The organism is Streptomyces tremellae (assembly GCF_039540215.1).
GTDB classification, from domain to species: Bacteria; Actinomycetota; Actinomycetes; order Streptomycetales; family Streptomycetaceae; genus Streptomyces; species Streptomyces tremellae.
In genome coordinates this window covers 121,040-211,848 of record NZ_BAABEP010000005.1, presented here as the reverse complement: position 1 = coordinate 211,848, position 90,809 = coordinate 121,040, and the positions used below count along the sequence as shown (strand labels likewise).

The following is a 90,809-nucleotide window of genomic DNA, read 5'->3' as shown; positions in this document are numbered from 1 at the left end:
GCCCTGACCGCCGCGCGGACGCCCGTGCCGCGCACGCCCGGCAGCACCGCGGCAGGCCTTCCCCGGGCTCCGCACACCGCGTCCACGGCCGTCCCGCGCACGCACGCGCCGGCCGTGCGGCGCACCCCCACACCGAGCGAGGAGTCATGACCCCTACCCGTACCGACACCGCGGGCGCGCCGCCGCCCCTCGACCTCGCGCGGCTGCCCGCCGTCACCGCGGCGCTCGCCGAGCGGGCCGCCGAGCACGACCGCGACGCGACCTTCCCCTACGAGGGTTTCCAACGCGCGCACGAGGCAGGGCTGTTGACGGCCACCGTCGCGCCGCGCCACGGCGGGCCCGGCGCGGGGCTCGCGGACACCGTGCGCATCCTGCGCGCGCTGGGCGCGGGCGACCCGGCCGTCGCGCTCGTGACGGCGATGACGCTGTTCACCCATGCCGCGCAGGCGCGGACGCCCGCCTGGCCTGAGGCCGCCTACGCCGAACTGCTCGCCGCGTCGTCCGAGGGGCCCGCCCTGGTCAACGCGCTGCGGGTGGAGCCCGAGCTCGGCAGCCCGGTGCGCGGCGGCCTGCCCGCCACCACCGCACGCCGCGACGGCGCGGGGTGGCTGCTGACCGGCCGGAAGATCTACTCCACGGGCGCGGTCGGCCTCAGCCACATGCTGGTGTTCGCCCGCACCGACGAGAACCCGGTGCGTGTGGGCGCGTTCATCGTGCGGGCCGGCAGCCCCGGCCTGGCCGTCGAGCCGACCTGGGACCACGTGGGCCTGCGGGCCAGCCGCAGCGACGACGTGGTGCTCGACTCCGTGCGCGTCCCGCTCGACGACGTCGTCGGGCTCACGGTCGCGGGGGACACCCCGGGCGCCAGGCCCGACCCGGTGACCGGCGCGTGGAACGCCCTGGGGCTGCCCGCGCTGTACCTCGGGGTCGCCCGCGCGGCCCTCGACTGGCTCACCGGCTTCCTGCACGAACGCGTACCGACCGCGCTCGGCGCGCCGCTCGCCACCCTGCCCAGGTTCCGCACCGCAGTCGGCGAGATCGAGGCGGCGCTGCTGGGCGCCGACACCCTGGTGGACACGTTCGCCGCCCGGGTCGACGCGGGCGAGCCCGGCGCGGCGGAGCGCGCGGGCGCCGTCAAGGTGCTGGCGACACGCGCGGCGATCGGCGCCGTGGAGACGGCCGTGTCGCTCACCGGCAACCACGGCCTGACCAGGACCCAGCCGCTCCAGCGCCACTACCGCGACGTGCTGTGCTCCCGCGTCCACACCCCGCAGGACGACTCCGTGCTCCTCACGCTCGGCACCGCGGTGCTCGACGCCGCGGCGCCGCACGCGCCCACCGCCCCGACCCGTACCACCGCGACGCCCGAAACCCCCCGCCGCTGAAAGGGAAGTGCCCCATGACCACCGCACCCGCCACCCCCGCCGAGCAGACCGCGCGGCCGGCCGCGCCGAGCACCGTCGAGTTCATCGGCATGATCGGCACCCAGCACGCCTCCGAGATCCACCCCCCGAGCGGACCCGCCGTCGACCGGGCGTACACGGCGCGCTTCGCCCGCGCCCACGAGGACGCGGGCTTCGACCGCATCCTCATCGGCTACAGCTCGGGCAGGCCCGACGGTGTGCAGGTCGCCGGGTACGTCGCCGCGCACACCGAGCGCATCGGGCTGCTCGTCGCCCACCGGCCCGGCTTCATCGCACCGACGCTCGCGGCCCGCACGTTCACCACGCTCGACCAGTTCACCGGCGGCCGGGTCGCCGTGCACACCATCACGGGCGGCAACGACACCGAGCAGCGCAGGGACGGCGACTACCTGCCCAAGGACGAGCGCTACGAGCGCACGGACGAGTACCTGTCGATCCTGCGCCGCGCCTGGTCGTCGCGGGAGCCGTTCAGCCACGAGGGCCGCCACTACCGCTTCGAGGACTACGCGAACGGCGTGCCGCCGGTGCGCGAGAGCGGCATCCCGCTCTACTTCGGCGGCTCATCCGAGGCGGCGTACCGGGTCGGCGCCAAGCACGCGGACACCTTCGCCCTGTGGGGCGAGCCGCTGGCGGAGACCGCCGAGCAGATCGCGTCGGTGCGCGCCGCGGCCGCGGCGGCCGGCCGGGCAGAGCCGCCCGGCATCAGCGTGTCCTTCCGGCCGATCCTCGGACCCACCGAGGAGTTGGCGTGGGAGCGGGCCCACCGCATCCTCGCCACCATCAAGTCCGGTACGGGGCGCACCTTCTTCGACCAGGCGCGGCGCGGTCCGCAGCTGGGCGAGCCGCAGAACACCGGCTCGCGGCGGCTGCTCGCGGCAGCGGCCAAGGCCGATCTGCACGACCGGGCGCTGTGGACCCCGACGGCCTCGGCGACCGGCGCGGGCGGCAACACGACGGCGCTGGTGGGCACTCCGGAGACGGTGGCGCGCGCACTGCTCGACTACGTCGACATCGGCGCGACGACCCTGCTGATCCGCGGCTACGACCCGCTGGACGACGCCATCGACTACGGCCGCCACCTGTTGCCGCTGGTGCGCCAGGAACTGGCGCACCGCGCGGCGACCGCGGGGAGCGCCCGGTGACCGCGGTATCGTCGCCCGCCACGGCGACCTGGCACCCGCCGGCCGGCATCGCGCCGCGCGGCACCCTGCTCGTTCTGCCGGGTCGCGGCGAACACCCCCTGGTGTACGAGCGGTTCGGCAGGCGCCTGGCCTTCGACGGCTATGTGGTGCACGCGGTGGCGGTGCGCCCGGGGGACGGGCCCGCGCGGGTGCTCGCAGCCGCGCGCGCGGCGGCCGGTCCCGAACCGGTGGCCCCGGTCGTCCTGGTGGGTTCCGACACGGGCGCGCTCCAGGCGCTGCACGCCGCCGGGGCCGCGGGTCGTGAGCCGCGGGTCGACGGGGTGGTCGCGGCGGGCGCCGCGCCCACGGGCGTGGCCGCCCCGGGCGGCCACGGGTCCGACTGGGAGGCGGAGCTGGTGGCCCGTACCGCCTGCCCCACGCACCGCGCGCGGCTCTCGGACGACGAGACGTTCGTCCGGGGCGGCCTCGCCGACCCGGTGCCTGAGGCGCTGCGCGCCGAGGCCGCTCCCGGCGTGCCGGTCCTGCTGCTGCACGGCGACGCCGACCCGGTCACCCCGCTCGCGGAGGCCGAGCGGCGGGCAGCACGCCTGCCGCAGGCCGCGCTGGGGGTGGTGCACGGCGGCGTGCACGACACGCTCAACGACATCACGCACCGCACCACCGCCGCGACGGTCGTGGTGTGGCTCGAACGGCTGCGCGCGGACGGTGCGCGGCGGCCGCTGCTCACCCTTACCGGCACATGACCGCGGTGCCGCGCCCGCGCGGCACCCGCCCGCACGCTCCGTACTCCTCGAAGGGAAGAAGCGGCATGACCGTCTCCACCCAGCACTCCCCCGCCCCGCACCCGCAGGCGCCGCGCGAGTCCGCGGAGGGCCACGGCGGGGGGCTGTCGGCCGCGGTGCTCCGCAGCACGCTGCGGCGGCACGCCGCAGGCGTCACGGTGATCACGGTGCCGGGGCCCGCGGGCTTCACCGCGACGTCGTTCACCTCGGTCTCGCTCGACCCGGCGCTGGTGTCGTTCTGCCTCGGCCTCACGGCGTCGACGCTGGACGCGGTGCGCGCCGCCGACCGGTTCGCCGTGCACGTGCTCGGCGCGGCCGACACGGCGCTCGCGTCGCGCTTCGCCCGCAGCGGCGTCGACCGCTTCGAGGGCGCGTCCTGGACGGCGGACGAGGGCGGGCTGCCGCTGCTCGACGGTGTACCCGCCTGGCTGTCCGCGCGGGTGACGCTGCGTCAGGTCGTCGGCGACCACCTGCTGGTGGTGGGCGAGGTCGAGTCGGGCGGCGGGCACCACAGCGGTCCCGCGCTCGTGCACCACGACGGCGCGTTCGCCGGCCTCGCGCCGCTGGAACAGTAGCGCGGCGGCCGGGGTGCGGGGTGGGGGGCCGGGAGCAGGGGCCGGGGCCGTGCTCAGTGGGCGGTCCAGCCGCCGTCGAGCGCCAGTGAGGTGCCGGTGACGAACGACGCCTGCGGTGAGCAGAGGTACGCCAAGGCCTCGGCGACCTCCTCGGGGTCGAGCAGCCGCTTGAGCGCGCTGTCCGCGAGCATGATCTCGGAGACGACGCGCTCGGGCGGGATGCCGTGCGCCGCGGCCTGGTCGGCGATCTGCCGCCCGACCAGCGGGGTGCGCACATAGGCGGGGTTGACGCAGTTGGAGGTGACGCCGTGCGGGGCGCCTTCGAGCGCGGCGGTCTTCGACAGCCCTTCGAGGCCGTGCTTGGCCGCGACGTACGCCGCCTTGTACGGCGAGGCGCGCAGCCCGTGCACGGACGAGATGTTGACGATCCGGCCCCACCCCGAGGCGTACATGTGCGGCAGGGCGCCCTTGATGAGGCGGAACGGCGCCTCCAGCATCACCGTGAGCACGGTGTGGAAGACGTCGCCCGGGAACTCCTCGATGGGCCTGACCAGTTGCAGGCCCGCGTTGTTGACGAGGATGTCGGCGCCGGCCGCCGCGGCCTCGGCCGCGTCGAGGTCGGTGAGGTCGAGGACCTCGATCCGCAGCCCGCCCCCGCCGGGCACCCGCGGGTGCCCGGCGGCGAGGGCGCCGAGTCCCGCGGCGTCCCGGTCGAGCGCCCGCACGGTGGCGCCCGCCGCGGCGAGCCGCAGCGCGCAGGCGCGGCCGATGCCGCTCGCTGCCCCGGTGACGAGCGCGGTACGGCCGCGCAGATCCGGCCCCCCGGCCGACGGGGGGTACGGGGCGGTCCGTGCGGAGTCGTGCGGCGTCATCCGCCCAGCGTAGGCCCCCGGCCCGGCGGTGTGTCCGTCAGGCGGCGGCGGGGTCGAACCAGGTGGGCCCGTCGGTGAGCGCCTGCTTGAGCCGGAACAGCGCGAAGTCCCGCAGCGGCGGCAGCCCGTCTGCCGGGAACCAGCCGACCTCCAGGGACTCCTCGTCGTGGACGTGCGCCTCGCCGCCGGTCGCGCGGCACAGGAAGGTGATGTCCATGAACTGGCAGATGTCGCCGTTGGGGTAGGTGACGGGCTTGCGCATCGCGTGCACCGACACGACGCGTACCGCCTCGCTGTGCACGCCGGTCTCCTCGTACACTTCGCGCACCGCGGCCGCCGCGGGCTGCTCGCCGGGGTCGGGGATGCCCGCGATGAGCGCCCACTCGCCGTTGTCCGCGCGCCGTCCGAGCAGGACCCGGCCGTCGTCGTCGAGCACGATGGCGGTGACCCCGGGCAGCAGGAGCAGTTGGTGGCCCGCGTCGGCGCGGACGTCCTTGATGAAGTCAGGTGTTCCCATGCTGCCCGACCTTACGGGCGGGGCCCGGGTGCGGGGCGGGGGTCCCGCGGCGGGCGCGCACAGCGCGGACCGTCGACCAGGCGGCACCCGCCGCGCCCACGGCGACGAGCAGCCACTCCGGGGCGGTGCCGAGCCGGGTGGCCGGGGTGAGCGAGGTGCGCAGGGGGACCTCGTCCTCCAGGATCGCGGGGGCGAACATGCCGCTGCGCCGGACGATCGTGCCGTCAGGACGGATGATCGCGCTGACGCCGCTGGTGGTGGGGACGACGACGGAGCGGCTGTGCTCCACGGCACGCACCTGGTCCATGGCGAGTTGCTGGTAGGTCATCTCACTGCGGTCGAAGGTGGCGTTGTTGCTGGGGACGGCGAGCAGTTCGGCGCCCGCCTCGACCGGGTCGCGCACGTCGTTGTCGAACGCCGCCTCGTAGCAGGTGGCGAAGCCGACCCTGGTGCCGGCCATGGTGAAGACGCCGACCTTGTGCCCGGGGCTGAAGTCCTCGCCGACGAGGTTCACGTCCTTGCTGAACTTCTCGGCGAGGGAGCGCAGGGGGATGTACTCGCCGAACGGCTGGATGTGGCGCTTCTCGTAGGTCGCGCCCGGGCCGCTCGCGGGGCTCCAGTCGATGAGCGTGTTGTAGAGCTTGCCGCCGGGCCCGGGGTTCTGCACGAGGGTGCCGATCTCGGTGGGCGCGCCGATCGCCTTCACCGCCGCGTCGATGGTGAGCCGGGCGCTCTCGTCATGGAGCGGGTCGATGTCGGAGGAGTTCTCGGGCCAGAGCACGAAGTCGGGTTTCGGCCGCTTGCCCGCCTTGACCTCGGCGGCGAGTTTCAGCGTCTGCCGTGCGTGGTTGTCGAGGACGGCGGCGCGCTGCGCGTTGAAGTCGAGGCCCATGCGGGGCACGTTGCCCTGGATCGCGGCGACGGTCGCGGTGCCGGCCTCCGGGGCGTTCGAGACGAGGGGCAGCGCGGCGAACGCGCCGGCGACGGGCGCGAGCACGGTGACGGCCGCGGCGGTCGCCGCGCCGCGCGGGAGTGTGCGGGTCCTGCGGTACGCGGCGGCGCGGCGCGCGGCCTCGGCGAGCCCGAAGCCGCACAGGACGACGGCGAAGCCGAGCAGCGGTGTGCCGCCCGCGGCGGCGAGCGGCAGGAACACGCCGTCCGCCTGGCCGAAGGCGACCTTGCCCCAGGAGAAGCCGCCGAACGGGAAGCGGGAGCGGGCCGCCTCGCCCGCCATCCACAGCCCCGCCGCCCACAGCGGCCACACCGGGAGCCGGCTGACGGCGGCGATGCCGAGGCCGACGAGGCCGAGGAAAAGCGCCTCGGCCACGGAGAGCGCGAGCCACGGGAAGGAACCGACTTCGACGCTCGTCCACACCAGCAGCGGCAGCAGGAACGCGAGCCCGCCCAGCGTGCCGAGGCCGAATCCGGCCCTGAGCCCGCGGCCGCGCAGGCTCCACCCGAACAGGGCGAGGCCGGGCAGCGCGAGGTACCACAGGGGGCGCGGCGGGAAGCTCGCGTAGAGCAGCAGCCCCCCGGCGACCGCGGCGGCCGGTCCCGCGAGCCGGGCGGGCCAGGCCCGCTTCGCGGAGGCGGGGGCCGGGGGCGGCTCGGGCTGCGGGGTCTCGACCGAGGTCACGGGGGCGCTCACCCCCCGGAGTGTACGGCGCTCACTTGTGCGGCCGTGGGCCCGGCATGGCAGGGCACGCGGGGCTCCCGGGGTGCGTGTCGCGGCCTTGCGGCACGGTGTCCCCGTATTCCATCGCGGGAGCTGCCGCGGTGGACCGCGTGTGGCCTTGACCGTGGCCACCGTACGGGGCTGGGCCGGCGCGGGTGCCGCTGCCGGCGCCGTGCGCCGCGCCGGTCGCGGCGGCGGGTACGGCCCTGACCTGTCCGGCAGGGCCCGCGACCGCGAGCGGCGCGCTCGGCCACGCGCGGGTACGGCGGCAGCGGGCGCGCTCACGCGCCTGGCCACGGCGGCCCCGGCCCCTCCTGCGCCGTACGGCCGAGGTGGTACGGCCGAGGTGGTACGGCCGAGGTGATACGGCCGGACGGGTGGCGCCGGGCGCGGGAGTCGTACCGGGCGGCCCGTGCGGCGCGCCGCGCGCGGGGGTCGCTGTCCGTGGCGGGCTGTGCGGCGCGGCCGGTCGCGGGAGCCGCCGGGGGGGGCCGGCGTCGCACCGGGTCGGAGGCGTGGCAGGCGCACCGGGCAGCGACCCACGCGTGGGATTCCGGCTATGCGGCGCGGCCGGCGCGGCAGCGGGCGCGGAGGATGCGGACGGCCGCCTGGGCGTCGTCCACGGTGACGGTGAAGTCGGGGCCGTCGCTCATCCGCAGGACGAGTCCCTCACCACGGCGCACCACGACCGCGGTGCCCTTCTCCGGGCGCCAGCGGTAGCCCCAGCCGCCCCACTGGTGCGGGGTGACGCGGGGCGCGAAGTCCGCGTCGACGACCTGGGCGAGCGGGATACGGCGGCGCGGCACGCCCATGTGGCCGCAGCGCACCTCGAGCCACTCCTCGTCGATGCGCACGCCCACGTGCACGAAGGCGAGCGTGCCGAACAGCATCAGCAGGCCCGCGGCGAAGCAGCCGACCACCGACATGACGAGGGCCGCGGCCCCCGAGGTCCAGTTCGCGTCGACCACCAGCTCGACGCCGAGCGCGATGCAGGCGGCGCCCACCGCGGCGAGCAGCCACTGCGCCTTGTTGGTCGCCCGGCCCGACCACATCTCGGACAGGGTCGTCGCGGCGTGGGCACGGGTGCCTTCGTGCCGTGAGTACTCCGTCATGGCATGCAGCGTACCCACGTTCCGCGCGGGCGGGCCCCCGGTGAGGGATTGCCGACACACCGGCCGCACGGACGCGCACCGGGGGCGGCGGGTGTCAGCCGGGCTGGCCCACCACGGCGAGCAGCCGCCCCTCGGGGTAGCGCAGCGCCGCCTCGGGCAGCTCCGCCTCTCGGCCGCTCGCGAGGACGGTGGGCGGTCCCACGGGTGCCGCCTCGGGGGCGGGCCCGCCACCCGCGCGGCGCAGCGCCTGCGTGGCGACCGCGGTGGCGGAGCCGTACAGCACGGCTCCGGGTGCGACGGCGGCGGCGATACGGTCCCGCACCAGCTCGTAGTGGGTGCAGCCGAGCACAAGGGCGCGCACGTCGCGGGGGGTGCGGGCGGCGGCAGCCGCGACGGCCCTGTCGACGGCGTCGTCGTCGGCGTGCTCGACCGCGTCGGCCAGCCCGGGGCAGGGCACCTCGGTGATGTCGGCGCCCGCGCCGAACTCGTCGATCAGATCGCGCTGGTAGGGGCTGCCGGTGGTGGCGGGGGTGGCCCACACGGCGACCGGGCCGCCGCCCGCGGCTGCGGGCTTGACGGCGGGGACGGTGCCGACGACCGGCAGGCCGGGTTCGAGGGCGGCCCGCAGGGTGGGCAGCGCGTGCACGGTGGCGGTGTTGCAGGCGATGATCAGGGCGTCCGGCCGCAGGGCCGCGGCGGCGCGGGCCACGGCGAGCGCCCGCCCCGCGACGTCTTCCGGGGTGCGCGGGCCCCAGGGCATCCCCTCGGGGTCGGTGGAGAGGACCAGCTCGGCGTCCGGCCGCATCCTGCGCACCTCGGCGGCTGCGGCCAGCAGCCCGATACCGGAGTCCATGAGCGCGATCTTCACGGCGCAACCCTAGCCGACCGTGCCCGCGCGGCCGCGTTGGGGCAGACTTCGGCGGGTGAGCGTTGTCGAGTGGATCTCCATGGTGTCGCTGGCCGTGTGGTGCTGGCTGTTGGCGGGGCAGGGCTTCTTCTGGCGTACGGACCAGCGCCTGCCGCGACGCGCGCAGGGCGTGCCCGCGCAGGGGCGGTGGCCCTCGGTCGCCATCGTCGTGCCGGCGCGCGACGAGGCGGACGTGCTGCCGCTGACCCTGCCGTCGCTGCTGGCCCAGGCGTATCCGGGCACGGCCGAGGTGTTCCTCGTCGACGACGGCAGCAGCGACGGCACGGGCGGCCTGGCGCGTTCGCTCGCGCGCAGCGAGGGCGGGCTGCCGCTGACGGTGTCGTCGCCGGGCGAGCCGGAGCGCGGCTGGACGGGCAAGCTGTGGGCGGTGCGGCACGGCATCGCGCTGGCGCGGGCGAGGGATCCCGAGTACCTCCTGCTGACGGACGCGGACATCGCGCACGAGCCGGACAGCCTGCGCAGGCTGGTGGAGTCGGCGCGCGGCGGCGGCTTCGACATGGTGTCGCAGATGGCGCGGCTGCGGGTGGCGAGCCCGTGGGAGCGGCTCGTGGTGCCCGCGTTCGTGTATTTCTTCTCGCAGCTGTACCCGTTCCGCTGGGTCAACAGCGCGCGGCGGCGCACCGCGGCGGCGGCCGGCGGCTGCGTACTGCTGCGCGCGGAGGCCGCGGAGCGGGCGCGGGTGCCCGAGTCGATCCGGCAGGCGGTGATCGACGACGTGTCGCTCGCGCGTGCCGTGCAGCGCAGCGGCGGGCGGATCTGGCTCGGGCTCGCGGACCGGGTGGACAGCGTCCGGCCGTACCCGCGCCTCGCGGACCTGTGGAAGATGGTGTCGCGCAGCGCGTACGCGCAGCTGCGGCACAACCCGCTGGTGCTGCTCGGCACGGTGGCGGGGCTCGCGCTGATCTACCTGGTGCCGCCGGCCATGGCGTTCGCGGGGCTCGCGGGGGCGGGCGCGTGGGCGGGTTGGGCGGGGCTCGCGGCGTGGGCGCTGATGACCGGCTCGTACCTGCCGATGCTGCGCTACTACCGCGAGCCGTGGTGGACGGCGCCGCTGCTGCCGTTCACGGCGCTGCTGTACCTGCTGATGACGGTGGACTCGGCCGTGCAGCACTACCGGGGCCGCGGCGCGGCCTGGAAGGGCCGCACGTACGCGCGGCCGGAGGCGGAGGCGGCGCGGGAGTCCTGAGCCGCCGCCCGCTCCGCCCCGACGGGCGCGCCGTGGGTTACTTGCGGCCCGGTGTCCAGTCCATGTCCCAGCCGTAGGCCCGGTCGACCGTGCGCTGCGGGCTGACCCCGCGCTCGGGCACGAGGAACCGCGCCTCGCGCTGCACGACCAGGTCGGAGCCGGTGCGGGTGAGGAGCGCGAGGGCGCACACCCGGGAGGGCACGGTGCACTCGCCGAGGTCGAAGTCGATCGCGGCGCCGTGCTGGGGTTGGAGCGTCACGGTGGCCGCGAGGTCGGCGAAGCTGCTCGCGCCCTCGTAGATGGTGACGAAGATCAGGATGCGGCGGAAGTCGCGGGTGTGGTCGAGGTTGACGGTGAGGTTCTCGCCGCTCGCCACGGCTCCCGTGCGGTCGTCGCCGTCGAGGTGGATGTACGGGGGCCGGGCGAGGGATCCGAAGGCGCCGCCGAGCGCCTGTACGACGCCCTTGCGTCCGTCGGCGAGTTCGTAGAGGGCGCACAGGTCGAGGTCGAGCTGGGCGCCGGCGCCTGCCGCGCCCGCGAGGGCGCGGCCGAGGCGCGCCCCCCAGCCCTTGGCGGGCTGCTGCTTCTGCTGCGGCGGTGTGCGCACCTGCCAGTTGAGGTTGACGCGCAGGGCGCCCGAGCCGCCGCCCTGCTTCGCCAGCGAGACGGAGGGGGCGTCCTTGGTCAGTGTGACCTTCGAGAGGCGCACGGGCGCCGGTGGGGGCTGCGGGGCCGGGGTGCCTGCCGCGCCCTGCGGGGCGGGTGCGGCAGGCGGGGCGGGCGGGGGCGGTGGTGTGTCCGCCGCGGGAGGTGCCGGGGCCGCCTGCGGGGCCGGCGGGTTCTGCGGGCCGGACGGGTCGTGCCCGACCGCCGGGGCCTGCGGGTTCAACGGTGCTGACGGTGCGCCAGGTCCGGCCGCCGCCCGCGCGGGGTCCGCGCCCGGCGTACCGGGTTCGTCGACGGTGATGCCGAAGTCCGTTGCCAGGCCCGCGAGTCCGGTGCTGTAGCCCTGCCCGACCGCGCGGAACTTCCAGCCTCCGTCTCGACGGTACAGCTCGCCGAGTACGTACGCCGTCTCGACGGTGGCGTCCGAGCTGTCGTAGCGCGCGAGTTCCTCCCCGGTGGCCGCGTCGGCGACCCGTACGGAGAGACCCGGCACCCGGCCGAAGGTGCCGCCTTCGGCCGACGCGGCGAGCACGATGCGCCCGATCTCCGGCTCGACGGCCGCGAGGTCCACCGCGAGGGTGTCGGTGACGGTGCCGCCCGCCGCGCGTTTGCCCTCGTGGCGGACGGTGCCCGCGGAGTCGGACGGCTGGTTGTAGAAGACGAAGTCGGCGTCGGACCTGACCCGGCCCCCGTCGAGCAGCAGCGCCGACGCGTCGACGTCCGGTACACCGGGGCCCGAACTCCAGCCCAATTCAATGCGTACGGCGGGCGCGGAGACCCGCACATTGGCCCCTTTAAGCATGGACATGATCTCCCCCGTCGCGCCGCCTCCGTGCCGTTGTTTCCATCTTCCCAACGTAATCGCGCCACCGCATGGGGAGGCTCCGCGACCCGGCGGTAACCCGGGGCTCACGTGGCCTTTACAGGATTCGAACGAGCCCGGGCGACCGATTTTGACAAGTTCGCTCGCATTGGGGGTCCGGCGTCACGCGAAAGCGCCCAAAGAACCGTCCGACCGGGCTCCCCATGGGGCACATGGTGGGCTTAATCTCTGTGCCATGACCTCCCCCCGCTCCTACGGCGGCGGTTACTACACCGCGCCGTCGTTTCCGGACACCCCGATCTACGACTCGCTCGTCGCGGAACGGGGCACGCCTCAGATCGCTCCGATCCGAGTGCCCTCGGCGTACGACACGGGTTCGAGCTACCTCCCGGCCCTGCCGTCGTCGCTTCCCGCCCTGCCCCCGGCCCCCTCGGCCCCGGCGCAGCAGCAGTACGGCTACCCGCAGCAGGCCCAGCAGCCCGTACCGCTGCAGCAGGCGCCCGCGCCGTACATCCCGCAGCAGGCCCAGCAGCCGCGCGGCGGCTACCCCGGCCAGCAGCCCGGCTACCAGCAGCAGCCGCAGCGCCCGATGCCGCAGCGCCCCGCGCCCGCCGGCTACGACGCGATGCGCCCCGCGGCGCCGATGCGCCCCGCGCCCGCTCCGGCGGCCCAGGGGCCCTACGACGATCCGTACAACAGGCCGTACCAGGGCAGGGGGTACTGACCCGTAGCAGACGGGCACGCACCGGACCCATGGGAGGTCCCGTACGCCTCGGCAGGGTGGCTCCGCTTCGGAGCCGCCCTGTTTCTTTGTGAGCCGCCTGTGTGAGGCTCACCACCGCGGGAACCCGAGCCTCCGGCAGGCGCGTTGCTTCCGACGGAAGGGGGTGCGGGACGGTGAGAGTGGTACTGGGCATCTGGCGGTGGCGGCACAACCCCCTGCGCCGGACGACCGACCTGGTGGAGGCATGGCTCGCGGTCCTGGTCGCCGCGCTGCTGGTGTTCGGGGCGCCGGCGGCGGGCTGGCTGAGCGGCGCGGTGCTCGGATCCTCGCTCCAGCGCACCGTGGCGGAGCAGCGGCACGACCGCCAGGAGTCGCGCGCCGTGATGGTGACGGACTCCCGGCAGCGCGGGCAGGTCGGGTTCTTCGACCCGGAGTCGGCGGCCTCGCAGAACGCGGACACGCGGGTGATCGCCCGGTGGACCACGCCGGGGGATGTCAAGCACGTCGGCCCGGTGACGGCGCCGCGCGCGCACCTCAGGCCCGGCGACACCTTCAGCATCTGGACGGACACGCGCGGCAGGCAGGTCCCGCCGCCGATCAGCGGCGACGCCGCGCACTTCCACGCGGTGTTCTCCGGCATCACCGCGACGCTGCTCGCGGCGGCCCTGCTGCTGGGCGCGTGGCGGCTCGCCGTATGGCGCCTCGTCCACCAGCGGTACAAGCGGCTGGACCGCCAGTGGGCCCAGGTCGGACCGGACTGGGGGCGTACGGGCACCGGGAGTTGAGCGGCGGCGGAGGCCGCCGGATGGCCGAGGGCGCTTTCGGCCCGGCCTGCCTGCCAGGCGGTGCCGGATCCCCCGGCCGCCGCCGGGCGGCCCCCGGCCGGGCGGCGCGACGCCTGGCCGGGATCCGCCCGGGGGCGTGTCCCGCGCGCCGCGGGGCCGCGGGCGCTCCGTGCGCCCCGCCGGGTGCGGCGGGGCGCACGGCCAGGACGTCAACTCACCTGCCCCGCGCGCGCTACGGTGGTGCGCGACCCGGTCCTCTTCGTGGCCGGGAGCACCGCAGTCGCACGAGGTGGGGGCAGCACAGCGCCATGGCACAGGGCACGGTCCAGGTGACACACTCGGGTACTTCGCGGTGGCGGCGCCGCACGGGTGAGTACGCCTCTCTCGCCGCGGCCCTCGACGCGGCGGCCGACGGTGACGTCCTGACGGTCGCTCCGGGCACCTATCGCGAGAACCTCGTCGTCGGCCGGGCCGTCACGCTGCGCGGCCCCGAGGGCGCGGCGGGCTCCGTGCGGATCGCCCCGTACGACGGCGTGCCGCTGACGGTGCGGGCCTCGGCCACGGTGCAGGACATCCACGTCGAGGGCCAGGACTCCGCGGCGCCCGCGCTGCTGGTGGAGGACGGCACGCCGGAACTGCTCGGCCTGCGGGTCGTCACCCGGTCGGCCACCGGGATAGAGGTGCGCGGCGCGGCCAGGCCCACCGTGCGGCGCACCACCGTCGACAACCCGGCGGGCGTGGGGCTCGCGGTGCTCGACGGCGCGGGCGGGGTCTACGAGGAGTGCGAGGTCCTGGCGGCCGGCCAGGCGGGCATCGCGGTCAGCGGCGGCGCGCATCCGCGCCTGGAGCGCTGCCGGGTGCACCACGCGTCGGGCGCCGGGATCAGCGTCACCGGAGACACCACGGGCCTTGAGGCGGTGGGCTGCGAGGTGTACGAGGTCAAGGGCGCGGGCGTGCAGGTCTCCTCACGGGGCGCGGCCCACTTCACCGACTCCACCGTCCACCGTACGACGTCGGACGGCGTCACGCTCGACACGGACGCCGTGCTGACGCTCTCCGACTGCGACATCCACGACGTGCCGGAGAACGCGGTCGACCTCAGGTCGCGGTCCGTCCTCACGCTGACCCGCTCGACGGTGCGCCGCTTCGGCCGCAACGGCCTGTCCGTGTGGGACCCGGGCACCCGGGTCGACGCCAACCAGTGCGAGATACACGAGTCCACGGGCGACTACCCGGCGGTCTGGGTGAGCGACGGCGCGACGGCCGTGCTCGACTCGTGCCGGGTGCACGACGTGCCCGACGCGCTGTTCGTCCTCGACCGCGGTTCGCGGGTGGACGTCGTCGACAGCGACCTGTCGCAGGTGCGCAACACGGCGGTCTCGGTGAGCGACGGCGCGACCGTGCAGCTCGACGACTGCCGCATCAGCCACGCCTCGACGGGCGCCTGGTTCCGCGACCACGGCAGCGGCGGCACGCTCGCGTCCTGCACGGTGGACTCGGTGCAGACGGGCGTGATCGTCACGAAGGGCGCCGATCCGACGATCGAGCGCTGCGTCATCACCTCGCCGTCCGAGGCGGGGTTCTACGTGTCGGCGGAGGGCCGCGGCACGTTCCGGGGCTGCCGGGTGACCGGCAGCGGAGGGTACGGCTTCCACGTCATGGACGGGTGCCGTACGACGCTCGGCCGCTGCCGTACCGAGCGGTGCGCGCGCGGCGGGTACGAGTTCACGGACGAAGGGCCGGTCGTGGAGGACTGCACGAGCGACGAGAGCGGCGTGGTCCCCGCGGGCGCCGAGCCGCGCGGCGGCGCCACGGCCGGCCTGCTGGGGACGGTGCCCGCGCAGGTCCCCGCGGTGGCCGCCCCGCCCGCCACCGCGCCCGCCGCCCCGTCCGCGGCTCCCGGGCAGCCGGACGAGCCGGCGCGGCCCTCGCAGGACGTGCTGGCGGAGCTCGACGCCCTGGTGGGCCTCGACAGCGTGAAGCGCGAGGTGCGGGCGCTCATCGACATGATCGAGGTCGGCAGACGGCGCAGGGAGGCGGGGCTCAAGGCCGCCTCCGTCCGCCGCCACCTGGTCTTCACCGGCTCCCCCGGCACGGGCAAGACGACGGTGGCACGGCTCTACGGCGAGATCCTGGCGTCGCTCGGCGTGCTGGAGCGCGGCCACCTGGTGGAGGTCTCCCGCGTCGACCTGGTCGGCGAGCACATCGGCTCGACGGCGATCCGCACGCAGGAGGCGTTCGAGCGGGCCAGGGGCGGCGTGCTGTTCATCGACGAGGCGTACGCGCTCTCGCCGGAGGACTCGGGCCGCGACTTCGGCAAGGAGGCCATCGACACGCTGGTGAAGCTGATGGAGGACCACCGGGACGCGGTGGTGGTGATCGTCGCCGGGTACACCGCGGAGATGGAGCGCTTCCTCTCCGTCAACCCCGGTGTGGCATCGCGCTTCTCCCGCACCATCACCTTCGGCGACTACGCGCCCGAGCAGCTGCTGCGGATCGTGGAGCAGCAGGCGGACGAGCACGAGTACCGGCTCGGCGACGGCGCGTCCGAGGCGCTGCTGAAGTACTTCTCGGTACTGCCGAAGGGCCCGGCCTTCGGCAACGGCCGTACGGCGCGCCAGACGTTCGAGTCCATGGTGGAGCGGCACGCGGGCCGGGTCGCCCAGCTGGCCGAGGCCAGCACGGACGACCTCACGCTCCTCTACGCGGACGACCTGCCCGAGCTGCCCTGAGAGCGGCCCGCTCCCCCCTCGTGCGCCGGCTCACCGCTCTCCCGCGTGTCCGCGCGCCGCTGCTGGCCTGGCAGGCCCGGCAGCAGGGAGGTGAACAGCGCGGCGCGCTCCACGGCGAACGCGGGGTCGCTCTGGTAGCCGCCGTGTCCGCTGACGGCCTCGGGCAGCGGGTGCGCGGCGCTCCTGCCGTAGGCGAGCGGGTCCTTGAGCGGTCCCCTGTCGACCTCGGGCAGTGCACCGCCGTCCGTGGCGCCGACCGGTCCGCCGATCGGGTCGGTGTCCCGGAACAGATTGCGCCAGAGGCGCATCTCCCGGTGCAGCGCGGTGAGTTGGGGACCGCCGAAGTAGGCGGGGAACCACCGGCCGTAGAGCCGCTTCAGCGGGGAGCCGTAGGTGAGGAGCGCGGTCCTGCCGCGCGCCTCGGCGTCCAGCTGCCAGACGGCGGCGGCGGCGAGCACCGTGCCCTGGGAGTGCGCGGAGAGCACGAGCCTGCCACCGGTCTGCCGGGTCCAGGTGCGGATGCGCCAGGTCAGGTCGGGCACGGCGCGCTCGGCGTAGCAGGGCGGCGCGAAGGGGTGGGCGGCGCGCGGCCAGAAGGTGCCGACGTCCCACAGGATGCCGATGGTCTGGCGGATGCCGGGGCGGCTGTAGGCGAGCCTGCCGAGGGTGACGAAGGCGAGGAAGCCGAAGCCGACGAGCCAGGAGCCGACGCCCTGCGCGGTGTCCGCGACGGCCTCGGTGAACGGCCCCGCGCCGTCGGCCGCGCGCCCGGGCACCTCTCCTGAGATCCAGGAGAGCGCGACGGCGGCGGCGCCGAGCAGCAGGGCCGCGCCCGCGAGCACGCCGACCAGGCGGGGCGCCCGGTCGGTGAGGCGTACCACGGCGCGGCGGTCCGCGATCTGCCGGGTGCGCACGGCGTCGGCCGGCGGCCCGTCGGGCGCGCGGCCGACGCCGTAGTCGGCCTCGACGCGGGCGCGCTCCGCGCGGGCCGCGCGCACGGTGCGTACGGCGAGGAAGGCGACGGGCACGAGGAGCAGCACGAGCAGGGCGGGGATCACGGACGCCTGCCAGCTCAGCAGGGTCGGCGGGGCGGGCGCCGCCGCGCCGCCCATGCCGGGGGTGGCGCCGCCGTCGAGCCAGTCGGCGACGCGCTGGGCGACGCCGCCCGTCATCACGCCCGCAGTGCCGCAGGCGAGCACGGCGACCGCGGGTCCGCCGAGGCCACGCAGCGCGGTGCCCGTCCTGCGGGTGGTGCGGTACAGGACGAGCGCGGTGACAGCGAGCGCGACGGCCAGCACGGCCTGGGCGAGCGCGACGGCGCGGAAGGCCGGATCGCCCGTGAGGGTGCCCGAGGAGCGCCAGCCGGGCCGCGACCAGCCGGCGTAGAGGAGGCTCGCAGCGAGCAGCGCGAGGCTCGCCGCCGGCAGCGCCGTGGTGAGCGCGCCGTCCGCCCGCGGGTCGCGGACGGACTCGCTGCGTCCGCTGCGGCACACCACGAGGACCGCGGCGAGGGCGCAGGCGGCGAGGGCGGCCTGGAGGAGCCGGCCGAGGAGCGCGGGGGTGCCGCCCGCTGCGGTGTCGTGGCGTACCGCGGCGTCGGCGACGGCCGCGCCGACGGTGAGGAAGCCTGCCGCCGTGTGCGCGGCGCGCAGCCGCGCGACGACCCGGCGCCCGTACCAGAAGCCGGGCCGCGCGAGGGCGGGCAGGTCGGCGGCGTGCTCCGACGCCTCGTCAGGCCCGGTGCCCCGCGCGGTCCCGGCACGGTCCTCCTCCGCGCCGTCGGGGGTGCGCTGGTTCTCGTACATGGCCCAGGTGCGGCGGGAGAGGTACCACAGCAGGGTGACGAGCGCGGTGGGCACGGCGGCGGCGAGCGCGAGCCTTCGGCCCGGCTGGGACCACCAGCCGTGGTGTGCCGGTGAGAGGAACGCGAGCCACGACCTGTGGGCGGCGCAGGCGGCGGAGCCCGCGCACTGCCAGGCCGTCAGGTCGAGCGCCACCTCGCAGGCGGAGGCCGCGAACAGCACGGTGAGGCTGAGGGCGACGAGCCGGACCAGGGCGCCGTACAGGCGCCGTGCGCGCGGCAGTCCGCTGGTGTCGGGGCGCATCCAGTGGGCGAGGTTGGCCACCATGAACGGCAGCAGGAGCAGCCACAGCGCGCGGGTGGCGCCGCCCGAGGTGAGACCGGACCAGCAGTACGCCTCCTGGGCGGGCTCGCGCCGTCCGCCGGGCGGCGCGGCGCGCGACTCGGCGTCGGTGTCGGCGACGCGGCGGTAGAGCGCGGCGGTCTCGTCACCGCTGACCCGCACGGTGCGGGCGCTGTCCAGCATCTCCTGGGGGGTGTGCCCGCCCACGCCGTGGACGAGGAGTTCGAGCGCGGCCTCCGGGTCGCGCGCGGGGCGGGTCGCGGGCAGCGGGGGCGGGACGGAGGCGTCGGACGGCGGGGGCGGGGGTGGGGTCACGGTGGCTGCTCGCTCTCGACGGCGTGGAAGGGGCGGCCGGGTGGCCTGGCCGGCCGGGTGGCCTGGCCGGCCGCGCGGCGGTGCGGGTCGCCAGCCGGCGCGGCGCGCCCAGCATCGCGCAGCCGCGTCCCGGAGCGGCCCGAGTCCACGGAAAATCCCCCGCCCGCGCGCAATGCTTCCCGGCTCCCGCCGTTCCACACCGCCCGGCACGTGCGAGGATGTGGGGAACCGGTGCCGCCCGGGGCCACGGGGCCGGGCGGGGCAACGCAGCGGAAGCGGAAGGACGGGGTCGGGCGGTGGGCGACAGCCGGAACCTGCTCGCCGAACAGCGGCGCGCGCTGATTCTGGACGAGGTACGCAGGCGTGGCGGGGTCCGGGTCAACGAACTCACGCGCACCCTTCGCGTCTCGGACATGACGGTCCGGCGCGATCTCGACATCCTCGCGCGGCAGGGCGTGGTCGCGAAGGTGCACGGCGGTGCGGTGCCGGTCGCCGACGCGAGCTCCCACGAACCGGGGTTCGAGGCCAAGTCCGCGCTCGAACTGTCCGCGAAGGAGGACATCGCCCGCGCCGCCGCCGAGTTCGTGGTCGCGGGCAGCGCGATCGCCCTGTCGGGCGGCACCACGACGTACGCGCTCGCGCAGCATCTGGTGGACGTCCCCGACCTGACGGTGGTGACCAACTCGGTGCGGGTCGCCGACGTGTTCCATGCGGCCCGTGCCGCCGCGGCGCCGCTGGGCGGCACCCGGGCGGGCGCCGCGACGGTGGTGCTGACGGGCGGTGTGCGGACGCCGTCCGACTCGCTGGTGGGTCCCGTGGCCGACCAGGCGATCCGCTCGCTCCACTTCGACGTGCTGTTCCTCGGGGTGCACGGCATCTCGGTGGAGGCGGGCCTGTCGACGCCCAACCTCGCGGAGGCGGAGACCAACCGGCACTTCGTCCAGGCCGCCAGACGGGTGGTGGTGGTCGCGGACCACACCAAGTGGGGCACGGTGGGCCTGAGTTCGTTCGCGACGCTGGACCAGGTCGACACGCTGGTGACGGACGCGGGGCTCTCCGGGCCGGCGCGGGACGAGATCGGGGAGCGGCTCGGCCTGGTGGTGGCGGGGGCGGCGGGCGAGGGGCCCGAGGGGTGACGGCCTTCCGCGTGGTGCGCACGGTGCCGCTCGCCGTCGACGAGGCATGGCGGCGGATGACCGACTGGCCCGCGCACGCCCGCCGGGTGCCGCTGACGTCGATGGCGGTGCGCACCCCCGGCCCGACCGGGGTGGGCACGGTGGTCTCGGCCCGCACGGCCCTCGGGCCCGCCGGGTTCGACGACCCGATGGAAGTCGTGGTGTGGGAGCCGCCGGCGGACGGCCGCGCGGGCCGCTGCCGCCTGGAGAAGCGCGGCCGGGTCGTCCGCGGCTGGGCGGAGATCCGGGTCGGCGCGGTGGACGGCGGCGCGCGGGTGGCCTGGACCGAGGACCTGCGGGTCGCGGGGCTGCCCCGGCTGTTCGACGGGGTGACGGCGGACGCGGGCCGGCTGATGTTCGGCCGGGAGGTCGACCACCTCCTGCGGGTACGGCCGAACTGACGTCTCGTTCCCGCCCGGTGCGACCTTCGCACGAATCCTTCGTTGCACCTTCCGAGTGGCAGCGAAGGCGACAGCACGAGCGCGTGCGGAAGGCGGGCCCCATGCCGGCACGGCACAGCGAACCGGCTCTCCCGGGCGCCCCTCCCCGCCGTGAGGAGGCCGAGGCGGTCCTCGTGGAGCACTATCCGCGGCTGGTACGCCTCGCCTATCTGACCCTGCCGCCCGCGCTGGGCCGCCACCGCAGGGTGCTCGCCGCGCACCGGGTTGTGCAGCGGGCGCTGCCCCGCGGCCCCGGCGGGCGCGAGGCCGGCAGGGACGAGGCGTACGCCTGGGTGCGGGGGCGGGTGCTCGCCGCCGCGCTGGCGGCGGAGCGGGGCACACGGCTGCGTGCGCGGGCCTGCGGGCTGCCGTTCGTGGCGGGCCTGCGGCTGTTCCCGCGCGCCGGAGGAACGGACGAACTGGGGCTCGACCGCGCACTGTCGGCGGTCGACGCGGCGGCGCGCGCCGCACTCGCCCTGCGGGTGCTTGAGGGCCTGCCGCCCGCCGCGGTGCCCGAGCTGCTCGCCGCCGCGGGCACCCCCGCGCCCCACGATGCGGTGCGGACGGCCGAGCGGCTCGCGGCCGAGCAGCAGGGCAGGGCGGAAACCCTGCTCGGCAGCGGGGAGTTCGACCCGTGCACGGTGCAGACCCGGCCCACGGACCTGCTGCGGCGCGGCGGGGGCCGGCGGCTCGCGGGGGCCGCGGTGGCCTGCGCGGCCGCGGGGGTCGTGCTCGCCGCGGTGCTGCCCGCGCGCGGCACGCATCCGCCCGCGCCTGCGGCGGGGCCCGCGGGCAGTGCGGAGAGCGGCGCGGCGCTCGACCCGCGGCAGGTGGTCCGGGCTCCCCGCGACGCCTGGGCGCACGCGTCGCGGATGGACTTCACGGTGTGGCCGGCGCGCGGCGCCCGCGACCACGACACGGCGCTCGTCGGCCGTGCGCTCGCGGCCTGGGGCGGGGCGGGCGGCGGCCCGACCGGGCGGGTCGCGGTGACGGCGACTCCCGGCACCGCGGCCACGCCGCCGGACCGCTCCCCGCAGCTGCTGTACGCGGGGGACGCGGACCGGGCTGCGGTCGTACTGCTGTACGACGGCGCCCGGGTCGCGCGGTACGCGGAGCCGATGTCGGGCGGCGGCGGCGCGGCGCTCGACGTGTCACGGGCGGACGACGGCGACGTGACGACGGCGGCGGCGCTCGTGGTGAGCCGCGCGGCGGGCTCGGCGCGCTATCTGCTGGCGCCCTGGGTGGCCGAGGCCACCGGCAGGGACCTGCTGCGGCCCGACTCCCCCGCGCGGACCGTGCGGGTCGGCGGGGACGGGGTCACGGACCCGGTGCGGGGCCCGGCGCCCGGCGGCCCCTGTGGCCTCTGGCCGGTGCTGCAACTGCGGTCGTCGCAGCGGATCGCGGAGCGGCACGCGTTCCTCCTCTCCGACCTGGGCGACCTCTCGCCCGTCCACCTGACCTACACGCCGCCGCCCGCCGCGGGCGTATCCGCGCGCTCGCCGCGCGAGGCCACCTCGGGCCCCGCGCTCGTCAGCTGGGCGCGTACCGCGTGCGCCCTGACCGAGTTGCGGGGCGCGGGCGTGAAGGCGGTCAACAACTGGGCCTTCGCACAGCAGGACATGCCGGAGCACCGCGGCCGGGCCACCTGGGTGTGCTCGCGCGCCGACACGTGGAGCGGCCCCGGGCGGGTGATGGTGCAGGTGCAGCAGCCCTCCTCCTCGGACACGGCGCCTGGGACGTTCGCGGGGAAGGCGCGGAACACCGCCGCGTGCGGCAGGTTCGGCCAGAACGTGGTGGCGGGGCTGCGGTGGCGCTCGCCCGCGGGCCACTGGTATCTGCTGGCTGCGGGGAGCCGCGCGGTCTCCTCGATCAGCACGTCCGGCGGGGTGCGGGCGCGGGCCGGGTCACGGACCCTCGCGGTGCGCGCCCCCGCGACCGGCTCCGTGCGGCTCTCCGCCCGGCTTTCCACCGGTGGGACGCTTCAAGGGGTCGCTCCGGTGGAACCCGTCCCGTGAGGGCGCCGTGCGCCCGCCGGGCGCGCGGCGGGTCCGCCCCGACAGTGGGATGTGAGGTCGATGGTCCGGCGCATACGGCCCGTGGGACTGGAATTCGTGGAGTCGGCGCGCGTGCGCCTGGTGTTCGGCGCCGAGCTCGGGGTACCGCCGGAGGCGGTCTACCGGGAACTGGCGGACCGCACGGAGGACTGGCCGGAGTGGTTCGCGGGGGTGGCGGCGGTGGCCAGGACCCCGGACGGCAGGCAGGTGCGGCTGGCCGGTGGCGGCCAGACCTGGGAGTCGGTGCTCGCCGCCCGGCCCCCCGCCCGGTACGCGTACCGCACGGACCGCACCGACATCCCCGGCGCCTCGGCGCTGGTCGAGGAGTGGCGGCTGTGGGCGGCGGACGGTGGGACGCGGGTGCGCTGGACGGTGGCGACGGACGGCCCGGCGGTGTACCGGGCGCTGGTGCGGCTGGCGCGCCCGGCCCTGGCCCGTACGTTCCTCATCTCGATGCGGGCCCTGGAGCGGCGGCTGCGGCTGCCGCGGCCCTGACGCGGGATTCCCGGCCCCGGCCGCCGCGCGTCAGGCGTCCGGTTCCCGCGGCCAGCTGCCGTGCCGGAGGAAGTGGTCGAGCGTCGCCGTGTACGGGGCGATGTCGAGGCCCTGTTCCGCGAGCCAGCTGTCGGAGTAGTACTTGTCGAGGTAGCGGTCGCCCGCGTCGCAGATGAGGGTGACGACGCTGCCCTGCTCGCCGCGCGCGATCATCTCGGCGACGATCCGCAGCGCGCTCCACAGACCGGTGCCGGTGGAGCCGCCCGCCCTGCGGCCCACGACCCGTTCGAGCACGCGGACGGCCGCGACGGAGGCGGCGTCGGGCACCTTCATCATCCGGTCGACCGCGCCGGTGATGAAGCTCGGCTCCATCCGGGGCCTGCCGATGCCCTCGATGCGGGAGCCGCGCTCGCCTGCCGCGCCGGGGTCGCCGCGCGTCCAGCCGTCGAAGAAGCAGGAGTTCTCGGGGTCGGGCACGCACACCCGGGTGTCGTACTGCATGTAGTGGGCATAGCGGGCGATCGTCGCGGAGGTGCCGCCCGTGCCGGCGGTCGCGACGATCCACGCGGGCTCCGGATGGCGCTCAAGGCGGAGTTGCTCGTAGATCGACTCGGCGATGTTGTTGTTGCCGCGCCAGTCGGTGGCACGCTCCGCGTAGGTGAACTGGTCCATGTAGTGGCCGCCGCGGGCCGCGGCGAGCCGTGCGGCCTCCTCGTACATGGTGCGCGGGTCGTCGACGAAGTGGCAGCCGGCGCCGTGGAATTCGATGAGCCGGCACTTCTCCGCGCTGGTCGTACGGGGCATGACGGCGATGAAGGGCACCCCGATCAGCTTGGCGAAGTACGCCTCGGACACGGCGGTTGAGCCGCTCGACGCCTCGATCACGGGGCGCCCTGGGCGGATCCAGCCGTTGCACAGCCCGTAGAGGAAGAGGGAGCGTGCGAGGCGGTGCTTGAGGCTGCCGGTGGGGTGGGTCGACTCGTCCTTGAGGTACAGGTCGATGCCCCACTCGGAAGGCAGCGGGAAGCGCAGCAGATGGGTGTCGGCCGAGCGGTTGGCGTCGGCCTTCACCCGCCGCACCGCCTCCTTGAGCCAGGTGCGGTACGCGGCGTCGCTGCGGTCCACGTCGAGGGTGTCGGCGGCGCCCATGGTGGAGCTGCCGGGGGCGCCGGTGACCGGTGCGGCCTCGGCGGGGTGCGGGGGCGCGGGGTCGCCGGCGGGGGCGTCGCCCGGGTGCGGTGCGGGTGGGGTGCGGTGCTCGGCCATGGTGCCAAGTCAACCGCAGCACTCCGCCAAACGCTCACTTTGGGTAGCCATAAGGCGCCCGGGGGGCAGCTCACCGTGAGCGCGCGAGTTGCGGTCCGCGCACCGCTGGGCGAGGCTGGTCGCATCTCACTCAGGGTGAAACGGCGGTGACGCTGCGGACCAGCCCCGCCGGGCAGGAACGGCGGCCGGATCGCGAGCCGGCGGCCGTGCGACAACCACGCTTCTTCCGGACCTCAATTCGGGGAGTCGCAGCCGTGATCAGCCAGCCAAGCAGGCACTGCACGGTGGAGCTCCATGCCCTGCCGTCGCGGATCGGACAGGTCCGCAGAATCATCTCGGCGCAGTTGCGCTACTGGCGCCTCGACCCTCTGATCGACCACGCGGCACTCGGCCTGACCGAGCTGCTGACCAACGTCCACCGGCACGCGCAGCCGGACAAGCGGTGCACCGTCGACGTCGAGCTGCTGCTCGACCGGCTCACGGTCTCCGTCAGCGACCACGACCCGCGGATGCCGAACCTGACGGACGCGGCCACCTACGACACCTGCGGCCGCGGTCTCGCGCTGATCGCGGCGGTCAGCCAGAGCTGGGGGGTGAGCCGGAGCGCGGGCGGCAAGAGCGTCTGGTTCACCCTGCCCGCGCCGCCCGGCGCCGCGGCGCCGCCGTCGCACCTGCCGGTGTACGGGGCGGCGACGGACGGCCCGTTCGACACCGCCGACCTCGAAGGAGTGGTGCTCGAATACGGGCACGCCACCGCGCGCTCGGCCATCATGGGCTGACCGGACGGGCGGGCACGGGCGCGCGGCGGGTGCCGCGCGGCCGTGCCCGCCCGTCGTCACGGGGTGCCGGGCTTCCCCGTCCCGCCGCCGAACTGCTCGTCCGGCGCGGAGAGCCCGCGCCGGTAACGGAGAGCCCGCGCCGGTACTCGTCCTGGTCGATCTCGCCGCCCGCGGCCCCTGGCCGACGACCGCGGTCGGGACCGCACGTCGCAGCCGTCGCGCGCCCTGCGGCACTCCGGGCCCCGGGCCCCCACGGCGCGCCCCGCGTGCAGGGCCCGCCGTACGAGGCTGAGGACGGCCGCGAGCAGGCGGTCAGGACCGGGGGCGCGAAGACGGTCCAGGGGCCGGGCCGCCGCCGTGCCGTGCCGGTGTGTGCGGTGTGTTCCCCCCCTGCCCGTGTGTTCGCCGTGTCCATCGGGGCAGGGGGGTACGTCGGCCTGCCGTCACCCGGTGGAAGCAGCCGGAACCGGTCACGGCGGGTGACCGGGCGCGGGTGCCGGGGCCGGGCGCGGGTCAGTCGCGGATCAGGCGCCGAGCGCGGCGAGCGGGTCGTCGAGCACCGGCTGCCAGGCCACCTCTCCGGCGCCCACCAGGCTGTTGTGGTCCAGCGTGCAGGCGAGCACGGGCACGCTGCTGCGGCCCCACAGGCTGCGGTCGGCGACGGCGGCCCTGAGCCGGTCCGGGTCGGCCGCGAGGAGTTCGCGGTGCAGGCCGCCGAGGATGATGCGGTCGGGGTTGAGGATGTTGACCAGTCCTGCGAGCCCGGCGCCGAGGCAGTCGATCAGCCGCTCGGTGGCCGTGCGCACGCCGGGCTCCCCCGGTTCCGCGCGCAGCAGCTCGCTGGCCTGCTGGAGCAGGTTGGTCTCGGGGCCCGGCTCGCGGCCCGCCGCGGTGAGGAAGGCGAGCGGGTCGGCCTCCACGTCGAGGCAGCCCCGGCCGCCGCAGTAGCAGGGGCGGCCCTCGGGGTTGACCATGAGGTGGCCGACTTCCAGGGCGAGCCCTGAACTCCCGGTGTGCAGGCGCCCGTTGAGTACGAGCGCCCCGCCGACGCCGCGGTGCCCCGTGGCGACGCAGAGCAGGTTGCCGGCGCCGCGGCCCGCGCCGTGCCGGTGCTCGGCGAGTGCGGCGAGGTTGACGTCGTTCCCGGTGAAGACCGGGCCCTCGACGCCGATCGCCCGCACCCGCTCGGTGAAGACCCGCCGGACGGGGGCGCCGGGGGGCCAGGCGAGGTGCAGCGGGCTGAGCGCGGTGCCCTCGGGCTCCGCGACCGCCGACGGCACGGCGAGGCCCGCGCCCACGCATCTGCGCCCGCTCTCCCGCAGCAGCGCCTCGCCCGCGGCGACGGCCTCCCCAAGCACCTGCTCGGGGTCGGCCTCGACCACGCCGCGGCCCGCGGCGGTGGCGACGATCCGGCCGCCGAGCCCGACGAGCGCGACCCGGTGGCCGTCCGCGTGCACCTGGGCGGCGAGCGCCACCGGGCCCGTCTCGTCCACGGACAGCCGGTGCGAGGGGCGGCCCTGCGAGCCGGCCCCCGCGCCGGGCCGCGAGTCCACCGTGATCAGTCCGAGGGCTTCGAGTTCCGCGGCGACCGCGCCCGCGGTGGCGCGGGTGACACCGAGTTCGGAGGTGAGGACGGCACGGGTGGGCGCACGGCCGGTGTGCACGAGTTCCAGCGCGGGGCCGAGCGCGCTCCTGCCGCGTTCGAGCCGCGTCCGGGTCGGGGTCGCCTTGCCGTTCATGGGGCGAGTCTCCCATGATCCGCCGGGGCGTCAGTTCCCTTGTCACCTTCCCCGGAGGTCCCTATGCTGATTTTGTGCCGGAAATAAACAAACCGGCGGCGCACGCCGCTCCACCCGCCCCGGGTGCCTCCGGGCCGGCCGCCCGCGCGGACGGGGCCGCCCGGCGCCACCTCGCCGTGCTGCGGGTGGCCGTGACCCTCTTCTTCGGCCTCGACGGCTTCGTCTTCGCGGGCTGGGTGGTGCGCATCCCCGCGGTGAAGGCGCAGACGAACGCCTCGGCGAGCGCACTCGGCCTGGCCCTGCTCGGGGTGTCGGCGGGCGCGGTGGTGACGATGGTGGTCACGGGCCGGCTGTGCCGGATCTTCGGCGCGCGGCCGGTGACGGTCGGCTGCGCGACTCTCCTCTCCCTCTCCGTCGCACTGCCCGCGCACACCCACTCAGCGCTCTCCCTCGGCCTGGTCCTGGTGGTCTTCGGCATCGGCTACGGCGGGCAGAACGTCGCGATGAACGCGGTGGCCGTGGACCTGGTCGCGGCGCTGCGGCGGCCCGTCATCTCCAGCTTCCACGCGGTCTACAGCCTCGGCGGCATGCTCGGCGCCGCGCTGGGCGGGCTCGTCGCGAGCCGCCTCTCCCCCGCCGTGCACCTCGGCGCGCTCGCCGCGGTCGGCCTGGTGACGACGGCGGTCGTCGCGCCGTTCCTGCTGCGCGGCCCGGAGCCCACCCCACCGGAGCCCGCGCGGCAGCCGGGATCCGGGACGCCCGGCGCCGCGCGCACGGGGTCAGGCCGGGGGCCGGGCACGGCGGCGCGGGCCGGGGCGGGCGGCGCCGTGGCACTGTTCGGCGTGATCGCCTGCTGCACGGCGTACGGGGAGGGGTCGATGGCCGACTGGAGCGCGCTGCACCTGTCGCAGGACCTGGGCGCAGCGCCCGGCGTCGCGGCGCTCGGCTACTCGGCCTTCGCGCTCGCCATGACGCTCGGCAGACTGTCGGGGACCGCGGTGCAGGAGCGTTTCGGGCAGACGGGCGTGCTCGTCGTCGGCGGCCTCACCGCGGCCGCCGGGATGCTGGTGGGCGCGCTCGCGCCCACCACCTGGCTGGTGTTCGCGGGGTTCGTGGTGATGGGGCTCGGGCTCGCCAACATCTTCCCCGTCGCCATCGGGCGGGCGGGCGCGCTCGCGGGCCCGAACGGTGTCGCCCTCGCCTCGACCTTCGGGTACGGCGGCATGCTGATCGGCCCTCCCGCCATCGGCTTCCTGGCGGACTGGCTTTCGATGCCCGTCGCCCTGACCACGGTCAGCCTCCTCGCGGCGCTCGCCGCGCTCCTCGGCCACGTGGCGCGCGGCGCGGGCGCGCGGGAGCCGTCGGGCACCTGAGCGGCTGGCGCGGGGGTGTCGAGCAGCGCGGACCCCGTCCCGGCCTGCACCTTGATCACGGGGACCGAGTGGGCGAGCACGTCGTGCGGCTGCTGAGCGACGCGCCGCCGTTCCTCGTCCCGCCCAGGCGCCTCGGCCGCGGCCCGGTTCCCGCGTTCGCGCCCACGGCTCGCGGCGCGCGCGCAGCAGCTCGTCGGCGGCGGGCAGCACGAGGATCCACGCGGCCACCGCGGTCTCGCCGAGCCGCCCGCGGAGCGGTCGGCGTGCGGCGGCCCGGCGCCCGGCGCCCGGCGCCCGGCGCACTCCTCCGTGCTCCCCGGGGGCACGCCCCCCGCAGACCACCGCCCGCACCGCGACCCGGCCGCCCCGCGCCGGGCAGCAGCCGGGCGCCCCCTCCCCGGTACCCACGGCGAGGGAGCTCAGGTATGTGCAGGGCCCGGCGGTGTGCGCGGTCGCCCGCCGGGCTGCGCCGGTCCCCCCGGCACGCACGGGCCGTGGGCGTACCACGGCGCCTCCGGGCGGCGCGGACCGTGCCCAGGGCGCCGGGCGGCGCGGGCGCGGCCGGCGGGGCGCCGGCGCGCGGGGTCACTCAGGCGAGCCGGCCCTGCGGTGTTCCGCCTCGTGGACGCCGATCACCCCGGCGTCGCCGTCGCCGGGCTCGGGCGGTACGACGGCGTCCGTGGTGCTCCCCGACTCCTGCCGCCGGTCGAGGAGGTTGAGGGCGCGGCGCGCGAGCGGATGGGTCCTGACGAGACCGGCCAGCGTGGTCGAGCCGCGCACGACGTCCGCGAAAGCGTTCCAGGCAGGCCGCAGTGAGGTGACCGCGCCGTGGATCACGGCGGGACGGCGCGCGAAGACGGACAGCATCCGCCGCCCGACCGCCATCTCGACACCGAGCCCCGCCTTGATGGCGAAGGCGTAGTTGAGCGCCTGCCGGCGCGCGTCGACCGCGTCGTGGGCCTCCGCGATCCGCACGGCCCACTCCCCCGCGAGGCGGCCGGAGCGCAGCGCGAAGGAGATGCCCTCCCGGGTCCACGGCTCCAGCAGCCCGGCGGCGTCGCCGCAGACCAGGACCCGGCCGCGGGAGAGCGGTGAGTCGTCGGTACGGCACCGGGTCAGGTGGCCGGAGGAGACCGCGGGCTCGAACCCGGCGAGCCCGAGCCTGGCCACGAAGTCCTCCAGATACCGCTTGGTGGCGGCGCCCTCGCCGCGCGCCGAGATCACACCGACCGTCAGCGTGTCGCCCTTGGGGAAGACCCAGCCGTAACTGCCGGGCAGCGGCCCCCAGTCGAGGTGGATGCGGCCCTTCCAGTCCTCCGCGACCGTGGGCGGCACCGGGATCTCGGACTCCAGCCCCAGGTCGACCTGGTCGAGCTTCACACCGACGTGCGCGCCTATCCGGCTCGCGCTGCCGTCAGCGCCGACCACCGCGTGGGCGAGTACGGTCTCGCCGTCCGCGAGGACCACCGCGACCGTGCGCCGGTCGGGCACGGCGGGGCCGTGCTGCTCGACACGGGAGACCGTGGCCCCCGTGCGCAGGACGGCGCCCGCCTTCTGGGCGTACTCGACGAGGCTCGCGTCGAACTCGGGCCGGTTGATGAGGCCGAACAGCATCCGCTTGGAGCGGCGGGTCCTGGTCAGCCTGCCGTTCAGCGAGAACGTCACCGCGCTGACCCGGTCCTTGAACGACAGTTCGAAGCCGGGAGGCAGGGCGTCGCGCGAAGGTCCGATGATTCCGCCGCCACAGGTCTTGTAGCGGGGAAGCTCCGCCTTCTCCAGGAGCAGCACCCGGCGGCCGGCGACCGCGGCGGCGTACGCCGCGGAGGCTCCGGCGGGTCCTGCGCCGACCACGACGACATCCCACACCGGCTCGTCGCTTCCCAGGCCGGCGTCTGCGTTATCGCTGCTCACGGTGTGCTTCTGCTCCCGACTCGGCGTGTTGCTCTGTTGTCGAACGGCATCCTACGGCGCGGGGTCTCCTGCCCCGCTGTGGGAGGATCATCCTGCCATCGGCCCATGTGAACGGACCGCAGCCACCAGTACAACGTGCCATCTCCCAGGAGCGTGCCCATGACCACGGTTCGGATGCCGGACCACGACCCCCTCGCACACACGGTCGCCTCCCTCATGCCGAGGGCGAAGACGGAACTGGCGGAACTGGTCGCGTTCGCCTCGGTCGCCGACCCCGCCCAGTACCCCAGGAGCGAGTGCGAGGCCGCGGCCGGCTGGATCGCGGACGCGCTGCGCGCCGAGGGCTTCGAGGACGTGGCGCTGCTCGACACGCCGGACGGCACCCAGTCGGTGTACGGCAGGCTCGCCGGGCCCGAGGGCGCGCCGACCGTGCTGCTGTACGCGCACTATGACGTGCAGCCGCCGCTGGACGAGGCGGCGTGGGTGTCGCCGCCGTTCGAGCTGACGGAGCGGGACGGGCGCTGGTACGGGCGCGGCGCGGCCGACTGCAAGGGCGGCGTGCTGATGCACCTGCTCGCACTCCGCGCGCTCAAGGCGGACGGCGGCGTGCCGGTGACGGTGAAGTTCATCGCGGAGGGCTCGGAGGAGCAGGGCACGAGCGGGCTCGAGGAGTACGCGGAGGCACACCCCGGTCTCCTCGCCGCCGACGCCGTCGTGATCGGCGACACCGGCAACTTCCGCGCCGGAGTGCCCACGGTCACCTCCACTCTGCGGGGCATGGCCATGCTGGCCGTCCGCGTCGACACGCTGGCGGGCAACCTGCACTCGGGCCAGTTCGGCGGTGCGGCGCCGGACGCGCTCGCCGCGCTCGTGCGGGTGCTCGACTCGCTGCGCGCCGAGGACGGCTCGACCACCGTCGACGGGCTCGCGGCGGACGCGGTCTGGCAGGGCGTCACGTACGAGGAGGACGACTTCAGGTCCGACGCGGGGGTGCTCGACGGCGTGGGGCTGATCGGCTCCGGCTCGGTCGGCGACCGGATCTGGGCGCGGCCCGCGATCACGGTCCTCGGCATCGACTGCCCGCCGGTGGTCGGCGCCACGCCGTCCGTCCAGGCCACCGCGCGCGCCCTGCTGAGCCTGCGGGTGCCGCCCGGCCAGGACGCCGTCGAGGCGAAGAAGCTGCTGGCGGCGCACATCGAGCGGCATGTGCCGTGGGGCGCGCGGGTCGAGATCGAGGACATGGGACAGGGCCAGGCGTTCCGCGCGGACACGTCGAGCGCCGCGTACGGCGCGATGGCCGAGGCGATGGCGGTGGCCTACCCGGGCGAGGAGATGCAGACGGCGGGCCAGGGAGGTTCGATCCCCCTGACCAACACCCTCGCGGGCCTGTACCCCGAGGCGGAGATCCTGCTCATCGGCCTGAGCGAGCCGGAGGCGCGCATCCACGCCGTCAACGAGAGCGTCGACCCCGAGGAGCTCCGCCGCCTCTCCGTCGCCGAGGCCCACTTCCTCCGCAACTACGCGGCCGCTCGCCACGCCTGACCCCCGGCTCCCCGCCCCGGCCGACGGCCGGCGCGGCCCGCGCCCACGCCCCCGGCCGCCGCCCGCCCCACGGCACCCGGCGGCGGACGGCCGGGCGGCCGCAGCAAGGCGCTCCTTCGAGTCCCCGACCGGTGATGCTGTCGGGGAAGCCGGTCAGGACCGGGCCCCGTACGGATGTCCGCACCAGGTGCTCCGCCCGTCCGGGCACTGGCTCAGGAGCAGCCGCTCACACCGACCGGCCAGGCCCGCGCGGCACTCTCCGCGACCTGGTCGAAGCGCCGGTCGGAAAGGGCGTGCCCCAGGCCTCCCTCGACGGCGAGGGTGGCCACACCGTGTGCGAGCGACCGGAGTTCAGCGGCCCGGCCGGTCACCGACGACCGTCTGTCCGTGAACTACGGCCCGAGCGCCGCTTCGAGTCGCTCCTGGATGCGGTTGGCCTGCCGCGTCAGGTCATCGTGCGCGGACTTGTCGAAGCCGCCAGCGAACATCACCTCGAAGCGGGCCGGGTCCTCCTGCGCGAACCGCAGGTACGCCACCGCGATCTGCGCCGTCCAGTCACCGAAGGCCGGGGCGCAGGGAAGCTCGGCGAACCTGCTCTCCAGATCGCGGAAGCCCGCCGGCGCCGCCGCGGCAAGCATGGCGTCCCTGTCGGCGAAGTGCCGGTACGGGGCGGAGATGGGCACGCCGACGCGCCGCGCGGCCTCGGACGCGCTGAAACCGCGCGCCCCGCGCTCGCGCGCGAGCTCCACGGTCGCCCGGAGCAGCGCCCGGCGGAGATCGCCATGGTGGTAGCCGCGCTTGTCTGCCGTCACAGAGCCGCCTCGCCCATGTAGCACTCCCTCACATCGCCATCCCACGACGACGTGAGAGGTTCATACATTCCGGCTCCGCCCCTGCGCCGCCCCGCCCGCGCGGTGATGCCTTCGCGCGTCACCGCACGGTGAGGGAGATGCCCGTGCAGTACGCAGGAACGACCGGGCTCGTCACCGGAGCAAGCTCCGGTCTCGGCGCCGAGTCCGCCCGGCGTCTCGCACGACGCGGCGCGGACGTCGTCCTGGTCGCGCGGCGCCCTGAGGCCCTCGACTCCCTCGCGGCCGACATCCGTGCGGCGACCGGGCGCACCGTGCGCACCGTGCCCTTCGGCCTCGCCACGGAGCGGAGCGGCTACCGGCTCGCCGACCGCGTCGCCGGGGCCGGGGACCGACGCGCGGTCGTACGGACCACGTCCCGGCTCTCCGGGCGACGGCGCCCGCCCCGTGCGGCGACGCGGGCGGACCGGGGCGGACCGGGGCGGGCCCGGAGGCCGGGGCCGGAGGCCGGGACCGGAGGCCGGGACCGGAGGCCGGGACCGGAGGCCGGGACCGGAGGCTGGGAAGTTGGCACGCGCCCCGCGCTCAGCCGACCGGTACCCCCGCCTCCAGGTTGAGCACCGCGCCCCGCTCCCGGGCCCGCAGCGCCCAGCGGAGGCGGGCGAAGCGGACGGGGGGCAGCAGGTCCGCCGCCTCAGCCTCCGTGACGAAGCGCCAGTCCCGCAGCTCCGAGCCCGGCAGCAGGATGCGCGCCGCGGCGGGCAGCAGGCCGCCGTCGAACAGCAGGCGCAGGCCGCCGTAGCGCGGCGGGTCAGGCGGCTCCCAGTCCACCACCAGCAGCCGCGGCACCTCGGCGAGTTCGACGCCGGTCTCCTCCGCGACCTCGCGGATGCCGGCCCGCGCCGGCGCCTCCCCGCGCTCCACGACGCCGCCGGGGAACTCCCAGCCCGGCTTGTACGTCGGGTCGACGAGCAGCACCCGCCCCGCCTCGTCGAACAGCAGCACGCCGGCCGCGAGGGTCTCCCCGGTCGGCTCCGGCGTCATCACGATGTCGCGCACGGGCGCCGCGCCGCTGTGCACGGCGTCCGCCAGCAGCGCGGCCACCTGGCGCGGGGCGAGACCTGTGGTGTCGAGGACGTGCGCGTCCTGCCGCAGCCAGCCGTCCAGGGCCGCGCGGTACGCCGCGAGGTGCGCGGAGCACCAGCCGTCGGTGCGCTCCGCGACGCCCGGTTCGCCGAGGCCGTCCCCGCGCTCCGCGAGCCGCTCCCGCAGGATCGTTTCGTCAGTTGTCAGGAGCACATGCCGAACGGGTATGCGACGCGCCGCGAGCGCGCCGAACATCTCGTCGCGGTGGTCCTGCGCCAGCAGGGTCGCCGGAACCACGAGGACACCGCCGACCTCGGCGAGGAGCGCGGCCGCCGTGTCCACCACCAGCCGCCGCCACATCGGGAGGTCCCGGTAGTCGTCGACCTCGGCGAGCCGCTGCTTGGGGAGCAGCCGTCCGACTTCCTCGCCGACCAGCCCGGGGTCGTACAGGGTGCTGTTCGGGATCAGGTCGACCAGCTCGCGCGCCACAGCGGTCTTGCCCGCTCCGAACGCGCCGTTGATCCATACGATCACGGATCGATCCCCCTTTTTCCTCAGCCCGTTGCCCGCTGTTCGAGGCCCAGCGGATTCCCCTCAACTACCTGCCACGGAAACCCTTGGCCCGAACCTCACGCACCAACGCGCACCGTAACGCTTCGGCCTGAAGCGTCGTTGGATACCGATGTGACAAGTGTGACAAGGGCGCGCACGGCCCCGAGAACGGTGCTCCAGAGGTTTCCCGCAGGCGGTCCGCGCGGCAGCAGACCCGCCGAGGAGTTCGCCCGCGCGCGGCGCGCCGAGGGCACACCCGCCGAGGTCGTGATGAACCTCGACCAGGACGTCTTCCTCGTCGTGGTGGGGCGGCACGCCGGTCGCGCCCCCGGAGCGGACGCGTGAGAGCCGCCCCGGCGGCCGGCGGGCCCGCCGCGCTCGTGCTCCTGCTCACCGGGACCGCGCTGTCGGCCGCCACCGCGCCCGCGGCAGCCGACAGCAGCGCGTGCACTCACGACTTCTCGGGCCCGCAGGTCTGCATCCGGCTCGAGGGCCGGGGCGCGACCAACTCCGTCACCGGTATCTGGACCAACCCGCCCGCCTCACTCGCGGCCCGTACGGTCTCCCTCTTCCTGGACGGCAGGCTCGTGTCGACCGCGACCGCCACCCGCTCGGGCCGCGCCCTCACCCATACCTGGCCGAGCAGCGACCTGGGCAGCGGTACGCGGGTCTGCGTCACCTTCCAGGGCAGCGCCAGGTCCGCCTGCCAGACCACGGGCTGACGCCCCGCGGGCGCCGTGCCGGGCGGGCCGCGGTCAGCCGACCACCGCGGCGTCGTCGTCCCTGCTGCTGCCGAGGCCGGTGGCCGCCGCGGCACCCACCAGGCCCGCGTCGGTGCCCGTCGTCGCCGGCACGACCTCGATGCCCTGGACGAACGAGAGCGTCGCGTAGTCGCGGAGCCTGCGGCGCAGCGGGCCGAACAGCACCTCGCCCGCCCTGCCCACTCCGCCGCCGATCACCACGATGTCGATCTCGACCAGCGTGGCGGTGGCGGCGATGCCCGCGGCGAGCGCCTGGGCCGCGCGCTCGAACGCGGCGGTCGCGACCGGGTCGCCCCCGGCCGCGGCGGCGGCCCCCGCCGCCGCGGTGGCGTCGCCGTCGGCACCGGGCCGCCACCCCGCGCCGGCCGCCCAGCGGGCGATGTTCGGGCCGCTCGCGATCCGCTCCACGCAGCCCCTGCTGCCGCACGGGCACAGGTCGCCGTCGAGGTCCACGCTGATGTGCCCGATGTGGCCCGCGTTGCCGGTGGGCCCCGGGTGCAGCGAGCCGCCGAGCACGAGTCCGCCGCCGACGCCGGTGGACACCACCATGCACAGCGCGTTGTCGTGGCCGCGCGCGGCGCCCTGCCAGTGCTCCGCGGCGGCGATCGCGACCCCGTCGCCCACCAGGGTCACCGGCAGGCCGCCTGTCACCGCGCGTACCCGCTCCACCAGCGGGAAGCCGCGCCACCCCGGGACGTTGACGGGGCTGACGGTGCCCGCGGTCGCGTCCACGGGTCCCGCGCTTCCGATACCGACCGCCACGGCCCCGCCCCAGAGCGGGTCGGCCGTGAGCTCGCCGAAGACCTCCTCGACCGCGCCCATGATCAGCTCGCCGTCCTCCGTGGCCGGGGTCGGGCGCTGCGCCCGCGCGAGGATGCCGCCCTTTCCGTCCACCAACGCGCCGGCGATCTTGGTGCCGCCGATGTCGAGAGCGGCGACGTAGTCGGTATGCATCGGTGTGTGGTCTCCAGGGTCGGTACCGTCCCGCTCTGCGCGGGGCGCGGAGGCGGACCTGCTGCTCAGGGGAACAGTCTCCCGTCACCTGACAACGTTGTCCAGGGCCTATGCTCGTCGCCACAGCCGTTCAAGGCAAACCGACCCGACGACAGGACTGCGCACTGTGGCCGAATCCTCCCGCCGCCTCCGTCCGGAACCGCGCTACGGCACCAGGCCCACCATGAAGGACGTGGCCGCGCGCGCCGGTGTGGGGCTCAAGACGGTGTCCCGCGTCGTCAACGGGGAGCCCGGGGTCACGCCCGACACCGAGCGGCGGGTGCAGGAGGCCATCGAGGCGCTGGGCTTCCGGCGCAACGACTCGGCGCGGGTGCTGCGCAAGGGCCGAACCGCGTCCATCGGGCTGGTGATCGAGGACCTGGCCGACCCCTTCTACGGGCCGCTGAACCGCGCGGTCGAGGAGGTCGCGCGGGCGCATGGCGCGCTGCTGATCAACGGTTCGAGCGCCGAGGACCCCGAGCGCGAGCAGGAGCTGGTGCTCGCGCTGTGCGCCCGCCGGGTGGACGGTCTGATCGTGGTGCCCGCGGGGCACGACCACCGCTACCTGGAGCCGGAGATCAAGGCGGGCGTCGCCACGGTGTTCGTGGACCGGCCCGCGGGCCGGATCGACGCGGACGCGGTGCTGTCCGACAGCTTCGGCGGGGCGCGCGCCGGCACGGCCCACCTGGTGGCGCACGGGCACCGCCGCGTCGGCTTCATCGGCGACCAGTCCGTGATCCACACCGCGGCGGAGCGGCTGCGCGGCTACCGGGCCGCGATGGCGGACGCCGGGCTCGTCATCGAGCCCGGCTGGATCTCGCTGGGCACCACCGACCCCGACCGGGTCAGGGAGGCGGTCGCGGCGATGCTCGACGCGCCCGACCCGGTCACGGCGATCTTCGCGGGCAACAACCGCGTCTCGGTGACGGTGGTACGCGTCCTCGCGGGCCGCGCCCGCCCGGTGGCCCTCGTCGGCTTCGACGACATCGAGCTCGCGGACCTGCTCGACCCCGGCGTGACGGTGGTCGCGCAGGACGCGGCCACGCTCGGCCGCACCGCGGCGGAACGGCTGTTCCAGCGGCTGGACGGCGCGGCCGACGCACCGGAGAGGGTGGTGCTGCCCACCCGGCTGATCACCCGCGGCTCCGGCGAGCTGCCCCCCGCGCACTGAGCGCCCGCAGGACCGCGGGGCCCCTCACGCCGAGGTGGTCAGGTCCGCGCGCCGGGGCGCGGCGTACACGGTGAGGGCGGCCCTGTCGAGCCCGGTGAGGGCGGTGACCTCGGCGATGTCGAGGGCGCCGCAGTCGATGCCCCTGAGCAGGTAGCCGCTGAGCGCCTTCGCGGTGGCGGGCTCGTCGAGGACGCCGCCGGTGGCGCGGGCCGCGTAGGTGGCAAGACGCTCGGCCGCGGCGGGCAGGCCCTCGCGGTAGAAGGCGTAGACCGCCGCGTAGCGGGTGGGCAGGTGGCCGGGGTGCATGTCCCATCCCTGGTAGTAGGCGCGGGCCAGGGCGCGCCTGGTCAGCCCGTAGTGCAGCCGCCAGGCCTCGTGGACCTGGGCGCGGGTGCCGACCGGCAGCACGTTGGTGGAGCCGTCGCAGACCCGCACGCCGGTGCCCGCCGCGGCCACCTGCATCACGGCCTTGGCGTGGTCGGCCGCCGGGTGGTCGCTGGACTGGTGGGCGGCGCTGACGCCGAGGCAGGCGCTGTAGTCGAAGGTGCCGTAGTGCAGGCCCGTGGCGCGACCGCCCGCGGCGTGGATCATGCGGGCGACGGCGGCGGTGCCGTCCGCGGCCAGGATGGACTGGCTGGTCTCGATCTGGATCTCGAAGCCGAGCCGGCCGGCGGGCAGGCCGTGGACCTCCTCGAAGGCACCGAGGACGCGCGCCATCGCCGCGACCTGCTCGGGGTAGGTGACCTTGGGCAGGGTGAGCACCAGCCCGTCCGGCAGGCCGCCGGCCGCGACGAGCCCGCTGAGGAAGATGTCGAGGGTGCGCAGGGCGCGGTCCCGCACGGGCGCCTCAAGGCACTTCATCCGGATGCCCGTCCAGGGCGCGGCCGTGCCGTCCGCGTACGCGGCGTGCACCAGGCGGGCGGCGCGCGCGGCGGCCTCGTCCTCCTCGGCGTCCCCGCGGTCGCCGTAGCCGTCCTCGAAGTCGATGCGCAGGTCCTCGACTGGTCCGCGGGCGAGCTTGGCGCGCACCCGGTCGTGCACGGGCTGCGCGAGGTCGTCCCCGAGGCCGAGCACCCGGGCGAACGCGCCCGCGTCCGGGGCGTGTTCGTCGAGCGCGGCGAGCGCTGCGGCGCCCCACTCCGCGAGGGTGTCCGCGGTGAGGGCGTCGGCGGGTACGTAGACGGTATGGACGGGCTGCCGGGTGCCGGGGTCGCCCGGGTAGCGGCGGGCCAGTTCGGCGTCGACGGGCGCGAGGGCGGCGCCGACCTGCGCGCGTACGGTCTCCGGAAGGCTGGTGACGACGTGCTCCGCCTGCTGTGCCATGGACCCACTCCCTGTGTCGAGCCGCCGCGCCCTCTTCAACATTCTGTTGAACAGCGCTCCGACCGTAACGGGCGGCACCTGGACCGTCAACGGTCCCCGGCCGCCCCGGGCACGCGAAGGGCCCGGGTGCACGCGGTGTACATGCCGCGCGTCCCGGGCCCTGCCGCCCGCCGTGCCGAGGTCAGCCCTTGCGGGCCTTGACCTCATCGGTCAGCTGCGGCACGACGTCGAACAGGTCGCCGACGACGCCGTAGTCGACCAGGTCGAAGATCGGCGCCTCGGCGTCCTTGTTGATGGCGACGATCGTCTTCGAGGTCTGCATGCCGGCCCTGTGCTGGATCGCACCGGAGATGCCGGAGGCGATGTAGAGCTGCGGGGAGACGGACTTGCCGGTCTGGCCCACCTGGTTGGAGTGCGGGTACCAGCCGGCGTCGACCGCGGCGCGCGAGGCGCCCACCGCGGCGCCGAGCGAGTCGGCGAGCGCCTCGATGACCGCGAAGTTCTCCGCGCCGTTGACGCCGCGTCCGCCGGAGACGACGATCGCGGCCTCGGTGAGCTCGGGGCGGCCCGTCGACTCGCGCGGCTCGCGGGAGACGACCTTGGTGCCCGCGGCCGCGTCGGAGAAGGAGACGGAGAGCGGCTCGGGCGTCCCGGCCGCGGCGGCCGGCTCGACCTGCGCCGAGTTGGGCTTCACGGTGATGACCGGAGCACCCTTGGTGACACGGGACTTGGTGCTGTACGCGGCGGCGAAGACGGACTGCGTGGCGACCGGGCCCTCGTCGCCGGCCTCCACGTCGACGGCGTCGGTGATCAGGCCGGAGCCGATGCGCACGGCGAGGCGCGCGGCGATCTCCTTGGCCTCGCCCGAGGAGGGCAGCAGCACGGCGGCGGGCGACACGCTGTCGTACGCGGCCTGGAGCGCGTCGACCTTCGGTACGACGAGGTAGTCGGCGAACTCCGGTGCGTCGGCGTGCAGTACGCGGACCGCGCCGTGCTCGCCGAGCGTGGCGGCGGTCGACTCGGCGCCGGCGCCGAGCGCGACGGCGACCGGCTCGCCGAGGCGCCTGGCCAGCGTCAGAAGTTCGAGGGTGGGCTTGCGGACGGCACCGTCCACGTGGTCGACATAGACGAGAACTTCAGCCATGGGACTGCTCTCCTGCGGATGTGGCGTACGGGGGCTGGGGCGTTGCCGCGGGGCGGCGGCTCAGATGAACTTCTGCTCCGCCAGGTAGGCGGCGAGCTGCTTGCCGCCCTCGCCCTCGTCCTTGACGATCGTGCCCTGGGTGCGCGCGGGCCGCTCGGCCACCGCGTCCACGGCGGTCCAGGCGCCGCCGAGGCCGACCTCGTCGGCGTCCAGGCCGAGGTCGCCCAGGTCGAGCGACTCGACCGGCTTCTTCTTCGCGGCCATGATGCCCTTGAAGGAGGGGTAACGCGCCTCGCCCGACTGGTCCGTGACGGACACGACGGCGGGCAGCGGGGCCTCCAGGCGCTCGGTGGCGGCGTCGCCGTCCCTGCGGCCCTTGACGGTGCCGTCCTCGACGGACACCTCGGAGAGCAGGGTGACCTGGGGGACGCCGAGGCGCTCCGCGAGCATCGCGGGCAGTACGCCCATGGTGCCGTCCGTGGAGGCCATGCCGCACACGACGAGGTCGTAGCCGGTCTTCTCGATCGCCTTGGCGAGGACCAGCGAGGTGCCGACCGCGTCGGTGCCGTGCAGGTCGTCGTCCTCGACGTGGACCGCCTTGTCCGCTCCCATCGAAAGGGCCTTGCGCAGCGCGTCCTTGGCGTCCTCGGGGCCGACCGTCAGGACGGTGATCTCGGCCTCGTCCGCCTCGTCGGCGATCTGGAGCGCCTGCTCGACGGCGTACTCGTCGAGCTCCGACAGGAGGCCGTCGGCCTCCTCGCGGTCGACGGTCAGGTCGTCGGCGAAGTTCCGGTCGCCGGCGGCGTCGGGCACGTACTTCACACAGACAACGATCCTCAAGCTCACGCCAGCTCCCTTGCACGTCTGTCCGTCGTCCTCAACGGGCTGCTCTTGGTTTGCATGCAAGCATATGCGCCCGTTGACGCCGTGGTTCGGCGCCCGCGACGGGCCGCCACGGCTAGATATTACTCGCCAGTACGGCCATGCTCTTCCACCTGCTGCCCGCTGAGCAAGCGCTTGTAACTGTGACCTCAGTCGCGTGCGGGGCCGAGGGCGTGGAAGCCGCCCTGGTGGTACAGGAGCGGGCGTCCCGCCCCGGCCGGGTCGCCCGTGACCGCCCGGGCGAGCACGATCCGGTGGTCGCCCGCCGGCACCCGCGCCTCGACGCGGCACACCAGCCAGGCCAGCACGCCGTCGAGCAGGGGGACGCCCTGCGGCCCCCTGGCCCAGGAGGTCGGCGGGCCGAACCGGTCGGCGCCGCTGCGCGCGAACCGCGCGGCGAGTTCCCGCTGGTGTTCGCCCAGGACGTGCACACCGACGTACTCGGCGTCGGCGAGCACAGGCCAGGACGAGGAGGTGGCGGACACGCCGAACGACACCATCGGCGGCTCGGCCGCCACCGAGGTGAGGGACGTCGCGGTGAACCCGACGGGTCCCGTGCCGTACGCCGTGATGACGGCGACGCCGGCCGCGTGGCGGCGGAAGACGGAGCGCAGCAGCTCGGGCGAGGCGGGCGCCTGCCCCGGGCGCGCGGTGCCGGCCTCGGGCGCCGTCACTTGACGGCCTCGCCGAGGGCGGCGATCACGTCGGCCTTGCGGGGCAGTCCCGCCGCCCTGCGCACGATGCGCCCTTGCGCGTCCAGCACCAGCACCGTCGGGGTGGACTGGACCCGCAGCGCGCGCACCAGGCCGAGATGGGCCTCGGCGTCGATCTCCACATGCGCGACGCCGCCGACCATGGAGGCCACCTCGCCGAGCGTGCGCCGGGTGGCGGCGCAGGGGCGGCAGAAGGCGCTGGAGAAGTGCACCAGGGTGGCCCGCTCCCCGAGGCCGGTACCGAGATCTGCGGCGCCGAGCCTGAGTACGCCGTGCTGCCCCTCCACCATGGCCTCCCACTCCGAGCCGTCGTCCGGCCGTCGTCGCGCGGAACCGGTCGCCCCGCACGGGGCATACCTACCCGCCCGGCAGGAGCGCGTGCGCGGCCTGCGATTATTCCGGGTGCGGGGCGCCCACGGGGCCGACGTGACGAGTATCTCCCGGCGCACGGCCGGTGAGGCTGGTCATGTCCCCGCGCATCGGGCACGATCGGCTCGACATGCCGAAGAAGAAGGGGTCCCCCCAGATGCCAGAGCTCGTCTATCGGCCGGTCATCGGCTTCGTGCGGTCGGTGTTCGCCGCGCTGGACATCAAGGTGGACGTGGACGGGTCGGAGAACATTCCGCGCACGGGCGGCGCCGTCCTCGTCAGCAACCACATCAGCTACCTGGACTTCGTCTTCGCCGGCCTGAGCGCCCTGCCGCAGAAGCGCCTGGTGCGCTTCATGGCCAAGGAGTCCGTCTTCCGGCACAGGGTCTCAGGCCCGCTGATGCGCGGCATGAAGCACATCCCCGTCGACCGCGACCGGGGCGAGAAGTCGTACGCGGACGCGCTGGCGTCGCTGCGCTCGGGCGAGGTCGTCGGGATCTTCCCGGAGTCGACCATCTCGCCGTCGTTCACGCTCAAGACGTTCAAGACCGGTGCCGTGCGGCTCGCCCAGGAGGCGGGGGTGCCGCTGGTCCCGATGGCGCTGTGGGGCTCGCAGCGGCTGTGGACCAAGGGCAGGCCGCGCAACTTCCGCCGCAGCCACATCCCGGTGACCGTGCGGGTCGGGGAGCGCGTGGAGGCGCCCGAGGGGCAGTACGCGGGCCCGATCACCCGCAGGCTGCGCGAGCGCGTGCAGGAGCTGCTGGAGGCGGCGCAGCGCGCCTACCCGGCCAGGCCGAGGGACGCCGCGGACTCCTGGTGGCTGCCTGCCCACCTCGGCGGCACGGCCCCGGCCCCGGCCGAGGCGCGCGAGGCGGGCGCCTGAGCCGCCGGGGTGCGGGGGCTCGGCCCGTTCTCCGCACCCCGGCGGGCCGTCCCGCGGGTCAGGCACCCGTCTCGCGGGCCATCTCCTCGGCGAGCGCCCTGACGAAGGAGTCGACGTCGTCCTCCGTGGTGTCGAAGGAGCACATCCAGCGCACCTCGCTGCGCGCCTCGTCCCAGAAGTAGAAGCGGAACTGCTTCTGGAGGCGGACCGCCACCTCGTGCGGGAGCCGTGCGAAGACGCCGTTGGCCTGCACCGGGTAGAGGATCTCCACGCCGTCGACCGCGCCCACGCCCTCGGCGAGGCGGCGCGCCATCGCGTTGCCGTGCCGGGCGCCGCGCAGCCACAGGTCGCCCGCCAGCAGCGCTTCGAGCTGGACCGAGACGAACCGCATCTTCGACGGGAGCTGGAGCGAGAGCTTGCGCAGGCGCTTCACCGCGCGGGCGGCGCCGGGGTTGAGCACGACGACGGCCTCACCGAAGACCATGCCGTTCTTGGTACCGCCGAAGGAGACCACGTCGACGCCCGCGTCGGTGGTGAACTCCCGTACCGGCACGGCGAGGGAGGCGGCCGCGTTGGCGATGCGGGCCCCGTCGAGGTGCACCGCCATCCCGTGCCCGTGGGCGTGCTCGCAGAGAGCCCTGATCTCGTCGGGCGTGTACAGCGTCCCGTACTCGGTGGACTGGGTGACCGAGACGACCTGCGGCATGGCCCGGTGCTCGTCGTCGAAGCCGAACGCCTGCCGGTCCACGAGCTCCGGGGTGAGCTTGCCGTCGGGCGTGGGGACCGTGAGGAGCTTGAGGGCGCCGACCCGCTCTGGCGCGCCGCCCTCGTCGGTGTTGATGTGGGCGCTCTCGGCGCAGATCACACCGCCCCACCGGTCCGCCATCGACTGGAGTGCGACGACGTTGGAGCCGGTGCCGTTGAAGACGGGGAACGTCTCGGCGGCGGGCCCGAAGTGGCCGCGTACGACGTCCTGGAGGTGGGCGGTGTACGCGTCCTCGCCGTAGGCGGTCTGGTGGCCGCCGTTGGCGAGGGCGAGCGCGGCGAGCACCTCGGGGTGCGCGCCCGCGTAGTTGTCGCTGGCGAAGCCGCGCACCGCGGGGTCGTGGTGGCGGCGGGCGTCGGTCTCACCCGCCGCCGCGGCGTTCAGGGTCGGTTCGGTTCCGGCGTCAGCCACAGACGGTGTCCATTCACTTCCTGTGCGGGCCGGTCCCAGAGTCCGGCGACGGCCTCGGCCAGGTCCCTGACGTCCGTGAAGCCCGCGAACTTCGCATCGGGGCGCTCGGCGCGCATCGCGTCGTGCACCAGTGCCTTGATCACCAGGATCGCAGCAGCCGCGCGGGGCTCGGCGTCGCCCCCCGCCTTCGCGGCCCTGCGGAAGGAGTCGCCGAGCGCCAGGGTCCAGGCCTCGGCGGCGGCCTTGGCGGCGCCGTAGACGGCGTTGCCCGCCGTCGGCCTGGTCGCGCCGGCGGCGCTGACCAGGACGAATCGCGCGTCGCCGCTGCGCAGCAGGGCGTCGTGGAAGGCGAGGCTGGTGTGCTGGAGGGTGCGGACGAGGAGCTTGTCGAGCAGGTTCCAGTCGGCGAGGTCGGTCTCGCCGAAGGTCTTGGCGCCGCGCCAGCCGCCGACGAGGTGGACGAGGCCGTGGACGGCGCCGTGCTCCCTCTCGGCCCGGTCGGCCCAGTCGCGGGCCGCGGCGGCGTCGAGGAGGTCGACCTGCTCGCCGGTGACGCGGGCGCTGCCCGCGTAGGCGGCGGCCTCGACGACCTCGCCGAGGCGCTCGCGGTCGGCGTCCGCGGCGAGGACCGTGGCACCCGCGGCGGCGAGCCGCAGCACGGTGGCGCGGCCCGCGGGGCCCGCGGCCCCCGCGACCGCCACCACCCTGCCGTCGAGGGAGCGCGGGGCGGGCGCGTCGACGCGCTCGGCCGGGGTGGCGCCGCCCTGGGCGGCCGGTGTGGTGTCGCTGGTCATTCCGCTCCCCTGATCTCGTCCGTACCGCCGGTCACCGTACGCGGCTCAGGCGGCGCGCGCCCGGTCGGCCGCGGCCCGCTCGGGCGAGGCCGCGGTGATGCCCTTCGTGGAGGCCACGACGTTCTTCAGCTTCTTGGCGAGGGCCTCGTAGAACATGCTCAGCGGGAACTCGTCGGGCAGCACGTCGTCGACGAGCTTGCGGGGCGGCTGCGTCAGGTCGAGGGCGTCGGGGCCCTTGTGCCAGCGCGAGCCCGGGTGCGGGGCGAGGTAGGTGGAGACGAGCTCGTAAGCGGCGAACCAGTGGACCAGCTTCGGGCGGTCGATGCCCGCGCGGTAGAGGTCCTCGATCTCGGTGCAGAGCTTCTTGGTGACCTCGGGGGCCCTGTCCCAGTCGATGCGCAGGGTGTTGTCCGTCCAGCGGACGACATCGTGCCGGTGCAGGTAGGCGAAGAGGAGCTGGCCACCGAGTCCGTCGTAGTTCTTCACGCGGGAGCCGGTGACGGGGAAGCGGAACAGCCGGTCGAAGAGGATCGCGATCTGCACGTCGCGGCCCTGCGGCAGGCCCTCGGCCTCCAGGGCGACCGCCTCGCGGAAGGCGTTGAGGTCGCAGCGCAACTCCTCAAGGCCGTACATCCAGAACGGCTGGCGCTGCTTGATCATGAACGGGTCGAACGGCAGGTCGCCGTGGCTGTGCGTGCGGTCGTGGACCATGTCCCACAGGACGAACGCCTCCATGCAGCGCTCCTGGTCGTCCAGCATGGCGCGCACGTCGTCCGGCAGGTCGATGGAGAGCAGGTCGACGGCGGCGGCCGAGACGCGCCGGAAGCGCGCGGCCTCGCGGTCGCAGAAGATGCCGCCCCAGCTGAACCGTTCCGGCACCTCCCGCACGGCGATGGTCTCGGGGAAGAAGACCGCGGAGTTGGTGTCGTAGCCGGAGGTGAAGCCCTCGAAGGTGATGCCGCAGAAGAGGGGGTTGTCGTAGCGAGTGCGCTCCAGCTCGGCCAGCCAGTCGGGCCAGACCATGCGCAGGACGACCGCTTCGAGGTTGCGGTCGGGGTTGCCGTTCTGCGTGTACATGGGGAAGACGGCGAGGTGCTGGAGCCCGTCCACGCGGTGCGCGGCGGGCTGGAAGGCCAGCAGCGAATCCAGGAAGTCCGGCACGCCGAAACCACTCTCCGCCCATGCGCGCAGGTCGGCGACGAGGGCCCGGTGGTAGGCCGCATCGTGCGGCAGGAGCGGCGAGAGCCGCTCGACGGCGGCGGTGACGCGGTCGAGGGCCGCGCGTGCGGCCTGTCCGGTGGGGGCGGAATCGGCGTCGAAGTCGATGGAACCGTCAGGGGACTGCCAGGGCCTGATCTCCTCGACGGCACCCTTGAGCTCGGCCCACGCCGGGTGGTCGACCACCTTCGGGGCGTCGGATGTGGCCGTCTCGGCGGCACCCTGCACAAGAATTTCCGTCATGACACTTCCTCCACGGGAGAACCTCGCGTCAAGACACCGTATAAGCGAACGGTTCTCCACCACAAGGCGAGGCCGCCGGATTGTCCTGCCCAACCCCCTGATCGCCGTGGAATGTCCTGTCCCGAGCGGCGTACGGGCTTGCATCCGCAGCCGCGCGGGCCGCGTCGGCCCCGGCCTGTGTCTGCCCGTTAGGCTGCCGGTCACGCGGCCCGGGCGCCGGGCCCGGGCGCCGCCGGACGGAAGAAGAGAGCCTTGACGTTTCCCACCATTGGCCACCGCGGTGTGATGGGGGCCGAGCCCGAGAACACCCTGCGGTCGTTCCTGCGCGCCGAGCGCGTGGGCATGGACGCGATCGAGCTCGACCTCCACCTGAGCAAGGACGGCGCGCTCGTCGTCATGCACGACACGGAGGTGGACAGGACGACGGACGGCAGCGGCTCCATCGCCGAGCTCACCCTCGCCGAGCTGAAGGAACTGGACGCGGGCGGGGGCGAGCGGGTGCCGGTGTTCGAGGAGGTGCTCGACGCGGTCTCCTCCCCCCTCCAGGCCGAGATCAAGGACGCGGCCGCGGCACGGGCGCTCGCCGCCGTGATGCACGAGCGCTCGCTGGTGGAGCGGGTCGAGGTGTCGTCGTTCCACGACGAGGCGGTCGCCGAGATCGCGCGCCTCGTACCGGGGGTGCGCACCGTACTGATCGCCAGCCGGTGGGGCGGCGACGTGCTCGACCGGGCCAAGGCGGTCGGCGCGGCGACCGTCGCGCTCAACATCCGCAGGCTGACGCTGGAGACGGTGGAGCGCGCGCACGCCGAAGGGCTCAAGGTCCTCGGCTGGGTGGTCAACACCGAGGATCACCTGCGGCTCGCGCGGGCCCTGCGTATCGACGGGGTCACCACGGACCGGCCGGAGATCCGCGAGGCGACCCGGGCCGAGGGCTGACCCGTCCGCTTCCGGGGCGCGGCGCGGACCGCGCCCCGCAAGCGGGTCAGCGCGCGGCGCCCGCGTCCGCCGCCTCGGCGCCGCCGGCCGCGGCCCCGCAGGCGAGCGGCTTGACCAGCAGCTCGAACTCCAGGTCGTCCCTGGTGGGCAGGCCGAACCGCTCGTCGCCGTACGGGAAGGGCGTCTTGGCGCCCGTACGCCGGTAGCCGCACCGCTCGTACCAGGCGATCAGCTCCTTCCGCACGGTGATGACGGTCATCTGCATCTCGCGCGCGCCGAGTTCCTCGCGGGCGAGGCGCTCGACCTCGGCGATGACCCGGCGGCCGAGCCCGCCGCCCTGGAGGCCTGGGCGCACGGCGAACATCCCGAAGTAGGCGGCGCCGTCCCCCCGTTCCTCCAGCTGGCAGCAGGCGACGAGCGCGCCGTCCCGCTCCACCACGATCAGCCTGCTGGACGCGGCCTCGACGACCTCGAGCACGCCCTGCCTGTCGGTGCGCTGCCCGTCCAGGATGTCCGCCTCGCTGGTCCAGCCCGCCCGGCTCGACTCGCCCCGGTAGGCCGACTCCACCAGGGCGACGACCGCGTCCACGTCGTCAGGGGTGGCGTCGCGGTAGGTGAGCGGTCCTGGCTGGGGCTGCATGGCGCGGGAGTCCTTCCTGCGGCGGTACGGGGATCGTCCGAGCCTAACGCGGGCTCCGCGCGGCCCCGCGGGCGGCGGGGGTCACACCCCGCGCCGGGCGGCGGTGCACCTCTCCACCCGGTACCGGGTCCGCTCCAGTACCGGGTCCGCTCCAGATAGGCGGTGGTGGCCGCGGCACCGCTCCTGCCGCAGGCGCCCTCGTACGTCCGGTACGTGACGGGGCTGGTGGGCGGGGTGCCGGTGGCGGGCTCGAGCTGGCTGCCCTCGTGCCACTCGTTGAACGAGGTGATACTGACCCACGCCGGGGCCGCGCCGCCGTCGCCGCTCGTGATGGCGTGCTGCCACACCGTGCCGTACGTCGTGCCGTCCGCGCGCTCGACGGTCGGCGTGGTGTTGCCGGGGACGGCCGCGCGCGGCGGCTGCGGCGGGTCGAGGTCGAGCCGTCGGTGCTCAGCGCGCAGGCGGCCGCCGTGGGCGCGGCCTCGACGATCTTCCACGCGACGTTCGCCCCTCGCCTGCGGGGCCGCTAGGGAGTGCCGGTGACGTCGCGTCGTCCGCCCGGAGGGCGGGCCTCGCGGCGTCCGGTGTGTGCGCCCTCCGCCGCGCCGGGGGCGGAGGGCGCACGGCGGCGTCAGGCGACCGGCGGGGTGGGGCGGGTGGCGGTCAGGCCGATCTGCTTCTTCAGCATGCGGCCGCCGTCGCCGGTGAGCCGCAGGTAGTAGTCGGAGGAGCAGGCGGTGCCGTCCTCGTCCAGTGCGTAGATGCCGGAACCCGAGGGCACCGCCGCCGCGTTGGCCGCTGTCTTGGCGATCTGGTTGCCCTCGTTGAACTCGTCGTACATGGAGATGTAGATGCCCTGCACACCGAGGCGGCACATGTTGTAGAACTGCCGCCACATGAAGTCGCCGTGGGCGCGCTGGCGTTCCTGGAGGTCGCCGGGGAGCACACAGGGCTGGTAGTCGATGCCGTGGGACTGGCAGTCCGCGAGGTCCTGGGTCTGGACGTTGGCGTAGAAGTTGTCCACGTCGGCGATGGAGCCGATCCGCCCGACCATCCACGGCGAGATCATGTGGAGGGCGTGGTAGACGTCCAGGAACCCGGCACGCGAGTCGTCGGAGTTGGTGCGCCAGTGCGTGGGCACGCCGCCGATCACGTAACAGCCCTGCCCCTTGAACCAGTTGATGACGTCGAGGCAGGCGTCCGCGCTGAAGTCGTGGTTGCCGTCGTTGAACCCGAAGCCCCAGACGCAGACCACCGGCCTGCCGTTCTGCGTGGCGTACGCGGAGGACGCCGTGTGGGCCTTCATCTTGCCCGTCCAGTCCGCCTTGATCTCGGACTGCATGTTCGTCCAGCCGCTCACGTCGTACATGATGTAGAACTTCCGGCCGTGGCCCTCGGCCGCCTGGCGCACCTTCTGCGCCATGCCGTCGCGGGTGGGGCCCTCGGGGCTGTTGGGGTTGAAGCGCTGGAGGGCGGCCGTGTCGATGCCGTTCTGCTGCATCCACAGGAAGTGGGTGTCGACGGTCTGCTGGTCCCAGGAGGAGAACAGCTTCGCGGGGCCGCCGCCGTTCAGGTCCGCGTACGCCGTCTGATACGTACGGCTGAATTCACTCACGTCCGGCCAGGACTTGATGGTGGTATTGCTGGGCGACGGAGCCTGTCCGCCGTTCTGGCTGTAGTGCCACCAGCTGTTGATCGGAGCGCCGTCGCCGATACAGGCGAACCATCCCTGATAGCCGACGGATATCTTTCCGACCACGTCGCCTGGGCCTGAGGCGGCGGGGACCGCGCGGGCGCGGGGCGCCGCGCCCGCGGTGGCCTGCTGGGCGGCACCGAGGCCGAGGGCCGCGGTCGCGCCGAGCGCCGAGGTGATGACGTGCCGTCGTGAAATGGTCACCGAGGTGCTCCTCCGGTCGAATTCTGCCAGTCACTGCGAATAACCGGGGAAGTGGGGAGGTTCAGGCGGTGGCAGCCCGCCCGGCTTCCACGGGGACGCCCGTGCAACGTAGTCGGGCCGGGCCCTGGGCCACAAGACGCAGGAACGGGGCGGAATCGGCCGGGAATTCGCCGGACTGTCAGTCCAATTCTTTGACGCTTTCCGTTTGTTGCGGAATGCTCTGCCGGCGGGCGGCCGTCTCCCGGCACTGCCGCGGGCGACGGGTCCGCGCTCCCCGGTGCGGGCCGGTGCCCGGCCGCGCGGCGGCATGCCGCGCGCTCCTGCTGGGCATCTCCTCCCCGGAGCCCTCCGAACCTCCGGGGTGCCCGTGTTTCTTTCGTTCCTTTCGCTCCTCTCGGCCCTCCGGGGCTGTACGGTCCGACCGGCACATCGTGGAGGGTGGTGGCGGGTGCACGCGCCGTTGGTGGTGAGCTGGCTGCTCGTCGCGGTGTGCGCGGGGTCGGGCGCGTACTGCGTGGTCCGGGCCCGCAGCACGCCGCCCCCGGGTCGCGCCACGGCACGCGGCGAGGCGCTGATGGGCTTCGGCATGGCCGCCATGGCACTGCCCGTGGCCGCGCCCGCGCCGCCGGGCTGGGTGTGGACGGGGTACGCCGCGCTGTTCGGCGCGGGCGCTCTCGCCGCGGGCGCAGGCGCGGCGGTGCGCCGCGGCCTCACCGGCCACCACCTGCACCACCTCCTCGGCATGGCGGCCATGGCCTACATGGCGTGGGCGATGGCGGCCGCCCCGGAGGGCGGCGCCACGGTGGCCGGCATGGCCGGGATGGCGGGCATGAAGGCCACCGTGGCGCCGCCCGCGGTGACCGGCGCGCTGCTGCTCTACTTCGCCGGCTACGTGCTGTGGGCGGGCGCGCGACTGCTGCCCGGCGCGGTGGTGGCGGGCGCCGCGGGCGGCCGGGGGGCGGCGCAGGGCGGAACCGGGCCCCGGTGGGGCGAGCGGCCGGAACTGGCCCTCGCCTGCCGCCTTTCGATGGCGACCGCCATGGTGGCGATGCTGCTCACGCTCTGACGCGTCCGGCGCCCCGCGCGGGCGCGCGCCGGAGCGCACGCGGCCACCGCGAGCGTGTCCTGCGTCACTTGGCCGCCGCGGCCTTATCCGGGGTGCCGCCGCACTCATAGGCTGGCCCCATGGTGGTCTCGCTGGCGCTGTTGCTGCTCGGGACGCTCGCCGCCGTCGTGGCGCCGCGCGTGCTCTCACGGGCGGACTGGCGCGAGCGAGAGCCGGTGGTGGCGCTGTGGGTGTGGCAGTGCGTGGTCGCCGCCGTCCTGCTGAGTTTCGCCCTCTCGATGGTCTTCAGCGCCGCCGCCACCTGGGCCTCCGTGCGGGGCCATGTCTTCGCGACGGCGCCCGCGGGCGTCGTGCGGGCGTACGCGCTCGACGGGCACCGGCCCTGGTCGGCGGCGCTGGCGATCGTCCTGGCGAGTGGCGGCCTGTGGACGGCCGCCATGCTGACCCGGGAGATCCACCGGGCCCGTGCGCGGCGCAGGCGGCGGCGCGGGGAACTGCTCGTGCGCTCGCCCGTCCTGCCGGGCGAGGAGCCGGGCGGGGACCCGCTTGTGGTCCTGGAGGGCGACCGGCCGGACGCCTGGTGGCTGCCGGGCGCCGCGCCCCAGCTGGTGATCACGACGGCGGCGCTGCGCCGCCTCAAGGACCGGCAGCTCGACGCCGTGCTCGCGCACGAGCAGGGCCACGCGCGGGCGCGCCACGACTGGCTGCGGCACTGCTCGGCCGCACTGGCCGAGGGCTTCCCCCAGATTCCGGTGTTCGCGGCGTTCCGCGACGAGATCCACCGGCTGGTGGAGCTGGCGGCCGACGACTCGGCGTCCCGCCGCTACGGGCACCGCGCGATAGCCCTCGCGCTGGTCGAACTGAACGAGGAGCGAGGCGTGTTCGGGCCGGCGCCGGCCTCCGACACGGAGCTGCCGCACCGGGTCGACCGGCTGCTCTCACCGGTCCCCCGGCTGGCCCCGATCCGCAGGCTGCGGCTCACGGCGGCCGCCGCGCTCGTGCCGGCCGTGCCGCTGCTCGTGGCGCTGGTGCCGGGGCTGCGGGCCCTGGGCTGAGCCCGGCCGGGTGGCCGGGCGGGCCGACCGGGGAGGCGTGCGCGTGGAGCGGCCGTTCCGGGCAAGGATCACGGCCATGCGCCGCACCGAGACACCCGCCGCCGTGGCCGCCGCGGTGAGCGGTACCGCGTTCGCCGTGCTCCTCGCCCTGGTCGCGGCCGGGTGGGAGCCGCTGCTCGCCCTCGACCGCGCGGTGGCGGTGGACCTGCACGGGGACGCGCTGGCGCGGCCCGGCCTCACGCGCACCGCCCGGGTGCTCACCGACTGGGTGTGGGACCCGTGGGCCATGCGCCTGCTGACGCTGGCGGCCGCCGCCGTGCTGTGGCGGCGCGGCGAACGGCCGTACGCGGTCTGTGCGCTGGGGGCGGCCCTCGCGGGGCCTGTGCTCCAGCAGGTGCTCAAGTCCGCGGTCGGCAGGGACCGTCCGCGCTGGCGCCACCCGGTGGACTCGGCGCACTTCGCCGCGTTCCCCTCGGGGCACGCGGCGGCCGCGGTGGTCGCGTGCGGGCTGCTGCTGTGGATGCTGCGGCGCCACGGCGTGTCGGGCGCGCGGTGGGCGGCGGCGCTGGCCGCGGGCGCGGTCTCGGCGGCGGGCGCCGGGGCAACCCGGCTGTGGCTCGGGGTGCACTGGCTGTCGGACGTGGTCGGCGGGTGGCTGCTCGGGGTGTGCGTTGTCGCGTTGTCCGTCGTCTGTTACGGGCGTTTGGCCTTGTCCCGGGCACGGTGATCCCGCAAGGATTCGGTCCATGACGTTCAAGGCAGTCCTCTTCGACTTCTCAGGGACCCTGTTCCGTATCGAATCGGCCAAGTCGTGGCTGAGCTCGGCGCTCGCGCAGACCGGCGTCGACATGCCCGCCGACGAGGTGCGGCGCAGCGCGATGCGGCTGGCCGTCGCGGGCGCGCTGCCCGGCGGGCCGCTCCCGGAGCGCGTTCCTGACCACCTCGCGCGGGCGTGGGCGGCGCGGGATGAGAGCGCGGAGCTGCACCGTGCGGCGTACACGGGCGTCGCGCGCCAGGTGGAACTGCCGGACGAGGCCCTGTACGACGCGCTCTACGAGCGCCACATGGCGCCTGCCGCGTGGCGCCCGTACGCGGACACGGCCGAGGTGCTCGGCGGGCTGCGGCGCGCGGGCATCGCGGTCGGCGTCGTCAGCAACATCGGCTGGGACCTGCGCCCGGTGTTCCGCGCGCACGGCATGGACGGCCTGGTGGACGCGTACGTCCTGTCGTACGAGCACGGCACGCAGAAACCCGACCCGCGGCTGTTCCGGACGGCCTGCGACGAACTGGGCCAGGACCCGCACGACGTGCTGATGGTCGGCGACAGCAGGACGGCGGACGGCGGCGCGGCGGCACTCGGCTGCGAGGTGTTCTTCGTGGACCACCTGCCGGTGGAGGAGCGGCCCACGGGGCTGCGCCCGGTGCTCCAGCTCGCGGGGGCCGGCGCGCTCTCCTGAGGGGGCGCTCTCCGCGCGGAGACATGAGAAAACCGTCTGCCTTGGGCGATCCCCCGCGTCGCCCAAGGCAGACGAGCCCAGCCGACAGGACCCGCACGGGTCCGCGGCAAGACGCATTGAGTATATTGGCTAAGAGCCAGTCAACGCAGGAGTAAGCATGTCTCCCCGAAGCCCAGAGGTCAACGAGGAAATGCGTCGACGCTCGCGCGAGCGCCTGCTCGACGCCACCGTCGAGCTGGTCTCCGAGGCCGGGTACGAGGCGACGACACTGGCGGACATCGCCGACCGGGCCGGGTCGGCGCGGGGTCTCGTCTCGTACTACTTCCCGGGGAAGCGGCAGCTCCTCCAGTCGGCCGTGCACCGGCTGATGCACCGTACCCTCCAGGCCGGCCTCGAGCGAGAGCCGCGCACGGACGACGGCCGCGAGCTGATGGCGCGGGCCGTCGACGCCATCCTCGGCCTCGCGGTGTCCAGGCCGACGCTGATGCGCACCCACATGGCGGGGATCCTCCAGGCCGAGGGGTTCGTCCAGTGCCCCGAGCAGCAGCGCCTGGCCCAGCTGCTGCGCGAGACGGTGGTCAGCTACGGGTCCCGCGACCCGGACGCCGACTACCCGCTGCTGCGGTCGCAGCTGATGGGCGCCGTGTTCGCGATCCTCATCCCCGGCGCCGCCATGCCGCCCTCGCGGCTGCGGGCCGACCTCTTCCAGCGCTACGCGCTCGACTGGCACCTCGGCGCTCCTCCCGGCGGCGAGCCGCCCGCCGCCGCGGTGCGGGAGGCGCCGGTACGCGGCTGACCCGGCGCCCCCGTGCCGCCTCAGCCGCGTCTGCGGCGCGAGGGCAGGCGGCCCTCGTCGCGGGCGCCCGCGATCAGGCGCAGGCTGCGGCGCCTGCTGAAGCCCGTCGCGGCCATCACCGCGAGCACCGGGTCCTCGCCGCGCGCCCGCGCGGCCCGGTACACCTCCGCCACGTCCCGGCGCCGGGCGGCGCCCCACGGGGCGACGCCGCGGCCCCGGTGCCCCCCGCCCGCGGCGCCCCCGCCCTGCCCCCCGGGACCGCCGGGGGCGGCCGGATCGCCTGGCCCCTCGGCCACCGCGGGGCCGCCGGGGCCCGAGGGCCCGGCGGCCGGGCGCTCGTCCGCCACGGCCCGAGGCGCCCCTGACGGGACCGCGGGGGCCGGGCAGGTCCCCGCCGTGCCGGCGGCGGGCCCGCCCTCCCGGCCCGGGCCCGCGGCGCCTGGCCCGCCGAGGGCGAGGCCGCCCGGAGCCGCGCTCTCCGGCCACGCCCCGGAGCCGGGGCACCCGTCCTCGGCGGCACTCCCCTGCTCGGCCGCCGGGGGCGCCGTCCCGGAACCGGGATCCTCCGGCCGGACGGCGGGGGACGCTGTCAAGGAGCCTGGACCCGCGTCCGGGGCCGCGCCGCCCGGTCCGGCGGCCGGGGCCGCGGGCGGCTCGCCGGGAGGCGTGGCGCCGGACGAGGTCACCGAGGCACAGGCGGCCTGGAGCGGCGCGTGGAGGGCGCCGGCGAGGGCGGCGAGGCCCGAGAGCGGCAGCGGCGGGTCCGCCTGGGCGTCCTCGATGGCGATCGTGTCGCCGCGCAGCACGGCAAGTACGTCCACCCGCGCCCCGTCGGGCAGGGTGAGGCGCACGTCGAGCCAGGGCGGGCGGACCTGCTGCCCGGCCCCGGTCACCGTGCCGTATCCCTGCACCTCCCAGACGGGGAGGCCCTGCGCGGTGTACTGGTCACACTTTCGGGCGGTCATCAGCTTGTGTTCCGACACATTCACAACTTAATCAGGCAATCCACCCTCATCGCCGTGACGCGCCGTCACCCTCGGCCGTGCAGCGGAGCCCGCACGCCGGAGCCCCGCGCGGCGGGCCCCGTCCCGCCCGTCAGCCCGCCCCGCGCCCCGCCTGGGCCCGCGCCGCCCGCAGCACCCCGTCGAGCAGGCCGGGGAACAGGACCTCCAGGTCCTCGCGGCGCAGCCGGTTCATCTTGGCCGTCCCCCGGTACACCTGCTGGACCACCCCGCACTCGCGCAGCACGCGGAAGTGGTGGGTGAGCGTCGACTTGGCCACCGGCAGCCCGACCTGCGAGCAGGTGAGGCCCTCCGCCTCGCGCGCCACCTCGCACACGATCCGCAGGCGCTGCGGGTCGGACAGCGCGTGCAGGACGTCCTCCAGACGGATCTCGACCCGGGAGGGATGGGCGAGTTCACGCCGGTTCGTCTGGGCGGCCACAGCGACTCCCACTCCTCTGCGCGTCCGAGGACGCACGCCTCTGCGGACGCGTGTCCACTGTCGTGTCCCCCGCGGTGCGGCTCCGGCACGGACGCCTTTTCGCCCTGCGGGTCTCTCATCGTACGAGTCGCACCGGAGGCCCTTGTTTGACATATAGCGTAATACGAAAGGTATCGTACTAGTGCCCCCTCCGCCCCGCGTTCCGATTGGAGCTCCAGTGAGCGCCCTCTTCGAGCCCTACACCCTGCGATCGCTGACCCTTCCCAACCGGATATGGATGGCGGCGATGTGCCAGTACTCCGCCGAGGCGACGGGTCCCGGCGCGGGCGCGCCCGGCGACTGGCACTTCGCGCACCTGGCGGCGCGTGCCGCCGGCGGCACGGGGCTCATCATCACGGAGGCGACGGCGGTCAGCCCCGAGGGCCGCATCAGCCCGAACGACCTCGGCATCTGGAACGACACCCAGGTCGAGGCGTTCCGCAGGATCACCCGCTTCATCACGGACCAGGGCTCGGTCCCGGGCATCCAGCTGGCCCACGCGGGGCGCAAGGCGAGCACGCACGTGCCGTGGGAGGGCGGCGGCCCGGTCGCCCCCGAGGACGGCGGCTGGGACGTCGTCGCGCCGAGCGCCCTGCCGTTCGCCGAGGGCCACCCGGTGCCTGCCGAGCTGACCACCGGGGACATCGCAGGGGTCGTCGGACAGTTCGCCGACGCCGCCCGCCGGGCGCTCGACGCGGGCTTCCAGGTCGCCGAGGTGCACGGCGCCCACGGGTACCTGGTCCACCAGTTCCTCTCGCCGCACAGCAACCACCGCACCGACGCCTACGGCGGCTCCTTCGAGAACCGGATCAGGTTCGCCCTTGAGGTCGTCGACGCGGTGCGCGGCGTGTGGCCCGACGACCTGCCGGTGTTCTTCCGGGTCTCGGCGACCGACTGGCTCGACGAGAACGGCTGGACGCCCGAGGACACGGTCAGGCTCGCGGACGAACTGCTCGACCACGGCGTCGATCTGATGGACGTCTCCACCGGCGGGAACGCCTCCGGCGTGCGCATCCCCCTGCGCCCCGGCTACCAGGTGCCGTTCGCCGCGCGGGTCAGGGCCGCGACCCGGATGCCGGTCGCCGCGGTCGGACTGATCACCGAGCCCGAGCAGGCCGAGAAGATCCTCGCCAACGGCGAGGCGGACGCGGTGCTGCTCGCCCGCGAGCTGCTGCGCAACCCCTCGTGGGCGCAGCGCGCGGCCGCCGAACTCGGCGGCACGGCACACGTCCCCGTGCAGTACGCCCGCGCGTTCTGAGTCCGCCGTGCGGCTCCCCCGCCCGCCGTCCTCCTCCGCTTCGTCCGCGCGGGGGCGGCGGGCGGTCCGGTGATCGGGAGCTGCTGTCCACCAGTAGAGTGACGCCCCGTGGCACGACCGTTGAAAGAGACCGTGGAATCCGGCTGGGCCGACGCGCTGGAGCCCGTCGCCGGACGCATCGCCGCGATGGGCGACTTCCTGCGTGCGGAGATCGCCGCGGGCCGTACGTACCTCCCCGCGGGGGAGAACGTGCTCCGGGCCTTCAAGCAGCCCTTTGACGACGTACGGGTGCTGATCGTCGGCCAGGACCCGTACCCGACACCGGGGCACGCCGTGGGGCTGAGCTTCTCCGTGGCGCCCGATGTGCGCCCGCTGCCCGGCAGCCTGGAGAACATCTTCCGTGAGCTGCACGGCGACCTGGGCCTGCCGAGACCGTCGACCGGGGACCTGACACCGTGGACGCGGCAGGGCGTCCTGCTGCTCAACAGGGCGCTCACGACGGCGCCGCGCAAGCCCGCCGCACACCGGGGCAAGGGCTGGGAAGAGGTCACGGAGCAGGCGATCCGCGCGCTGGTGGCCCGCGGGAAGCCGCTGGTCTCGATCCTGTGGGGCCGCGACGCCCGCAATCTGCGGCCGCTGCTCGGCGACTACCCCGCGATCGAGTCGGCGCACCCCTCGCCCATGTCGGCGGACCGCGGGTTCTTCGGCTCGCGGCCGTTCAGCAAGGCCAACGACCTCCTGGTGCGCCAGGGCGCGGATCCGGTGGACTGGCGGCTTCCGTGATCCGGGTGCTGGGCGTCGACTCCGGCGGGTCGGGGCTCAGGATCGCGCTGGGGACCGCGCCGCGCAGGCGGCCCGAGGCCGTCCGCACGGCCGGTGCCGTCAGGTCCCGCGAGCCCGTGCGCACGGGTGCGCGCGGCATCGACGCGGACCACCTGCTCGCACAGGTGGTGCCGGCCGCGCGGGCCCTGCTGGCCGAGGCGGGAGAGCCTGGGCCGCTCGACGCGGTCGCCGTGGGCGCGGCCGGGATGGCGACGCTCGGCGGCGACCTGCGCGCCCGGCTGCCGGAGGCGCTCAGGAGCGCACTCGGCGTGCCGCGGCTCGCGCTGGCAGCCGACGCGGTCACCGCGTACGCGGGCGCCCTCGGCCGGCGGCAGGGCGCCGTCGTCGCCGGGGGCACGGGCTTGATCGCCCTCGGCACTGACCTGGAGGGATGGCGGCGCGCGGACGGCTGGGGCCATCTGCTCGGCGACTGCGGCGGCGGCGCGTGGATCGGCCGCGCGGGGCTCGAAGCGGCGCTGCGCGCGTACGACGGCAGGCGCGGCGGCTCGGCCGCGCTCCTGGCCCGCGCCGAGGCGGCTCTCGGGCCCGCGCCCGACCTGCCGGGGCTGCTGTACCCGCGCGCGGACCGGGCTGCGGTGCTCGCCTCCTTCGCTCCCGAGGTGGCCGCGTGCGCCGGGCACGACGCGGTGGCGGCCTCGGTCCTCGCGGCGGCGGCCGGGCACATCGCGGACGCGGCCGCAGCGGCATGCCCGCCGTCCGGCGACTGCCGGGTCGCCCTCACGGGTGGTCTGTTCGGCATCGGGGAGCCCCTTGCCGGGCCCGTACGCACGGAGTTGGCCGAGCGGCTGCCGCACGCGCCGCTGGTGGCGGCTGCGGGGGATCCGCTCGCGGGGGCGCTGCTGACGGCGGCGGCGCTGGCCGCGGGGGTGCCGCAGCTGCCGCTCGATCCGCGGCTGTTGTCCGTATCGCACCCCTGAGGCGCGAGGTGGCGGACGCGCCCGCGCACGCCCCCCGCGTGCGGGGATACCGCAGGGCGCATAACCGGAAAGCCATCTAAGAGACAAATGCGGACGGCTCGCTCGGATCTCGGGCCTGACCGAACGGCCGCACCGGTTAAACCAGTAGCATTCGGCGCCATGAGCACCCCCACTGGGCCCGCACCCGGCCTGCCCGTACGAATGCCGCGCCCCCGACAGTCGGGGCGCCACCGACGCCCGGAACCCGTGGCCGCTCCCCAGGGGGCGCCCACGCTGGTCCTCGCCGTGCCCGGCACACCCCGGCCCGGTGTCCGTGCGCTGGCCGACGAACTCGCCAGCATCACGCGCTCCGAGCTGCCGGGGCTCGAAGCCACGGCGGCGTTCCTCGAAGGCGACGACACCGACCGCGACTACCCGACGGTCGGCGGTGCGGTGGCGCGGGCCGCCGCGCTGCGCGACGAGCGGTACGAGCTGGCCAGGGCGGCCGGCCGGGAGGCGGCCGAGCCCGAGGGCCCGGCTGCCGTGGTCGTGCCGCTGCTCGCGGGGCCCGACGGCTCGCTGATCGCCCGGATACGCGGGGCCGTCGCGGAAAGCGGCGCGCAGGCGGAGGTCACCGACGTGCTCGGCCCGCACCCGCTGCTCGCGGAGGCGCTGCACGTCCGCCTCTCCGAGGCGGGGCTCGCGCGCGCCGACCGCGCCCGTCTGTTCACGGTGGCGACCGCGGCGGACGGCATCATCCTGGCGTCCGTGGGCGGCCAGGAGGCGGTGCAGACGGCCGGGATCACCGGCATGCTGCTCGCCGCGCGGCTCGCCGTACCGGTGATGGCCGCGGCGCTCGACGAGGAGGGCTCGGTGGCCTCCGTGGCGCAGCAGCTGCGGGACGCGGGCTCGTCCCAGCTGGCGCTCGCCCCGTACCTGGTCGGTCCCGAGCTGCCCGAGGGGCTCCTCGACTCGGCGGTCAAGGAGGCCGACTGCGCCACCGCGGAGCCGCTGGGCGCCTACCCGGCGATCGGCAAGCTGGTGCTGGCGCGCTATGTCGCGGCGACGGGCGTCGTCCCGCAGCCGCAGGAGTCGTCCGAGGCCTGACCCGGCGTCCGCCGCCGAGCTGCGGAAGGGGCCCGCGCGGAACGGCCGTTCCGGTCGGGCCCCTCGGCGTGCGCCGGGGTGCGCGTCAGCCGAAGACGACGCAGGACGGTGCGGGCAGGTCGAGGGAGCCGGCGCGTGCCGGAACGCCGGTGGCCGGGTCGATGTCGAACCAGGTCACGTCGCCCGAGTGCTCGTTGGCCGCGTAGAGGCGGCGGCCCGCCGGGTCGAGCGCGAGGTCGCGGGGCCAACGGCCGCCGCACGGCACGGTGGTGACCAGCTCCGCCCTCTCGCGGGTGTCGTCGAGGGCGAGCACGGAGATCGAGTCGGGACCGCGGTTGGCGGCCCAGACGTAGCGGCCGCCGCGGTCCACGACGATCGCGGAGGCGTTGCTCGTGTCGCGCCCCGGCACGTCCGCACCGAGGAGGGGCGCCTCCCCGAGCACGTCGAGCGTCCCGGTGCGGTCGTCGAAGCGGCACACGCTCAGCGAGGGGTGCAGTTCGTGCAGGACGTACGCGTGCCGCCCGTCCGGGTGGAAGGCCAGGTGGCGGGGGCCACGGCCGGGTGTCAGCAGCGTCTCGGAGTGGACGGCGAGCCGGCCGGCGGCCGGGTCGAGCCGGTAGACCCGCACCGCGTCGGTGCCGAGGTCCACGCCGAGCACCCAGCGCCCGCTGGGGTCGGGCAGCACCTGGTGGGCGTGCGGGCCCTCCTGGCGCTGGGGGTCGGGGCCCGTGCCCTCGTGCGCGTGGACGTCCGTCGCCTCACCGAGGGAGCCGTCGTCGGCGACGGGCAGCACGGTGAAACTGCCCGAGCCGTAGTTCGCGACGAGCAGGTGGCCGCCGGCCAGGGTGAGGTGCGCCGGTACGGCCGCCTTGAGCTCACGTGCGGGGCCGAGGGGGGCGAGGGTCCCGTCCGCGCCGGTCCTGAAGGCCGCGGCGAGCCCGTGGTCGGTCTCGGAGACGGCGTACAGGACGGACGCGTCGCCGGTCAGCTTCAGGTACGACGGGTCGGGCACGGCGTCGAGCACCGAGCGCACGGCGAGCGCCCCGGTGTCCGCCGCCACGTCCGCGACGGCGATGCCGCGGCCCCCCGCTCCCGTGTACGACCCGATGAAGGCGCGTCCGCCGTCGTGCTCGCTCACGCTCAACTCCCCTTGCTCCTGGTGGCTGCCGGCCGCTCGCGGGTGCCCGCACGGCGAGCGGGCCCCTGCGGGACCCGCCGTGCGCGGGGAGCACCCCGCGAGGCGGCCCCGGCGACCGTAGCAGGGGCGTTTGCGCTGGTACAGGGCGAGAAGGGGGCCGCGGGGCCCGGCGGGGGGTTCCTTGGCATGCTGGGGCCATGAGCTCCCCGCGGACCGCCGCCGTCCTGTTCGACCTGGACGGCACCCTGATCGACACCGAGCCGCTGTACTACGAGGCGACCCGGCGCGTGCTCGCGCGCCACGGGGCGCCGGACTTCGGCTGGGAGCAGCACGCGGGCTTCATCGGGGTCGGCACGCGGGAGACGCTTGAGGCGCTGGCCGCGCGGTACGCGATCGGCTCCCCGGTGGACGCGCTGCTCGCCGAGGTGAACGGCGAGCACCTGGAGCTGCTGCGGTCGTCGGCCGAGGTGTTCCCGCAGATGCGGAAGCTGGTGGAGCGGCTGTGCGCGGCCGGGGTGCCGATGGCCGTGGCGTCCGGATCCTCGCGCGAGGCGATCGGCGCCGCGCTGGCGCACGGCGGCCTCGCCGGGTTCTTCCCCGTCGCGGTCTCGGCCGAGGAGGTCGGCGCGGGCAAGCCGGAGCCCGACGTCTTCTTCGAGGCCGCGCGGCGGCTCGGGGTGGCGCCGGACGCGTGCGCCGTCCTGGAGGACTCGGGCCCCGGGGTCGCGGCAGCGCACGCCGCGGGCATGCGCTGCCTCGCGGTGCTCTCCGTGCCGGTCGGGCCCGGCGAACGGCCGGGCCCCGCGTTCCGCACGGCGGAGCTGGTGTTCGGGGGCGGGCACGCCGAGTTCACGGCGCGGGCCGCGTACGACTGGCTGGCCGTCTGACCGTGGCCCCGGGCCCCGTGTGCCGCCGTCGCGCGGGCTGCGCCGTCGCGCGTACGGGACCGCGGCGGCACTCGGGCCCCGGTCAGGGCCGGATGTTCTCCAGGTCCTCCAGCAGGCTCGGGTGCTCGGGCCGCCAGCCGAGCTCCTGCCGGGTGCGCGCGCTCGACGCGGGCTGGTCGGCCTCGAAGATCGGGCCGAGCGGGCCGTACGTCTCGGTCGGCACCGGCTCGACCGGCAGGCCGAGCCTGCGCCCGATGACGGCGGCGATGTCGCGTACGGCGTCCCCCTCGTCGGCCACGGCGTGCCAGGCGCTGCCGGCCGGCGCCCCTTCCAGGGCGAGCCGGAAGAGGACCGCCGCGTCGAGCGCGTGCACGGCGGGCCAGCGCTGGGTGCCGTCGCCAGGGTAGCCGGACACCCCGGTCCTGCGCGCGATGCCGGTCAGCACCCCGGCGAAGCCGCCGTCGCCGTGGTGGTGGACCGTGCGCGGAAGCCGGACGGCGGCGCTCCTGACCCCGCGCGCCGCCAGGCCGAGCACCGCCGTGACCGCGCGGCCCCGGCCGCCGACCGGGCCCTCGGTCGGCACGGGGTCCGCCTCGGTGGCGGCGCGGCCCGGCGCGTGGGGCGTGCCCGAGGCGGTGACGAACGGGCGGTCACTGCCGACGAGTTCCTCGCCGAGCGCCGCGAGGGCCTCGCTCTCCTCCGTGACCGCCCGGGCGAGCGCCTCGGGGCTGCTGAAGTCGTTGGCGAACGCCAGGTGGATCACTCCGTCGGCCCCGGCGGCGCCCGAGCGCAGGACGTCCAGGTCGGCGAGGCCGCCTCGCAGCACTTCCGCGCCTGCCTCCCGTGCCGCGCGCGCCGAGGCGTCGGAGCGGGCGAGCGCGAGGACGGTGTGGCCGTGGCCGAGCAGCTCGGCGACGACGACGGACCCGATCAGGCCCGTGCCGCCGGTGACGAAGACACGCATGAGACTCTCCAGAACGTGATGGGACTCTTGTCCCGTCACCCTAGCAGGGTGACGGGCCAAGAGTCCCATCACGTATGATCGACCCATGGGGAGATGGGCACCGGGAGCGCGCGAACGGCTCGTCATGGCCGCCCTCGACCTGTTCACCGAGCAGGGGTACGACACCACGACGGTCGCGCAGATCGCCGAGCGCGCCGGGGTCACCAAGAGCACGTTCTTCCGCCACTTCCCCGACAAGCGCGAGCTGCTGGTGGCCGGCCAGGAGACACTGAGCAGGCTGCTGGCCGAGGGGATAGCCGAGGCGCCCGCCGACGCCGGGCCGCTCACCGCGGTGGCCGCGGGCCTTGAGCGCGCCTCGACCTCGATGGGCCCGGTCAACCACGAGCTCGCGCCCCGGCTGAAGGCGGCCGTCGCCGCCAGCGCCGAACTCCAGGAGCGCGACACCCTCAAGTCCGTCGGCCTCGCGGCGGCGATGACCGCCGCGCTCGCCGACCGCGGCGTGCCGGGCCCGGCCGCCGCCCTCGCGGGCGAGCTGGGCGTCCTCGCCTTCAAGCGGGGGTTCGCGCAGTGGTCCGAGGGCGAGCGCGGCGGCGGGGACGAGCTCGCCGGGTGCGTCCTCGCAGCCCTGGAGGAGCTGCGGGCGGCGAGCGCGTCGCTGACCTGAGCCGCCGGCCGCGCACGGGACGGAGCGCGACCGGGTCAGGACGTCAGGCCGTGGCGGGCGCCGTGAAGTAGTGGCCCTTGTCGAGGTCTTCCAGGAGACCGGGGCCCGTGGGGTGCCAGTCGAGCAGCTCGCGGGTGCGGGCGCTGGACGCCGGGGCGTCGAGGCCGACGAAGCCGCCGAGCCAGCTGAACCGCTCGGACAGGTCCTTGTCGGGGACGGAGTCCACCGGTACGTCGAGGTGGCGGCCGATGACCTCGGCGATCTCCCGCAGAGCGACGCCCTCCTCCGCCGCGCCGTGGAGTATCGACCCTGCCGGGGCCTTCTCGACGGCGAGGCGGAACAGCCGCGCCGCGTCGTCGCGGTGCACGGCGGGCCAGCGGTTGGTGCCGTCGCCCGGGTAGCCGGAGGCGCCGTGCTCGCGTGCGAAGCCGACGAGGGCGGCCATGAAGCCCTGGTCGCCGTCGCCGTGGCAGGTCGGCGAGAGCCGGACGACGCTGGAGCGGACGCCGCGCTCCGCCAGGCCGACCGCGACCGCCGCGGTGCTCTGCCGCACGCCGACCGGCGAGCCCTCGGCCGCGGGCAGGTCCTGCTCGGTCGCGATCCGTCCGGGCGTGACGCCGAGCAGCCCCGAGGCGATGACGAAGGGGCGGTCGGACCCGGCGAGCGCGTCACCGAAGGCCTCGACGGCGCGCCGGTCGGCCTCGGCCGCCTCCTGGAAGCCGCCGGAGAAGGCGCTGTCGTGCTTGAAGGCGAGGTGGACCACCCCGTCGGAGGCGGCCGCCGCCTCCCGCAGCACGTCCAGGTCGTCGAGTGTGCCCCGTACGGCCTCCGCCCCGGCCGCGGCGAGGACGGCCGCGGACTTCTCGGAGCGGGCGAGCCCGACCACCTGGTGGCCGGCGCCGATCAGTTCGGAGACGGTCGGGGAGCCGAGCCAGCCGGACGCCCCGGTCACGAAGATGCGCATGAGAGAACCCCAGTGATTGATGTCAGTGACTGCCGTCAGCCTAGCGCACCATGTCAGCAACTGCCATCGCATAGAATCCGACCATGGGACGATGGGAGCCGGACGCGCGCGGACGCCTGGCGAAGGCGGCGCTCGACCTGTACAGCGAGCGCGGCTTCGAGCAGACCACCGCCGCGGAGATCGCCAGGCGGGCCGGGCTGACGGAGCGGACCTTCTTCCGCCACTACGCCGACAAGCGCGAGGTGCTGTTCGCGGGCTCCCCCGAGATGCAGCACCTGTTCGTGACGGCGGTCGCGGGGGCCGCGCCGTCCGCCTCCCCGATGGAGGCGCTGGCCGCGGGCTACGACGCGGTGTCCGGCTTCTTCGCCGACCGCCGCGACTTCGCCCGCAAGCGGCAGGCCGTCATCCTGCAGAACGCGGAGCTCCTGGAGCGTGAGCTGATGAAGCTCGCCTCGCTGGCGGCGGCACTCGCGGGCGCCCTGCGGGAGCGCGGTACGGCGACCGCGGAGGCGAGCCTGGCGGCCGAGGCGGGCGTCGCCGTGTTCAAGGTCGGGTTCGAGCGCTGGGTGTCACCCGGCGAGGAGCGCGGGATGGCGCAGCTGCTGCGGGGCGCCCTGGCCGAACTGGGGTCACTGACCGGGGGACGGCTGAGCGGAGGCGGCTGAGCGGGGGCGCCCGGCCGGCTCGGCGCCGGAAGAACACAGCGGCGGCGCGCGGTGCGTGGGCACCGTGCACCGCCGCATGCGGTGGCGCGCGAACGCGCCGTGGCTCAGCCCTTGTTGGCGCCGAGTGTCAGGCCGGACACGAACTGCTTCTGGAGGGCGAAGAACACCACCAGGGTGGGCACGGCCACGATCAGCGCGGCGGCCGAGATCAGGTTGTTGTTCACGAAGAACTGGCCCTGAAGGTTGTTGAGCGCCGCGGTGATGGGCCGGTTGCTGCCGGTCTGCATCAGCACGGTCGCCCAGAAGAAGTCGTTGTAGATCCAGGTGAATTCGAGCGTGGCGAGGGCCGCGAGCACCGGACGGCACAGCGGCAGCACCAGCTGCCAGTACTGCCGCCAGGCGGACGCGCCGTCCACCAGCGCCGCCTCCCCCAGCTCCTTCGGGATCGTGCGCATGTAGTTGGACAGTACGAAGGCGCAGAACCCGGTCTGGAAGGCGACATGGATCAGGATGAGCCCGAGGAAGGAGTCGTCGAGCTTGCCCGACGCGGCCAGCCACTCCGGCAGCGGGATCATCTGGTACATCTTGAACAGCGGCGTGATGATGGCCTGTTGGGGCAGCAGGTTGCCCGCGGTGAACAGCATGAGCAGCGCGATGTTCAGCTTGAAGTTGAACCGCGCCACCACGAACGCGACCATGCTGGACAGCCACAGCGTGACCACCAGCGCGGGCACGGTGATGATGACCGAGTTCCAGAAGTAGTGCAGCAGCTGTGCCTGGTCCCAGGCGGCGGTGAAGTTCCCGAAGCCGAAGTGGCCGCCGACGGAGACGTATCCGTGCTTCTGGGTGTCCGCGTACGGCCGCAGCGCGGTGTAGAAGGCGTACAGCAGCGGCAGCAGCCAGACGATGGACGTGCCGATCAGGAAGGCGTGGAGCGCGATCCGGCCGGCCCGCGGGGTGCGCCGCTCGCGGGGCGCGGGCGCCGCGGCGGGCAGCCCGGTGCGCTCGGTGGTCAGCGTCGTCATCCTCGCTCGTCCTTCCGGAACATGCTGATCAGGTACGGCACGATGAAGGCCAGCGAGATCACCAGGAGGATCGTCGCGAGCGCGGAGCCGAAGCCGATGCGGCTGGCCTCACCGACGATGTTGTCCGTCACCAGCACCGAGAGCAGTTCCAGGCCGTTGGTGCCCTTGTTGATGACGTAGACGATGTCGAAGGCGCGCAGGGACTCGATGACCGTGATCACCAGGACCACGACGTTGATCGGGCGCAGTGCGGGCCAGACCACGTGCCGGAAGGTCTGCGCGCCGCCCGCGCCGTCGAGCGCCGCCGCCTCCTTGAGCGAAGGGTCGACGCTCTTGAGGCCCGCGAGGTAGAGCACCATCACATAGCCCGCCTGGCGCCAGCAGGCCATGATCATGACCGCCCAGATGTTCAGGTGCGGATTGCCCATCCAGTCGATGACGTGGTGGTCCGCGTGCCCGGTGAGGTTGTTGATGAGGCCCTGGGTGGGCGAGAAGATCAGCTCGGTCATGAAGCCGATCAGCGCGAGGGAGAGCACCACGGGCAGGAACAGGATGGACTGGTAGATCCGGGAGTAGCGGATCTGCTTGTCCAGCTGCACGGCGAGGAACAGCCCGAAGGGCGCGGGCAGCACGAAGAAGACCGCGAGCCAGATCAGGTTGTGCTCGATCGCCGGGTCGAAGGGCGGGTAGATCGTGAAGATGTTCTTGTAGTTCTCGGTGCCGACCCACTGGATCGTGGAGAAGTCGCCGAACCCGGTCCAGCTGGAGAACGACAGGACGATCGATGCCAGGGCGGGCACCCAGACGAACGCCACGGTGATCAGAGTGGGGATGCCGGCCATCAGGCCGAGGCTCACCCGGTCCCGCACGGTGAGCTGCCTCAGATGGCGTCGCTTGGTCTTGGGGGGCGTGGTCCGCGGCGCTGTCGCGCCGTCCACAACAGTCATGTGTTCCTCGTCGTTCTCACACCGGGCTGTGCCGTAGGGGCCGGGTGCGGTGCCCGCGGTCGCGGGCACCGCACCCGGCCCTCAGGGGTCCGAGCGGACGGGTCAGCTGCCGCTCGCCCAGATGGTCTTGGCCTGCTTGTCGACGTTCGACAGGATGGAGGCGATCTCGCCGGGGCTGTTCAGGAACTTCTGGATCGCCGGGATCATGACCGGGTCTGCGAAGTCGGGCCGCGTGTCGCGGTCCATGAACTGCGAGAGGCTCTTGGCGCCGGTGATCAGCTTGGCGGCGTCCTTCTGCGGCTGGGTGTACTTCGAGGTGTCGACGCCGCTCGCGGTCGCGATGTCCGCCGGGTTGGTGCCGAGCCACAGCTGCTGCGCGGGCGCGGTGCCGAGGTAGCTCAGGAGCTTGTCGACGCCGTCCCTGTTCTTGGGCGACTTGGAGACCATGAAGCCGTCGACGGGCGCCTCGACCGCGGTCTGGCCGTACTTCGGGTTGATCTCGGGGAACGCGAACAGGCCGAGGTCCGCGGCCTTGTCACCGGTGAAGATGGTGCCGATCTGGTCGAGCCCGAGGACCATCATGCCGGCCTTCTGGTTGACGAGCGCCTGCGCGCCCTCCTGCCAGGTCTGGCCGGCGAACCCCGGTGAGTAGTACGGGATCAGCTCGCGCCACTGGTCGAAGACGGCCTTCACCTGGGGGGTGTTCCACTTCTCGCCCTTGCGCATGAGGTCGATGTGGAAGTCGAAGCCGTTGATGCGCATGTTCAGGTAGTCGAACGTGCCCATGGACGGCCAGCCGTCCTTGTTGGTGAAGGCGATCGGGGTGATGCCGTCGCCCTTCATCTTCTTCGCGAGGGCGATGTACTCGTCCCAGGTGGTGGGGACGGAGTAGCCCTTCTTCTTCCACAGGCTCTTGCTGTAGAAGACGGCCCACGGGTAGTAGTCGAACGGCACGAGGTAGTAGTGCCCGTCCGGCGCCTTGCTCTGGGCCTTCATGGCGTCGGTGTAGTGCGGGCCGATCGTCTTCCAGACGTCGTCGACGTCGCTGGCGAGGCCCTGGCCCGCGAAGAACTGCATGCGCTCACCGGCGAACCAGTTGAACACGTCGTCCGGGTTGCCCTGGAGGTAGCTTGAGATGTTCTGCTGGAAGGTGTTGTGGTCGACCCAGTTGGGCTTGACCGTGATGCCGGTGGCCTTCTTGGCAGCGGCGAAGACGTTGACGTAAGCGCCCTTCGGCTGCGGCACCGCCGCGTTGGAGCCGAAGGTGACCGTCTTGCCGCCGGAGCCGCCGGAGCTCCCGCCGCTGCCGCCGCACGCGGTCAGCAGCGGTCCCGCCGCCACCACTCCGGCGCCCAGGACGGCGCCACGAAGCACGGACCGTCGGGACATGGACGACATGTCAGGTATGGGTATACCGGGTCCCGATCGTCGACCGTCAGTCGAGAAAAGCTTCATGACCCCTCCCTGCGGGGCTGCTGCGAATAGAACACAAACGAACGTGACCCGACAGATGTCACCAATACACAGGTCGAGTGTCAAGACATCAAACGATTGCGATATCGACGTGTGCCCGTTTTCCCCCGGACAGACAGCAACACAACGCCCCATTACCCCCGTTGGGGGTATTCCGGACACCTGTTGAGAAAAGTTGGTTCCTGATTGAGAATGTGAGTTCCGAGGGCGGACCGGTGGAACCGGTCTGCGCCCGTGCCGTCCGCCGCCTCACCATACCCGTCAGTAGTCACACCGCCCCCGCCCGGCCCGCGTCCGCACCGCCGCTCCGCCGGGGTGTCAGCGACCGCCGCCGGTCCGCACGGCCGGCGGTCGTGGACCGTGACCGCGACGCCCCCGGTCGCACAACTCGGCCTGGGTGAGCGGCCGGGCGCCGTACGGGGCGCCTCGTAGCGCACCGGCGGCACACCGCCCCACCGGCGCGCTACGGTGCGTCGGCCATGTCCGCCACCCGGATCCCCGGGGCACGGGCGCCGGCCGGACGGCGGGGAGTCCGACCCGTACCCGCCGGAGCCGTCCAGGGACCGCGCCCCCGGCCGACGATCCCCCGGAAACCTCCCAGCCCCGGCCCGAGCGGTCCCGCACGCCGAAAACGCCTCCCGGCTCTCTCGTCGGGAGGCGTTCGTCCGGTAGGCGATCTACGCGCGTTGCAGGAGTCTCTACTTCCGGTCCGAGTGCGTCGCGAGGCCGCGGCTGATGACCAGGCGCTGGATCTGGTTGGTGCCCTCGAAGATCTGCATGATCTTGGCCTCGCGCATGTAGCGCTCGACGGGGTAGTCGCGGGTGTAGCCGTAGCCGCCGAAGACCTGGACCGCGTCCGTGGCGACCTTCATCGCCGCGTCCGTGGCGGTGAGTTTGGCGATGCTCGCGTGCCTGCTGTAGTCGCGGCCCGCGTCCCGTCTGCGGGCCGCGTCCAGGTACGTGGCACGGGCCGAGCCCACGGCCGCGGCCATGTCGGCGAGCAGGAAGCCGAGGCCCTGGTGGTCGATGATGCGGCGGCCGAAGGTGGTCCGCTCGTTGGCGTAGGCGACGGCCGCGTCCAGCGCGGCCTGGGCGAGCCCGGTGGCGCACGCGGCGATGCCGAGGCGGCCCGAGTCCAGCGCGCTGAAGGCGATTTCGAGGCCCTGGCCCTCCTCGCCGATCAGCCGGTCCGCTTCGAGCAGCGCGCCGTCCCAGTAGGCGGCGGTGGTCGGCACGGCGTGCAGGCCCATCTTCTCCTCGGGGGCGCCGAAGGTGAGCCCGTCCGCGCTGCCGGGGGCGAAGAAGCAGGAGACGCCGTGGCTGCCGGGGCCGGTGCGCGCGAACAGCGCGTAGAAGCCCGCCCTGCCGCCGTGGGTGATCCACGCCTTGGAGCCGGTGACGCGGTAACCGCCGTCCACGGGCTCCGCCTTGCAGGCGATGGCAGCCGCGTCGGAGCCTGCCTGCGGCTCGGAGAGGCTGTAGCCGCCGACGAGGGCGCCGGAGAGCACGTCCTCGGCCCACCGCTCCCGCTGCGCTTCCGTGCCGAACGTCATCAGCGGGAAGGCCGCGAGGGTGTGCACGCTCGTCGCCACCGCGACGGCCGCCCAGCGCTCCGCGAGTTCTTCGAGGACCTGGAGGTAGACCTCGTACGGCTGTCCCCCGCCGCCGAGTTCCTCCGGGTACGGCAGGCCGAGCAGCCCGGCCTCGCCGAGCAGCCCGAACAGGCCCTCGGGGTAGGTCTCCGCGCGCTCGTGGCCGTCGACGATCGGGGCGAGTTCGCGGTCGGCGAGCCGGCGGGTGAGCGCCAGCAGGTCCTGGGCCTCTTCACTGGGCAGCAGGCGGTCGACGGGCACGGCGGCTTCCTTCTGACAAGTACCGGGAGGGGTACGGGCGGACGGGTGCGGACGAGGCCCTTCTCCGGCCGGGCGAGGGGCCACGCCACGCTACTCGCTGATCAGAACGCGGCGCAGGGAGCCAGACAAGTATCCGGCGCGCACCGGCCGCCAAGTCGCAAATTTTTTCCGCCGTAGCGGGGAATGACTGCAATAGTTTGCTTGACACGGGCCGGTCGGTGACACGGAGGGACGCTCGATGACGGATGTGGACGAGACGGACCACCGGCTGCTGCGCCTGCTGCGCGAGGACGGCAGGCGTACGTACTCCGAGATGGCGGCCGAGGTCGGGCTGTCCGTCGCGGCCGTCAAGCGCAGGGTGGACCGGCTGCGGGAGACGGGGGTGATCACCGGCTTCACAGCCCGGGTGGACCACGCGAGGCTCGGCCGGGCCATCGAGGCGTTCGTCGAGCTGCGGTTCGCGGGCACGACGCCGGTGCGGGAGATCGTGGCGAGCGCGTACACCGTGCCGGAGGTCCAGGCGGTGTTCACCATGGCGGGCGACCCCGACGCGCTGCTGCACGTGCGGGTGCGCGACCTCGACCACCTCCAGCACGTCATCGACGGGCTGCGCCGCTCGGACCAGATCACCGGCACCAAGACGCTGATGGTGCTGGGGTCCTGGTCGAGGCCGTGACGCGGCGGACCGCCGCGCCCGGGGTCCGCGCCGGGGCCGTACGACGCGACGGCCGCCGGGGCCCGTCCTGCGCGGACGGGCCCCGGTGGGGGGGAGCGGCTCTCCCGCTCCCCCGCGTCACCCGGCGGTGGCCGCCTCGGTCGCGGGCTGCCGCTCCTGCTCCGCGCCTGAAGCCGCGGGCCCGGCCGCGGCCCTGTCCGCACCGCCGAACCCGCGCAGCGGGACGTGCCGGATGAACAGTGCCACCGCGACACCGCACGCCGCGACGGCCGAGGCGACCGTGAAGACCTCCACGACCCCGTGGGTCACGGCCGAGGCGAACAGGTGCCTGGCCGCCTCGGGCAGCCCGCGCAGCGCCTCGGGGGTCATGGACTGCGCGGAGCCCGCGGCGGGGCCGCCCGCGGAGCCGAGGCGGGAGCTGAGCCCGCTCGCGTACACCGAGCCGAGGACGGAGACGCCGACCGAGCCGCCCATGTTGCGCAGGAAGGTGGAGGCGCCGGTGGCCGCGCCCATGTCCCCCACAGGGGCGCTGCTCTGCGCGAGCAGCGTGGTGGTCTGCATCAGGCAGCCGAGGCCGATGCCGAGCGGCACCATGAACAGCGAGGTCACCAGCGACGAGGTGGAGGTGTCCATGGTGGCGAACAGGCCGAGGCCGGCCGCCATCAGCGCGGCGCCCGCGACGAGGAAGGCCTTGTAGCGGCCAGTGCGGCCGATGAGCGTGCCGCTCGCGATGGAGACCACCATGGCGGCGATCATCATCGGCATCAGCAGCAGGCCGCTGTTGGTGGCCGAGGAGCCCTGGACGAACTGCTGGAACTGCGGCAGGAACGTCACTCCGCCGAACATCGCGAAGCCGGAGAGGAACGCGAGGGTTCCGGCGAGCGAGAAGTTGCGGCTGCGGAAGACCGAGAGGGGCATGACCGGGTCGGTGACCCTCCGCTCGACGAGCACGAAGGCGGCGAAGGCGGCGACAGTGACGGCTGCGAGCCCGACGATCGGCGCGGAGAGCCAGGCGTACTGCCCGCCGCCCCAGCTGGTGAGCAGCACGAGCGCGGTGATCCAGGTGGTCAGCAGCCCGGCGCCCCACCAGTCGACGCGTCCGGCGCCGCTCCCCTTCGGCAGGGTGCGCAGCGTGAACCAGGCGACGGCGAGGGCGAGCACGCCGAGCGGCAGGTTGACGTAGAAGGCCCAGCGCCAGCTGAGGTGGTCGGTGATGAAGCCGCCGACGAGCGGTCCGCCGATCATGGCGACCGGCATCGCGGCCATCATGACGCCCTGGTACTTGCTGCGGTCGCGCGGCGGCACGATGTCCGCGACGACGGCCAGCACGCCGACCATCAGGCCGCCGGCGCCGAGCCCCTGGAGGGCGCGGAACCCGACCAGTTCGCCGAAGTTCTGGGCCATGCCGCACAGCGCGGAGCCGACGAGGAACAGGGCGATGGAGGCGAGGAAGGTCTTCCTGCGGCCGTACAGGTCGCCGAGCTTGCCCCAGATGGGCGTGGCAGCGGTGGACGCCAGGATGTAGCCGGTCGTCACCCACGACAGGTGTTCGAGACCGCCGAGGTCGCCGACGATCGTGGGCAGCGCGGGCGCCACGATCGTGTTGTCCAGCATCGCCAACAGCATGGCGATGAGCAGGGCGACCATCGCCGCCATGATCTGCCGGGGGGAGAGCCGCGGGGGTGCCGCGCTCGGTGCTTCTGCGGTCATCGGGGAACCGTCCGTCCGTCTGCGCCTGCGGGACGCCGTCACCACGCCCGCTTACTTACCGGTCGGCAAGTAACTTACTAGCCGACCGGCTAGCTTGCAAGCGGCGGGCCCACGGGCCCGCGCCGGGGCCCGGGGACCGTCCGGTGGACCGCCTCGGGTCGCCGTCCGGCCCGGCTGTTGGCACCGTTGCCTGTACGCCGGGGCCACACGGGGCGGCGCGTACCGGAGCGAAGGGACTTCGAGGTGACACAGGAGCGGCGGGCACCGGAAGGCGAGGGCCCCCTGCTCGTCATGGACGGCGCGGGGACGGTACGCCGCTGGAGCGCGCGGGCCGAGCGGGTCTTCGGCCGCTCCCGCGCGGAGGCGGTCGGCAGGCCGGCGGTGTGGGCCACGTCGACGTACGCCAGGGCGCTGCGCGTACGGCCGTACGCGGACGGCGCGGCGCGGCGGCCCCGGACGGCCGGGGCGACCGGTGGGACAGGTGGGACCGGGGCGACCGGTGGAACCGGTGGGACCGACGAGGCCGGCGGGACCGCGGGCGCGCTGTGCTGGACGGTCGAACTGGCCGACGGGGACCGCCCGGAGGAGGGGGCCTGGGACGCGGCGGTCCTCGACGCGCTGTTCGGCCAGGCGCCGGTGGGGCTGCACATCCTCGACACGGACCTGCGCGTCGTCCGGGCGGACGGCGGTACGGGGCGCTCGCGCGGCGGCGGGGAGGGGGCGCTCGTGGGCCGGCGGTTCGACGAGGTGTACCGGCTCGTGGACCCGGCGGGGCAGGAGGCGGTCGCGCGGCGGATCCTCGCCACCGGCGTCCCGGCGGTCGAGCGCACGGTCCGCGTCTTCGCGGACCCGGAGCGCACGCGTGAGCGGCTGTACGCCGTCTCCTGCTTCCGCCTGCACGACCGCGTGGACGGCCGGGTGCTCGGCCTCGCGGTGGTGGTCGTCGACCGTACGGAGCGGGAGCGCGCGAAGGCGCTCGCCGACCTGCTCGCCACGGCACGCGACCGGGTCGGCAGGTCCCTGGACACCGTGGCCACCTGCCAGGACCTGGCGGAGACCCTGGCCCCCGGTTTCGCCGACCGCGTGGAGGTGGAGATCGCGGACACCGTCGTCCACGGCGCACAGCCGCCCGTACCGGCCGGCGGCCAGGCGCCTCTCCTGCGGTGCGCCGCGGTCCTCGGCACCCCGGTCCACGGCCCGGCACCCGACCGCGACGCCCTCGGGGACCGGGGCGCGGGGACGGCCCGGCCCGGCCCCGGAGTCCTGGACGGCGCAGCACACGGGGACGCGGCGGACACCGGAGCCGTCGCGTACGGCAGCCCCGTGCCCCCCGCTGACGTCGGCACGGGCGGCACCACCGGGGTGGACGCGGCTGAGGACGGCACGGCGGACGAGAGCGGCGGGGCGTGGGGCTCCCCGGAGGGCGAAGCGTCGCCGCCCGCTCGTCCTTGCGGGGAGCGGGCCGGGGAGGCGCGGGTGCTGCGGGGGCCGAGTCCTGAGACGCGGGCGCTCGACGACCTCGAGCCGCACCTGGTCGACCTGCGCGGCGGCGGGCCGCGCACGGAGGGCGGCAAACTCGTGCCGCCCGGGGCGCACACGCTCCTCGTGGTGCCGCTCGCCCTGCGCGGCGGCGCGCTCGGGCTGCTGCACCTTTACCGCACGGGCGCGTCGGAGCCGTTCACCCGCGACGAGGTGGCCACGGCCGTCGAGATCGCCGCGCACGCCGCCCTGGCCGTCGACAACGCGCGGCGGTACGCCCACGAGCGGGCGCTCGCCGCGACCGTCCAGCGCAGGCTGCTGCCGCAGCGCGCGGCCGACTCGCCGCTGGGGGTGCGCACGGCGCACGCGTACCGGCCGGGGCCCGCGGGCGGCGGCGCCTGGTTCGACGTGATCCCGCTCGCCGGGGCGTGCAGCGCCTTCGTGGTGGGCGAGGTCGCGGGCGACGGGATCCACGCGGCGACCGCGATGGGGCAGGTGCGCACCGCGGTGCGTGCCTTCGCGACGCTCGGCATCGAACCCGACGAGTTGCTCGCCCGGGTCGACGAGGTGGTCGCGCAGCTGGCCGCCGAGCGGCGCGCCCTGCCCGCGCACGACCCGCTGCGCGCGGAACCGCTCACCGTGGCCTGCGTGTACGCGGTCTACGACGCCGGCGACGGCCTGTGCACGGTGGCGCGCGGCGGCGGCGCCGACCCCTGGCTCGCCGGGCCCGGCGGCCCGTTTTCGCCGCTGGGCGCCCCCGAGGGGCCGCTGCTCGGCGACCTCGACGTCGCGCCGTTCGCCTCGCTCACGGTCGAGCTCGCCGAGGGCAGCACGCTCGTGCTCTCCGCGTCGCCCGCCGCGCGGATCCGCCCCGTCCTCGGCACCCGCACGGCGTCCGACTCCGTCCGCGCGATCTGCGACGCGCTGGCGCGCGACGCGCGCGGGGACGGCTCGGACGCCGTCTTCCTCGCCGCGGGAACCACGGCGCTGCCGGCCGACACCACGGTGTCGTGGCGGCTCGGCCTGGACGAGCAGGCACCGGCGCGGGCCCGCTCCCTGGCCGTCGACTGGCTGGCCGGCCGCGTCGGCGGGGAGGCCGCGTTCGGCGCCGAGCTCGTCGTCAGCGAGCTGGTGACGAACGCCGTGCGGTACGGCGTCCCGCCGCTGACGCTCCGGCTCATCCTGGGCCGGGTGCTGACGGTCGAGGTGAAGGACGCCTCGCCGACCACGCCGCACCTGCGGCACGCGCGCACCCACGACGAGGGAGGGCGCGGCCTGTTCATCATCGCGCAGCTCGCCGACCGCTGGGGGACGCGCCGTACCCCGCAGGGCAAGACGATCTGGGCGGAGATGTCCCGCGAGTGAGGGGGCGGGCCGGGCGCGTACCGCGCGGATCGGCGGCGCGGTAGCCTGACGGCTCTGGACCGTATGGTCCAGCCGTCTGGCCGCTCTCCCGGGAGGATCCGATGACCGCCGCCCTCACCGCCAAGGGCCGTGCGACGCGCGCCCGGATCGTGGAGTCCGCGGCGCTGGTGCTGCGCGAGTCGGGCGTCTCCGCCACGCTCGACGACATCAGAAGCCGGTCGGGGACGAGCAAGAGCCAGCTGTTCCACTACTTCCCCGAGGGCAAGGACCAGCTCCTGCTCGCCGTCGCGCAGTACGAGGCCGACCGCGTCCTCGACGACCAGCAGCCGTATCTGGGCTGCCTCGACACCTGGGAGGCCTGGTACCGGTGGCGGGACGTGGTGGTGGCCCGGTACGAGGCGCAGGGCGACACCTGTCCGCTCGGGACGCTGTTCCACCAGGTCGGCCGCTCGACGCCGGGCGCGCGGGCCATCGTGGTGGAGCTGCTGCGCACCTGGCAGGAGCATCTGGCGGCCGGCGTGCGCGCCGTACGCGACAACGGCCTGCTGCCCGCCTCCTACGACGTCGACACGGCCGCGGCCGCGCTGCTCGCGGGCATCCAGGGCGGTGTCTCGATCATGCTGGCGACGGGCCGTCCAGGACACCTCGAAGCGGCGCTCGACTGGGGCATCGCGCGGATGCGCGAGGGGGCCGTCCCGGTGGGGTGAGGCCCGCCGGGGCTCAGCGGGCGATGCGCCGGGCGCGCCGCTCGTCGAGTGCCGAGGGGACGAACATCAGGTCGTTCCTGTTCAGGTTCGTGCCCGGCGGCACGATCTCGTCGATCCGGTCGAGCACGTCGTCGCCGAGCACCGTGTCCGCGCCCGCGAGCAGCCCGGCCAGGTGCTCCGGGGTGCGGGGCCCGATCAGCACGGACGTGACCGCCGGGTGGGACCTGACGAACGCGGTCGCGAGGTGCGGCATGTCGAGTCCGGCCTCGTCCGCGACCCCGGCCAGCCGCTCCACCGCCTCGGCCTTGGCCCGGTTGCCGGGGTCGGAGAGGTCGAACAGCCGGGCGCCGACGCCCGCGTTGCGGTGGCCTGCCGTGGGGTCTCGGCGGCCGGAGAGCCAGCCGGAGGCCAGCGGCCCGAAGGTCAGCACGCCCATGCCGTAACGCTGTGCCGTGGGAAAGACGTTGGACTCGGCGCCACGCACCAGCATGTTGTACTGCGGCTGTTCCGACCTGAACCTCAAATGCCCCCGCCGCTCGGCGGTCCACTGCGCCTCGACGATCTGCTCGGGGTGGAACATCGAGGAGCCGAACGCGCGCACCTTGCCGGCCCGCACCAGGTCGGTCAGCGCGGCGAGGGTCTCGTCCAGTTCGGTGTCCGGGTCCCAGCGGTGCATCTGGTAGAGGTCGATGTGGTCGGTGCCGAGGCGGCGCAGGCTGTCCTCCACCGCGCGCACGATCCACCGGCGGGAGCCGCCCCGCAGGGTGGCGTCCTCGCCCATCGGCATCCCGAACTTGGTCGCGAGGACCACCTCGTCGCGGCGGCCCTTGAGCGCCTTGCCGACGATGGTCTCGGACTCGCCGTCCGAGTACACGTCCGCGGTGTCGATGAAGTTGATGCCGGCGTCCATCGCGGCGTGGACGATGCGCACCGACTCGTCGTGGTCGGTGTTGCCCATCGCGCCGAGCATCATCGTGCCGAGCGCGAACTCGCTGACCGACATGCCCGTGCCGCCGAGAATCCTGCGTTCCATGTCCTGTGCTTCCGCCTTCCGGCCTCGTGTCGTCCCCCGTCCTCACGCTCAAGCCAACCACCGCGGCGGGGTGCCCGCAGCGCACGAGAGGGGTACTGCCGTACCCCCTCAGGGCGGGACGCGCGCGGCCAGGGCGGCGCGCGCGGCATACCCTGGCCGTATGGACGAGGCGGAAGACCGGGTGAACGGGGAGTTCAGCGCGTTCCTGCGGTCCCGGCGGGCCCGCCTTGCGCCGCGCGACGCGGGCCTGCCCGCGGGCCTCGGCCCGCGCAGGGTGCCGGGCCTGCGGCGCGAGGAGGTCGCCCGGCTCGCCGGGGTGAGCGTCGACTACTACGTGCGGCTGGAGCGCGGGCGGGCCGCGCACGTGTCGGACGCGGTCCTCGACGCGCTGGCGCGGGCGCTGCGGCTCGACGGCACCGAGCGTGCACACCTGTGCACGCTGGCGGTGCCCGCGCGGCGGCGGTCCGCCGGTGTGCCGCCCGGCGCGACCGAGCCGCCCCCCGTGGGGTCCGCGCAGCGGGTACGGCCCGGGCTGCTGCGGCTGCTCGACACACTCGGGGACACGCCCGCGCTGGTGCTCGGCCGCCGCTACGACGTCCTGGCCTCGAACCGGGCTGCCCGCGCGCTCTACACGGACTTCGAGGCGCTGCCGGTGCGGGAGCGCAACATGGTGCGCTTCCTCTTCCTCGACGAGGCGGCAAGGACCCTGTACGCGGACTGGCCCGCCGCCGCCCGCAGCACGGTCGCGGGGCTGCGCCTGTATGCGGGGCGCCACCCCCGCGACCCGGGGCTCGCGGAACTGGCCGGCGAACTGTGCGACCGCGACGCGGACTTCAGGCGGTGGTGGGGCGAGCACGACGTGCACGAGCGCTGCCACGGTGTGAAGCGCTACCGCCATCCGCTCGTCGGCGAACTGGTGCTCGGCTACGAGGCGCTCGCGCCCACGGCCGACGCCGACCAGGTCCTCGGCACGCACACCGCGGAACCCGGCTCGCCGTCCGAGGGGGCGCTACGGCGCCTCGCCGCCCTGGCCGCGGCGCCTCCGCCGCTGTCCTGACCCCGCGGGGCCCCGCCGGTCAGCCGCCGCAGAGTTCCGCGAAGCGCCGTGCGTCGATGTTGCCGCCCGAAATGATCACACCGACGCGGCGCACGCCCGCGACCCGGCGGTTCAGCAGCGCGGCCAGGCCGGTCGCGCCGCTCGGCTCGGTCACGGTCTTCAACCGCTCGAAGGCGAGCCGCATGGCGCCGCGGATCTCGTCGTCGGAGACGAGCTCGATACCGTCGACAAGGCGCCGGTTGAGGGAGAACGTCAGCTCGCCGGGGGTCGAGGCCGCCTGGCCGTCCGCTATGGTCCGCGGCACCGGGATGCTCACGCGGGCGCCGGCCTCCAGGGACCGCTTGGTGTCGTCGCCTGCCTCCGGCTCGACGCCCACGACCCGGATCGCCGGGTCGAGCCCCTTGGCCGCGACCGCGGAGCCCGCGAGGAGCCCGCCGCCGCCGACGGGCACGACGAGCGTGTCGAGCCCCTCCACCTCCTCGGCGAGTTCGAGCGCCGCGGTGCCCTGGCCCGCGATGACGTGCGGGTGCTCGTACGGCGGGATCAGCGCGAGGCCGCGCTCGGCCGCCATCGCCTCGCCGAGCGCGACCCGGTCGCCTGTGTAGCGGTCGTAGGTGAGGACCTCGGCGCCGTACCCGGCGGTCGCCTCCCGCTTGGAGCTCGGCGTGTCCTCCGGCATGAGGATGACGGCGGTGCTCCCCAGCTCCCGCGCGGCGAGCGCCACGGCCTGCGCGTGGTTGCCCGAGGAGTACGCGGCGATGCCCGCGGCGAGCTGCTCGGCGGACAGCCGCGACGCCGCGTTGTAGGCGCCGCGGAACTTGAACGCCCCGACCCGCTGGAGGTTCTCGCACTTGAGGTACACCTCGGCGCCGACCAGTTCGTCGAGGGTGCGGGAGCGCAGCACGGGCGTGCGGTGGGCGACGCCCTTGAGCCGCCCGGCGGCGTCGCGCACATCGTCCAGGGTGACCGGCGGGGTGTTCGGCATACGGGCGCTCCAGGGCGGCGGGACGGCACTCGGGCCTGAGGGTCGGTGAACGGTCCCGAACGTATCCCATCGGGCGCCCCCCTCCGCCAGGGGGTTTGGCGGCCCTGCCGGGCCCGGGGCGCGCCGGTTAGCGTGAGAGGCGCACACGACTCCTGCGGCGCCCGCACCTCCCCCCGGGTGCGGCCCGCGGGCCCGTACGACCGAGGAGGCCACCATCTCGTCCGCCGACCCCCGCGCGGCTCTCGCCGCGGCCCTGCCGGAGGCCGACCTGGTCACCGACCCCGACGTGCTGGCGTCCCTGAGCGCGGACGACGCCGAGTGGGCGGCCGCGGAGCGGCCGCTCGCCGCGCTGCGCGCCGTCTCGACCGCGCAGGTGCGGGCGGCCGTGCGGGCCTGCGCGGAGCTGGGCGTGCCGGTGGTGCCGCGCGGCGCGGGCACGGGCCTGTCCGGCGGGGCGAACGCCACGGAGGGCTGTCTCGTCCTCGACCTGTCCCGGATGGACCGGGTGCTGGAGATCGACGCGGAGAACCTGGTCGCCGTGGTCCAGCCCGGCGTGGTCAACGACGACCTCAAGAAGGCCGTCGCCGAGCACGGGCTCTGGTATCCGCCGGACCCGGCGAGCGCGCCGTGGTCCACGATCGGCGGGAACGTGGCGACGAACGCGGGCGGCCTGTGCTGTCTCAAGTACGGCGTGACCCGCGACTACGTGCTCGGGCTCAAGGCGGTGGTGGGCGGGCCCGCCGGGGAGTACGGCACGGCCGTGCGGCTCGGCAGGCGGACGACCAAGGGCGTGTCGGGGTACGACCTGGCCTCGCTGTTCGTCGGCTCCGAGGGCACGCTCGGCGTGGTCACCGAGGTCACCCTGCGGCTGCGGCCCGCGCGGCGGGACGTCCCGCACACGGTGGTGGGCGCGTTCGACAGCCTGGTGGCCGCGGGCGAGGCGGTCGCGCTCTGCACCCGGCGCGGCCTCGCGCCCGCCGCGCTCGAACTGCTCGACCGTGCCTGCCTCGAAGCCGTCGAGGAGTGGAAGCACCTGGGGCTGGAGCCGGAGGCCGCGGCACTGCTGCTCGCCAGGCTCGACGCGCCGGGGCAGGCGGGCACGGAGGAGGCGGAGGCGGTGGCGCGGGCGTTCGCCGAGTCGGGGGCGCGCTGGGCCGAGCGGTCCACGGACGCCGTCGAGGCGGAGGCGCTGTTCGAGGCGCGGCGGCTCGCCTACCCCGCGCTGGAGCGGCTGGGCCCCGTGCTCACCGAGGACGTGTGCGTACCGCGGTCCGCGGTGCCCGCGATGCTGGCCCGCACGGAGGAGACCGGGCGGCGGCACGGGGTGCGGATCGCGACGATCGCGCACGCGGGCGACGGGAACCTGCACCCGCTGCTGATCACCCCGCCCGGCGACGAGGCGGCGCGCCGGGCGGCGCAGGCCGCGTTCGAGGAGCTGCTCGCCCAGGCGGTGGCGCTCGGCGGCACGGTGACGGGCGAGCACGGCGTGGGGCTGCTGAAGCGGGGCGGGATGCGGGCCGAACTCGGCCCCGAGGTGTGCGCGATGCAGGAGGCGGTGAAGCGTACGCTCGACCCGCTCGGGCTGTTCAACCCCGGCAAGGTGGTGGGTGCGCCGGGCTCCTGAGGGCGGGGCTCGCCGCGGCGCGGGGCGCGCGCCGTCGCACGCCGCGGATGCGGGGTTGTAGGACGAACTTCCTTTTCACGCTCCCAGGTTACTTCGCGTTACTCCAGGTGACCGGTGGGCAGTGTTGTGTCCAAGCCGGTGATGTCCGGCTGTTCAGGGACAAAGGGAGAGAAGAGATGCTTCTTCCGGCGGATGACTGGAGCCCGCACGACGGACCGGTCGGAGACGCCTCGGTGCCGCGGTGGATCGCCGACGTGTACGAGGGCGACCAGAACTGACGAAGTGACGCAGTGTCCGCCGTCCGGCGGGCCAGGTTCCCACGGCGTGGCGGCGCGGCTCGGCGGACGGCGTGGACCGCCCGGCGTCCGCGCCCCTCGTCGGCTTTCCCCTCCTTCGACCGAGAGGCCACGGCCGCCTTATGTGCGCATCCCGTTCCGACGACGCGTTCCGCCCACCCGACACGTACCGGCAGCTGCTCGTGGAGAGTGTCCACGGCTCGCAGGTGCCCGACCCGTACCGCTGGCTCGAATCGGCCGACAGCTCGCGCACCCGCAGCTGGGCCGCGCGGCAGGACGCGCTGTTCGCCGCCCACCGCGCCACCTGGACGGACGGGGAGGCGTGGGGCCGCGCGCTGGCCGACGCCACGGCGCCGTTCCGGATGTCCGCGCCGGTCACCCGGGGGCGGCGGTCCTTCACCGAGCGCCTGCTGCCCGGCCAGGAGCAGTCCGTGCTGTGCGCGACCGAGCCCGACGCGTGGGACCAGCCGCGCGAGTACGTGGTCGCGGACCCGGCCGCCGACCTCGGGGGCCGTACCCGCCTCGCGCTGTGGCGGCCCTCGTGGGAGGGCGACCGGGTGGCCTGCCAGTTCGCGCCCGACGGCGGGCACACCACGGTCCTGCTGGTGTACGCGGCGGACGGCAGCGGCCCGCTCGGCGAGCCGATCCCGGGTCTTCGCCACTCCCCCGTGGCCTGGCTGCCCGGCGCCGCCGCCTTCTACTACGTGTCGGGTTCCGAGTCGGCCGACGACCCGCTCCGCGTGAGGCTGCACCGCATCGGGCGCCCGGCCGCCGAGGACGAGGAGGTGTTCGGGGACACGGTCGGCCGCGCCACCCACTTCGGACTGACCGTCTCACCCGACGGCGCCCGGCTGATCGTCTCGGTGGTGACGGGCGCCGCGTCGGGCAACGACCTGTGGCTCGCCTGGGTCCCGGAGGACGACCCGGCGCGGCCGAGCTGGCACCGCATCGTGAGCGGCTCGCCGCGGGGCGCCCTGGCCTCCGTCCGGCTCCACCCCGACGGCACGGCCCGGATGCACACCGACCACCTGGCACCGCGCGGGCGCATTCTCGCCTCGGCCGGGCCGCTGACCCCGCGCCACGGGGCCGGGCAGTGGCGCGAGCTGGTGCCCGAGCACCCGAAGGCGGTCCTCGGGGACAGCGCGATGCTGCACCACGTGTCGCTCGCCGCACCGGTGCTGCTGGTGCTGCGCACGACGGCGGCGGTCAGCAGGCTGACGGTGCACAACGCGACGGACGGCCAGGAGATGGCGGAGGTCCCCCTGCCGGGCACGGGCACGGTCACGGCGCTGCGCGCCGACCCGGCGGGCGGCCCCCGCGCCTGGTTCACGTACTCCGACTTCGGCACGCCGCCCCGCGTGTACTGCTATGACGCGACCACCGGCACGGTCTTCCCGTGGCAGGAGTGGCCGGAGACGCCCGCGCCCGTCGCGCCCGCCGACGCGCCGTCCGGCGACACCGCGTACGCGCCGGCGAACGTGTACACGCCGGTGCAGCTGGTCCGTACGGGCCTGACGACCCGGCAGTTCACGTACTGGGCGAGCGACAGCGTGCCCGTCACCCTCTTCCTGCTCAGCAGGGGCGACGCGGACGACGGCCCGCGCCCGCTGATGATCACGGGATACGGCGGATTCGGCGTGCTGATGAGACCGAGCTACCGTCCCATGGCCTACGCCTGGGCCACCGCGGGCGGGGTGTTCGCCGTCGCGTGCGTGCGCGGCGGCGGCGAGGGCGGTCGCGCCTGGCACGAGGCGGGCAGCGGCCCGTTCGGCAGGACGCGCGCCGCCGACGACCTCAACGACGCGGCCGAGTGGCTGATCAGGGAGGGCTGGACGGACCGGACCAGGCTCGCCGCGTTCGGCGCGTCGAACGGCGGTCTGCTGGTGACGGCCGCCGTCACCCGCCGCCCCGACCTGTACGCCGCGGTCGCCGTCAACGGCCCCTTGACGGACATGGTGCGCTACGACCGCTTCGGCCTCGGCAGCACCTGGACCAAGGAGTACGGCACCCCCGACGGCCCCCGCCAGACGGCCGCCCTGCTGGAGCTCTCCCCGTACCACCGCGTCACGCCCGGCGTCCGCTACCCGGCCACCCTGCTGTGCGGCGCCGCCGACGACACCCACACGGGCGCCGAGCACGTGCGCAAGATGTGCGCCGCGCTCCAGCAGGCGACCGCGGGTCCGCCGGTGCTGATGCGCCGCGACCACGAGGCGCCGCACGGCTCGACGTCCTCGGCCCTGGAGGCCGACATCCTGACCTTCCTCGCCCACCACACCGGTCTCGCGCCGCAGGGCGCGGTGCCCGAGCAGCGGACCGGCCACGGGCGGGGCAAGCACCGCGGAGCCCCCGCCCCGTCGCCCGCGGTGCGGCTGTGGCGCTCCACGACGACGCACCTGCACCCGGACGACTGACAGGCACGGCGCCGGTCCGCGGCGCGGCGCGCCTGCCCGCGCCGCGGGGCTCCGGGGAGCGCCCGGGCGTGAACGGTTCGCGGCGGCGCGCGGAGATCCGCGACCTGCTTGAGGCGGGTCCGTTGTCGGTGGCCTACGTACCGGGCCGACTCGGCGACGCGGCGTGGGAGCGCCCCTGCCGAAGGCCTCGGAGAGTGCGGAGAGCACTGCCGGGCGTCGCGAGCCGGACGCGACTTCGCGGACACGGCTGGCGAGTGTCTGACACATACCGTCGGCCGCCCGAAGGGCGGGGCTGACGGCGTCCGGCGCGTGCTGCCGCACGGCGGAGGACCGGCCGTGTACCGGACGTACCAGGCCGACCCCGACAACGCGGCGAGAGCGCGCGCCAGGCGCCGTCAGCCAGGCGGTAGGTGGCAGACACGACCTAGCCTCGCGCCACCACCGCGGCCATGCTGTCGAGGGTGCGGAGCGTGTCCGTCCTTGCTTCGGTCGGGAGGTCGAACAGGACGCGGTCCACGCCGAGTTCGGCGTAGGCGGCGACCTCTTCCTGGCGGTGGCCCGCGCCGAAGACCGTCACGGGCACCTCGCGGCCCGCGAGGTCGTTGAGCCGCTTCATCAGCGGGCCGAGTTCCGCGGGCGGCAGCGAGTTGGCGAGCCAGGCGTCGCCGTACTCGACCACGCGGGGGAAGGGGCGCTCCCCACCGCCCACGTACACCGGCGGGTGCGGCGCGCGGACCGGCTTGGGCCAGAGGTAGACGGGGTCGAGGTCGATGAACTCGCCGTGGAACTCGGTGGTCTCCTCGGTCCACAGGGAGCGGATGACGGCGAGGCGCTCGTCGACCAGGCGGCCCCGCGTGGCGGGGTCGGTGCCGTGGTTGGCCATCTCCTCGCGGTTCCAGCCGACGCCGACCCCGAGGACGGCCCGCCCGCCCGAGACCACGTCGAGCGAGGCGGCCTCCTTCGCCGTGTGGATCGGGTCCCGCTGCCCGACCAGGGCGACACCCGTGCCGACGAGCAGCCGCTCGGTCACCACGGCGGCGGCGGTGAGGGCGACGAACGGGTCGAGGGTGCGGTAGTACTTCGCGGGCAGCGTGCCGCCGCCGGGCCAGGGCGAGCGGCGGCCCACCGGGATGTGGGAGTGCTCGGCGATCAGCAGCTGGTCGAAGCCGCGCTCCTCGACCGCCCTGCCGAGGGCGGCCGGGCCGATGCCCTGGTCGGTGACGAACGTGGAGATGCCGTACTTCACTGTGGCCCCTTTCGCATGTCCTTCGGGTGATCCCTTCCCCGTTGTCCTTCCGTGCAACGGCCGCAGGACCGTCCGTCCCGGCGACGGCCCATTCCGGGGGGCGGGAACCCCGCGCACCCTTCCTTCGTTCACCCTGCGGCCGCCTCTCGTTCATCGATTTGGCCGCCCCCGACCTTTCGTCTACTGTCTTGTAGACGAATTTGGCCGACCGGCTGCTCCGCCGGCGTGCCCGTGCGACACCTGTGGAGGAAGCGGCTGATGACCACGCACGCGGCGGTGACCCTCGCCTTCGACGGCTCGGGCATCGACGGCTCGCTGTTCACCCACGTGACCGACTTCGCCCGGGACACGCCCTCGCTCAACGGCCCCCTCGCGCTGTGGACCAACGCGGGCCTGGGCGTCTTCGCGGTGCTCATGGTGATCGGGTGGTGGAGGGCCCGCAGGCGCGGCGCCCCCGCGATGACACTGGCGCTCGCCGTCCCGGTGGCGGTCGCGGTCACCTTCGCCGTCGCCGAGGTGTTCAAGAAGCTGATCGCCGAGGTGCGGCCGTGCTACTCGCTGCCGCACGACTACTTCGTCGAGGCGTGCCCCGTGCGCAGCGACTACGCCTTCCCCAGCGGCCACAGCACCACCGCCTTCGCGACCGTGGCCGCGCTGTGGCTGCTCGACCGGCGGCTCGCCTCCGTCGCCGCGCTCTTCGCGCTGTTCGAGGGCTTCACGCGGGTCTACGTGGGCGCGCACTACCCGCACGACGTGATCGCTTCGGCCGTGCTGTCCCTGCCGGTCGCGTACGCGGTGAGCCGGCTGTTCGCCCTCGCGTTCGGCCCGCTGGTGGCCCGGCTCAGCACCGGGGCGCTGGCGCCGCTGCTCACCGCGCGCACGCCCGCGCACGCGCGCTGACCCGCCCGGCCCCCGCACACAGCGTCGTTCCCCGCCGGCCCCCGGACCCGGGTGCCGGCGGGGAGCGCGCCGCGCGTCTCAGACGTTGTCCGCGAGGTTCACCACACCGCTCAGCGGGCCGTTGAACCGGTCCTGGTCGCCGGGGAAGGTCCCGGAGTCGGCGAACTGCCAGAACGTGTAGAACGGCCAGCCTGCCGGGAGTGTGCCCACGCTGGAGGCGTAGCGCGCGATGAACAGCGGGTCGTTGGCGGAGAACGCCGCCGTGTTGCCGGTGCAGGTGGTCCACCAGTCGGTGGTGGTGTAGATGGTGGGCCACCGGGTGGTCTTGGCGTGCACCTCGTTCACGAACGACGTGATCCAGCTGACCATGGACGCCTGGCTGAGGCCCCAGCAGGTGGACGACGCGCCGTACTCGATGTCCAGCATCGGCGGGAGGGTCTTGCCGTCCTTCGACCAGCCGCCGCCGTGCGCGACGAAGTAGTCCGCCTGCGCGGCACCGGTCGAGGTGCTGGGCGTGGCGAAGTGGTAGGCGCCGCGGATGAACCCCGCGTTGTACGAACCGGTGTAGTTGGCGGAGAAGTCCGGGTCGCGGTAGGTGGTGCCCTCGGTCGCCTTCATGTAGACGAAGCGGGCGCCGTTCGCGTACGCCGACGCCCAGTTGATGGCGCCCTGGTAGTGGCTCACGTCCATGCCGGGGGTCTGGGTGGCCCGCGGTGCGGCGGCGGGCGGCCGTACGGCTCCGCCTTCGTGGGCCCGGACGGTGGAGCCCATCCAGTCGAGTTCCGGGTTCTGGGCGGCCTGGGCGGTGGGGGCCGCCGGTGCGGGGGCCGCGTCCGCCGTCCCGGGCAGCGCGACGGCCAGCCCCGTGAGACCCGCGAGGGCGGCGGCGCAGGGCAGCGCGCGGCGGGCGGATCTGCGGCGGAACGTGCGGGCGAGGTCCATCAGTGCCTCCAGAGGTGGGGGGAGGTTCCGGTGCGCTCACGACGCGCCCAGGGTGCGGGCGTCGCATGGCGAAAGAGTGGCGCGCGGTGGAGGCGGATGTGAAGGGGGGTCGGCGCACGCCGTTGGTCTATACCGGGGAAAGCGGCGGCCACCACGAGGCTGAAAGAAACTTTCAGTCAGGTGGAAGTGGTGCGAAGGTTCCCGACTCCCCTTGTTCGCACGGCGGTTGCCCGCCGCGCGCGTCAGCGGCGGGGCGGGGGGACCGCGGCACGCAGGCGCGGGCCGTCCCGTGCCACGGCCGGCGGGGCGCGGCGGGTCAGCTCTCCGCGGGTCCTGTCACCAGCTCGGGCCGGTGCGGGCCCGGCCCTTCGCCGCCGGCGACGGTGCCGTCCCCGGTGTCCCGCGCGGGACACGGCCAGCGGATCCGTGTGCCGCACAGGGTGACGACGAGCGCGCACGCGGCGACGGCGCCGAGCCCCCACACGAGGCTGGTGGAGTCGGCGATGAAGCCGATCACCGGCGGGCCGCCGAGCAGTCCCGTGGTCCCCATGGCGGCGACCAGGGTGAGGGCGTCGGAGCCCTGCGCCGCGGCGGCCACGTACACGCAGGGGGTGACGGCCGCGATGCCGATGCCGACGCAGGCGAAGCCGATCAGGGCGGGCACCACACCGCCGCTGAGCAGGGCGAGTGCGAGGCCCACGCCGGCGAGCGCGCTGCCGGCGCGCACGATGGGTCCGTCGCCCCAGCGGCTGCGCCAGCCGTCCGCGAAGATCCGCGCGAGCACCATCATGCAGGAGACGACGGCGATGCCCATGGGCGCGAGTTCCGCGGACGCCTTGGCGACGTCCTTCAGGTAGAGCGCCGACCAGTCGTTCATGGCGCCCTCGGTGACGGTGCCGAAGGCCATCGCGCAGCACATCCACAGCGTCATCCTGGTCGGCAGCGTCCACCGGCCGCGCTTCTTCGCCTCCTTGCCGGGCGCCGCCGCCTGCCCGGCGTCCGCGGCGGTCTGCCCTGTACCGGCGGCGGTCTCCTCAGCGGCCGCTGCCGCCCCCTCGTCCACCAGGCCCGACCTGGCCACGGCGAGGAGCAGCAGGAGCAGCGCGGCGGCGACGGCGAAGTGCGCGGTGACGGAGGACGTCACGGCGTTCATGCCGGAGGCGAGCAGCGCGGCACCCAGCGAGCCCGCGCTGAACGTGGCGTGCAGCCTGGCCATCGCGTTGCGCTTGTACCGGACTTCGAGCGCCGCGCCCTGCGCGTTCATGGAGACGTTGAGGGCGCCGACGAGGACGCCGTCGGCGAGCATCACCACGAGCGCGACCGGGTAGTCGGGCGCGGCGGCGAGCGCGAACAGCAGCAGCGCGAGGCCGAGCGCGGACAGCAGCGCGAGCCGCTGCGAGCCGAGGCGCCGCATCAGCCAGGCCACCAGGGGGAAGGAGGCCGCGGCCCCGACCCCGGTGGCCATCAGCAGCAGCCCGACCTCGGCCGTGCTGAGACCGAGGTGCGCCTTGATCGCCGGGACCCGTGAGGCCCAGGTGGCGTACTGGAAGCCGAGGGAGCTGAACAGCGCGGCGGTGGCGAGCTGTGCCCTTCGGAACGGATCGGTGACGCGGAGCACGCGTATCAGCCCTTCTCGTGGTGGAGCGGAGTGCCCGGCACGTGGGCGGACGCGGCCCGGGGCACCGGCCGCCTCCCCTGCGCGGGTTCGCGGGTGCGCGCGTTGCCGTGCCCTGCGGCGACCGGGCGGCTCATGTAGAGCGCGCCCGGCCCGTAGTCGGCGGCGAGCGCGGTCCCGGGGTGCGGGGCGAAACCGCGGGCCGCCCAGAAGGTGTCGGAGCCGCCGACCGCGACCAGCGAGATCCGCCGGTAGCCCTGGGCCCGCGCGGTGGCCGCGAGGTGGCCGAACAGGTGCCTCCCGAGGCCGCGTCCGCGCAGGTCGGACGCGACGACGAGGTCGTGCAGGTGGAGGTTGCTCGACGCGCACGCCGCGGCGCCGGTGGCCGCGAGCGCCGGATAGGCGGACTCGGGGTAGGGCAGGGCGAGGACGTACGCGGCGAGGCGGGCCCCCTGGTGGAGGACGAAGCAGGTGGACGGCGAGGCACGCACCATGGATTCGAGCGGTGCGCGCCCCTCGGAGAGCCCTGAGGGCGCGTAGGCGGCGGCTTCGAGGGCCACGAGGGCGTCCCAGTCGCCGTCGGCGACGTGCCGTATCCGCGGGCCGGGGCCCGGTGCGCTCATCCGCGCGCCACCTCCTCCGGCCCTGCGGCGGCCGGGGCGTCCGGGTCGGGCAGGCAGGTGTACGGGAGGGGCGCGAAGCCGTTGAAGCCCTGGGTCATGTAGCTGGTGGCGTACGCGCCGCTCGACATCACCCACACCGGGTCGCCGCTCGCGAGGGCCTCGGGCACCGCCACCAGGCCGTGCTCGTGCGCGTAGGCGTCGTCGCTGTCGCAGGTGGGGCCTGCGACGACGGCCTGCACGTACGGCCCTTCGGGGTGGGTGGGGAAGACGAGCCGGTACTGGAGCGCGTCCATCTCGTACAGGCCGTTGAACTTCCCGCAGCTGAGGTAGAGCCAGTGTCTTCGCTCGCCGCGCAGGTCCTGACGTGCCGTCAGCCGGGCCGCGTGGGCCCGGATGGCGCCCTGGTCGGCGACGAGGTAGCGACCGGGCTCCACCAGGAACGACAGGGCGCCGTCCGCCTCGTCCCGCAGCCGCTGCATGCCCTCCCTGATGACCGCGAAGATCTTGTCCGTGGGCGGTTCGAGGGGTCTGCCGCGCACGTCCAGGTAGCCGGCGGCGGGCAGTCCGCCGCCGAGGTTGACCTGGTCGGGGCGGATGCCGAGGGGGCGCAGCTCGGCGAGTACGTCCCCGATCCGGTCGAGGGCCGCCCGCCAGGCCCCGGCGGTCATCTGCTGGGAGCCGACGTGCACGGAGAGCCCCGAGGGGACGAGCCCCGCGTCCCTGGCGTCGGTGAGGACGCGCACGGCGTCGTCCGGGGAGCAGCCGTACTTGTTGCTGAGGCCCCACAGCGCACCCTCGCCGTCGGTGGCGAGGCGGCAGAACACCCGGGAGCCGGGGGCGTGGGCGGCGACAGCGGCCACGTCCTGGCGGCTGTCGGTGGCGAAGTCCCGGATGCCGAGCCGGTGGGCGTCGGCGATGTTGCGGTCGGACTTGATGGTGTTGCCGTAGTGCACGGCGGCGGCCGGCACCCCGGTGGCGAGGGCCTGTTCGATCTCCCTGGGGCTGGCCGCGTCGAACCCGGCGCCGCTGCGGGCGAGGCAGTCGAGCACCTCTTCCACTGGGCAGGCTTTCATGGCGAACCGGACTGAGACGCCCGGGAGTTCGCCGACCAGCGTCTCGTAGCGGCGGCGGATGCCGGCCAGGTCGAAGACGATCCTGTCCTCGGCCGAGGCCGCGAGGGCCGCGCGCAGCGTCGCACTCCCGGACGTCATCGGCCGCCCCGGTCCTGCCGGGCGCCCGCACCCGCGAGGCCGAGGGCGCGTGCCGCGTCCACCAGCGGCTCCCAGGCCTCGGCCAGGAGCGCGAAGTCCTCGACGTCGTGGCGGGCCTCGTCCAGCAGACGCTGCCCGCGGCCGGCCAGGAGGTCGGCGAACTCGGCGTATTTGCCGCCCAGTCGGCGGTAGGAGACGTCGAGCGAGGCGAGCCGTTCGGCGTTCTGGGTCCGGTCGAGGGCCGCGCTCTCGCGCACCATCGAGGCGATGAGGGGCGCCCGCAGCCGGTGGCGGCCGTCGAGCAGGGCGCCGCCCGCGCGGCCCATCTGCTCGTAGAGGTGGTTGAAGTAGAGCATCGACAGCAGGAACTTGACGAACCTCAGCTGGTAGGCGGTGAAGCCGGCGCCCGTCCGCCGCTCGGGCGTGTAGAAGTTGACGATGTCGCGGTTGTGCAGGACGCCGGGCAGTCCGGCGTCGTACACGGCGTGCATGAGGAAGTAGTCGCTGCCGATGGTGTCGGTGGCCGGGGGCAGCGGCAGTTGCTCGTGCACACCGTGGAAGCTGATGTTGCACATGTCGATCCGCATCGGGTCGACCACGGTGAGGACCGCGCGGTCCTCGGTGAACGGCTCGGCGCCCGCGCCCCTGAACGACTCCGCCACGAGCGCGCGCTTCTGCTCGGCGCTCCATCCCCGCGGCGCCCACAGGCTCACCATGTCGGCGTAGACGCCGGGGTCGATCTCCTGTATCTCCCCTATGTCGACCGAGAGTTCGCCGATGAAGGAGGCGCCGGCCAGCGACACGGGACGGTCGGCGAGCGCCGGGTCGAGCGCGCTGGCGGTGGCGTGGCGCGCCGCCTCGCGGGCCGGCCTGCCGAGGGAGGCGAGCTCGTGGTGGATGGGATAGACGGGTGCGCCGTCCGCTTCCTGGTAGCGGCTGTCGGAGTCCCTGCGGTGGACGCTCTCGCAGCCGAGGGCCGCGGCGAGGAGGAACGCCCGGTTGGTGCAGGCGCCGTAGGAGAGCCCCTCGGGCAGCATGAGCGCGAGCATCAGGTCGGGCTTGGGCAGTCCCGCGCGGCGCACGGCCCCCAGCAGGAACTCCCGCTGGCGGTCCTCGTCGAGGTGGTGCACGACGACGCCGGGGGCCCTGCCCAGGACTTCGAGGGCCGCGGCGTGCCGGGCGCGCACGGCGACGGGCGCGGAATCGAGGACGAGCAGGTGCACCTCGGTGCCGAACCGCTCGGCGGCGTAGGCCGCTTCCCCGTACACGGCCGAGAGGGTCTCGGCGCACTCCCGGTTGGTGGGGAGGGTCAGGCAGACTCTGCGCATGCCGCGTCCCCGGTGGTGTCGGCGAAGGGCCGGCCGCTCCAGGAGGTGAGGCCGAGCAGCTTGGAGCCGAGGTCCGTCAGCTCGGCGGGGCCGTAGCGCAGCGACTCGTGCCTGACCGGGTCGCCGAGGAGTGTCTTGTTCCACTCGGGGGTGGTCAGGTGGCGCCAGGAGCGCACGCGGGAGCGGCGCAGCTGCTCGTGGGATTCGAGCGCGGGCATCATCGAGAGGTACTGCACGGCACGGACGCCGTCGGCCGAGACGTTGGGCGCGACGCCGTGCGCGAGGGCGCCGTTC

The 90,809-nt window shown here is 74.9% G+C and carries 83 protein-coding genes and 1 pseudogene (1 of these 84 cut by a window edge); 41 read left to right on the top strand and 43 right to left on the bottom strand.

The window, feature by feature from the left end:
* Positions 1-146 precede the first annotated feature (146 nt).
* From ABEA77_RS06855 to ABEA77_RS06840, 4 genes are all read left to right on the top strand, one after another.
* Complete coding sequence (locus tag ABEA77_RS06855; protein WP_345642608.1) at positions 147-1,385, top strand: acyl-CoA dehydrogenase family protein; 1,239 nt, start codon at positions 147-149, stop codon at positions 1,383-1,385.
* Between the two features lie 14 nt (positions 1,386-1,399).
* Positions 1,400-2,566 carry an LLM class flavin-dependent oxidoreductase gene (locus tag ABEA77_RS06850; RefSeq protein ID WP_345642607.1) on the top strand — a complete coding sequence of 389 codons (1,167 nt, stop codon included), beginning with the start codon at positions 1,400-1,402 and terminating at the stop codon, positions 2,564-2,566.
* The gene (locus ABEA77_RS06845) at positions 2,563-3,309 is read left to right on the top strand and encodes an alpha/beta hydrolase (RefSeq protein WP_345642605.1); all 747 of its coding nucleotides are present in this window, start codon (positions 2,563-2,565) and stop codon (positions 3,307-3,309) included. Before ABEA77_RS06850 ends, ABEA77_RS06845 begins: the two co-directional genes overlap by 4 nt.
* A 65-nt stretch (positions 3,310-3,374) precedes the next feature.
* Entirely contained in the window at positions 3,375-3,923 is a 549-nt protein-coding gene (locus ABEA77_RS06840; protein ID WP_345642603.1) for a flavin reductase family protein, read from the top strand.
* Positions 3,924-3,976: 53 nt separating this feature from the next.
* On the opposite strand, the gene ABEA77_RS06835 is transcribed toward ABEA77_RS06840, so the two are convergent.
* The 5 genes from ABEA77_RS06835 to ABEA77_RS06815 form a co-directional block, all read right to left on the bottom strand.
* Positions 3,977-4,795: a 3-hydroxybutyrate dehydrogenase gene (locus ABEA77_RS06835; protein ID WP_345642601.1), complete on the bottom strand. Its 819-nt coding sequence runs from the start codon at positions 4,793-4,795 to the stop codon at positions 3,977-3,979.
* A 37-nt stretch (positions 4,796-4,832) separates the two neighbouring features.
* The gene (locus ABEA77_RS06830) at positions 4,833-5,312 is read right to left on the bottom strand and encodes an NUDIX hydrolase (RefSeq protein WP_345642599.1); all 480 of its coding nucleotides are present in this window, start codon (positions 5,310-5,312) and stop codon (positions 4,833-4,835) included.
* Positions 5,299-6,960: an apolipoprotein N-acyltransferase gene (lnt, locus tag ABEA77_RS06825; protein WP_345642597.1), complete on the bottom strand. Its 1,662-nt coding sequence runs from the start codon at positions 6,958-6,960 to the stop codon at positions 5,299-5,301. Before lnt ends, ABEA77_RS06830 begins: the two co-directional genes overlap by 14 nt.
* Positions 6,961-7,544: 584 nt before the next feature.
* Positions 7,545-8,099 carry a hypothetical protein gene (locus ABEA77_RS06820; RefSeq protein WP_345642594.1) on the bottom strand — a complete coding sequence of 185 codons (555 nt, stop codon included), beginning with the start codon at positions 8,097-8,099 and terminating at the stop codon, positions 7,545-7,547.
* A 94-nt stretch (positions 8,100-8,193) separates the two neighbouring features.
* Positions 8,194-8,967 carry a glutamate racemase gene (locus tag ABEA77_RS06815; RefSeq protein ID WP_345642591.1) on the bottom strand — a complete coding sequence of 258 codons (774 nt, stop codon included), beginning with the start codon at positions 8,965-8,967 and terminating at the stop codon, positions 8,194-8,196.
* 79 nt (positions 8,968-9,046) lie between these two features.
* Between ABEA77_RS06815 and ABEA77_RS06810 the strand changes: the two genes are divergently transcribed.
* The gene (locus ABEA77_RS06810; protein WP_425588216.1) at positions 9,047-10,213 is read left to right on the top strand and encodes a glycosyltransferase; all 1,167 of its coding nucleotides are present in this window, start codon (positions 9,047-9,049) and stop codon (positions 10,211-10,213) included.
* A gap of 37 nt (positions 10,214-10,250) precedes the next feature.
* Here ABEA77_RS06810 and ABEA77_RS06805 read toward each other — a convergent pair whose 3' ends face one another.
* Complete coding sequence (locus tag ABEA77_RS06805; RefSeq protein ID WP_345642585.1) at positions 10,251-11,687, bottom strand: TerD family protein; 1,437 nt, start codon at positions 11,685-11,687, stop codon at positions 10,251-10,253.
* Between the two features lie 250 nt (positions 11,688-11,937).
* On the opposite strand from ABEA77_RS06805, the gene ABEA77_RS06800 reads away from it, so the two are divergent.
* The 3 genes from ABEA77_RS06800 to ABEA77_RS06790 all read left to right on the top strand — a co-directional run bounded on the left by ABEA77_RS06800 (position 11,938) and on the right by ABEA77_RS06790 (position 15,943).
* Positions 11,938-12,426 carry a DUF6643 family protein gene (locus tag ABEA77_RS06800; protein WP_345642582.1) on the top strand — a complete coding sequence of 163 codons (489 nt, stop codon included), beginning with the start codon at positions 11,938-11,940 and terminating at the stop codon, positions 12,424-12,426.
* A 173-nt stretch (positions 12,427-12,599) separates the two neighbouring features.
* Positions 12,600-13,211 (top strand): Rv1733c family protein, encoded by a 612-nt coding sequence (locus ABEA77_RS06795; protein ID WP_345642579.1) that lies wholly within the window; start codon positions 12,600-12,602, stop codon positions 13,209-13,211.
* A gap of 308 nt (positions 13,212-13,519) precedes the next feature.
* Complete coding sequence (locus ABEA77_RS06790) at positions 13,520-15,943, top strand: right-handed parallel beta-helix repeat-containing protein (RefSeq protein WP_345642577.1); 2,424 nt, start codon at positions 13,520-13,522, stop codon at positions 15,941-15,943.
* Here ABEA77_RS06790 and ABEA77_RS06785 read toward each other — a convergent pair.
* The gene (locus ABEA77_RS06785) at positions 15,913-18,402 is read right to left on the bottom strand and encodes a hypothetical protein (RefSeq protein ID WP_425588214.1); all 2,490 of its coding nucleotides are present in this window, start codon (positions 18,400-18,402) and stop codon (positions 15,913-15,915) included. The genes ABEA77_RS06790 and ABEA77_RS06785 overlap by 31 nt on opposite strands.
* A 296-nt stretch (positions 18,403-18,698) precedes the next feature.
* Between ABEA77_RS06785 and ABEA77_RS06780 the strand changes: the two genes are divergently transcribed.
* The 4 genes from ABEA77_RS06780 to ABEA77_RS06765 all read left to right on the top strand — a co-directional run bounded on the left by ABEA77_RS06780 (position 18,699) and on the right by ABEA77_RS06765 (position 22,566).
* Positions 18,699-19,538 (top strand): DeoR/GlpR family DNA-binding transcription regulator, encoded by an 840-nt coding sequence (locus ABEA77_RS06780; protein WP_345642574.1) that lies wholly within the window; start codon positions 18,699-18,701, stop codon positions 19,536-19,538.
* On the top strand, positions 19,535-19,978 hold the full coding sequence (locus tag ABEA77_RS06775) for an SRPBCC family protein (protein WP_345642572.1): 444 nt from the start codon (positions 19,535-19,537) through the stop codon (positions 19,976-19,978). The genes ABEA77_RS06780 and ABEA77_RS06775 overlap by 4 nt, the downstream gene beginning before the upstream one ends.
* Positions 19,979-20,079: 101 nt before the next feature.
* Positions 20,080-22,032: a hypothetical protein gene (locus ABEA77_RS06770; protein WP_345642569.1), complete on the top strand. Its 1,953-nt coding sequence runs from the start codon at positions 20,080-20,082 to the stop codon at positions 22,030-22,032.
* An 81-nt stretch (positions 22,033-22,113) separates the two neighbouring features.
* On the top strand, positions 22,114-22,566 hold the full coding sequence (locus ABEA77_RS06765; protein ID WP_345642568.1) for an SRPBCC family protein: 453 nt from the start codon (positions 22,114-22,116) through the stop codon (positions 22,564-22,566).
* A gap of 30 nt (positions 22,567-22,596) precedes the next feature.
* Here the strand turns inward: ABEA77_RS06765 and ABEA77_RS06760 are convergent, their stop codons facing one another.
* Positions 22,597-23,715 carry a PLP-dependent cysteine synthase family protein gene (locus ABEA77_RS06760; RefSeq protein ID WP_345642643.1) on the bottom strand — a complete coding sequence of 373 codons (1,119 nt, stop codon included), beginning with the start codon at positions 23,713-23,715 and terminating at the stop codon, positions 22,597-22,599.
* A 371-nt stretch (positions 23,716-24,086) separates the two neighbouring features.
* On the opposite strand from ABEA77_RS06760, the gene ABEA77_RS06755 reads away from it, so the two are divergent.
* On the top strand, positions 24,087-24,611 hold the full coding sequence (locus ABEA77_RS06755; protein ID WP_345642566.1) for an ATP-binding protein: 525 nt from the start codon (positions 24,087-24,089) through the stop codon (positions 24,609-24,611).
* A 524-nt stretch (positions 24,612-25,135) separates the two neighbouring features.
* On the opposite strand, the gene ABEA77_RS06750 is transcribed toward ABEA77_RS06755, so the two are convergent.
* Positions 25,136-26,350 carry an ROK family protein gene (locus ABEA77_RS06750; RefSeq protein WP_345642563.1) on the bottom strand — a complete coding sequence of 405 codons (1,215 nt, stop codon included), beginning with the start codon at positions 26,348-26,350 and terminating at the stop codon, positions 25,136-25,138.
* A 74-nt stretch (positions 26,351-26,424) separates the two neighbouring features.
* Here ABEA77_RS06750 and ABEA77_RS06745 point away from each other — a divergent pair, with 74 nt between their 5' ends.
* Complete coding sequence (locus ABEA77_RS06745) at positions 26,425-27,723, top strand: MFS transporter (protein ID WP_425588213.1); 1,299 nt, start codon at positions 26,425-26,427, stop codon at positions 27,721-27,723.
* Between the two features lie 585 nt (positions 27,724-28,308).
* Here ABEA77_RS06745 and ABEA77_RS06740 read toward each other — a convergent pair.
* Positions 28,309-29,634 (bottom strand): geranylgeranyl reductase family protein, encoded by a 1,326-nt coding sequence (locus ABEA77_RS06740; RefSeq protein ID WP_345642560.1) that lies wholly within the window; start codon positions 29,632-29,634, stop codon positions 28,309-28,311.
* 159 nt (positions 29,635-29,793) lie between these two features.
* On the opposite strand from ABEA77_RS06740, the gene ABEA77_RS06735 reads away from it, so the two are divergent.
* Entirely contained in the window at positions 29,794-31,176 is a 1,383-nt protein-coding gene (locus ABEA77_RS06735; RefSeq protein ID WP_425588212.1) for a dipeptidase, read from the top strand.
* A gap of 392 nt (positions 31,177-31,568) precedes the next feature.
* Here the strand turns inward: ABEA77_RS06735 and ABEA77_RS06730 are convergent, their stop codons facing one another.
* Positions 31,569-31,988, bottom strand: a complete 420-nt coding sequence (locus ABEA77_RS06730; protein WP_345642558.1) for a TetR/AcrR family transcriptional regulator — start codon at positions 31,986-31,988, stop codon at positions 31,569-31,571.
* A gap of 137 nt (positions 31,989-32,125) precedes the next feature.
* Here ABEA77_RS06730 and ABEA77_RS06725 point away from each other — a divergent pair, with 137 nt between their 5' ends.
* Entirely contained in the window at positions 32,126-32,602 is a 477-nt protein-coding gene (locus ABEA77_RS06725) for an SDR family NAD(P)-dependent oxidoreductase (protein WP_345642556.1), read from the top strand.
* Here the strand turns inward: ABEA77_RS06725 and ABEA77_RS06720 are convergent.
* Complete coding sequence (locus ABEA77_RS06720) at positions 32,571-33,605, bottom strand: NUDIX domain-containing protein (protein ID WP_345642554.1); 1,035 nt, start codon at positions 33,603-33,605, stop codon at positions 32,571-32,573. The two genes, ABEA77_RS06725 and ABEA77_RS06720, sit on opposite strands and share 32 nt — an antisense overlap.
* Before the next feature lie 159 nt (positions 33,606-33,764).
* Here ABEA77_RS06720 and ABEA77_RS06715 point away from each other — a divergent pair, with 159 nt between their 5' ends.
* Together ABEA77_RS06715 and ABEA77_RS06710 are read left to right on the top strand one after the other, a co-directional pair.
* Positions 33,765-33,968 carry a hypothetical protein gene (locus ABEA77_RS06715; RefSeq protein ID WP_345642638.1) on the top strand — a complete coding sequence of 68 codons (204 nt, stop codon included), beginning with the start codon at positions 33,765-33,767 and terminating at the stop codon, positions 33,966-33,968.
* A complete protein-coding gene (locus ABEA77_RS06710) occupies positions 33,965-34,345 on the top strand; it encodes a hypothetical protein (protein WP_345642551.1) in 381 nt (126 codons plus the stop codon). The genes ABEA77_RS06715 and ABEA77_RS06710 overlap by 4 nt, the downstream gene beginning before the upstream one ends.
* 33 nt (positions 34,346-34,378) lie before the next feature.
* Here the strand turns inward: ABEA77_RS06710 and ABEA77_RS06705 are convergent, their stop codons facing one another.
* Positions 34,379-35,338: an ROK family protein gene (locus ABEA77_RS06705; RefSeq protein WP_345642548.1), complete on the bottom strand. Its 960-nt coding sequence runs from the start codon at positions 35,336-35,338 to the stop codon at positions 34,379-34,381.
* A gap of 223 nt (positions 35,339-35,561) precedes the next feature.
* Here ABEA77_RS06705 and ABEA77_RS06700 point away from each other — a divergent pair, with 223 nt between their 5' ends.
* Positions 35,562-36,548, top strand: coding sequence for a LacI family DNA-binding transcriptional regulator (locus tag ABEA77_RS06700; RefSeq protein ID WP_425588215.1), 987 nt, complete (start codon positions 35,562-35,564; stop codon positions 36,546-36,548).
* A 24-nt stretch (positions 36,549-36,572) separates the two neighbouring features.
* On the opposite strand, the gene ABEA77_RS06695 is transcribed toward ABEA77_RS06700, so the two are convergent.
* From ABEA77_RS06695 to ABEA77_RS06675, 5 genes are all read right to left on the bottom strand, one after another.
* A complete protein-coding gene (locus ABEA77_RS06695; RefSeq protein WP_345642542.1) occupies positions 36,573-37,871 on the bottom strand; it encodes a DUF6986 family protein in 1,299 nt (432 codons plus the stop codon).
* A gap of 181 nt (positions 37,872-38,052) precedes the next feature.
* Complete coding sequence (locus tag ABEA77_RS06690) at positions 38,053-39,015, bottom strand: electron transfer flavoprotein subunit alpha/FixB family protein (protein WP_345642540.1); 963 nt, start codon at positions 39,013-39,015, stop codon at positions 38,053-38,055.
* A gap of 60 nt (positions 39,016-39,075) precedes the next feature.
* Positions 39,076-39,861, bottom strand: a complete 786-nt coding sequence (locus ABEA77_RS06685; RefSeq protein WP_345642538.1) for an electron transfer flavoprotein subunit beta/FixA family protein — start codon at positions 39,859-39,861, stop codon at positions 39,076-39,078.
* A gap of 185 nt (positions 39,862-40,046) precedes the next feature.
* Positions 40,047-40,571 carry a flavin reductase family protein gene (locus ABEA77_RS06680; RefSeq protein WP_345642536.1) on the bottom strand — a complete coding sequence of 175 codons (525 nt, stop codon included), beginning with the start codon at positions 40,569-40,571 and terminating at the stop codon, positions 40,047-40,049.
* Positions 40,568-40,900: a TlpA family protein disulfide reductase gene (locus ABEA77_RS06675; protein ID WP_345642534.1), complete on the bottom strand. Its 333-nt coding sequence runs from the start codon at positions 40,898-40,900 to the stop codon at positions 40,568-40,570. Before ABEA77_RS06675 ends, ABEA77_RS06680 begins: the two co-directional genes overlap by 4 nt.
* A 236-nt stretch (positions 40,901-41,136) precedes the next feature.
* Between ABEA77_RS06675 and ABEA77_RS06670 the strand changes: the two genes are divergently transcribed.
* Positions 41,137-41,862 carry a lysophospholipid acyltransferase family protein gene (locus ABEA77_RS06670; protein WP_345642636.1) on the top strand — a complete coding sequence of 242 codons (726 nt, stop codon included), beginning with the start codon at positions 41,137-41,139 and terminating at the stop codon, positions 41,860-41,862.
* A 58-nt stretch (positions 41,863-41,920) separates the two neighbouring features.
* Here ABEA77_RS06670 and ABEA77_RS06665 read toward each other — a convergent pair whose 3' ends face one another.
* From ABEA77_RS06665 to ABEA77_RS06655, 3 genes are read right to left on the bottom strand one after another with little or no spacing between them, the layout of a single operon-like run.
* Positions 41,921-43,039 (bottom strand): threonine aldolase family protein, encoded by a 1,119-nt coding sequence (locus ABEA77_RS06665; protein ID WP_345642531.1) that lies wholly within the window; start codon positions 43,037-43,039, stop codon positions 41,921-41,923.
* Positions 43,009-43,833, bottom strand: coding sequence for an SDR family NAD(P)-dependent oxidoreductase (locus tag ABEA77_RS06660; RefSeq protein WP_345642529.1), 825 nt, complete (start codon positions 43,831-43,833; stop codon positions 43,009-43,011). Before ABEA77_RS06660 ends, ABEA77_RS06665 begins: the two co-directional genes overlap by 31 nt.
* A 45-nt stretch (positions 43,834-43,878) precedes the next feature.
* Positions 43,879-45,294 (bottom strand): DUF6421 family protein, encoded by a 1,416-nt coding sequence (locus tag ABEA77_RS06655; RefSeq protein ID WP_345642527.1) that lies wholly within the window; start codon positions 45,292-45,294, stop codon positions 43,879-43,881.
* Positions 45,295-45,579: 285 nt separating this feature from the next.
* On the opposite strand from ABEA77_RS06655, the gene ABEA77_RS06650 reads away from it, so the two are divergent.
* The gene (locus tag ABEA77_RS06650) at positions 45,580-46,230 is read left to right on the top strand and encodes a glycerophosphodiester phosphodiesterase (protein ID WP_345642633.1); all 651 of its coding nucleotides are present in this window, start codon (positions 45,580-45,582) and stop codon (positions 46,228-46,230) included.
* 46 nt (positions 46,231-46,276) lie between these two features.
* On the opposite strand, the gene ABEA77_RS06645 is transcribed toward ABEA77_RS06650, so the two are convergent.
* Both ABEA77_RS06645 and ABEA77_RS06640 read right to left on the bottom strand, forming a co-directional pair.
* Positions 46,277-46,870, bottom strand: coding sequence for a GNAT family N-acetyltransferase (locus ABEA77_RS06645; protein WP_345642524.1), 594 nt, complete (start codon positions 46,868-46,870; stop codon positions 46,277-46,279).
* A gap of 191 nt (positions 46,871-47,061) precedes the next feature.
* Positions 47,062-47,217, bottom strand: a pseudogene (locus ABEA77_RS06640) (alpha-mannosidase); the annotation flags it as partial.
* On the opposite strand from ABEA77_RS06640, the gene ABEA77_RS06635 reads away from it, so the two are divergent.
* On the top strand, positions 47,206-47,400 hold the full coding sequence (locus ABEA77_RS06635) for a hypothetical protein (protein ID WP_345642647.1): 195 nt from the start codon (positions 47,206-47,208) through the stop codon (positions 47,398-47,400). The pseudogene ABEA77_RS06640 and the gene ABEA77_RS06635 sit on opposite strands and share 12 nt — an antisense overlap.
* A gap of 101 nt (positions 47,401-47,501) precedes the next feature.
* Here ABEA77_RS06635 and ABEA77_RS06630 read toward each other — a convergent pair whose 3' ends face one another.
* Positions 47,502-48,767, bottom strand: coding sequence for a glycoside hydrolase family 99 protein (locus tag ABEA77_RS06630; protein ID WP_345642522.1), 1,266 nt, complete (start codon positions 48,765-48,767; stop codon positions 47,502-47,504).
* A gap of 448 nt (positions 48,768-49,215) precedes the next feature.
* On the opposite strand from ABEA77_RS06630, the gene ABEA77_RS06625 reads away from it, so the two are divergent.
* The 5 genes from ABEA77_RS06625 to ABEA77_RS06605 all read left to right on the top strand — a co-directional run bounded on the left by ABEA77_RS06625 (position 49,216) and on the right by ABEA77_RS06605 (position 53,141).
* On the top strand, positions 49,216-49,833 hold the full coding sequence (locus ABEA77_RS06625; RefSeq protein WP_345642519.1) for a DUF5134 domain-containing protein: 618 nt from the start codon (positions 49,216-49,218) through the stop codon (positions 49,831-49,833).
* Between the two features lie 119 nt (positions 49,834-49,952).
* A complete protein-coding gene (locus ABEA77_RS06620; protein WP_345642516.1) occupies positions 49,953-50,888 on the top strand; it encodes a M56 family metallopeptidase in 936 nt (311 codons plus the stop codon).
* 76 nt (positions 50,889-50,964) lie between these two features.
* Positions 50,965-51,615: a phosphatase PAP2 family protein gene (locus ABEA77_RS06615; protein WP_345642513.1), complete on the top strand. Its 651-nt coding sequence runs from the start codon at positions 50,965-50,967 to the stop codon at positions 51,613-51,615.
* Between the two features lie 19 nt (positions 51,616-51,634).
* Entirely contained in the window at positions 51,635-52,345 is a 711-nt protein-coding gene (locus tag ABEA77_RS06610; RefSeq protein WP_345642510.1) for an HAD family hydrolase, read from the top strand.
* A gap of 157 nt (positions 52,346-52,502) precedes the next feature.
* A complete protein-coding gene (locus tag ABEA77_RS06605) occupies positions 52,503-53,141 on the top strand; it encodes a TetR/AcrR family transcriptional regulator (RefSeq protein WP_345642507.1) in 639 nt (212 codons plus the stop codon).
* A 20-nt stretch (positions 53,142-53,161) separates the two neighbouring features.
* Here the strand turns inward: ABEA77_RS06605 and ABEA77_RS33925 are convergent, their stop codons facing one another.
* Both ABEA77_RS33925 and ABEA77_RS06590 read right to left on the bottom strand, forming a co-directional pair.
* Entirely contained in the window at positions 53,162-54,124 is a 963-nt protein-coding gene (locus tag ABEA77_RS33925; RefSeq protein WP_425588211.1) for a DUF6214 family protein, read from the bottom strand.
* Between the two features lie 112 nt (positions 54,125-54,236).
* Positions 54,237-54,584, bottom strand: coding sequence for an ArsR/SmtB family transcription factor (locus tag ABEA77_RS06590; RefSeq protein ID WP_345642504.1), 348 nt, complete (start codon positions 54,582-54,584; stop codon positions 54,237-54,239).
* A 217-nt stretch (positions 54,585-54,801) separates the two neighbouring features.
* Between ABEA77_RS06590 and ABEA77_RS06585 the strand changes: the two genes are divergently transcribed.
* The 4 genes from ABEA77_RS06585 to ABEA77_RS06570 all read left to right on the top strand — a co-directional run bounded on the left by ABEA77_RS06585 (position 54,802) and on the right by ABEA77_RS06570 (position 58,727).
* Positions 54,802-55,881 carry an NADH:flavin oxidoreductase/NADH oxidase gene (locus ABEA77_RS06585; protein WP_345642502.1) on the top strand — a complete coding sequence of 360 codons (1,080 nt, stop codon included), beginning with the start codon at positions 54,802-54,804 and terminating at the stop codon, positions 55,879-55,881.
* Between the two features lie 120 nt (positions 55,882-56,001).
* Positions 56,002-56,664, top strand: coding sequence for a uracil-DNA glycosylase (locus ABEA77_RS06580; RefSeq protein WP_345642630.1), 663 nt, complete (start codon positions 56,002-56,004; stop codon positions 56,662-56,664).
* Positions 56,661-57,641: a BadF/BadG/BcrA/BcrD ATPase family protein gene (locus ABEA77_RS06575; RefSeq protein WP_345642499.1), complete on the top strand. Its 981-nt coding sequence runs from the start codon at positions 56,661-56,663 to the stop codon at positions 57,639-57,641. Before ABEA77_RS06580 ends, ABEA77_RS06575 begins: the two co-directional genes overlap by 4 nt.
* Positions 57,642-57,800: 159 nt before the next feature.
* On the top strand, positions 57,801-58,727 hold the full coding sequence (locus tag ABEA77_RS06570; RefSeq protein WP_345642497.1) for a sirohydrochlorin chelatase: 927 nt from the start codon (positions 57,801-57,803) through the stop codon (positions 58,725-58,727).
* Positions 58,728-58,812: 85 nt separating this feature from the next.
* Here ABEA77_RS06570 and ABEA77_RS06565 read toward each other — a convergent pair whose 3' ends face one another.
* Positions 58,813-59,865, bottom strand: a complete 1,053-nt coding sequence (locus ABEA77_RS06565) for a lactonase family protein (protein WP_345642495.1) — start codon at positions 59,863-59,865, stop codon at positions 58,813-58,815.
* 197 nt (positions 59,866-60,062) lie between these two features.
* Between ABEA77_RS06565 and ABEA77_RS06560 the strand changes: the two genes are divergently transcribed.
* Positions 60,063-60,752, top strand: coding sequence for an HAD family hydrolase (locus ABEA77_RS06560; RefSeq protein ID WP_345642492.1), 690 nt, complete (start codon positions 60,063-60,065; stop codon positions 60,750-60,752).
* 82 nt (positions 60,753-60,834) lie between these two features.
* Here ABEA77_RS06560 and ABEA77_RS06555 read toward each other — a convergent pair whose 3' ends face one another.
* The gene (locus tag ABEA77_RS06555) at positions 60,835-61,716 is read right to left on the bottom strand and encodes an SDR family oxidoreductase (RefSeq protein ID WP_345642490.1); all 882 of its coding nucleotides are present in this window, start codon (positions 61,714-61,716) and stop codon (positions 60,835-60,837) included.
* Between the two features lie 85 nt (positions 61,717-61,801).
* Here ABEA77_RS06555 and ABEA77_RS06550 point away from each other — a divergent pair, with 85 nt between their 5' ends.
* Positions 61,802-62,380: a TetR/AcrR family transcriptional regulator gene (locus tag ABEA77_RS06550; protein ID WP_345642487.1), complete on the top strand. Its 579-nt coding sequence runs from the start codon at positions 61,802-61,804 to the stop codon at positions 62,378-62,380.
* Positions 62,381-62,423: 43 nt separating this feature from the next.
* On the opposite strand, the gene ABEA77_RS06545 is transcribed toward ABEA77_RS06550, so the two are convergent.
* Positions 62,424-63,344, bottom strand: coding sequence for an SDR family oxidoreductase (locus ABEA77_RS06545; RefSeq protein ID WP_345642484.1), 921 nt, complete (start codon positions 63,342-63,344; stop codon positions 62,424-62,426).
* Between the two features lie 83 nt (positions 63,345-63,427).
* Between ABEA77_RS06545 and ABEA77_RS06540 the strand changes: the two genes are divergently transcribed.
* Positions 63,428-64,009 (top strand): TetR family transcriptional regulator, encoded by a 582-nt coding sequence (locus ABEA77_RS06540; protein WP_345642481.1) that lies wholly within the window; start codon positions 63,428-63,430, stop codon positions 64,007-64,009.
* 104 nt (positions 64,010-64,113) lie between these two features.
* On the opposite strand, the gene ABEA77_RS06535 is transcribed toward ABEA77_RS06540, so the two are convergent.
* The 4 genes from ABEA77_RS06535 to ABEA77_RS06520 all read right to left on the bottom strand — a co-directional run bounded on the left by ABEA77_RS06535 (position 64,114) and on the right by ABEA77_RS06520 (position 69,307).
* Positions 64,114-65,034, bottom strand: a complete 921-nt coding sequence (locus ABEA77_RS06535; RefSeq protein ID WP_345642479.1) for a carbohydrate ABC transporter permease — start codon at positions 65,032-65,034, stop codon at positions 64,114-64,116.
* Positions 65,031-65,981, bottom strand: coding sequence for a carbohydrate ABC transporter permease (locus tag ABEA77_RS06530; protein ID WP_345642476.1), 951 nt, complete (start codon positions 65,979-65,981; stop codon positions 65,031-65,033). The genes ABEA77_RS06535 and ABEA77_RS06530 overlap by 4 nt, the downstream gene beginning before the upstream one ends.
* A gap of 102 nt (positions 65,982-66,083) precedes the next feature.
* On the bottom strand, positions 66,084-67,370 hold the full coding sequence (locus ABEA77_RS06525) for an ABC transporter substrate-binding protein (RefSeq protein ID WP_345642473.1): 1,287 nt from the start codon (positions 67,368-67,370) through the stop codon (positions 66,084-66,086).
* 782 nt (positions 67,371-68,152) lie between these two features.
* Positions 68,153-69,307, bottom strand: a complete 1,155-nt coding sequence (locus ABEA77_RS06520; RefSeq protein WP_345642470.1) for an acyl-CoA dehydrogenase family protein — start codon at positions 69,305-69,307, stop codon at positions 68,153-68,155.
* A gap of 238 nt (positions 69,308-69,545) precedes the next feature.
* Here ABEA77_RS06520 and ABEA77_RS06515 point away from each other — a divergent pair, with 238 nt between their 5' ends.
* On the top strand, positions 69,546-69,983 hold the full coding sequence (locus ABEA77_RS06515) for an Lrp/AsnC family transcriptional regulator (protein WP_345642467.1): 438 nt from the start codon (positions 69,546-69,548) through the stop codon (positions 69,981-69,983).
* 117 nt (positions 69,984-70,100) lie between these two features.
* Here the strand turns inward: ABEA77_RS06515 and ABEA77_RS06510 are convergent, their stop codons facing one another.
* Positions 70,101-71,693 carry an MDR family MFS transporter gene (locus ABEA77_RS06510; protein ID WP_345642465.1) on the bottom strand — a complete coding sequence of 531 codons (1,593 nt, stop codon included), beginning with the start codon at positions 71,691-71,693 and terminating at the stop codon, positions 70,101-70,103.
* Between the two features lie 243 nt (positions 71,694-71,936).
* Between ABEA77_RS06510 and ABEA77_RS06505 the strand changes: the two genes are divergently transcribed.
* Both ABEA77_RS06505 and ABEA77_RS06500 read left to right on the top strand, forming a co-directional pair.
* Positions 71,937-74,537, top strand: coding sequence for a SpoIIE family protein phosphatase (locus ABEA77_RS06505; RefSeq protein ID WP_345642462.1), 2,601 nt, complete (start codon positions 71,937-71,939; stop codon positions 74,535-74,537).
* Positions 74,538-74,638: 101 nt separating this feature from the next.
* The gene (locus ABEA77_RS06500) at positions 74,639-75,244 is read left to right on the top strand and encodes a TetR/AcrR family transcriptional regulator (RefSeq protein WP_345642460.1); all 606 of its coding nucleotides are present in this window, start codon (positions 74,639-74,641) and stop codon (positions 75,242-75,244) included.
* Between the two features lie 13 nt (positions 75,245-75,257).
* On the opposite strand, the gene ABEA77_RS06495 is transcribed toward ABEA77_RS06500, so the two are convergent.
* Complete coding sequence (locus ABEA77_RS06495) at positions 75,258-76,277, bottom strand: aldo/keto reductase (RefSeq protein WP_345642458.1); 1,020 nt, start codon at positions 76,275-76,277, stop codon at positions 75,258-75,260.
* A 160-nt stretch (positions 76,278-76,437) separates the two neighbouring features.
* On the opposite strand from ABEA77_RS06495, the gene ABEA77_RS06490 reads away from it, so the two are divergent.
* Entirely contained in the window at positions 76,438-77,334 is an 897-nt protein-coding gene (locus tag ABEA77_RS06490) for a helix-turn-helix transcriptional regulator (protein ID WP_345642456.1), read from the top strand.
* A gap of 19 nt (positions 77,335-77,353) precedes the next feature.
* Here the strand turns inward: ABEA77_RS06490 and ABEA77_RS06485 are convergent, their stop codons facing one another.
* Positions 77,354-78,319, bottom strand: coding sequence for a pyridoxal-phosphate dependent enzyme (locus tag ABEA77_RS06485; RefSeq protein WP_345642453.1), 966 nt, complete (start codon positions 78,317-78,319; stop codon positions 77,354-77,356).
* Between the two features lie 286 nt (positions 78,320-78,605).
* Here ABEA77_RS06485 and ABEA77_RS06480 point away from each other — a divergent pair, with 286 nt between their 5' ends.
* The gene (locus ABEA77_RS06480; RefSeq protein WP_345642450.1) at positions 78,606-79,943 is read left to right on the top strand and encodes an FAD-binding oxidoreductase; all 1,338 of its coding nucleotides are present in this window, start codon (positions 78,606-78,608) and stop codon (positions 79,941-79,943) included.
* 418 nt (positions 79,944-80,361) lie between these two features.
* Positions 80,362-82,650, top strand: coding sequence for a prolyl oligopeptidase family serine peptidase (locus tag ABEA77_RS06475; protein ID WP_345642447.1), 2,289 nt, complete (start codon positions 80,362-80,364; stop codon positions 82,648-82,650).
* 424 nt (positions 82,651-83,074) lie between these two features.
* On the opposite strand, the gene ABEA77_RS06470 is transcribed toward ABEA77_RS06475, so the two are convergent.
* Positions 83,075-83,896, bottom strand: coding sequence for an LLM class F420-dependent oxidoreductase (locus ABEA77_RS06470; protein WP_345642444.1), 822 nt, complete (start codon positions 83,894-83,896; stop codon positions 83,075-83,077).
* A 258-nt stretch (positions 83,897-84,154) separates the two neighbouring features.
* On the opposite strand from ABEA77_RS06470, the gene ABEA77_RS06465 reads away from it, so the two are divergent.
* Positions 84,155-84,796, top strand: coding sequence for a phosphatase PAP2 family protein (locus tag ABEA77_RS06465; RefSeq protein WP_345642441.1), 642 nt, complete (start codon positions 84,155-84,157; stop codon positions 84,794-84,796).
* A gap of 78 nt (positions 84,797-84,874) precedes the next feature.
* Here the strand turns inward: ABEA77_RS06465 and ABEA77_RS06460 are convergent, their stop codons facing one another.
* The 6 genes from ABEA77_RS06460 to ABEA77_RS06435 all read right to left on the bottom strand — a co-directional run.
* Positions 84,875-85,738 carry a GH25 family lysozyme gene (locus tag ABEA77_RS06460; RefSeq protein WP_345642438.1) on the bottom strand — a complete coding sequence of 288 codons (864 nt, stop codon included), beginning with the start codon at positions 85,736-85,738 and terminating at the stop codon, positions 84,875-84,877.
* Positions 85,739-86,054: 316 nt separating this feature from the next.
* A complete protein-coding gene (locus ABEA77_RS06455; protein ID WP_345642435.1) occupies positions 86,055-87,356 on the bottom strand; it encodes an MFS transporter in 1,302 nt (433 codons plus the stop codon).
* A 5-nt stretch (positions 87,357-87,361) separates the two neighbouring features.
* Positions 87,362-87,976, bottom strand: a complete 615-nt coding sequence (locus tag ABEA77_RS06450) for a GNAT family N-acetyltransferase (protein WP_345642432.1) — start codon at positions 87,974-87,976, stop codon at positions 87,362-87,364.
* Positions 87,973-89,187 carry a type III PLP-dependent enzyme gene (locus ABEA77_RS06445; protein WP_345642430.1) on the bottom strand — a complete coding sequence of 405 codons (1,215 nt, stop codon included), beginning with the start codon at positions 89,185-89,187 and terminating at the stop codon, positions 87,973-87,975. The genes ABEA77_RS06450 and ABEA77_RS06445 overlap by 4 nt, the downstream gene beginning before the upstream one ends.
* Positions 89,184-90,515, bottom strand: coding sequence for a DUF6271 family protein (locus ABEA77_RS06440; RefSeq protein ID WP_345642427.1), 1,332 nt, complete (start codon positions 90,513-90,515; stop codon positions 89,184-89,186). The genes ABEA77_RS06445 and ABEA77_RS06440 overlap by 4 nt, the downstream gene beginning before the upstream one ends.
* Positions 90,497-90,809 carry the 3' end of a phytanoyl-CoA dioxygenase family protein gene (locus ABEA77_RS06435; protein WP_345642425.1) on the bottom strand. The gene runs 752 nt beyond the window's last position, so 313 of the gene's 1,065 nt are visible here — the last part of the coding sequence; its start codon lies beyond the right edge, outside the window; its stop codon occupies positions 90,497-90,499. Before ABEA77_RS06435 ends, ABEA77_RS06440 begins: the two co-directional genes overlap by 19 nt.

Excerpts from the sequence above, each read along its gene's own strand:
- ABEA77_RS06555 (WP_345642490.1), bottom strand. The coding sequence starts at position 61,716 with ATGCGTGTCTTCGTCACCGGCGGCACGGGCCTGATCGGGTCCGTCGTC.
- ABEA77_RS06620 (WP_345642516.1), top strand. The coding sequence starts at position 49,953 with ATGGTGGTCTCGCTGGCGCTGTTGCTGCTCGGGACGCTCGCCGCCGTC.
- ABEA77_RS06535 (WP_345642479.1), bottom strand. The coding sequence starts at position 65,034 with ATGACGACGCTGACCACCGAGCGCACCGGGCTGCCCGCCGCGGCGCCC.
- ABEA77_RS06670 (WP_345642636.1), top strand. The coding sequence starts at position 41,137 with ATGCCAGAGCTCGTCTATCGGCCGGTCATCGGCTTCGTGCGGTCGGTG.
- ABEA77_RS06495 (WP_345642458.1), bottom strand. The coding sequence starts at position 76,277 with ATGGAACGCAGGATTCTCGGCGGCACGGGCATGTCGGTCAGCGAGTTC.
- ABEA77_RS06820 (WP_345642594.1), bottom strand. The coding sequence starts at position 8,099 with ATGACGGAGTACTCACGGCACGAAGGCACCCGTGCCCACGCCGCGACG.
- ABEA77_RS06750 (WP_345642563.1), bottom strand. The coding sequence starts at position 26,350 with ATGAACGGCAAGGCGACCCCGACCCGGACGCGGCTCGAACGCGGCAGG.
- ABEA77_RS06830 (WP_345642599.1), bottom strand. The coding sequence starts at position 5,312 with ATGGGAACACCTGACTTCATCAAGGACGTCCGCGCCGACGCGGGCCAC.
- ABEA77_RS06790 (WP_345642577.1), top strand. The coding sequence starts at position 13,520 with ATGGCACAGGGCACGGTCCAGGTGACACACTCGGGTACTTCGCGGTGG.
- ABEA77_RS06530 (WP_345642476.1), bottom strand. The coding sequence starts at position 65,981 with ATGACTGTTGTGGACGGCGCGACAGCGCCGCGGACCACGCCCCCCAAG.
- ABEA77_RS06690 (WP_345642540.1), bottom strand. The coding sequence starts at position 39,015 with ATGGCTGAAGTTCTCGTCTATGTCGACCACGTGGACGGTGCCGTCCGC.
- ABEA77_RS06525 (WP_345642473.1), bottom strand. The coding sequence starts at position 67,370 with ATGTCCCGACGGTCCGTGCTTCGTGGCGCCGTCCTGGGCGCCGGAGTG.
- ABEA77_RS06560 (WP_345642492.1), top strand. The coding sequence starts at position 60,063 with ATGAGCTCCCCGCGGACCGCCGCCGTCCTGTTCGACCTGGACGGCACC.
- ABEA77_RS06475 (WP_345642447.1), top strand. The coding sequence starts at position 80,362 with ATGTGCGCATCCCGTTCCGACGACGCGTTCCGCCCACCCGACACGTAC.
- ABEA77_RS06810 (WP_425588216.1), top strand. The coding sequence starts at position 9,047 with ATGGTGTCGCTGGCCGTGTGGTGCTGGCTGTTGGCGGGGCAGGGCTTC.
- ABEA77_RS06645 (WP_345642524.1), bottom strand. The coding sequence starts at position 46,870 with ATGCAGCCCCAGCCAGGACCGCTCACCTACCGCGACGCCACCCCTGAC.
- ABEA77_RS06700 (WP_425588215.1), top strand. The coding sequence starts at position 35,562 with ATGAAGGACGTGGCCGCGCGCGCCGGTGTGGGGCTCAAGACGGTGTCC.
- ABEA77_RS06550 (WP_345642487.1), top strand. The coding sequence starts at position 61,802 with ATGGGGAGATGGGCACCGGGAGCGCGCGAACGGCTCGTCATGGCCGCC.
- ABEA77_RS06835 (WP_345642601.1), bottom strand. The coding sequence starts at position 4,795 with ATGACGCCGCACGACTCCGCACGGACCGCCCCGTACCCCCCGTCGGCC.
- ABEA77_RS06510 (WP_345642465.1), bottom strand. The coding sequence starts at position 71,693 with ATGACCGCAGAAGCACCGAGCGCGGCACCCCCGCGGCTCTCCCCCCGG.
- ABEA77_RS06610 (WP_345642510.1), top strand. The coding sequence starts at position 51,635 with ATGACGTTCAAGGCAGTCCTCTTCGACTTCTCAGGGACCCTGTTCCGT.
- ABEA77_RS06850 (WP_345642607.1), top strand. The coding sequence starts at position 1,400 with ATGACCACCGCACCCGCCACCCCCGCCGAGCAGACCGCGCGGCCGGCC.
- ABEA77_RS06735 (WP_425588212.1), top strand. The coding sequence starts at position 29,794 with ATGACCACGGTTCGGATGCCGGACCACGACCCCCTCGCACACACGGTC.
- ABEA77_RS06855 (WP_345642608.1), top strand. The coding sequence starts at position 147 with ATGACCCCTACCCGTACCGACACCGCGGGCGCGCCGCCGCCCCTCGAC.
- ABEA77_RS06805 (WP_345642585.1), bottom strand. The coding sequence starts at position 11,687 with ATGTCCATGCTTAAAGGGGCCAATGTGCGGGTCTCCGCGCCCGCCGTA.
- ABEA77_RS06650 (WP_345642633.1), top strand. The coding sequence starts at position 45,580 with ATGGGGGCCGAGCCCGAGAACACCCTGCGGTCGTTCCTGCGCGCCGAG.
- ABEA77_RS06445 (WP_345642430.1), bottom strand. The coding sequence starts at position 89,187 with ATGACGTCCGGGAGTGCGACGCTGCGCGCGGCCCTCGCGGCCTCGGCC.
- ABEA77_RS06660 (WP_345642529.1), bottom strand. The coding sequence starts at position 43,833 with ATGACCAGCGACACCACACCGGCCGCCCAGGGCGGCGCCACCCCGGCC.
- ABEA77_RS06655 (WP_345642527.1), bottom strand. The coding sequence starts at position 45,294 with ATGACGGAAATTCTTGTGCAGGGTGCCGCCGAGACGGCCACATCCGAC.
- ABEA77_RS06485 (WP_345642453.1), bottom strand. The coding sequence starts at position 78,319 with ATGCCGAACACCCCGCCGGTCACCCTGGACGATGTGCGCGACGCCGCC.
- ABEA77_RS06570 (WP_345642497.1), top strand. The coding sequence starts at position 57,801 with ATGAGCACCCCCACTGGGCCCGCACCCGGCCTGCCCGTACGAATGCCG.
- ABEA77_RS06490 (WP_345642456.1), top strand. The coding sequence starts at position 76,438 with ATGGACGAGGCGGAAGACCGGGTGAACGGGGAGTTCAGCGCGTTCCTG.
- ABEA77_RS06695 (WP_345642542.1), bottom strand. The coding sequence starts at position 37,871 with ATGGCACAGCAGGCGGAGCACGTCGTCACCAGCCTTCCGGAGACCGTA.
- ABEA77_RS06465 (WP_345642441.1), top strand. The coding sequence starts at position 84,155 with ATGACCACGCACGCGGCGGTGACCCTCGCCTTCGACGGCTCGGGCATC.
- ABEA77_RS06515 (WP_345642467.1), top strand. The coding sequence starts at position 69,546 with ATGACGGATGTGGACGAGACGGACCACCGGCTGCTGCGCCTGCTGCGC.
- ABEA77_RS06800 (WP_345642582.1), top strand. The coding sequence starts at position 11,938 with ATGACCTCCCCCCGCTCCTACGGCGGCGGTTACTACACCGCGCCGTCG.
- ABEA77_RS06770 (WP_345642569.1), top strand. The coding sequence starts at position 20,080 with ATGCCGGCACGGCACAGCGAACCGGCTCTCCCGGGCGCCCCTCCCCGC.
- ABEA77_RS06460 (WP_345642438.1), bottom strand. The coding sequence starts at position 85,738 with ATGGACCTCGCCCGCACGTTCCGCCGCAGATCCGCCCGCCGCGCGCTG.
- ABEA77_RS06450 (WP_345642432.1), bottom strand. The coding sequence starts at position 87,976 with ATGAGCGCACCGGGCCCCGGCCCGCGGATACGGCACGTCGCCGACGGC.
- ABEA77_RS06840 (WP_345642603.1), top strand. The coding sequence starts at position 3,375 with ATGACCGTCTCCACCCAGCACTCCCCCGCCCCGCACCCGCAGGCGCCG.
- ABEA77_RS06540 (WP_345642481.1), top strand. The coding sequence starts at position 63,428 with ATGGGACGATGGGAGCCGGACGCGCGCGGACGCCTGGCGAAGGCGGCG.
- ABEA77_RS06615 (WP_345642513.1), top strand. The coding sequence starts at position 50,965 with ATGCGCCGCACCGAGACACCCGCCGCCGTGGCCGCCGCGGTGAGCGGT.
- ABEA77_RS06705 (WP_345642548.1), bottom strand. The coding sequence starts at position 35,338 with ATGCATACCGACTACGTCGCCGCTCTCGACATCGGCGGCACCAAGATC.
- ABEA77_RS06605 (WP_345642507.1), top strand. The coding sequence starts at position 52,503 with ATGTCTCCCCGAAGCCCAGAGGTCAACGAGGAAATGCGTCGACGCTCG.
- ABEA77_RS06675 (WP_345642534.1), bottom strand. The coding sequence starts at position 40,900 with ATGGTGGAGGGGCAGCACGGCGTACTCAGGCTCGGCGCCGCAGATCTC.
- ABEA77_RS06500 (WP_345642460.1), top strand. The coding sequence starts at position 74,639 with ATGACCGCCGCCCTCACCGCCAAGGGCCGTGCGACGCGCGCCCGGATC.
- ABEA77_RS06440 (WP_345642427.1), bottom strand. The coding sequence starts at position 90,515 with ATGCGCAGAGTCTGCCTGACCCTCCCCACCAACCGGGAGTGCGCCGAG.
- ABEA77_RS06725 (WP_345642556.1), top strand. The coding sequence starts at position 32,126 with ATGCCCGTGCAGTACGCAGGAACGACCGGGCTCGTCACCGGAGCAAGC.
- ABEA77_RS06760 (WP_345642643.1), bottom strand. The coding sequence starts at position 23,715 with ATGGGCGCCGCCGACACCCTCGACGTGGACCGCAGCGACGCCGCGTAC.
- ABEA77_RS06545 (WP_345642484.1), bottom strand. The coding sequence starts at position 63,344 with ATGCGCATCTTCGTGACCGGGGCGTCCGGCTGGCTCGGCTCCCCGACC.